A 115,343-nucleotide genomic window follows, 5' to 3' on the forward strand; every position below is an offset into this window, starting at 1 on the left:
AAGTGGTTGAGTGGACTGAAGATTGCGATCGCGAGTGTATTAGTTTTTTGGTCAAACAGCACATTGGCTCAAATGACTCCCGATGCGACTCTACCAAATAATTCCATTGTCACAGCAGACGGTAACACCATAAATATTACTGGCGGAACGATAGCAGGAACGAACTTATTTCACAGTTTCCAAGAGTTTTCTGTAAAGACAGGTAGCACAGCTTGGTTTAACAATACGGTTGACATACAAAACATTATTACCAGGGTAACAGGTGGGTCAATATCTGATATTGATGGATTGATTCGCGCCAACGGAACAGCGAATCTGTTTTTAATTAATCCTAATGGCATTGTGTTTGGTAGTAATGCTCGCTTAGATATAGGTGGTTCGTTGATTGGAAGTACTGCTAATAGTCTCAGATTTGCAGATGGGACGGAATTTAGAGCAAAGCCTGAAGGAGCAAACTCTTTGTTAACTGTAAGTGTTCCTGTAGGATTGCAATTCGGTTCCAACCCAGGGGCGATCGCAGTAAATGGAATTGGGCATGAGTTTAATTATCAAGAAGATATTATCAGTCTTATTAATTCCAATCAACCTGCTAAACGTCTGGAAACGAACCGTCCGGGATTGGAAGTGCGTGAGGGAAAAACTCTCGCCCTGATAGGTGGAAATGTGTCTGTTGAAGGCGCGATTTTAAAGTCACCCGCAGGACGTATTGAAATCGGTAGTGTTGGTAGCAATGGTAGTGTCAGTTTGAACCAAGCGACAGAAGGTTGGAAGGTGGGTTACGATCTCACGAGCACTTCTTTTGCAGATATTAATATTTCAAACAAAAGCTTTATCCAGACAACGGGAGTTGGGGGAGGGGAAATTGCGATCGCAGGTAAAAATATCAGTTTCACCTCTGAGAATATCGTCAGAGCGGATACAACTAGCAACAAAAGCGGGGTCGGCATTAGTATTGTTGGTGATTCAATAGGTATTAACAGGTCAAATATTGGTTCTTATACCTTTGGTTCGGGAAATAGCGGACAAATTCAACTTGATGCTAAAAGTATTCGGTTCGAGAACAACGGTGGAGTATTTACTGAGACTAAATCATTTGAAATAGGCGCAGGAAAAGCAGGCGATATTACTGTCCGATCTGATGCGTTTGTGATTGAAAATTTTGGTGGATTGGAAAGTCATAGCTCTGGTTCGGGTAATGGCGGACAGATAAATGTTAAAGCTAATTCTCTGCGACTTGAAAACAATGTTGATTTTGGTGCTGATGCTTTTGGTACGGGTAATACTGGAGACATAAAAATTGAAGTTGATAAACTGATAATCCGTTTCTCTGGAATTGGAACAACAGTTAAAAATGTAGGTAGTATTGGAAAAGTCAACATTACTGCCAATTCTGTCGAGCTTACAAAGTCAGGTATCAGTAGCAATACCGAATCAAATAGTCAGGGGAATGCTGGTGAAATTACTTTAAATGTTAACGAATCTATGACAGTTAAACAATCAGGTATAAGTGCTAATTCAGAGGGTCAGGGAAATGGAGGAAAGATTAACATTCATGCAAAGACAATACAAATAGAAGAATCGGGAATTGAGAGCAACACGACGAGCACGGATAAAGCAGGGGAAATTAATATTAATGTTACGGACTCTTTTACCTTCAATGGTGGAGGTATAACTACGAACACAAAAGGACCAAGTGACGGCGGTAGAATTAATATAAAAGCCAATTCTTTAAATATTCAAGGAGGAATTGATAGCAAGACGGAACAAGGTAGCACGGGAAACGCGGGAGAAATCGATATTCAGGTCACAGATAATATGGTACTCCGAGGCGGCAGTATAAATGCTGACTCGAATAGTTCGGGAAATGCAGGAAAAATTAGTATAACTGCAAAAGAATTACGAATAGAATCAGCACGAGTGAGTAGCAATACAACAAATACAGGTAAAGCTGGAGAAATTAGTTTTGATGTCAAAGGCTCTTTTGTACTTAATAAGGTAGGTGTAAGTGCAAACACTTCGAGTAGCGCGGATGCAGGAAAAATTAGTATAAGAGCAAATTCTTTGAAGATTGAAAATACAGGGATCGAGAGCATTGCGGAGAAAGATAGCACCGGGAAAGGTGGAGAAATCAATATTGAAACCGCTTCTATAGAATTTCAAAAAGCTGGTGTAAGTACCACCACACAGGGTCAGGGGAATGCAGGTACTATTAGCATTAGTAGTCAGAGCGATTTGACAATTGCAGGTGGAACTATCAGTAGCAGTACTTCGAGCGCAGGTAAGGCGGGCGAAATCAGTATAAGAGCAAAGGAATTACGAATAGAATCCGCAGAAGTTAGTAGCAATACAACGAGTACAGGTAAAGCCGGAGAAATTAGTTTTGATGTCGCAGGTTCTTTTGTACTTAATAAGGTGGATGTAAAAGCAAACACTTCGAGTGGCGGTGAGGCGGGGAAAATTAGTATAAGAGCAAATTCTTTGAAGATGGAAGAGGCAGGAATTTATAGCGTTGCGGAGAAAGATAGCACCGGGAAAGGTGGAGAAATCAATATTGAAACCGCTTCTATAGAATTTCAAAAAGCTGGTGTAAGTACCACCACACAGGGTCAGGGGAATGCAGGTACTATTAGCATTAGTAGTCCTCGCAATCTGATAATTACAGGTGGAACTATCAGTAGCGATACTGAAAGCACAGGTAACGCAGGCGAAATCAATTTAGATGTCAAGGGTTCTCTAGTGTTGCAAGATGCTTTAATATTTGCAAAGACGAGCAGCAATGGTCTTGGCGGTAACATTGTTGTTAATGCCAAAAATCTCGAGATGGCTCCTGGTGGACGAATTGAGACCACTACCTCTGGAACTGGCTCTGCGGGCGATATTACTGTGAAGGCGGCTGGCAATGTTGTCATCACTGGCAGCAGTAACTCCAAGAGTGGCTTATTTGCTCGGGTAGAAGGGTCACAGGCTGCTAGGGCTGGCGATATCCAAGTGGATGCTCGCTCGATTCGTCTTGACAAACAGGGAGTAGTTTCAACTGCAACTACCTCTGGTGAAGGTGGAAATATTACCCTAAATGTCAAAAATTATTTGCTATTGCGTAATAACAGCAGTATAACGGCTACGGCGGGGACTTTACAGCAACGTGGAAATGGCGGTAACATTAACATCAATGTGCCGAATGGCGTCATTGTTGCGATTCCTAATGAAGACAGCGATATTACTGCCAATGCTTCTGAAGGTAATGGAGGCAGAATAAATATTAAAGCCCTAAATATCTATGGTATTCAACGCCGCCAAGAGACTACGCCTTTGAGTGACATCACGACTAAATCTGAATTTGGCATCAGTGGTATAACGCAACTCGATACCCAAAACCTCAACTTAAACCAAGAATTAGTACCGTTGGAAGCTCAATTGGTGGATACTGCAAGTTTGATTGCCAATAGTTGCATTGCACGCGGTTCTCGCCCGCAAGAGGGGAGTTTTGTTATTACGGGTTCTGGTGGTTTACCTTCTCGTCCGGGAGATGCTTTGATGTCGCAGTATACTTTTGGCACTGTGCGTACTGTATCTAATACTGCTCCATCTGTTAACTTGACTCGTCGTCCTTGGCAGAAAGGCGATCCGATTGTGGAAGCACAGGGTGTCTACCGTTTACATTCGGGTGAAGTTGTTTTGAGCCGGGAGTGTGTTGATTGAATATATACTAAATGGAGTTCTTGCCCCTGAATAGCGAGGAGAGTGCGATGTCGGTGGTATCTGCACGTCTAAAGTGGTTGAGTGGACTGAAGATTGCGATCGCGAGTGTATTAGTTTTTTGGTCAAACAGCACATTGGCTCAAATTACGCCAGATGCGACTCTACCAAATAATTCCATTGTCATCCCAGACGGTAACACCATAAATATTACTGGCGGAACGATTGCAGGAACGAACCTATTTCACAGTTTTCAAGAGTTTTCTGTGAAGACAGGTAACACAGCTTGGTTTAACAATACAGTTGACATACAAAACATTATTACCAGGGTAACAGGTGGGTCAATATCTGATATTGATGGATTGATTCGAGCCAACGGAGCAGCAAATCTGTTTTTGATAAATCCTAACGGAATTGTGTTTGGTAGTAATGCTCGCCTAGATATAGGTGGTTCGTTTATTGGAAGTACTGCAAATAGTCTTAAATTTGCAGATGGGACGGAATTTAGGGCAAAGCCTGAAGGAGCGAACTCTTTGTTAACTGTAAGTGTTCCTGCTGGCTTGCAATTCGGTTCCAACCCAGGGGCGATCGCAGTGAAAGGAATTGGGCATGAGTTTAATTATCAGTCAGATTTTATCGACCGGGTTGTTAATGCTCAACCCGGTTTTTCTTTGGACAGTCAACGTCCGGGGTTGGAAGTTCGCGAAGGAAAAACTCTAGCGCTATTGTCGGGAAATATTTCTCTTGAAGGTGCTATTCTCAAAGCACCTGTAGGACGTGTTGAAATCGGTAGTGTTGGTAGCAATGGAAATGTAAGTCTTAACCAAGTAACAGAAGGTTGGAAGGTGGGTTACGATCGCGCTAACACTTCTTTTGCAGATATTAATATTTCTAACAAAAGCTTTATTGGGACAACTGGAGTTGGGGGAGGGGAAATTGCGATCGTAGGTAAAAACATTGATTTTACCTCTGAGACTCTTGTACAAGCAAATACGACTGGCAGTAGAAATGGGAGAGAAATTAGTCTTGTTGGGGATTCCATCGCGATTAACAAGTCAAGTATTTCCTCTTATACCTTTGGTTCGGGAGATAGTGGAACAATTCAGTTGGATGCTAAAAGCATAAAATTGAAGAATACTGGAGGTGCGGGAACTCAAACTCAATCGGTTGAAAGAGGAGCTGGAAAAGCTGGCGATATTATTGTTAAAGCTGATTCTATTTTTGTAGAGGAAAACAGTGGGCTTGGGAGTGATAGCTTCGGTGCGGGTAAGGGCGGACAGATAGATGTGAAAACGAATTCTCTGCTGTTCGAGGAGGGTTCTGGCTTTAGTGCCAATTCTTTTAGTACGGGTAATACCGGAGACATAAAAATTGAAGTTGATAAATTGATAGCCCATAATTCCGGAATTGGAACAACAGTTAGAGGCGTTGGTAATACTGGAAAAGTCAACATTACTGCCAATTCTATTGAAGTCACAGAAGCAGGTATCAACAGCAACACACAATCCAATAGTCAAGGAAACGCGGGTGAAATTACCTTGGATGTTAAAGAGTCTCTAACAATCAAGAACGCAGGTATAAGTGCTAATTCAGAGGGTCAGGGAAATGCAGGAAAGATTAACATTCATGCAAAGACATTACAAATAGAAGGAGCGGGCGTTAGCAGCAACACGACGAGCACGGGTAAAGCTGGAGAAATTGATATTAATGTTACAGACTCTTTTACTTTCAATGGTGGAGGTATCGCTACAAATACAAAAGGACCGAGTAACAGTGGGAGAATTAGTATAATAGCTAATTCTTTAGATATTCAAGGAGGAATTGATAGCAAAACTGAACAAGGTAGCACGGGTAACGCGGGAGAAATTAACATTAGAGCCAACAATAATATGATACTTCAAGGCGGTGGTATAAATGCTGACTCTCAAGGCACGGGAAACGCCGGAAAAATTAGTATAAGAGCAAAGGAATTACGAATAGAATCAGCAGGAATCAATAGCAATACAACAAATACAGGTAAAGCCGGAGAAATTAGTTTTGATATCGCAGGCTCTTTTGTACTTAATAAGGTGGATGTAAAAGCAAACACTTCGAGTGGCGGTGAGGCGGGGAAAATTAGTATAAGAGCAAATTCTTTGAAGATGGAAGAGGCAGGAATTTATAGCGTTGCGGAGAAAGATAGCACCGGGAAAGGTGGAGAAATCAATATTGAAACCGCTTCTATAGAATTTCAAAAAGCTGGTGTAAGTACCACCACACAGGGTCAGGGGAATGCAGGTACTATTAGCATTAGTAGTCAGAGCGATTTGACAATTGCAGGTGGAACTATCAGTAGCAGTACTTCGAGCGCAGGTAAGGCGGGCGAAATCAGTATAAGAGCAAAGGAATTACGAATAGAATCCGCAGAAGTTAGTAGCAATACAACGAGTACAGGTAAAGCCGGAGAAATTAGTTTTGATGTCGCAGGTTCTTTTGTACTTAATAAGGTGGATGTAAAAGCAAACACTTCGAGTGGCGGTGAGGCGGGGAAAATTAGTATAAGAGCAAATTCTTTGAAGATGGAAGAGGCAGGAATTTATAGCGTTGCGGAGAAAGATAGCACCGGGAAAGGTGGAGAAATCAATATTGAAACCGCTTCTATAGAATTTCAAAAAGCTGGTGTAAGTACCACCACACAGGGTCAGGGGAATGCAGGTACTATTAGCATTAGTAGTCCTCGCAATCTGATAATTACAGGTGGAACTATCAGTAGCGATACTGAAAGCACAGGTAACGCAGGCGAAATCAATTTAGATGTCAAGGGTTCTCTAGTGTTGCAAGATGCTTTAATATTTGCAAAGACGAGCAGCAATGGTCTTGGCGGTAACATTGTTGTTAATGCCAAAGATCTCGACCTGATTGGTGCAAGACTTGAGACAACTGCTTTTGGTATTGGATCTGCGGGTGACATTACTGTGAATGCAACTGGCAATGTTGTCATCTCTAATGGTGGTTCCGATAGCGGTTTATTTGCTCGGGTAGAAGGGTCACAGGCTGCTAGGGCTGGCGATATCCAAGTGGATGCTCGCTCGATTCGTCTTGACAAACAAGGAAGAATTTCAACTGAGACTACCTCTGGTGAGGGTGGAAATATTACCCTAAATATCAAAAATTATTTGCTATTGCGTAATAAAAGCAGTATAACGGCTACGGCGGGGACTTTACAGCGAGGTGGCAATGGCGGTAACATTAACATCAATGTGCTGAATGGCGTCATTGTTGCGATTCCTAATGAAGACAGCGATATTACCGCCAATGCTTCTGAAGGTAATGGAGGCAGAATAAATATTAAAGCCTTGAATATCTATGGTATTCAACGCCGCCAAGAGACTACGCCTTTAAGTGATATCACGACTAAATCTGAATTTGGCATCAGTGGTACAACGCAACTCGATACCCAAAACCTCAACTTAAACCAAGAATTAGTACCGTTGGAAGCTCAATTGGTGGATACTGCAAGTTTGATTGCCAATAGTTGCATTGCACGCGGTTCTCGCCCGCAAGAGGGGAGTTTTGTTATTACGGGTTCTGGTGGTTTACCTTCTCGTCCGGGAGATGCTTTGATGTCGCAGTATACTTTTGGCACTGTGCGTACTGTATCTAATACTGCTCCATCCGTTAACTTGACTCGTCGTCCTTGGCAGAAAGGCGACCCGATTGTGGAAGCACAGGGTGTCTATCGTTTACCTTCTGGTCAGTTTGTTTTGAGCCGGGAATGTTCTGATTAAAGACTTTTAAAAGAGGTTTGAGCCAATTCTCGATCTGACCTTTACGACCTCTTAAAGACCAGGTTAATTCACACAAAGTTTCACGAGGAGTAACAGATTCTCGTTTAAAATGACCTCTCAAATTTCTCGCTAAGTTTATAGCTTGCTTTGTTCCTTTATTTTCTGTATTTGAACCAATCCCGCACCCATTATCTTTAATGCTGAGAGTATACCAGCCTTCGTTTTCTTTGCCAGTGGCTTGGATGCGTTTGGCTCCTACTGCGTGTTTGCCAACATTGCATAGGGCTTCTTCTAAAAATTGGCAGAGTTCTCGTTTCTGTTCGATATTTAAATATTTTTCTTCAATAGGGTCAAAGGCGCGGGTTTTCAATTTAAGATTTTGAAAATGGGTGAGATCTCGTTTTAGCGTACTGGTGTAAACTTCATAGAAGAGTTCGTGAATGGGAAGTTTTAAATCGAGTTTTAAGCCACTTCCTAAAAGAAGGCTTTCTTCTTGATTGAGGGCTTCTGATTTCAAGTGTTCGCCTATGGCTCGAATTTCTTGGTCGAGATTTTCTAATTGACCGTGTAATTTATCCTGGGGAAAATCTTGCTCTTGAACGCATCTTAAAGCATTAGCAAGTGTTTGCAGAGGTCCGTTGTGAATGAGAGTAAATGCATGGTCGATAGTGCGTTGGCGTTCGTTGAGTTGGGACTGCATGGCGCGATCGCGTTGATAAAACGCAAAAGCACTCAAACCCACACCGTTGATACTTAAAATTAACAAATTGGGGGTGACAGGAACCCACCAACCGGATAGAAGAAGCAAATAACTCCCTCCAATTAGGGAAAGACTCGTCACGCCAACAGCAAATAAGTTCATAAGTACCGATTGAGTTAACCGTCCAATGACAATGGGAATAAAACCCCAAACCGCAATCCACAGATATTCCCACTTATCCGACCAAACTGTTAACAACGGTCGTCCATTGAGAACTGCACTGATAATTTGGGAACAAGCATGAGCGTGAAATTTGACACCATAAATATGACCATCCGGTTTTAAACCAGCAACGGCTTCAGTATTGATGTAGTCTGGAACGCTGGGAGCCATTATACCTATTAAAACAATGCGATCGCGCAACCATTCTGGCTGAAATTTATTAGTTTTAATATCATTAAGATATAAAACTCGAAATGGTTCTTTTCCACTCCGCCACTTGAGTAATGTTTGAACTCCACCTGCATCTATTCCTACATATCCGCCAGCATTTGGCAAAATGCGAGGAATTTCAACTGAAGCAAATCGCATAGTGTCGGGGTCGCGAACCCCATTTCTTAAAGGAATCCCTTCCCTCAATAAATAAGTTTCCGCTAAACGCAAAGGGAGGGAAAACTTGTAGTTTTGACTATTTGGTGATGGTGTACCGATAAGAATCCGTCGGGAATTGCCATCTTTATCTGATAGAGCATCTGCGAAACCAACTTGGTTGTCAGGTACATCTGGAGGAGGTGCATATTGAGGTGGTAAAACTTTTTCAATAGCAATTACATTTTTACTCTGTTTAAATACATCAACCAGTTCTTTATGACCGGGTTCAACAGGTACGTTTCTAACAATATCTAAACCAATAACTCTAGGTTTATAACTTTGTACTTTCTTAATGAGTACTGCAATTTCTTTATCTGGAATAGGATAAGTTTTTACACTTTGAATATCATCTTCAGTTATGCCAATAATGGTGATTCTATCATCCATAGGTTCAGCAGAACGCAGACGTAGAAGGCTATCGAGAGCCATCCACTCTAAAGGCTGAAGTAACCCATATAACCGAGCAATAACGATAATTGTTAAGACTGCAAACCCTGGTAACGCTCCTATACGCCAAATAACAAGTTCTTTTTTAATTTTTCTCCAAATCTTCGTTCCAGAATCCCCAGTCATGAATTATTATCTCCTTATTAATCAATTAGTCCTTCCTCTCTAGCACGGATTGTCGTTTGAATTCGCATATTTTTGCCTTCTTGTTTGCAATCTTCAGGATAAACACCTAAAACGTCTTGGATTTTAGTCCAATAGGAACGGACGGTTCGTTCGTGTATGTGCATGCGATCGGCAATAGCTTTATCTTGCAATCCTTCTTCAAATGCTAGCTTTAAAACTTCCAGCCACTCTGGCTTAAATTCCAATGCTGTTTTGATATCTTTTGTATGGGTGATACCTTGTAGCGCCAAGTTAACCCTATTTAAAATTTCCTTTTCCGAAAGCCCTTTATTGGCGATGACAAAGCCCCCTTCATGGTCGTCAATTTCACGTTTAATACGCACTAATGCCTTAATATAACTGCTTTGCACGACAAGATTGAGCGTAGGACACTTCTTCATTAAGGTCTTGAGCAGTTGAATACCCGTGTCAATTTGAGCGATCGCTCCAGACTTCTCGGGAATGGACAGGTCTATGACAACGAGGTCAAGCTGACAGCCTGCTAGTACATCAAGGGCGTCTTGTGCTGTTTCCGCTTTGAGAATTTCCGCGTCTGGATACTCCTGTTTGAGTATATTTAGGCTTCCACCCAGGATTAATTGGTGGTCGTCTACGACGAGAATCCTTTGTTTTCCTTGGTTTGGTAAATTTTGACTCATTATGAATTCCTTAAAACTTACTTTTACCACAGTCCTGTCCTACAAAAATAGTGTTATTGAACATGGTGTAAGGTGCTAAGAGCGATTCGGCTTTAGTCGTTATTGAGTTATTTTTGATACATAAGGCAGCGTTATAAACGTATCTGTTAGTGTACTCATTTATTGTATTAGAGGTAAATTTAGAAACGCATACAGAAAAGTGTATTCTTTACGCCTAGATTTGGTATTTAACACAGCACAAATGATAAGTGCATAATTCAAACGATGTTTTTATCTTATTACTTAAGCTTAATAGTTTAGTAAATAATACTAACTCTATGTGAAGTTGCACATTATTGCCCTCACTCTGGAAGAGTGGGCTATACAAACAAAGCCTGCCTCCGCAGGCTAATTGTATGCATCTTCATAGAAAATTGGTATAAGGACATAAAAATGCTGAAACTCATTACTGAACTAACAGTATCCAATTTTACTTTATTAAGAAACTTGCATTCCGTGGCTTAAGAAGAGTTTTGTAAACTATTGTAAATAGTCTAATTTTTTTAGATAAAGCTCTAATTTCCCAGCGATAAGTTTTTAGAGAAGCACACTACTACATGAAGAGAACAACTTAAATCAATACCAGTCGCCACCGAATAAGTATCGGGTGAGTACTCGAATGCTTATTAAACCCAATTGCAAAGTATTTTTCCAACTAAATAAAGTATCAGTACTTGAAATTTAAGGAGAATATCTATTTTGAAAAGAAGATATCAAGTCATTTATGTAATTACTTCATACTCCTTGGCTCAAAATAACTTTGCTCAAAACAATTTAAAAGCTTCGGAGTTATTTTTGAAAATTGTTTTTTTCACAGTTGTAATGTGGCTTTGTTTGTTTATCAGTACATTATGTCTTTTATCCCAATAAGTGGTTTTTGTCAAATATAAGCTGATTGTAGATACAAAAAACCTACTAAATTTGAAATAGGAGAAAGCAATGAAAATTTCTTCATCTAACAATTCTCAAAATGTTAACAATCAACCTTCATCTCAATCTCAAAATAACCAGAATGGGATTAGTCTTCCAAAAAGTCTACCTGGAGCAGATGTACTTAAAGTTTTTTTTGATTGGTTAGAAAAGAGAGATTTAGGTGTTGTTGGTAAAGTATTTACTCCTATTTTAGCGTTAACCTGGTTACTAACTGTGGAAATTCCGGCTCATCACCAACAAGCTCGCTCTGATGCTTGGAAGCTTGTTAGCTCGTCTTCAGAACAGTCTGGTGATGGTGGGAGAACTGCTGCTCTAGAAAACTTAAATGGATGGAGCCAGAGGCGACAAAAATGGGATATTCTTGGGGCTGACTTAATTTTTGGCCAAAAAATTAAGCTAGAAGCTGTGAAAGTTAATAATGCTAATCTCAGCCAAATTCAACTGGACGAAGCAGTTTTAAACAATGCTATTTTCCAAGATTCTCAATTTTGGAATGCTAGCCTTGAAAAAGCCGATTTGAATAATGTGAATTTTCAGAGAGCTATACTTTCTTATGCTAATTTAAATAAGGCTAATCTGCGAAGTGCTAACCTAAGTGGGGCTAATTTAAGTTGTTTGAAAGAGGCTAGTCAACTACAAAAGAAACAAAACAACAAACAATCATGTACCGATTTAAGCAATGCAGATTTGACAGGAGCTAAGTTGGTTGGTACTAATTTGGTAGGTGTCAACTTGAGCGGGGCTAAGCTAGAAGGCGCTAACTTAACTCGCAGTGTCTACACGGAAACAACTCAGTTTCCAAATGGTTATCTTCCAAAAGGTGCTTATCTCATCAAACCTGGTGCTGACCTTCGCGGTCAAGATTTAACAGATGTTAATTTAAGGGGTATCGATCTGACAGAAGTTCAACTGGATGGTGCTAATTTAAGTGGTGCTGACTTGAGGAATACAACATACAAGGAAGAGCAATTAGTTCGTAGCATTTATACGGAAACAACTAAGTTTGCAGATGGTAATGCTCCAAAAGGCGCGTATCTCATTAAATCTGGTGTTAACTTGAGTGGTAAAGATCTACGCGGGGTCAACTTAAATAATGCCAACCTAGTTGGTGTTAATCTAACGGGTGCTAATTTAGTAGGGGCTACGCTGACTAATGCTAACCTAACAAATGCTCAATTAAAAGATGCAAATCTAGATAATGCTAACTTGGAGAATGCCAATTTAGGAAATGTTAAAAATCTATGCAGTGTAAAAATGCTAGATAAAAAAATAGCACAATTGTATTGTGAAAATGAAAGCTAACTTAAGCAAGAGTGATTGTAAATCTAAAATTGGTGTATTTTGGTATGCAAGTTAGACTTTTTTTAGATAGGAATTAAACCCGCAACCTGACGAAAGCTATCCTCAATGGTCAAGGAATTTAACCTTGTATGAAAAGCAAGCGATCGCAACCAATAATATCAAATCCGGTAGTATCTGAATGATTAAAAAACCACAGAGGACGCAGAGGACGCAGAGGGAGAGAACAGAGGAATAATTCCGATACAGACGGATTTGATATAACTTATGACAGTATTGAGCGTTACATGGCAAGAATATTAAAGTCTAGTTCAAATAGTGCTTTTGTGTCTCATGAATGGTTATTGTAAAAAACTTTAATTGTAGTGAAAATATGATGAATACACAAGATAACCACAATACAAAAAATTCAGTAGTAAAAATGACAATTTTATGCGGGAGCGCTATTAGCTTTCTGCTCGTTGGGCTTGGTCATCTGGGAATTTTAGCACAAATGTGTGATTTTATAGGTTTTTCGTGTCCTGGTAAAAATATCGCTTTACCACCAAATTACAATCCTCCAGAATGGGTAGGGACGAAAATAGAACACATAGAGAGCAGAGCATTACCTCCTAATAAGACTCCAACAACTATAGTTGAGATTGATAAAACTGGAGGTGACAATCTTAGCTTCAAAAACGTCGATCAGGATCTCTCAAAAATAGGTAGAGGTCAGAAAAATAACTCTCAGGATTTCAAAGTTCATCTCAGGAGAGCTAAAGAAACTCAAACTCCTGTTTGTTTAGAAGTTTATGGAGAGCGAAACCGCATAAAAAGTGAATTCAAAAACATTATTCAAATCAATAAATTTCCGAATGCGGAACAATATAAAAGTCTCAGTCCAGACCAGCGTGATGAGGAATGTAAAAAACACAAAGATTCGCCTCTCTCTACTATTATGGATTCAAAACCGTAGCATATTCAATAGATCGATAAACGCTTTTTCGGCTTGCGCCTTGCGATACGGTTTGAAACAACAGTAAATCAATGGTTTTAACTCTTCAGCGTTACACTCGTTTACAACGTGTCTCAATTTATGCGTATCCCGGCTGAATCCTACTTTTTCGCGTTGCTCCCTATGTCACAAGGTGAGCGACATATGGTACGAATAGTGCTGCGCTGGATGCTACTCATACTTCTTAGAGTACATTGCCAAAAAATACTTAAGGATAATATTTACTTCCCTTTGCTTGGAATCTGATACATTTATAAAATTTCACCGTATACTGACTTATCGCCTGAGAATTACTGACTTGTGACTGACTTTTATTGTGTTACTGGTACAATCCATACAGTCGTCATAAGATGCCCCATGCCCAGATCACTTAGAGTGCAACAGAATTATCTTGACAAAGCCAAACTTGCACTAATACGTAACGGCTTTCCTAGCCAACGCTCTTTAGCTGAAGATGCAGGATTCGCTCTAGCTACAGTCAGCAACTTTCTGACTGGTAAGCCTGTTGATTATGTGATTTTTGAAGAACTCTGTCGGAAATTGGCACTTGACTGGAGAGAAATTGCAAATCTGGATTTTGAGGTTTCATCCCAGAGTATAGATAAAAATCCTAAAATTTCTGAGTTGAGTGATGCAAACCAGGATACCTCGCCCCTCTATCCCAATGGCTCAGTTCCTCTGGCTTCCCCTTTTTACCTAGAACGCGCTCCTCTTGAAGAGCAAGTTTATCAAGAAATAAGAAAACCAGGAGCCTTAGTACGGATTAAAGCACCCAGAGAGATGGGCAAAACTTCTCTGTTAATGAGAATTCTTGACTCTGCTAAACGCCAGGGCTACCGCACTGTCAGCTTGAACCTGGAGCAAGTCGATCGGGTTATTTTGAGTAATTTGAATCAATTTTTGCGTTGGCTGTGTGCCAACATTGCACGTCAGCTTCAGCTAGAAGCGAAGCTAGATGAATATTGGGATGAGGATCTAGGGAGCAAAATTAGCTGTACTTCCTACTTTGAAGAGTATCTACTAACATCAATTGAGACTCCCCTCGTTTTAGCGTTAGATGAGGTGAATCAAATTTTTGAGCATCCTCAAGTGGCAAAAGATTTTTTACCTCTGTTGCGATCGTGGTACGAAGAAGCCAAAACATTACTGGTTTGGCAAAAGCTCCGCTTGATTGTGGTTCACTCAACGGAGATTTACGTTCCCCTTCAACTTAACCAGTCCCCTTTTAATGTAGGGCTGCCGATTCAGTTAAATGCTTTTAGTCAGGAGGAGGTGCAGCAGTTAGCTCAACGCTACGAACTTGACTGGTCAGATGGTGATGAAGCTAGGCAACTGATGGATCTGATCGGAGGGCATCCCTCACTAGTACACACTGCTATCTATCATCTTAGTCAAAGGGAAATAACTCTGGAGCATCTGCTGGAAACTGCCCCAACTGCCACCGGAATTTATTCTCATCACCTGCAACGCCATTTGGTAATACTGCAAGAACGGCCGGAATTAGCCAAATCCCTTAATTGTGTCATGTGTACCACTGAGCCAGTAGCATTAGAGGCTATCGTGGCTTACAAGTTAAGCAGTATGGGGCTGATTAAGCAGTTAGGAAATAAAGTAGTACCAAGCTGTGAGTTGTATCGGCAGTTTTACGTGACAACCTTAATGGATACTATTAGCGAATGTAATACATTTTTGTCTAATTAAGTATTATGTACACTCAAACCTTCAATTTGTGCTTGCGTCTTTGAATTGTCATACTTTTGTATGCGGACAGAAAGTATTGTTCAAGGGCTTCAACCAACGCTTTTTCCCTTAAAAATATTACAAAAAATTAAGATTTACTGAGTTTTTAAAAAATTAAATAGGAGTCTTATAAAGAATAATAACTATGCTAGATAAACCACATTTCAACCCCTGTTATTCTGTTATAACTATAGAACCCGAACAAATATTTTTATTATCAGAGAGGGAGACAATTTGGCTAAGCGATCGCCTTTCTTGTAGTTTAGCTGCTTTAATCGATAGCGATCTCAGTATTGATGAAATTATTGACACCATTCAACAGTCGCTACTGCAAGATCCAAAATCTTTTGAGGAAGCTGCTACCTTTTTCCAAGAAGTTCTCAATGTAAGCATTAAAGCCCAATATGCTTTGTACCAAATGGAACAAAAGGGTTATCTTGTCAAACCAGATCGCTCTTTGCCATCGCATTTAAAGATTTTTTGTCATCATCTCAATATCACTCCCACCATAGCCCATCAACGATTGCGCTCAACTAGAGTAGCAGTAAAAGCATTAGGTTTGGTTGCTGCTGGGGACTTCATTGCTATGCTTGAATCTCTACAAATTCAAGTAACAGATGTTGGTGACTTGACAGTAGTTTTAACTGATGACTATCTCTCTCCTGAGTTAGATGAGTTCAATCAACAAGCCTTAAAGTCCCAATCTCCTTGGATGTTAGTTAAACCATTGGGAACAATAGTCTGGCTCGGCCCTTTATTAGATCCTAAAAAAACTGGGTGTTGGGAATGTTTAGCCAAGCGTTTGCGAGATAATAGACCAATTGAAGGCCTAATTCAGAAACAGAAGCACATTTCTCCTTCTTTAACACCTCCTTTAGGATTTTTGACATCTACTGTACAAATTGCATTAGGAATGGCAGCCACAGAGGTGTTTAAATGGATTGTGCAAGGTGGAAATAAAGAATTAGAAAGCAATTTAATCACTTACGATACGATCGCACTGCAAACTCAAAATCATAGCTTGGTTAAGCGTCCTCAATGTTCTAGCTGTGGAGAGATGCTAAATGGGTTAACCAACAACCCCCTACCTCTTATTTTAGAAAACCGCCAAAAAACCTTTACTATCGATGGAGGACACCGTATTTGTTCGCCACAAGAAACTCTTAGGAAATATCAACATCATATTAGCCCTATTACGGGCGTTGTGCGAGAACTAAATAAAATTCCTGGGAATGAATTAACTCATAATTACATTGCTAAACATCATTTTCACACTATCTTTGACGATTTCAACGGCTTGCGCCAAAATTTAGGGGGAAGAAGTGCAGGGAAAGGCAGGAGTGATTCTCAAGCTAGAGCTAGCGGTTTCTGCGAAGCGATCGAGCGTTATTCTGGAGTGTTTCAAGGGTATGAAATTAGAGAAAAAGGCAGTTACCAACAAATGGGGAATAAAGCGATTCACCCCAATGCTTGCATGAACTTTAGTCAAAAGCAATACCAAAATAGAGAGCAGTGGAATAGTTCATATCAAGGCTGGTTTCAAAAGGTTCCAGAACCGTTTGATGAGGAAAGAGAAATTGACTGGACTCCTGTTTGGTCTTTAACCAACGAGGAATTTAAGTATCTGCCAACGGCTTACTGCTATTATGGCTATCAACCGGACTATAAACCCGACTGTTGGGCTGATTCCAATGGGTGTGCGGCAGGTAATACTATCGAAGAAGCTATTCTGCAAGGATTTATGGAGTTAGTAGAGCGTGATGCTGTCGCTTTATGGTGGTATAACTCCCTGCAAAAGCCGCAAGTGGATTTAGATAGTTTCAATGAGCCTTATTTTCAAAGCCTGAAGCAATATTATCAAACTATTAATCGGGAACTTTGGGTTTTAGATATTACCAGCGATCTTAATATTCCTGTGTTTGCTGCTATTAGCCGTAGAAGTGATGACCCCAAGGGGGTCGCGCGGAGCGAACGCTCTGTAGAAGATATTGTTTTGGGTTATGGCGCTCATTTCGATGCCAAAATTGCTATTAGTCGAGCCTTAACTGAAGTTAACCAAATTTTACCCAATGTTTTATTAACCCAAGCCGATGGCAATACCCAATATCCTCCATCAGCCGATCCCTTAGCTATTGACTGGTGGACAACTGCGACTTTGAAAAATCAATCTTATCTAATTCTTGATGATAGAGTTGCTGCTAAAGTCGCTGTAGATTATCCTCAAATCGCCAGTGACAATCTTTTAGAAGATATTAAGCTGTGTCAACAAATCGTTGAGAAAAACGGTATGGAAATGCTGGTTTTAGATCAGACTCGTCCTGATATTGAACTGAGGGTAGCTAAGGTAATTGTGCCGGGGATGAGGCACTGGTGGAGCCGGTTAGGTGCAGGGAGATTGTATGAGGTTCCGGTCAAAATGGGTTGGTTGAAAGAACCCTTAACAGAGGAGGAACTTAATCCTTTCCCGATGTGGATGTAAAAATTAAACTAAACTTATCTTACATCAGAAATTCATACGTCTGGCAGAAACGAGATAGTGATTAAAAACACTTGAGGTTGTACTCGATACAGAGGAAGACCAACGACCGTAGTTTGCTTCTGCCTCTCCTAGAACTACAATCTTTGGTTGCCTTGGCTGCCATCCATATTGCAAAATGAATTGCTCAGGATTGGAGACACCAAAAAGCCAAGGACATCCCAGCTTTCTGAGCTTAGAGAGAAATGGTTGTGCATAGGGAGAGTTTAAAAGCTCTGCTTCAACGAAGTCCATTCCAAGCCAGCTACCTGGACAGGCAAGACTTTGTAGTGTCTCAAGCACAGTCGCCACAGTAGCGGGTTTTAGGTAAAACATCAGTCCCTCAAACAGAAATGCTGCGGGTTTATGTCGGTCAAAGCCATTGTTGGTAAGAGCAGTTGCCCAATCCTGTTCCAAGTCTGTTACTACGACCTTTCGTACACACTTTGCTCTAGCATTTAAATTTAGAAGGATAGGCTCCTTGTATTGAAATATTTCTTGACGATCTACTTCAAATAGTTGAACGTCATCCATCCAGGGCAAGCGGAAAGCACGAGCATCCATTCCGGCTGCTACCAGAACAACCTGCTTGAGAGATAATTCATGGACAGCCATCAACAAAGCATCATCAAAAAAACGAGTCCGAATAGAAATACCAGGATGTGGAGCATTAGCTGACAAACCAGGGGAAAATGCCCTCAAATCTGAGAACAGTGCAAACCCTTTGTCACCGGCGAAAGACCGAGCGTATGTATCTACAAATAGCCCTTGTCGATACTCAGTTTCATAGGCTCGTGCTGCTGCGACATATAGCGATGTAACGCCGACAGGACTCAACATAAATAATTGACAAAATTAGTTCATCATGGTAATTTTGTAGCAATAAAAGGCAATTTACTGTTTATTGCTCATTATTTTAACTATATGATTAGACAAAATAAATATTTATTTTCTCTAACTAACAGTTAAAAGCCTGATTTTTTCACAATTGCCTAGTCATTTATTAACCCTCTCCTAAGAAATCGCAAGGTTGCCTAGCAACTATAAGAGAATATCGCCTTAAACAGCTTTAAAGAAACATTTCTGTTTCTTTATATAGATTTTGAATGCGATCGCTTTTCTTGAACGCTCTTTTCGTGCTGGGGTGTCAAATTTGAAAATGCACCCAATTAAAGAGCGTCACTAGTTATGTTTTCCCGTGAGATGAGTAATTTTAGGATTTTTCATCGCATCAACAATTTAGTGAATTTATGAAAATAGGAGATTGAAATGGAATCCCAAGATTGGAGAGAATCTGAAGATTTTTTCAAGCGTTTTTTATTACAGGGTAAGATAATTTCTAAACTGATTACATTTTGGTGGAGATATAGTGATGCTAATGATACTACAGACGATCCTAAAAAGGAAGCAGCAGATATTCTAGAGAAATGTTTCTTTCCAGGTTTTACTGATGTAGATGCTTTGGATGTAGATGCTTTGATCGCTCCTCCGCCTCCGACATTACTTGGTCTATTTTCAGCCGAGCCCAGACAATATCTTGAAGCTGTTAAGAATGGTCATCCTCGTGATTCATATGATTTATATGATGAAGACATTCTGGGACAACATGTGAAGACGCTTATTACAGTATTTAAAGATGTTATTGAAAGCAAAGAAAACTATCTTTCTCCTATATTCTCTCCTACTGAACTGAACAAAGAAAACAAAAGTCATTTTTCATATTACGAATTTAAAATTGATACTAGCGGTACAAAATTTGGCCGACTTACTGACCCTGAAATAGTTGTAGGGGATGGCAATTCACTTTTGAAATATATATACACTATTCCAATTCCTCCACGCCATCTAAGTCCAGAGAATCCAAAACATAGGGATACATATGATAAGTGGATCGAAGATAAATCGAAGCCATATCCTCCTAGTCCACATATACCCTTTACCACTTAATAAAGGCATTAGAAGCCAATAATTCTAAGTTAGAAGAATTATGGTTTTTCGTTACTTGTTATGCTAAAAACGTCTATAAATTAGCTCATATCCCTTACTAAGCAATAAATATAGCTTTTAACCTTGAAGTATGAGCTTTTGTGATAAAATTTAGGATATAGTTTCCTGAAAGCGTTAGTTTTAAAGGAAAATTGCTAATTTTAGTTTGAAGTTTAGCATAACATTTACGGAAGAGCCAAAATTATTATTCAGCGTTATTAAGTTAAATATTGATAGACCCACAGCTAAGAACTGCTTGTGGGTTTTTATATAGACATTGCCACTGAAAAACATAGAGATAGATGATATCAATAGGTAAAAATTATGATTATTAAAGATTCCCAAAAAATGTTACCAAGTCAAATTAAATTTGAAGGGGAAATGGGAAATATGATACTGGAAATTCCTCCCCATAATATCCCTTTACATCCCAAAAGTATAGAAAAACTTTTTGCTACCATCAAATCTGGGGAGCAAGCGGTAGCTTTCAGACCTTTCATCCCAATTGCATCTGACTTAGGTTTATGTCCACACTATCCTACGTTAGCCTATTTGTATCCTCAAAAGTTAAATCATAACGACGAAGATATTGAGAAGCAGTTATTACAAAAATCTGGCAAGATAACGCAGAATACCCTTGATGCTTTCAATCAATTTACCCTAATTTCCCAAATCGATATTGAGGAGCAGCTACATTACTTTGGTGATTTCTATGGAATAGCGGCAAAGCCATCCTATATTAGAGTTGCCGTGAGCAATACCTGCAATCTCAAATGCGTTATGTGTCCTTATCACAGCACTTCGCTGAAATTAACTCATACAACAGACTTCTTTAAGAGCAACAAAGAAATGTCTTGGGAAATGATGGAGCGTCTCGCCAGAGATTGTGGAGAAGCAAAAATCATGATTATTCTTGGGAACATCGAAGAACCAATGCTACACCCCAACCTTATCAAATTTGTCGAACTTTGTCGGCAAAAAGGGGTTCCTGGGGTTCATCTAACGACTAATGGTCAACTCCTCAATGAAAATCGAGCTAGGTCGTTATTGAAAGCTGGCTTAACCAGTATTGATATTAGCATTGATGCCGCAGATCCAGATACCTATCTCAAGATTCGGGGTGCTGACCTTAAGCGAGTTGAAACAAATGTTTTTAATTTTTTGAAGCTGCGGGATGAACTAGATGTTCCCTGTTATGTAAGAACATCTTTTGTGAGAAATCAGAATGTTACATTAGATGAAGAAGAAAGATTCCGAGAACGTTGGCTTGCAAAAGCTGATGGTGTATTTATCAATAACGTAGCACAATATAAAGAAAATAATACACGCCTTGATAAAACTAACGAAACTGTGCAAGCTTCACTAAAACACTATCTTAAAGAAGCTCAGGGACGTTGGCCATGCCTGTTTCCCTTTACTGAAATGGCTGTTTTGCCTGATGGCAGAATTTATTACTGTGTTGAAACCTTATTTAGATTGGGCTTCGATCGGACTCTTGAAAGTTTAGGAGATTATAATCAACAAACATTACAAGAGATTTGGCATGGGGAGTTATTCAAGCAGCTTAGACGAGATTTGCTCCTCAATCAGTTAGAATATAGATCGGCCTGTAAAAGTTGCAAACTATGGATGGCACAGGTTTTGTCTAGAGAGTCTAAAAATGGGCTTGAGGTTATGACAAGCACCGTAACCGAGATTTATCACTCTGGTTTTAGGCAACAGAGAACCGAAAACGGGGAACAGAAATCTTCAAATTAAGTGCAATATCTAAGATCGATCGATCTATACTTCATAACTTTGAGAAACGCTATACCATACAATCAAAAAGAGAGAGATTGGGGAATTAGGAGTTTTAGTATGAGAGCGATAGCAGAATATCACATTAGTCAGAAGATATATGAAAGTGATAATTCCTTAGTCTATCGGGCTAATCTCAAGCGAGATAATCAACCAATTATTCTTAAAATTCTTAAAGAGAATTACCCAACTCCCTCAGAATTGACTCGATATAAACAGGAATATGAAATCATAAGACATCTGAACGTAGATAGCATTATCAAAGCCTACGACTTACAGCGATATGACAATAGCCTAGTTATGTTATTGGAAGATTTTGGGGGGAAATCCCTAAAACTGTTAATGTCTGAACGCAGGTTTAGTATAGAAGAAATTTTTATCATTGCCATTAAGACCTCTGAAAGTTTAGCTGCTATTCATGCGGCGAATATCATCCATAAAGATATTAATCCCTCCAATATTGTCTATAATCCAGAAACTAAACAACTGAAGATTATTGATTTCGGCATTTCCACCCGTTTATTCCAAGAAAACCAAACCCTTTGTAACTTAAATCAACTAGAAGGTACTTTAGCCTACATTGCACCAGAGCAAACTGGCAGAATGAATCGAGGAATAGATTACCGCAGTGACTTTTATTCCCTTGGTGCAACCTTCTATGAACTCCTAACACATCAACTCCCCTTTGCAACCACTGACCCAATAGAACTAATTCATTGCCATCTTGCACAACAAGTAGACCCGCCTCATACACTTATTCCTACTATTCCGTTGATGGTATCAAAGATCGTCATGAAGTTGTTAGCTAAAACTCCAGAGGAACGATACCAAAGTGCTTGGGGGCTAAAAGCTGATTTGGAAACTTGTTTTAAACAGTGGCAGACTCAGGGACAAATTCTACCTTTTCCACTAGGAGAACAAGATATTTCTGATAAGTTTCACATTCCCAAAAAACTCTACGGACGAGAACAAGAAGTTTCTCAAGTACTCGACACCTTTGAGCGAGTTAACCAAGGTACTACTGAGATGATATTGGTTGCTGGCTATTCAGGGATTGGGAAATCTGCCTTAGTTCAAGAAATTTACAAACCAATCTTAAGGCAACGAGGTTATTTTATAACTGGAAAATTCGATCAATTCAAACGGGATATTCCCTACGCTGCTATTAGGACAGCTTTCCAGGACTTAATCCGTCAACTTCTGAGTGAATCTGACGCAGACATCGAAAATTGGAAAGCAAAAATTTTAGAAGTCTTGGAACCTAATGGGCAGGTCATAATCGACGTAATTCCTGAACTAGAAAAAATTATTGGTAAACAGCCGTCTGTTGAAAAACTTGGAGCTAATGAAGCTCAGAATCGATTTAACTTATCTTTTCAAAAATTTATTAGCGTTTTCAGTCAGCAAAAACATCCTTTAGTCATTTTTCTTGATGATTTACAGTGGGGAGATTTGCCTTCACTGAAGTTAATTGAACAGTTAATTACCGATTTTGATAGCAAATATTTATTAATTATAGGGGCTTATAGAAATAATGAAGTCAATCCGACTCATGCTTTAATTCTGACGTTAGAATCAGTTAAAAAAGCAGGTATTAGGGTTAATGAAGTAATTCTAAATCCCTTGATGCTAGAACAAATCAATCAATTACTTGCTGATACACTACTTTGTTCTACAGAAATGTCAACACCGCTAGCAGAATTACTAGCGAATAGAACTCAGGGCAATCCCTTTTTCTTAACTCAACTACTAAAATCTCTGTACGATGAAAACCTTATATTGTTTAATTATGCTGGACGCTCATGGTGTTGGAATATTGAGCAGATTTTAAGGACGGGCATTACTGATAATGTCATAGAGTTGATGGTTAGTAAAATTAATAAACTTAGTGAGAACACTCAGAATGTTTTAAAGTTGGCAGCATGTATTGGTAATAGATTTAACTTAGAACTCCTCTCCAGTATTAGAGACAAATCTAAAAACTCCATAGCTCAAGATATTCAATCAGCTCTTCAGGAAGGGTTAATTGTCCCACTGAGTTATGATTACAAAATTCCCTTGCTTTGGGAACAAGAAGAAATTTCAAGTGATTCTTCAGCCGTCTTTTCTAATTTTATTCCTAGTTTTCCTTCCGTTATTCCCTACAAGTTTTTACATGACCGAATTCAGCAAGCGGCTTATAGCTTAATTGCAGAAGAAGAAAAGAAGCTCATTCATCTGCAAGTTGGAAGACTTCTGCTGAATAATATGAAAAAAGATAACAATGAGGAAAATATTTTTGATATTGTCAATCAACTTAATGAAGCAGTATCTCTAATCACTGACCAATTAGAAAAACATGATTTAGCCCAATTAAATCTTTACGTAGGTAAGAAAGCCAAGGCATCAGCTGCTTACGAACCAGCATTGAAATATTTAAAGACTGGATTAAAACTTTTAACAAAAAATAGTTGGGAAAGTCACTATGAATTGACCATAGAGCTTTATTTAGAAACTCTTGAATTGCTTTACTTAAATACAAAATTTGAGGAAGTAGAAGAGCTTTCCGTATTTATTCTGCAACACGCCCGGGAAATTCTGGATAAAGTAAAAGTGTATCAAGTAAATATATTAGTATACAATTCTAAATCCCAGGAGCAACAAGCAATAGATACTGCTCTTAAAGCTTTAGCAGAACTAGGTATAGAAATATCTCAAGATCCTAGCGAAATAAAAGAGAGAATTAAGCAAGAACAAATATTTCTAGATAGATTTTTGAAAGAAGTACCAGTTCAAAGTTTAGCAAATCTCTCTCCCATGACCGATCCATATAAATTAAGGGCTGTACCATTATTGCAACAAATTATAGCCTCTACAATAATCACTAATTTTCTCTTGCATATTGAAGTTGTTTTAATTCAACTTAACCTTTGTCTAAAATATGGTAATCCTCCTCAAGCAGCCTGTCCTTATATATTTTATGGAACGTTTCTCTGCAAGGGAATAGAAAATATTGGTTTAATGAGAGATATTCATTTAGGTAATGAATTTGGAGAATTGTCTATTAGGTTACTATCCAAATTTCAACTTCCTGAACTAGAGACTCTAGTTATTCATATTTACTATGCGTTTATATATCAATGGAAGAACTCTCTCAGAAATAATATTGCATTAGAACGGTTAATCAAGGCTTTTCAAAGGGGATTAGAGACTGGGGATTACCAATATGCTTGTTTTGCATCTGCAAGCTTTTGTCTTATTAAATTCTTTGGGGGGTATCATCTAGAGGAAGTTTCTCAGGATCTTGCAAAATATACTCGACTAATGAAGAAATTAAAACAAGAATATAGTTACTCTTCCGTAACTATATATGAAAAAACCACGATTAATTTAATTGAAGGATATGAAAACAACTTTTGCTTGGTAATTGGTTGCAATCAAGCAGAAGAAGAAGAATGTATAAAAACTGCTAATATTTGGCTTTTATGTTGGTTGTGTATTGCCAAAATAATTACACATTACATCTTTAAAGAAAATGGCTTAGCTGTTGGTAATGTATTAAAAATTGAAACTTATGTTGAATATCTTAGTTCACACTTAAATGTATTACAATACAATTTTTTCTCTTCTCTGTCATTGCTTGCTAATTATGATATTCTAGATGTATGCTCACAAGATAAGTTTTTAAAGCTAGTAGAGAAAAACCAGGAAGATATGAAAACCTGGTCTAGCTACTGCCCAGAAAATTTTCAGCACAAATATGATTTAGTAGAAGCAGAAAAAGCGCGAAATTTCGGACAAAATTGGCAAGCTCAAGAACTTTATGAAAAAGCGATTCAAGGTGCTAAAAAATCTGAATTTATTCATGAAGAAGCTATAGCTTACGAACGCGCAGCAGAATTTTATCTCTCTTTAGGTAGAGAAGAAATAGGACGACTATACCTGAAAAATGCCCATCATTGTTATTCTCGTTGGGGTGCAAAAGCCAAAGTTAAAGCCCTAGAATTGGAGTACCCACAGTTTCTAATGGATATTAACAACCGAAAAGAAAACCAAAGCATTAATACGACTGAATCTACTGGTGGTACAAATCCTCAAGTACTCGATCTGATAACAGTTACCAAAGCCTCTCAAGTATTAGCTAGTGAAATTAAACTGGATCAACTACTGGCTAAGTTAATGAAAACTGTAATTGAAAATGGAGGCGCTCAAAAAGGCTTTCTGCTCCTAGAAAAAGATAATAAATGGGCGATTGAAGCTGAAGGGACAGTAGATTCTGATGATGTTAATACACTACAATCCATTTCAATAGACATCTTAGATGAGTCCACTCACTTTCCTCTCTTGTCATCTGCCATTATCAACTATGTTGCTCGCACGCAGGAAAGCGTAATTTTAAATGATGCTACCCATGAGGGACAATTTGTTCGCGATCCATATATTGTCGCCACTCAACCTAAATCCCTTCTTTGCACACCCTTACTCAATCAAGGCAACCTTAAGGGCATCTTATATCTGGAAAATAATTTAACTACTGGTGCTTTTACACCCGATCGCCTAGAAGTTCTAAAACTACTGTCTTCTCAAGCCGCAATTTCTCTTCAAAATGCTCAACTTTATGTTGCACTATATGAGAATGAGAAAAGATTAGCTCAATTTTTAGAAGCTATGCCCATAGGTGTCTTTGCACTTAATGCTAAGGGCGAACCCTATTATGCAAATCAGGCTGCCCAGCTAATCCTTGGCAAGGGAATTGTAACTGGAGCCAAAACCGATCGATTGACCGAAACCTATCAGGCTTATTTAGCAGGGACAGACCAATTATACCCAACTCAACAACAACCCATTGTACGAGCTTTAAATGGCGAAAGTACGACTAAGGATGATATAGAAATTCACCAAGTTGATAAAACAATTCCTTTAGAAGTATCTGCTACTCCTGTTTACGATGAGAAGGGACAAATTGTTTATGCGATCGCTGCCTTTCAAGATATCACCCAACGCAAACAAGCCGAAGCGGATCGGGTTCAGTATACCCAAGAACTAGCTCTCAAAAATCTTGCTCTAGAACGAGCTAAAGATGAAATAGAAGGGTATAGCCGAACTCTAGAACAAAAAGTCTCAGAACGCACACAAGAACTGTCACAAACTCTAGAAATTCTTAAAGCCACCCAAGCAGAACTACTATTTGAAAACGAGTTACTCAGAAGTACCGAACAAGCTACCACCTTTGACTATCAAGTGGGAGGAAGCTTGCCGATGGATGCTTCCACTTATGTAGTGCGTTCCGCAGATCGTTACCTCTACAAAGCTTTGAAGCGCGGAGAGTTTTGCTACGTTCTCAATCCTCGGCAGATGGGAAAGTCCAGTCTTATGGTACGCATGATTCACTACCTCCAGTATGAGGGAGTTTGTTGTGCGCCAATTGATATGACCCGCATTGGTAGCGAAAATATTACCCCAGATCAATGGTATAAGGGATTAGCCTCTGAGTTAGGGCGACGTTTAGGTTTACGAAGCAAAGTTAACATAAAAGCTTGGTGGAAAGCGCGAGATGATATTTCTTCAGTTCAGAGGTTGAGTGAATTTATTGAAGAAGTCCTGCTAGTAGAAGTCGGGATAGAAAATGACATTCCCTCCAAACAACTGGTTATTTTTATCGATGAAATTGATAGTGTCCTAAGTTTGAATTTCGCAGTTAATGACTTTTTTGCATTGATTCGCTACTGCTACAACCAACGCAGTCTCAATCCACAGTACCAGCGTTTAACTTTTGCTTTTTTTGGTGTCGCTACCCCCTCAGATTTAATTAGTAATATTCAAACAACCCCCTTTAACATTGGTCAGTTTATTCAACTGGAGGGCTTTAAAGAGCATGAAGCCCAACCATTGCTGCAAGGATTGGCAGGAAAAGTGAGCAATCCGCAAACTGTTCTTAAAGAAATCTTAGCTTGGACGAACGGGCAGCCTTTTCTTACCCAAAAACTCTGTAAGCTCATCCGCAATACTTCATCTCCCATTCCCAATGGCGGTGAAGTCTCCTGGATTGAAAATTTAGTGCGGACGAATATAATAGACAATTGGGAATCCCAGGATGAGCCAGAACATTTGAGAACCATCCGCGATCGTCTTCTCAAGAGTAACAAGTCTGTTCAACTACTAGAAATTTTTCGACAAGTTTTGCATCAGGAAGAGGTCATCACTGGTGGCAGCCCAGAAGAAAAGGAATTGCTCTTGTCAGGTTTAGTAGTCAAACAGCAGGGAATTTTGAGAGTCCAGAACCGTATTTATAAATTGATTTTTAACCGCAGTTGGGTTGATTTGCACATTTAGAAAGGAGTTTGTTGACATTTTCGTCAGCCTACCTTTTCAGGTAAAAAGCGTTGGCTAGGAAAGCCGTTACGTCTGAGAGCAAGTTTGGCTTTGTCAAGGCAATCCTGTTGAACTCTAAGCGAGCTGAGTATGCAAAATCTTATCCAATTATCAAGAAAGGCAGAGGGCAGGAGGCAGAAGGAAATACTGGCTCCTGCCTTTAGAGAGTGACCGTACAGCCCTTCGGGCATAGCCTGCGGCATCGCGAAGCGTCTCCGTATAGCCCTTGCGGGCATAGCCTGCGGCAACGCGAAGCGTGTCCGAAGGACACAGGAGTTAGGGAACAAGGGTTTAAAACCCCACCGTCACTTCTGGAGTTTAGACTAAGACATGAAAAATGACCTAGTGATACTAGGTAAAATGAACTTACATAGAAAAATTAACCTGATATAAATACTAGGCTGATTCAGGGGTTTGTTTTCGGTGTTTAGAAGTTCGTTTTTTGACAATTGGATATCGGTTTCTACGTTTTCGTTGCTGCCCTGTTTTCCAGCCAGGAGATTTTCCACGGGATTTTGGAGAACTCGCAGGCGAACCGATCGCGGCCAAAACTCCTCCCATAGACTGGGCAACCCTTCCTGGGGCCAGTTGTTCAATTGATTTTTGCCATGGAAGAGGATTATCCAGTACGATATCACGAGCTAACCATAGCTCCCAAGTGATTATAGGCATTAAACCGCTCCACCTTTCACATTGTTTAGGTGTAGCAAATTTAGGAACAGTCCAATGTAGACGCTGTTTAATAAAGCGGTACCCTTCGGGTTCGCCAGTTCCCTACGGCGGGAAACCCGCCTGCAGGACTGGACTCACCAATGATCAACAGCAAAACGTCTCAAGTATAGTCGCCAAACTTCCGATAAAGAGGGCATTGCTTCACCAACCCAAGCTAACCACAGTGGTTTGGTGACTCTTGTTGAACCATCTTCTTTTAGCCTTTCAACAAGCAAGATTGACATCGGGTGTTTTGCGGCACCTCGAAAGTGTAAGTCATGCCAAACACGAATTCGTATCCGTCCAAGTTTTGTGTCCTCAAGTTCTAAAACTTGAGTAGGTTGTGTCCAAGTTTCGGCATCTGAGAGCTTGAACTTACTACCATGAACACGAGGTCTACCCCTACCTGAGTAAGGAGGTGGAGGACTCCATAGACATAAGTTAGAACGCAAGCGCATTAATTTATCTGCATTAATGTCAGCAGTTTTTAACACAAAAGGAGCGCAATCGTACTCACTGTCCCATAAACTGATAGGGCGCATTGGTAAATATTTGCATACTTGTTTAAACTGCCATACCGCCTTTGAAATTGGACTTTCCCAACTAGTTATTCTTTCATGTCGCAGAGGCAAAGCCCAACTCCCCGACTCTTCACCGAACCCAAACTATAGTACTATAGCCCTCACCAGGCGCAACTGGCTTGTTATTGGGGATTCCAGTAACATAATGCTCGGTTGTGCGGTCTTGTAATGTAACTGCGTAAGGTCTTGCCCAAGCCGTATGGTCTCCTGCTAGTATTATCCGCGACTTAGCTTCTGGCACGGGTATTTGGTCAATGTATAATCGCATTAACTTTTTACGTTGCGGTCTTGAGTCTTCTACTGCCTCATAAATACTCGGCCACTTACGCCGAAAAACAGGTGACAAAGATAACTCTGCTAGACTATAAATTTTCCGTGTGAGTAGAACTGCATCTTTTAGTTCAAACATTGAGTCGTGCGCTCGACACAAATTGTCATATGCCGCTTGGCGGAATGCTTTTAGTTTGGAAATAGAATTCATAGTGGTAGACGAAAGTTGGTAGTGCTTCTTTCATCTTCCACTCCTTGGGTGCCTGTTTTAACCACAGGTATCCCTTCATTTTTTTTACAGCTTTTTTGGCACCGCTACCACCGAAGCGAGCGCGTGCTCTAGTCTAAACTCCAGTATAAATGCGCGAACCCACAAGCGGTTTGCAAGAAAAACTACGCAGATTGTGACTGTGTAATGTTTGATTTTTAGCTTTGAGAATATTAAAAAAATCTTTTTTTTCTTTGATTACCAACCTAGAAATGTTGCATCTATCTAAGATAATGGTTATACTTTTAACTTAAATATTAGATGCGTTTACATAAACAATACACATCGAGAATTTAAGGAGTATTCATGACTGTTTTAAAAATTAATGAGTTACAAATTGAAGAGATAATCGAAGAACTTGGCGATGAGGAATCCTCAGCAATCTCAGGGGGATGGGTTGTAACCGCTTATGGATATATTGCAAGAGCGGTGTATTGGGGGGCTAAAAATGGTGGTACATTTTATGGTGACAGTACTGGCAATGGTTCTTTGGATGCTGTAGCTGGCGGTAATATGGGGGCATAGATTTGTTCTAAACACTTTTTAAAGTGCGGTTCGGGTAGAAGTGAAAACTAATTTCTACCCGAAAAAATTTGGACGTTCAAATTAAATTGATAGATGGACTATTTGGACATCACATTTTATTTTGTACTTTCCTAATTCCTTATAAGGCTTTAATTCCGCTCACCCTTCCAAAGTGACCGAACGTACAAACAATACACAATACACATCGAGAATCTAAGGAGTATTCATGACTGTTCTAAAAATTAATGAGTTACAAATTGAACAGACAATCGAAGAACTTAGTGACGAACAACTGGAAAGTATTTTTGGAGGAGTAAAAGCGGAGCAGCCGGGATTACTTCTAGCATACTATTGGGAATATTCAGAAGGTGGATTGTTCGCTTCTCCTGTTGCGGATTACGGGCAAAGTTAATCTTTGTCTTCTTTTAGTGTACATAGTTATCCTTGTCCGCATTGAGTGGTAGAGGACAAAGATTAACTTTGTACGCTATTGGCTCATTGCTGTTGTGAGTGGACAAAGATACTGCCGACTTCTTATAAGAGACGACGAACTATGGACGAACTACGTAAGACTTATAGTTAGTCCCCCATCTATGGTTCCTGCGACACCCCGTTATATGGAGTTCTCTGCAACTCTGGACACAACTTTATCCACCCCATTTCACAAATAGCGCCAATGTGTGTGAAAAAGTTTTGTACTTAATAAAATACGTATAAATTGATGATTCATTTCAGAAGAATGGTATATTTTATCACGAATATGTAATGTTTATTTACGTACAGAGTAAATTATGACTAATATCAAAATCACTGAATTGCAGTCTGATAACCAAATCAATAATTTAGAGGAACTTTCCGATGATGAATCTGTGAAGATAAGAGGTGGGCTTAATCAAGATATCTTGAGAGTTTTGAACCAGCAAGCCGAAGAAGACGAAAGAAGGAGGCAGCAGAGGCTTTTGGACGAGTTTTCCGGTTCAGGTGCTCCGGATAAATATTAAGAAAATTAAGTTTCATTACACCCAAGAAGTACGCAGTACGTATCAAATACACACTATTCTGTTAGCTTGGATGAACTTCTACCACTCGTGAGCATTCCGACACCTGACACCGTTGCCGTAGCGTGAACTAATCAAACCAGTCAGTAGCTTATTTCTTCAATAAGGTTTACTGACTGGTTTTAGTTTTTAGAGACGAGGTTATTTACCGGAAACTAGACTAAAACATGACAAATGACCCAGGGATAGTGGGTTGAAGAAAATTAGATTAGAAAAATTACAACACAAGAATTCAAGCCGACTTTGACGTTTCCCTGCGAGGAATTGAAGTACTTTTTTTGACAATGGGATACTGAATTCTACATTGGCGTTGTTGTCCTGTTCTCCAACCAGGAGATTTTTCACGAGGTTTAGGAGGATTTGCTGGTGTACTAATTTTTAGTCTAAACTCCAGTCACTTGCGGTGCGCCCCATTGGTTGGGGTCTGAATCCCCAACGAACATATACATAGCTGCCCTCTGCCTCCTGCCTTCTTCAAAAGAATTATACAAGAGATAAGTCATAACAAAATTAGTCACAAGTCAGAAAGAAGTCAGTAAATCTCAGGTTTGAACTTAGTTAGCAGTGGAGTTTGATGAATATATGGGATTCAAACAGGCTGAACCTCGGCACAACCTGCTCAATCCCAAATATCAACATCTTGGTATGGGGTATGCCAATTATTTCTGGACTCAGAACGGGGTTCAGCCGGGATACGCGTAAATTGGGACACGTTGTAAACGAGTGTAACGCCGAAGAGTTAAAACCATTGATTTATTGTTGTTTCAAACCGTGGCTTTGATATCTGCTGAATATGAACATATCACCAAAAATGATTGTTATGGACAAGTTTAAGGTTTTGAAAAGGGTGAAGAGTTGATTTGACCGTGTAAAAATTTGATTGTTCCTTTATCATTTATGGGCAAGTTATCAAACAAAGAGAACAATTATTGTAATAATTCTTTACAGCGTATCCGATTTTGCAGGTACCCTGGCTAGACCCCTTTATTATTTCCAAGCGTACCATTCTTCATTTTTGGTACAGTTCTGGCTTGCATAAAAAGTAGATTGAGCAGTGCATACAGAAAAGTGTATTTTTGATAGCCCGGTTTGATATTCAACACAGCACAGATGGTTAGTGCGTTCTTTGGCGTTTCTTTTTATCTTGTTAATTGAGGTGAATCTATCGTTTTACTTATGAACGACCAACAGCTTAAAGAACTAGCTCTAAAAATTCAACAACAACCAATAAATACAACAGCAAGACGTGTGGCTTTATCAAAGCTAATCTGTGGTATTTATCGCTCGGGCAAACTTTACTGTTCGTATAAGTGCAAATTTCAAAAAGTTTATCAAGACATTTATGATGAGGCATTACAAAATCTGTTTTTATATGTTTGTAAAAACATTGATAAATACGATCCAGAGCGGAGTGAATTTATGACGTGGATCAATATGCTATTAAATCAACGGTTTTTTAAAGAGGCTATCCCAAAAATTTTGGGAAAAGGTCGTGAGATTCAAGTAGAAAGCTCTTTTTTAGAAAACTTAGAAGCTCTGCCATTTGAGGAGAGTAACGGTGAAGATGATTGTGTTACTGCTTTTCAAAAAATTAGACAATACATAGAAAAAGATCCAAAAAGTATTTTTCAGCAAGCATACATGAAAAAATACCCTAAAGTGAATTTCCGAGAAATAGCTATAAAAAAATGGTCTGGTATATCTTGGAAAGAGATGTCAGATGAGTTTGATATTCCCATTCCGACATTAAGTAACTTTTATCAAAGATGTTTGGAAAAATTTCGGGATGATTTAAGAGAAGTATGTGGATTGGAAACAATTCAATAATGCTAAACAGCATCCAATTGACAACATCATTTCAACCACGTAAAACAGCTACATAATAAATTGAAGCTAAACCAGCAGACATTTTCAAAAATTGAATACGCAATGCAACAATCCTTGTAGAGACTAAGTAGTGCTTGTCTCTACATTCTTTTTTGGAGATGCCTAATTAATTTTCGGATACGTCATCTAGATTAGGAATGCAGACTCTCTCTCCTGGTTCCAAATATTGAGCCTCATCTTTTGTAAACCGTGTACCATCAAGCTTTCTAATATCCCTCCAACGGTTACTATTTCCTAATATTTGTCGAGCCATCTCAGAAAGTGAATCTCCGCGACGAACTATATATAAAGAAGTATTATATGTACAAGAAAGGTTAGCTAAACAATTGTTGGGGACATGAACAATTATCCGAATATCTGGATCTTCTGGATCTGGTGTCACGACTTCAAGGAACCCATCACCATCTCTAAATCTTCCACCTTTTACACGAGGGTAGTAACCTTCGTCAAGAGGCATAACAAATTCTCCAATATCATCGTAAGCCGTACATTGACGTAAATACACTGAAGCTTTATTAGCATAAGCAGGTGCATTCAAAAGAGAAAGAGCAGTAGCAGAAAGGGTAACAAAAGCGGTAGTGACAGTCATTAACTTTTTGTACATGAGCAGTTCTCCTGATAACGTAATATTTTGCTTAAAGTTGTAGAAGTCAAAGGTCGTACTTTATGAAAAGGTATTCCCAGGCTCGCCTGGGAATGAGGGGTTTAAATTATCGGTGTGAGGAATAATTCTGCTTCAGCTTGTCTTCGTGCTAAAAGTCCTTTCTCAACGTTTGTTCCAGGATTGCGATACTTGATGAAAGTTTCGCGGATTTTGGTCCAATCACGATTCTTTAAGACTCTGGTTATGGAGTCGAAGCCAGGAGCGCCGTAGAATTTACTCCCCAAGTTGTAGCCAAAGCTGAGTAATGCTCCTTGTTGGTTGGGGTTCAGTTCGCTCCAACAAGGGATTTTTGCTAAATCGGGTAAGTAACTTTTTTCTAACTGAAGAATCAAAAGCTCATCTGCTTGTTGTTGGGAAATGCTTTCTCCAAGACGCCATGGACTCCCGTCACGTTTCTTTGTCGATCCCCAGCCAATTGTGATGGGTTCGCGTTTGGTTAAAGGATCGGGGTATGCATTGAGAAAGCAACCTTCAAAGCGTTTGATTAACTCAACTCCACAAATGGGTAAGCTTGTAAGAATGGAAGTAGAGGAATTGGGAATATGTGTAGCTTCAATGAGATTTTCTGCAAATGCTGCATTTAAAAGTTCGGCTAAATCAAAGGCTTGGGCAAATTTCACAGTTGCTTGTCTGGTGATTGGTCCATAAGCGCCGTCAGCAACTCCCGAAAGTAGTTTTAGCTCGACAAGGCGGATTTGAACTTGCTGTGCTAACTCGCGGTCTTGAGCTAAATAATCAAACTCAAAAGATTTGTTAAGCTCGATAATGTCTTGAAGTTTCATTTTTTTCTCCTTTTAATAAGTGTAACCAACAAGGAGGTTGACTTCTTTTTGGTTTTTGCATTTTGCAGAGAAGACTTTTTCAAAGTCTGCAAACTCACCATCTGGAAGCACAATACAGCCCATACTTCCTGGCACATTTGCATCTCTATGAATTAGCAGATCGCTGCGAGTCCCTCCATCCTTTGTTTTGACCTCGAAGGGTGTAATTGGATAACCATTGCCTTCGACTCCTTTAACGTGTTTAAGGTTTACAGGATTGACTGCTACAGAGTAAAAAGGTAACGGCTGAGCCAGTTCATAAGTTGCAGGTAACACTCCACCACGAACATTCCAATCTTTGACACCTTGCTTGTCTGCGGTGCTGGTTGTTGCTACCCATCTGCCGACAATTCCTTGAGTTTCATCAATAAGGAATAGTCTTCCTTTATTCAATTGTGGTGTTTCGTCTAGTGCCATCGTGAAAAATAAAAGCATACTCATACTTCTCCTTTTTGATTTGAATTTGAATTAACTGTGTTGTTGTGTTAACCGATGTTGGTTAAGTTCGTGTTCTTCAACGCCTACCCATAAATGACAAAGCCTGTAGCAGGAACTGTAATTTTCACAGACTTACCATTTTTAGCTTCAACGAGTACTTTTTGACTGATTTGTTCTTTATCAGTAGAGTAAATACAAGTCAATATATCGCCCTCATTGTGCAGTTCGTTGTCGATAGTGACCCAGGCTGTGCTTGGTTGTTCAAAGTCAGTATTAATTGCTAATAGCATTTCTTTTCTACTGAGAATACGCGACCAAGGAACGACAGAGCGTATTTGATTCCCAATCATTTTTGGGAAACCAAAATTTTGCCCATCGCCAGAAATCGGGCGTAAGTATTGGCGACCGCGACACAAAACCAAATTATTTTTTCTAATTTCTAAAATTTTGGCTAGCTCTTGATACACTGGGTTATCTTCATTAAAGAAGTGTACTCCTCGGCTTCTAAATGCTCCAAATTCACCACCAAACATGGCTTCTCGTAAGTAGCGATCGCTACCCCCATTTCCATCAAAGCATTGTTCAGTTCCGTAATAAATACAAGGAATTCCCAAAGTCATTGCATTGAGTGCTAAAGCAGTCAACACGGCTTTTTCAGCATTTTGGTCAGCACAAAAGCGAGCCTTGTTTTGTCCCTTACGAACTTGGTCGTGGTCGTCAAACATCGTCACGACTTTATCTCTAAACCAAATGTTTGATTCTTTCTGAATCAGCTCGGAATTACGGAACAGACCGAAGTAGTCTTCAGGATTGCGGTATCCTTTCACTAGATACTCAAGCTTGTCAGGGATATCATCTATACCCAAAGCAGCGTTTAAGCCTGTTTCTTCCAAAGTCTCAAATGCTCTTTTCCGACCTCCAGTGATTTCACCAACTAAAAAGAAATGCTCTTTACCAATAGTTTGGGCAAACTCGTGGATAGCAGCAACAAAAAAGCGGGTAGCGCCTTTATCCATGTGTTTAACGGTATCGATGCGAAATCCATCTACATCTGCATAAGCTATCCAGAATTTATACACTTCACAAAGATATTTGAGTGCTGGGGAAGGGGTATAATTATCAAGAGTTCCTTCACCGTGATTGACATCTTTTAAATCAAAAAAATCACCCTCTAAATACTCTGGGTCGTTATCCCAGTTGTCTATACGTCCTTTTTGAGTGTAAAAAGAAGGGTCTTGGAATTCAATTGGCCAAATTGCTTCATCTTCATCGACCCATGTTGCTGGAGAATTGGGGTCGGCTTTCTGGAATGGTATAATAGGAAGCCCATTTTTATCGTTAAATCCTTTGACCTCATAAGGATTTCCATCCCAACGGGGATCGAGAATTCTGTTTCCTGCTTCGTCCTGTATCCAATAGCGATTTGGTGCATAGCTAAATACATTACCAACGTGATTCAGGATAATATCCAAAATCACATATATGCCATTTGCATGAGCAGTGTTGACTAAATCTTGCAAGTCCTCACGGGTTCCAAAATTCGGTTCAACATCCAGAAAATTTTGAATACCATAGCCGTGATAAGTTTCTTGAAAGCGTACTTGCTTAAAAATTGGGCTAATCCATATAGCTGTCACTCCCAACCGCTTCAAATAGCCAATTTTGCTTTTTAGTCCTTTGAGATTACCGCCGACATACTTAACCCCAGCTTCACGCCAACGGTTTGCATCAGCAGAAATTTTAGTGGCGTTTCCACTATCTTCCTGGGTAAACATTGGAGTTGTGCGAGTTGGACTTTTAGAAACTATGCTTCCCTCAATGTCTTTGTATCCTATTTCTTTGCCATCAGAAAATCTGTCAAGCATCATAAAGTAAAAAACTTGGTCTTCCCACGCAATAGGAGAAGGAAAAAAGCCTGCTTGGGGTTTGAATGTATCAAGATTCAGTTTAGCTAATTGCTTTTCAACCATTTTGAAATTCTTTCTGTTCGACAATATATTACTAGGCCATGTAAGTTTTAAAAACTAACGTAAATATAAAAAATAACTTTTTTCCTATTTCTTGAAAAAATGCTAAATCTTTTACGTTAGTTTTACTTGTAAGCTCTATTTATTATTCTGGTGTTGGCAACCTTTTTATCCAAAAAAATAGAAAGTTTTTGAAGAAAGAGCTAGAAGACAAAAGCCATACCATTTCACGAACTTATTGCTACATACGATCCCCAACCCTCTTACTAAGGGGGCTAAGAGGATGTTTTAAAAGCTGAATCTAACATTAACCTTATTGTTAAGTTTCGTTCCGAATGGCACTAAGTTAAGACATAACCCTTACCGTAACTGGTTAAGAGCCTCTAGGCTGGGAACCTATGCTGGGAAGCTGCGCCTCTACTAAAGTTGACTAGAAGCAGAGCCTCTTGGAATCCATTCCCCGCTTGGAGGCTGGGAACAAGACAACATCGCAAAGCGTATTTTTTCCACATTGGGATGCTCCTGTTGGGTTTCGTTCCTCAAACGCCACGTCACTCAACGGGGGGCTTAAGGGTCCCCACGAAGTGGGGTTGGGGGGAAACCCCCAAGCCGCAACTTCTCTCCGCACGTAAGTGGCTCCCCAACCTACTTCTGGTACCTTTATTCTTTATATGTTAAAAGTAGCATTGTGAAAAATATTATCATTTGGCTCTTAGTTCCTAGCTACTTTCTTGTTCAATTGAATTCCAATCTATTTCAAAACTCTTTTCTAACCATACTTTTAAATCTACAAAGCCTTGAATGGTGAAATCTACTTTTGTTAATTGCGTGCATTCCTCTAAACAATAAAATAAATGTTCTAGAGGTTGTAATTGATTGATAGACAAAGATTCTTCTGTGAATTTTTTGACAAAACCTAATAACGTTGCTTCTCGTAAATTCTGACTAATTTGTACAGCAACATAACCAACTCTATTTGATTGAACTTCTGGTGGTACGTAAATTGATTGTGCATTCTCTAAAATAGGAAGGCATTCTAATTTACCTAAACCTTTGATTTGTAAATCTGCTACATTCATCAAAGTTTGCTGTACTGGATTCCAACTGTCACTAGCTTCTATATCTGTCTCAAACCCCATGCAGTTTAGATAAAAATTTACGAAGGATACAGATAAGCTATTGAGCAAAACTTGCTGTTTTTTTTCAGGCGTAGCTTGCTGTTTTGACCATTGTCTTGCCAATTTACGAGAAACGGGAGATATAAAACTAGTAAATGTAGAGAGGGTTTCCATTAGATTTATAACTTCTTTAACTAGTATTAAGCTTCTAACTCACACAAATTTCGGAATGAATTTCCTGATATTCTTCAACTATCTTGGGAATAGCTTCTTTAAAAAAACGCTGACTTAATAACATATTCACCCACGTCATAAATTCACTACGTTGGGAATCGTATTGGTCAATATTTTTACAAAGGTACAAAAATAGGTCTTGTACAGCCTCCTCATAGATATGTTTGTAAAGTTTAGGGAATTGACCTTTATATGGGTAGCAAAGTTTGCTAGAACGGTAAATACTGTCAATAAGCTTTGATAGAGCTATTCGTCTGGCTGTTGTACCTGGCGGATGTTGTTGGGCTATTAAAGCTAACTCTTTCAGCTGTTGTTCGTTCATATAGATTGTTCTCTTACAAAAGGTTATCGGATAGTTAACAAAGCTTTTATCTGAATGATTTAATGGAATTTATAAAACTTTACAAATAGATGTGTTAAAGGTCTTGGTTTAATGTTTGCGATCGCAGATTTTTCTACAAGTCTCACAAGCATCGGCACGTAAGTGAGGGCTGCGGGCAGAAGGGTGGTGTGTACTCTATACTAAAATTGTTATGCTGTCTGCCTTTTCAATTCAAAACTGCTTTCCTTGTTAAGGTTTGTAAATAAATTGTAATTTTAGAGATAAATAAGGTTGTAGCAACCCGAGTAATCAGTGAAGCATCTCAATTATCGATCCTGATTCGGGTGTTGCATTAAGCTGTAGCACTAGATAAGACGGAAAGACTTGGTAATACAGAGGATAGCAAATCCTCTATATCTGCATACCTATCTTAAACTCACATTATTTAGAGCTTTCTGTGATTCTGATTTAGCAAATTCTTAGCAATAACCACTTAGATTGAAGTATGTCAGAAAAATCTACTAAAGGCTACGTTTATTGTTTTAAGAACAAACAAGACAATAATAAGTTTTGTATATTGAGATACACGGATATTTCTTCCCCTGAAAAAGCACTTGAAGAAATAGAAAAGGAGTATCCTAAACTAAAAAATACCTTGCGCTTATCTAAGAAGCTTCAGGTTCCAGACATTAACAAAGCAGAAACATGGTTTGAGAACGAACTAAGCTATCTTCACCAAGAGAACGTAATAGAGCGGGATTTTTATGACGACCAAAACCATAGGCTTCGACGTATAAAAGGTCTGAAAGTTTTGGCAGAAGAAAAAATTAGTAATTTAATCAAATGTTATCCATCTGCACAAAATAGCAAATCCACAAAGAATAGCGACTCCACTAACAGTGCAGTCCTTTTTATTGGAATGCTTTTATTACTTTTCTTTTGTTCTAAAAATTCAGACCCTCAATATCAAGGCTGTGTAGACGGTGGTGGTGGTAGAGCTTGTGAAAAATTTAACGAAACATCTAGAGACAATGAATACTATCCTAGTAATTGATGAGAATCCAGAAAATAAAAATCTCTTAATGGAATCCTTGAAGACAGCAGGGTTTGAGGTGACTGACACAGAGGATGGTCTTGTTTGTGTTTGTCTATCACAGGAGAAATTATCTAGTATTAAGGAGAGCCAGAAATTAAAGGCTCCTCAGTCCATATTTCCTTCTATTCCCCGCCTTAATAAAGTCTTTCAGTTTATTGAATTGAATTACCATCAACCTATTAAGCTAGATGATATTGCTAAAGAAGTTGGTTATTCCTCAGCGTATTTATCCAACTTAATGCGTCTTCTTACAGGGAAAACCATAATTGATTGGATTATCGATCGCCGTATGGCAGAAGCACGCATCTTGCTTTTGAAAACTAACAAATCTATTAAGCAGATTGCTTTAGAAGTGGGGTATCAAAATACCAATCTTTTCTACTATCAGTTTCGCGATCGCCACAATTCTACTCCTCTCGTTTGGAGAAAGACACAGCGTTTTCAACTAGAGCAGAGTCAGAACAATGAGTTTTAACGGGTGTGGAGATGTGTATTCTGTTAGAAAAATGTAGTTTTGCAGCTAAATAAAGTATGAATGAAAGTATAAGACTCGAACCAAAACAGACATCTAAAAATATTTCACTAATATTTCTTGATGATGCTAAAGATATTTCACTCAATCAAAAATATTCTGTTGCATAATAATTCTTAGGAAGTCAAAAAAAGAAATTCAGTCACAAATAATAAACTCGCTAACTTTTTTAAAGAATTAACGATTTAGCTAGAGCAGACATCGCTACTCCTTTCCCGTCCGAAAATTACCGTTCGGGATCTGGGGAAAAGAAATTACATCGGTAATCTTACACCGAAAAGAGACTAATACTAATCTTTTTCCTTGCGATCGCCTAGCTTTTAGACCCGGTGACTGACTAAATGACTCATACCATTTCTCAACATAAAGAGGTTTTTGACCATGAATCGCAACTTTATTCATCGTATTGTAGAACTGACCAATACTCAACGCCGTCAAGCAGGTTTGCCAGAACTGAGATTTAACCCCGTGTTAGCAGCAGCAGCACAAAAACACAGTGTAGACATGGCATTAGAAGACTTTTTCAGTCATAACAGCCCAGATGGAAGCAAGGTTTCAGATCGCGCCAAAGCTGAAGGCTATCCATCAGCCTTTGTCGGTGAAAACATTTATGCAGGTGGTTCTGAACCAGAAGACGCTTTCAAAGGATGGATGAACAGCCAAGGACATCGGAACAACATCCTGAATCCACAGTACAAGGAAATCGGAGTTGGTTATTACTTCTTAGCAAACGATACAGGCAATGTTAATTACAAACATTACTGGACACAATGCTTTGGCAGCCCCTAATCAAGTTCACTGTCAATCCTTCACTATTTACTATTTTAAGAGGTTATTTACCATGAGCCGAGAATTTATCAATCGCGTTGTAGAACTCACTAACGTCGAACGCCAAAGAGCAGGTTTACCACCACTGAGACTTGATGGTCGGTTAGCAGCTGCTGCTGAAAAGCACAGCGTAGACATGGCCATGCGGGACTATTTCGATCACAAAGGAGAAGATGGTTCATCGCCATTTGACCGCATAAAAGCTACAGGCTATCGATACTCCCGTGCTGCGGAAAACATTTATGCAGGAGGCTCTACCCCAGAAGACGCTGTTAAGGGTTGGATGAACAGCTCGGGACATCGGAAAAACATCTTGAATCCCGAATACAGGGAAATTGGAGTTGGTTATTACTTCTTAGCAAACGATAGCGGTCAAGTTAATTACAAGCATTACTGGACACAAGTGTTTGGTACACCTGTGTAAGTTATGTCCAACGCTTGGGGCGAGGAACGAGAGAGGGAGGCGGAGGCTCCCGTAAGGCATTCCCAGGCGGAGCCACCGGATCGAGGTGATACGAAAGCATTTGCGCCTTCTGCCTTTTTGTGCTAGTAACCACTTTTTAACGACTACCGCGTCCCTTTACTTAAAATATCTTGCTGGAACAGGAAGAATTTATTATGTCTCAATTTCTTGGTGTTGCTTTTCAACCTTATGTCGGTCGTTGGACTCGAACCCCTCCAAATGCTACGACTCCATGGTGGAATTCCTACAGCTTGCAAGATATTGTCCGGATGCTTGAGGTCGTTGCATCTAAGTTTAACAAAATCTGCACATACGGGATGGGTTATGCTGGCTATCACCAACCCACAACACCTTGGGATCGAGTAGATTCTAACTGTCTCGTTGCTCTTGCTGCGGCTGAGTTAAACAAGCAAAGAGGTCAGCTTGTTATTGAGGTAGCCCAAGGAATTTACCAGCAACTGCCAAACGCTGCACTGCAACAGGCAGAAATCGAAGCTGCTTTTTCTGCAGCTAAGGCAGCAAACGCTGTTTATCCTAACACGGTTACTTCTTTGGTTTTCACAAATGAGTATGTGGTTAACGCAGAAACAACTAATGCTGTTAATGCCATGATTGTCAGTCACAAGCAAAAAGCACGCGATCTGAATATTAAAGTGGGCGTGCGATCGCATACATTTGGAGAAATCGCTAATTCTCAGAGCCATTTTCACAACGAGTTGAAAACCCTCATCCAGAACTGCGATTTTATCCTTTGCAACCTTTATCCAGCGGCAAATACAGCCACTCCCCAACAAGGTGTAAATGGAGTAGCGCAAGCGTTCAATACCATTAAAACATCTGTGACTGCAATCAATCCACAATGCGAAGTCGCGATCGGCGAGACTGGATGGTCTTCACAAGGGATTAGTTTTAACAACACGGTTAATAACGCAAACAATTTGCTTGCTTATTACGAAGCGATCGACAAGTGGGCATTTGAGCAGCAAGTCACTACTTACCTTTTTGAAGCATTTGACGAACCTTGGAAAAGCAATCAAAACGCTCAAGTTCCTCCGGAAAACCCCTGGTCTGGACCTAACGGTGCTGAAGGACACTACGGTTTGTGGTATCTCAACGACCGAGGGGAGTATGCGGAGAAGAGGGCGTAACTTATACGGAGTTGCATTTAAAGATATCACTGGTTAATGGGACAAGGGAGATAAGGGAGAAATTACAAACGCAATTTTGTATTAATGCGACTTCTGTTTTTTGACAACTGGATTCTTGAAACGGAAAAAAATTATGACAGCAGCTCAAAGATCTAGTCAAAGTTATACCGTCCAATCTGGAGACACCCTATTTTTGATAGCCCAAAAATTCTACGGTGATGGCAATCGTTGGGGTGAAATTTATGAAGCGAATCGCGGTGTAATAGGAGGTAGCCCCGAACAACTTCAAGTGGGGATGGTACTTGTTATTCCAGGGCTTGGTCAACCCAATCCCAATCCCTCTCACACGTTAAATGTAGAAGCGACATTCTATAGTAGGGAAGAAACACAAGGACATCCTCCTGCAACAGGGATACATGGAGCCACATTGCAAGAAGCCCTAAGCGGTAGAGGGCGCATTCAATGTGCTGTAGATCCAAACGTTATTCCCCTATTAAAAGAGTTCACCATAATATTGTGGGACGGTCGTCAAGTTCCTGCAACTGCGTTAGATAAGGGTACAGCAATCATCGGTCATAAAATTGATATTTTTGTCGATACCAACCAAGAAGCCATTAATTTAGGTAGAAAACAAGTTCAGGTCATTTTTTAAGCAAATATTTGAAAGGAGAAAATCATGATAGCAGCTCAAGCATCCAGTCAATCTTATACCGTCCAATCTGGAGACACTCTATTTTTAATAGCTCAAAAATTCTACGGGGATGGCAATCGTTGGCGTGAAATTTATGAAGCGAATCGCGGTGTAATAGGAAGTAGCCCCGAACAACTTCAAGTGGGGATGGTACTTGTTATTCCTGGCTCCGGTGGAAATTCTGGTTCGGGTGGAAATTCTGGTTCGAGTGGAAATTCTGGTTCGGGTAGGGGAAATTTCCAAGCTATGCTAGAAGCCCTCGGAGCATTTGAATCAGGGTTTCCATCAGGAGATCCAAGACAGTACACCTCTGAAAACTCCCTCGGTTTCATGGGTAAGTATCAATTTGGAGAGCCGTTACTGATTGACCTTGGCTACTACAAAGCTGATGTTTTTTATGGAAACGGTGCTGACAAGAACTATTGGCGGGGTGCTTGGACGGGAAAAAGAGGTATTAATAGTAAAGAACAATTCCAAAATTCCCGTGAAGTTCAAGAAGCAGCTATTCGTGAAGCTTTTAATCTCAACTTACAACGTATTAACAATACGCTTGGAGCGCAAGGACAGTCTCTCAACAATTACCTCGGTCAGCAAAAGACATATAACGATAGGGGAACGTCAAAAACAATCACTCTTACCCTTTCCGGTATTTTAGCAGGAGCACACCTGCGCGGTCCTTTTGGAGTCGCTAACCTTTTGTTGAAAAATGAAGTTTCTCAAGATGAATTTGGGACATCGATTCTCAAATATATTGAAGAATACGGTGGTTACAATGTTTCGCCTGCTGATTTCTCTTAAAAGTTTTGATTCCCACTAACCTCCCTTTTTAAGGCTACGGTGTACACAAATCTCTGGAACAAAGCCAAAATCATCGTAGATCCCCCTAAATCCCCCTTGAAAAGGGGGACTTTAAGAGTATTTTCCCCCCTTTTTAAGCTACGGTGTACACAGCTCTCTGGAACAAAGCCAAAATCATCGTAGATCCCCCTAAATCCCCCTTGAAAAGGGGGACTTTAAGAGTATTTTCCCCCCTTTTTAAGCTACGGTGTACACAGCTCTCTGGAACAAAGCCAAAATCATCGTAGATCCCCCTAAATCCCCCTTGAAAAGGGGGACTTTAATAGGACTTTCCCCCCTTTTTAAGGGGGGTAGGGGGGATCGAAACCGCAAGAATGCACTTTAAAAGATTTGTGCGTACATCATAGCCTTATTTAAGTTATGAAAAGTAGAAAATTTTTACCTTTCTTGTCTGGAACTTGTAGCGCGTTCTTGATGGTCTTGCTCCTGTTTATCAATCCTCAAGGAGCAATGGCGCAAGATTCGTCAGCTACAAACCATACCACTCGATTATCAATTACCAATCAATGTGACTTTCCCGTGTGGATGGCGACAATACCTAACGCCAATATAGCTCCTCTACCGGATGGTACTGTTAAACTCTCCAAAGGTCAATCGCACGATTATTCTATACCCAGTAACGGTTGGGCGGGAAGATTTTGGCCAAAAGTTGGTTGTGACTCTAATGGTGTGAATTGTGCTGCGGGAGAAGCAATACCACCGTGTCCTCCTTCTGGTTGTCAGCCTCCAGCCGATACTAAAGTTGAAATTAATTTTCCCAATCTGTCTTCCACGGAACAAGCTTGGTATAACATTAGCTTAGTCGATGGTTACAGCATTCCTCTTGAGATTAAACCTAGAGGAGGGGAATCTGGTTCCTGTATAACGACGAATTGCAATCTTTCTCTGAATAGCTGTCCTCAGAATGAAACACAGGGTTTAGGGGATCTTCGAGTTTTCAATCAAGGGAAAGCCGTACAATGCCTGTCACCGTGTAAAAAATGGAACTATCCCGCTCCTTTTGGTTTTGGAAAGTCTGAAAAGGAAGCACCGGGTATCGATCTGTGTTGTCCGTATGATGATGTCGAACGGTGTCGCAGGGGACCAGTTGTAGGAACAAATTTTGTCCGGACTGTACGCCAAGTTTGTCCCACTGCTTATAGCTATGCTTATAATGACGTAGACGGTTTGCACAGTTGTCCAACACAAAAAAGCTTTGATGTCACGCTGTGTGCGGTAGGACGTTAATAATTTGTCATTGCGATCGCCGCTTGTCGTTCTCATGAAACAGTCAAGGAGTACACAGAAGACGGTCAACGGCGAAACGCTTTTTCCTATTTCCTCTTATTGGGTTTGTTCGATATACCAATACAACCAATCAAACTTTTATTTGTTTATTAGATGTGGATTCGCGCATGAAGCCACAAAAAAATAACATTTTGTGACTGAGAAAGATTTATGTAAACTATTGTAAATTACTTTATTTTTTTGGATAAATGCTCTAATTTTCCTCCGATAAATTTGTAAAGAAGCACAATCTTACATCAAGAGAACAGCGAAAAAGAATATTTATGACTAAGAATATTTACGCACTACTAGTTGGCATTGACAACTATCATCCCGACTCAAGTCCAAAGGTGCGATCGCTCACGGGTTGTCTCAATGACATTAAAGCAATAGAATCATACTTGCGCGATAGAATTTCCTCTGAAAGTGAATGGACCCTGGTAGAACCTACAGATCTCCCCTGGATTCTTACCAACGAACAAGCGACTCGTCAAGCAATTATTAATGGTTTTGAAAAACACTTGTGCAAGGCAGATAGCGATGATGTCGTACTATTTTACTATGCAGGTCACGGTTCCCAACAAAAAGTACCGGAAGCTTTTTCTCATTTAGAAGCAGACAATTATAATGAAACGTTAATTTGCTATGATAGCCGCACAAAAGATAACTGGGACATAGCAGATAAGGAATTGGCATATTTGATTTCTCAAGTGTCAAAGAACAACCCACATACCCTTGTGATTTTGGATTGCTGTCACTCCGGGACTGGGACAAGAGACTCAGAAATCGTTCGTCAGGCTCCTGGTGATGAACGCCAACGCCCTTGGGATAGCTTTATTTTTGCCAAGGACTCAGTTGCGTTAGAAAAATTGGCTGCTGCAAATAACCAAGACAAGAAGATGAAATGGCGGGGATTTCAGGCGAAACATATTGCGATCGCTGCTTGTCGTTCTTATGAAACAGCCAAGGAGTATACATCAGTTGACGGTCAACGGCGGGGCGCTTTTTCCTATTTCCTCACGGAAACCTTGAAAAAAACCAATGGTGGTATATCCTATCGAGATTTGGTAAGGAATGTGAGTGCTTTGGCTATTGGTCAAGTCAAAGAGCAGTCACCGCAAATTGAAGCCCCCGACGCAGAAGAACTCAACCAGCTTTTCCTGGGTGGTGCTATTGGCGAACGCTCGCAATACTTTACTTTAAGCTATAACACCAAACAGAAAAGTTGGGTTATTGACAGTGGTGCTTTGCACGGTATTCCAAATTCATCCAAAGATGGAGATACTTTGCTTGCTATTTTTCCTGTAGGAAGCAACGCTGAGGAACTGCATCAACTGCAAAATGCGATCGCTGAAGCCAAAGTGACGAATGTGCTACCACAGATGAGCCAAGTGGAGATTACCCGCGACAGTGGCTTGTCTCAAAACCAAGCTTATTGGGCGGTTGTTACAAGTTTACCACTGGCTCCCTTAAAAGTTTATATCCAAGATGATACGGGAGAAAAAACAGGGATAGAACTGGCTCGCCAAGCCTTTCAAAAAGCAGGTCCCAATCAAAACCCTTCGCTCTACATCGAGCTGGTAGACTCTCCTAAAGATGCATACTGTACGATATCAGCCGATAAAGGTCAATACTGGATTGCAAAAGATGACCGTCTTCTAGTTGCTCCCATTCCAGAACAATCAGATAGGGTAGGTTATACAAGCGATCGCGCATTAAAAGCGATTCAACGGTTAGAACATATTGCTCGGTGGAATAATGTTCTGACACTGGAAAGCCCAGCCAAAAGTTTTATTAAGTCAGATTTCGTGGAGATGTCCGTTCAAATCCTTTCCGGACAAGATGTCTCTGCTTCTCCTAACGGTGTAGAAAAACGGGTGCAATACACCAATGAAGACGGTGAATGGAAAGCACCAAATATACAACTCAAACTAACTAACAACAGTTCGAGAACCCTCTACTGCAACGTACTTGAACTCACAGAAAGTTACGGTATTTACTTACCATTTTTTGAGGAAAGAAGTAGTATAAGTATCCCAGCTTATGCAAGCATCGAAAGTGAATGTGAATTTTACATACCAGATAATTTCTTAGAACGAGGAGTCACTGAGTATAAAGAGATATTCAAGCTGATTGTCAGCACCGCAGAATTCGACGCCGGAGTGTTAGAACAAGATGGGCTAAATCCACCACCGCAAACTCGTTCGCTGGGACTACCTGACAGTACTTTCAATCTTTTATTGGATCGGGTTAACACCCGCGAACCGGGTAACTCAAGCAGAAAGCTGGATGATTGGATGACAAAGAGCATTGCAGTCACAATTGTGCATCCGCAAGATGCTGTTCAAATTCAGCCCAATGAAAGTACCACTTTACTGGATGGAGTCGTTCAACTGCAACCGCATCCGACCTTACAAGCAAAAGTAAACCTGACAACTTTACCTCAGGCGAGTAGGGATGTAGGGGAAAAAACACTGCTTCCACCAATTTTTCTACAAGACCCCAATTTCACGCAACCCTTCCAATTTACCACTACACGAGGAAGCGATCCGGGTTTGGGTATTTTGGAACTGGTTGATGTGGAAGATTATACTGCTGTCACTCCAGAAAACCCTTTAAAGTTGCTAGTTAACACCAATTTAGAGGACAGTGAATATATCCTCCCAATTGGCAGTGATGGTGAATTTTTCCTACCATTAGGTAAAGGGGAAAGAACTGCTGATGGTAAAACAGAAATTCGGTTAGAACGGTTACCCAGTCCCACAGCCAACAGCCGCAGTTTGCAAGGGTCTATCCGCATTTTATTTCAAAAAATTCTCAAACAGAAACTGGGAATGCCTTATGAATATCCCATATTAGCGATCGCTAATGTTAGGGAAGATGGGACAGTCCACTATGAAAAAGATCGGGAAAAGGTCAAACAGCAAGTCGCCCAGTCCAATCGAATTCTACTGTATATTCATGGTATCATTGGAGACACGAGAAGTTTGCTTTCCAGCGTCTCAAAGGCAATAGTAGAAGAACACGGTCAACAGCATTCTCTTAAAGAAATGTACGACCTTGTTCTAGCCTTCGACTACGAAAACCTCAACACCACCATTGAAGAAAATGCTCTGTTGCTCAAACAAAAGCTAGAAGAAGTCGGTTTAGCAGCAGATCGTGGAAAAGAACTGCATATTGTGGCTCACTCAATGGGTGGTTTAATTTCTCGTTGGTTTATCGAACGGGAGGGAGGAAATCAAATCGTGCAACATTTGGTCATGTTAGGGACACCAAATGCTGGCTCTCCCTGGAGTAGTGTACAGGATTGGGCTTTTGCAATGCTTGGTATAGCCTTGAACCAACTTTCTGATATTATTTGGCCAGCAAAAGTCATTGCTAACTTATTGGAATTGCTTGAAGCTAACGATAATTCTTTGGAACAAATGCAGATTGGTTCCGACTTTCTCAAAGAACTTGCAAAAAATCCAGATCCTCACGTTCCCTACACGATCGTTGCTGGTAACAGATCTATTGTTCCAGATGCTTTACCAGTCAAAAACCAATCCAGTCAGTTACAAAGATTGATGCAAAAGCTGTTTGGGAAAGTTGTAGATAAGGCGGTCGATTTCGTATTTCTTAAACAACCGAATGATATTGCTGTCAGTCTAAGCAGCATCAAAAGTGTTGATTCTCAGCGATCGCCTCAACCCAGAATACTAGAACCGGATGCTGCTTGCGATCATATCACCTACTTCACAACTCCAGCCGGATTAGAAGCGTTAGTGAAAGCGCTGACTTCGTAGGCTTTGTATAAGTGTTTGCTTTAAAGCCCGCCTCTTAAATGGGGTGGGTTATAAAAAACATAAAAATATCCTTATGAACCAGATTAAACGTAGCTACGCGATTATTATTGGTATTAATAACTACATGAATGATGTTCCGCCCTTAGAAACAGCGGTCAATGATGCCAAAAGACTTGCAGAAATTTTAAGACAGTCACACCAATATCAAGTTTTAGAGTTACTAGACACTGATGCGACTCTTAATAAACTAAAGAACCTCATTGAGAATCTCAAACAGGGAAAACTTCCGCTATCTACAGAAGCGATCGCTATCGAAGAACATGACCGCGTGCTTTTTTACTTCGCCGGACACGGTATAGCTTTAGATGGACTGGAAAGCGAGGACGGACAAGCAGCTGGTTATCTTCTCCCCCAGGATGCTCACAAGGATGAAAACAGCTTTCTATCAATGCAATTATTACACGATGCACTGGTCGCACTGAATTGCCGTCACCTGTTAGTTATTCTAGATTGCTGCTTTGCTGGTGCTTTTCGCTGGTCAAGCTTAACGCGAGAAGCAAGGCGTCATCCAAAAATGTATCGCGAACGCTACGACCGCTACATTCAAGGTTATGCTCAACAGGTTATCACTTCAGCCGCCCATGATGAAAAAGCAATCGATGTCCTTTCTCGTCTTGGCGATCGCGGTGTAGGTAGCACGGGAAAACACTCTCCTTTTGCAGAGATTTTGTTTAAAGCTCTGGAAAATGGTAAGGGAGATGTGATTCAAGATGGAGTGATGACAGCCTCCGAACTTTATATATACTTGCGTGATGAACTGGGAAAGACAGTACACAGACAAACACCAGGGTTGTGCCAATTAAAAAAACACGATAAAGGCGAATTTATCTTTTTGGTTCCTGATTTCGAGCCCAAGAATCTGAAGTATGCACCTCCACTTGGTAAGACTAAAAATCCTTATCGAGGACTAAAGCCTTACGAATTTAATGAAGAAGATGTCAGTTTATTCTTTGGCAGAGAACAAGCTATTAACGACCTAAAAGCTCATATTTTGGATACAAAAAAGCCAGCGTTGACGGTCGTTTTGGGAGCTTCAGGTATAGGAAAATCGAGTTTAGTCAAAGCTGGGTTACTCCCTTCCCTGTCAAAAGAGCAATGGCATATTCTCAGCCCAATGCGTCCTGATTCAAGCCCTTTTACTGCTTTAGCAAGTACTTTTTTACCAATTGTCAAGCGCTCTCCATCAGACTATTCCCATGCCATCTATACCTTAAGTCAGCAGTTGCGAAAACCGCAAAAATTGGTAAATATTGTTAATTTGTGGAGCCGTCATAATTCCTCAAAGCTACTTCTGGTTATCGATCAATTTGAAGAACTGGTGACTATGTGTCAACCAGAGGAGAAAGAGCAATTTTTAGATTTACTAAAAGCATTACTGACTCATTGTTCGGAACACTTAAAGATTCTGATCGCATTGCGCTCTGACTTTGAACCTCATTTTTCTAACAAACATTTGTTATCAAATCATTGGATGGCAGCAAGGTTCATTGTACAGCCAATGAAGCGAGAGGAATTACAAGAGATAATTGAAAAGCCAGCTGCAGAAAAAGTGTTGTATTTCGAACCACCGCAACTCGTCAATAAATTACTAAATGATGTTGCTCAAATGCCAGGATCGCTACCTCTATTATCTTTTACTCTTAGCGAACTTTACCTTAAGTATTTGCATCGCCGGGGTTTTGATAGAGCCTTGAGACAAGAAGATTATGAGGATTTGGATGGGGCGATCGGTTCTTTAACAAAAAGAGCTACACAAGAATATGAACAGCTAATCAACAAAGATTTAGCTTATCAAAAAACAGTGCGTCAAGTTATGCTGCGAATGGTTGCACTTGAGGGAGTAGAATCAGCAAGGCGAAGAGTACCATATAAGGAATTAAAATATCCAGATGATAATGAAAACAAGCGTGTGGATGAATTTCTCAAGTGTTTTTCTCAAGCTCGTCTCATTGTAGGAAATACAGATTTTGAAGACAAACCTTATTTTGAACCTGCTCATGATGCTTTAGTGCGTGGGTGGGAAGAGTTACAGATATGGATTGTACAAGAACGGGAAACTTTAATTTTACAAGAACGCTTGACACCTGCTGTAAATGATTGGTTAAATAGTAAAGATGAAGAACAAAAAAAGGGTTTTCTTTGGGCTGATGACCCTCGCTTACCAATATTAGAAAAGCTACTTCAGTCTGAGAATAACTGGCTCAATCAAGTAGAAACAGAGTTTGTTGAACAGAGCATCCAACACAGAGATCGCGAACTAGAGAGAGCCAAGCAACAGCTTGACGAAGCAAGGCAAGGTGAGATAAACGCATTACTTGCATTGTCTGAAGCTCGTTTTCAAAACGCTCAACTTGAAGCATTAATATATGGTTTGAAGGCAGGTAATTTACTTCAACAAATGAAGCGATCGCCCTTGGCGCAAGCTGTACCCAGCTTATCGCTCTTAGCGCAAGCCGTACCCGGCTTATCGCCCTCCTTTTACCTTCTGCCTTTTCTTCGCGCCATTCAACTCCAAACCACAGATAGCAAGCTACAAACAACTCTCCAAGAGTACAGTTTGAGGTATGTGTTTCAGTCCCAACGGCGCAATGATGGCTTCAGGAGGTGATGATAGAACAGTCAAAATTTGGAAACAAAATAGAACATTGTACAAACATTACACGGGCTTAGCGGTTCTCCTCAAGGCAATAGTTGCGCTTCACGCGTCTATGCAATGGCTTTTAGCCCTAACGCTAAAACTATTACCTCAACCAGTACCGACAAGACGACAATTCTCTGGAATTGAAATATCGCTTTAGATTTGTAGGACTTACGCATAGCCCCTTTTTTAAGGGGGTTGGGGGGATCTGCAACACGTGAATTCCCCAAAATACCGTTGAGGCTGTGTAAATCCTGATTCAGATAAATAACTGACCTATCAAACAATCAAGAGGTAAATAAATGAACGCACTTATCAACGAAAACACTTTTGAAGACATCAAAATCTGTGTAGAAATCCCACCAGATATGTCTGAAGAAGCGCAAAAACTAGCGTTTGAAGAGAACCCACTCAACGCAGAAGCGATCGATAATTCATCAGACAGAATGGCGCTCATCACCGGGAAAAAATGGCAACCCGGTCGCACTCTGCGCGTTCGTTTTTTAGATGGAGACCCTGTCGTTCAAACAAAAATTGCAGCCATAGCGCAACAATGGACTCAATACGCCAACATCAAGTTAGCTTTTGGAAATGACCCCGATGCTGAGATTCGCATTTCATTGCAACCGGGAGGCTCCTGGTCATATCTTGGTACTGATGCATTAACAATTGCAAAAAACCAGCCCACAATGAACTATGGATGGTTAAAACCAGATTCATCCGACCAAGAATATATGCGAGTTGTGCTTCATGAATTTGGTCATGCTCTCGGTTGCATCCACGAACACCAACACCCACAGGCTGGAATTCCTTGGAATCGGGATGCTGTTTACCGTTACTATAAAGAGACCAACAATTGGGATAAAGAACAAGTAGACAACAATATTTTCCGACGTCTCGGTACTGACATCACGCAATTTTCCCAGTATGACAGAGAGTCCATTATGCACTATCCAATTCCTAAGGAGTTGACAATTGGAGGTTTTGAAGTCTCTTGGAATACCCAACTCTCAGCCACAGATAAAAACTTCATGCGTCAAATGTACCCAGGGGGAACGGTAGGGTCAAATAGAGTCGTGATTTACTCAGATCGTGACTTTCAGGGAAGCAGTCAAGAACTAGAACCAGGTCGATATGATGTCAATCAACTCGCCATTGGAAACGACCACTTAAGCTCGTTAAAAGTACCATCAGGGCTTCAAGTCATCCTCTACGAACACGCTGGATTTCAAGGCAGAGCTAAGGTGTTTGCATCTGACACACCCTACGTAGGCGATGACTTTAACGATTTTGCCTCTTCCCTTGAGATACAAGCTGCATGAGTTGGGTGAGAGTAAGTAAGCCCGCGCAAATATTCATTACTAGTACAAGTCGGCCGAAATAAGACAATCATTAGTAACAGGCAAAAAGCTTACAATAATAACTTTTGCGCCTTCTGCCATCTGCCTCCGTACTTCTGCTTTTATGTATTAGTTTGTAGTTGCGCTTTAGCAAAAACAGCGCAACTACGAACTAAATATAGAGATTTTTCTTTACATAGTTTGGTTTTTTACCGGCGGCTTGCTTATGTTCGTTGTATTCTCTATTTTTAATTTTCATAAATTGTTATGAAAAAATGATTGTTGTCACTTTATAAAACTTAGTTTTATGAACTTAAACTTTCAAAAGATACTTAACTCAAAGTTAACCCACATAATACTAACTCACGCGTTCACACTTTTTATAGGTTTTTTATCGGGTGCTATATTTGGGGGACATTTAAAATCTGTTTCAGCGATATTTGGAAACGATAAGAAGTATTTTGATTTTCGTGTAAATCAGCCTTTTTTGAATGAATTAGATATTACGGGAGATTGGGTTTATGTAGCTGAAGCAAATGAGAAAGATATCCTTTTTTCTGAAGACAATTGTAAAAAAAGATTTGGAACAGTATATATAAATCAAGTGTTTTCTACAGAAATCAATTTAACTGGTCAGAGAAGATTTAAAGATAGTTGTACGAGTAAAGATGATCGAGTTGAACAACATAGTGTCAGATGGAGAAGTCTTAGTGGGTCAGTAGTTTTACAAAGAAAAAATGTGTCAATTTGGTTTTCTACCGAAGATGATAGTCCTAGATACGGTTACATTTTGCTTACCGTAGTTAATAATCCCAATACTATTAAACCAACCGAAATGAATGGGACTATGTATTATTTAAATGACCAAAAGAAAACTTGGTTTAGAGCAAAAGTTGACTTTTATAGATCTGGTTCTGAAAAAGCAAAACCCATAGAAAAGAAATGGTAATTATTCTTCAATATTTTCGCTACAATCTTTCAAGAGCATAAACAATGATTGCAAAAATAATAAATATTTCTGCAATTTTTTTAATATTTAATATTATCCTATTGGTTTACTGATTCTCTAAGGTCACTTTTTTCAAGTTTCTGTACATTACCAGCTTTCATCCAACCTTTTTGTCCAGTACCTTCTACACAAATTTCTTGCCATCTTTGATTGTCTTGCAAAATATTGTCTTGCAAAACCACAATTGTTTGCATAAAAACAACACTAGCTATACGTTTAGATCCCCGACGTGGTTCGGGGCGCAAAAATAAACCCTCATATGTATTGACATAAGCTTTATAGGCTCCAGAGTTTAAAGGACATACTGAAGAAATTTTTGAAGGAATGGGAAGTTTTTGGGTATTATTGTCTATATCATAAGTTACGTCAACTAAAACTTTATAAGGAGTATAAATTAGTGTATTATTTATAAAATATTTAATTTTTCCATTTTGGTATCTATTTATCCATCTAATAGGTATAGTACGCTTGGTTCCTGGAGGTACCTTAACCTGAATTGTGTGTGTGACGCTTTCTTTCTTTTGTTTCAAAATCTCATATTTATTTCTAATTTCTTGTTCGGCTTGAAATTTGATATTAAGAACAGGAAAGTTGATGATACCTTCTACACCGTTGATGAGCGATTTTTCAGAATTAATAAGATATGTTTTTGACCATTCTTTAGTTATAGTTATTGTTCGAGTAATTTCTCCATCTCCCTTTTTTGAGTTGTCAATAGTTCTTGTCTCAGTATCAAGCAACTCTTCTGATGATTCAGTCTCTATAATATCAACAAATTTAATAACATCCTGAGGATTAGATGGTTTCCCATTGTAGCAACTAAATAATATACTTCCCAATCCTAATAATATAATATTTAATATTAAAAAGTAGTATTTTGTAAAAATCATAATTTTTTTTATTAGTTATTATCTGAAATTAACAGTTTTGGCAGAGGAAACAAGGAAGAGAAGCCATTATTTTAGCTTCTTAATAAGATCAATAATTATGAAGCTCTCTTCCTAAAGTAAAAAATAAATTGCTACAGACTTTATCTCATTAACTTCTCAAGCTACTTTGTCGCCCTTTCAGCTATTAGAGCTAAATATCAGAAAAACTTTCTCTTTTAGCCATAAATTTCTGGATTGTCAGTGGTTGAAATGTGTATTCTAACTGGTTTTCTTTAAATGGATTAAGATTGACGACACCCGATCTATTCAGCACCTTATAAACTTCTACCTCTAGACAGTGCTGATTGTGCTGCACTTTAAGTGTGTCAAGTTTGTTTACCATAGCGGTAACTGTTCCGTCATTAGAGCGTTTTTTAGAATTGAGTGTCCGAGATGCTTGTATCAAAGCTTTGTGATATAACTGAGCAGCTTCAGTTGTTAACTCTGTTGATGGTCGATTATGAGTTTTTGTGTTCCTGTTTAAGAGTTCTTTGAATACCAAACTGCTAATTTCATCGACATCATATCTCTTGTTGCGTGCAGAACGAAGCAAGACATTCACAGGCTCTGTAGTTTGTAAAAAATGGCGTAACTCAGGTTTTTGCTGAACTACATCGTTTATTTCATTGAAAAGTGTTTCTACCTCTTGAACATTAGGAACAAAGTCTGGGTTTTTCTCCCACTCAGGAAACGCTAAAAATTCTGCAATATACCACTTGAGTAATTGTGAGTTGTTTAAATAAAGTGGCTTTACCTCAATATCTTTATAATTTTTACTATCAGTGTATTGTTCTACGTAATCACGAAACGCTTCCCCACGACCAACAAAAATAATATTCTTTTTGGAATGTTTAGCAATATACTCACGCGCCACGCGGAGGAGGTATATAGATGAATTAGGATGTAGCTCATCTAGTCCATCAATAATTATGGATGTATTATCTCCAACATCTTTTTTTGCAATGTCATTAAGTAACTGTATGAATTCTTTTTCTTTTTCCTCTTTTCGGAAATCTGCCATCTGGCTCACTAGAACACTACCAATTATAAGGTCGGGTTCAAGCTGGGTCATTGGATGTATTATCTTTTCTTTCCGATTATAGCGGAGTTCACTAAGTTCAATAAGAGCTACAGAGTCTCCAACTTTTAGAGCTTTTGCAACTTGTGATTTTCCAGAACCTGCTGAACCGTAGACAAAAATTAGTTGATTTGGAGAGAAGATTCGATTGTTAATTATAACATCTCGAAGAGAACTTAATTCTTTTGATTGTGATATAAGAATTTCTCCTAACGGTCGTGGCGAACCGTTATTTTGCCAAAGATTAAGGGAAGCAGGCTGCTTTCTTGAATCAAAATTTTGAAAAAAAGTGTTCTCAACTTGTTTGTATTTTTCCTGGTCATATGCAATTGCTAAACCACATGGAGGTTTATTAATCTCTTTTAAAAAAGGGACTAATCCCTCCTGACCAATGACCAATGCCATGAAAGCAATTATTAAGCTAACAACAGAGACAATGACTGTTACTGCTCCTTTCCATTTAAATTTTTTCCCATTTCTTCTATTGCGATTACCGCGCCTCAATATAACTCTTTTCCCGGATTTTTTGTCACTATTACCGCTAGATGTCATGGCTAGTTTCTCCTTACTCCTTAAAGTTTTTAATACCGCTATCCACCATTCAGGCTTAACTATTTGACTTTTAGAAGATATATCTTCAGGACAGCTAAATTGTTGAGCTAAAACAGTGGTTATTGCTCGGACTTTATTGAAAGCTCCTTTACTGTGTTGTGTTCTTCATTCATGCGTGCTTTCTCAAAAAATGAATTATGCGATCGCTTTGCTGGTGCCTTTAGGCAGAGCGCCCTAATTCTTGTTACTAAGTACGCGTGACCTTTCAAGAAACTCGAGCTAATCTGATGAATCCTTACTTTACTAGTACACTTCGGCGTAAATAAAGCAACTATTAGTGATAGAGAAAAAGCTTACAGTTAAAGCTTTTGCGCCTTCTGCCCTCTGCCATCGTACTTCTGCCTTCATGTACTAGCTTTTCGGCTCGTGTTTTTTGGAAGATGGCTCAAAGGACTAAGTACTTTGCTTTAAAAATTGTTCTGCTCTACTTACGACTCTGGTGCTTGCAACCCTATTTATCCAAATAACCACATACTAGTTACAAAACTTTACAATCGTGATAAATCTGCAAGCAGTAACTGAAGGCGAAGCTTCCACCGCAAGTGATTTGCATCACAGTCGCTGTAGCATAAACTATGCCATAAGAAAGTAACTAGCATTCCTAGCACTTACCATCATGAATCTCTATACATCGATTTTGCTCCCGATCGCGTCGTGTTTGTGTAGGAAACTGTAAAACCGAATTTCAACAAGGGCTATCGGTTCGACATCTGTTACTACCAACAATAAAGACAATTATTAAACCCTACACTAACCATTTGTGCTGGCTCAGACACCAATTTTGATATCTGAGAATACACTTTTGTGCATAGACCACTAGACTTGCTCCCAATAAGATCGATAACAGCAGTGTGATGACAACTCTGCATAAGAGCGGTGTTGCAACACCTATATACCTACAGCCATTTTCAGGTAAATAGACCACAGTCGCAGGGGCGCAAGGCCTTGCGCCCTTACAAATGGTGTGGTTCATTTAGGTGAAAACTGATGCGAGAAGCACGTCTGGTAAAGATGTGGCTTCTTAAAACCCTCTCTTCCAGTTCCTTGTCTAGAATCCCTCCTTAACACCCTCAAACACATAAATGTAAAGTTTTATAACTTTTACCAGCCGATTTGGATAAAAGCCGTGTTTGTCCTGCGAAAAATTTTTATAGGAGTGCTTTCTACATGAAGGAGTCCGAATTTAAACAACTAGCTCTTGAAGCCCAAAAACACCCCCTAAATTCAACAGCTAGACGAGTCGCGCTATCAAAGCTCATTGAGGGTCTTTATCGATCGCGTAAACTTTGCTCCCCATACAAAGGGAGATTTTCTCAAATATATCAACATATTTATGAGGAGGCAGTACAAGACCTATTTTTATACATTTGTAAAAATATAGACAAATACGATCCCGAACGTGCCGAATTTATAACCTGGGCAAATATGCTACTCAGCAAGCGTTTCTTTAAAGAAGCCGTTTCCAAAGTTGTTGGTAAAACCAACGAAATCAAGGTAGAAGCTTCTTTTCTAGAAAACCTAGAAGATTTGGCACCACAATATAACGAAGAGGATTGTACATCTGATTTTTTAAAAATCAGAGGATATATCGAAAAAGATCCAAAAGGAGTGTTTCGACAAACCTGTATTAAAAGCTACCCCAATGTTAACTTTCAAGAAATAGCCATCAAAAAATGGTTGGGTCTATCTTGGAAAGACATTTCAGAAGAGTTTAGCGTTCCCATTCCAACGTTAAGCAACTTTTATCAAAGGAGTTTAGATAAGTTTCGCCATGAATTCAAAGAATTATGCGATCGCTATGTATTGTAAAATCAAAAAAATCGAGTAGTATGACAACTCTTTCAACATTTACTGGTTTGATATCTCCTGTCTCCCGAAGATTGGCAGAAAAATGGTCAAAGCAGCAAGCTACACCCGAAAAAGGTAAGCAGGTATTGCTGAATACCTTGTCTGTATCCTTTGTGAATTTCTACCTAGAATGTATGGGATTTGAGACAGAACTGGAAACTAGTGACAGTTGGAATCCGGTACAACAAACTCTTATAGATGTAGCTGATTTATGCATTAAGAATTTGGGAAAATTAGAATGCCGTCCCGTGTTAGAAAATTCACAGACTGTCTGCATACCCCCAGAAGTTACATCAAACCGGATTGGCTATGTAGCCGTACAAATTAGCGAAACATTACAAGAAGCCAAGTTATTAGGCTTTGTTAAAGAGACATCAATGAGTCATTTACCTATCAATCAATTAGAACCTGTAGAAAGCTTGCTAGAGTATCTAGAAGAATGCACGCAATTACAAAAAGCCAAACCATCCAATCAAAACTTTGCGAATTTAAAAAAATGGTTGGAGAACACATTTGAAGCAGCTTGGCAACCCATTGAATCTTTTTTCCCGAATGAACCTGCTTTACAATTTAGAAACACTAAAGAAGGATTTAGCACCATTGTAGAAAGGGCAAAACTGATTGATTTTGGAATACAAGCCAATAGTACATCAGTAGGAATAGTTGTTAAAGTCAGCCACGAGCAAGGTAACAAGAACGAAATAAAAATTACTGTAGAATTACATCCAAATAACGGTCAAGAATACTTACCACCCTTACTTCATGTCATGATTTTAGATGAAGACGGAACCGTTATTATGGAAGCTAAAGCTAAAAATGATAACAAAAAAATTGAATTGCAACTGAGTGCTTCCAATGGAGATAGCTTCAGCGTGAAAATCACTATGGGAGATGTCAGCGTCATAGAAAATTTTGTTATTTAAGAGAATGTTTGTAAAATCTCAATCCATACTTACCTTTGCAACGCTTATGTCGCCGCTATACAAGCAAAACCAACCTACTAGGATTGCACAACTTGGATTCTTTCTAAGTCCGCGCAGGCGGTGAGTCCAGTCCTGTAGGCGGGTTTCCCGCCGTAGGGAACTGGCGAACCCGGAGGGACTTCGTTTGTGTAGTAGCGAATTCCATTCGCCAAAACAAATTGGGATGCTCCCTTTGCCAAATCCGCCCCGTTAGATCGCCAACCGTGAATTCATCAACAATCAACAGGCTTAAAGTAGCTCGCAGCCTATGAAAAAGTTACTCGTTTTAAAGCTAGATGGAGACTTAGAAAATGGCATACAAGTAACGTTAGAAATTAGTCAAGAAGAGGAACGACCCTTTCGAGAAGTCACAGGTTATTTACCAAAAGCACCAAAATTAGCTCTGGCGGTTCATAAATGGCAGTCAAACTATCGCAGTTTAGGTAACTCTAAGCGTGCAGTCAAAGCAGTCAAAGTTACCTACGTGAGTTCTATAACAAATGAAGTAGAAAAGTGCAATGACACTGCTCAAAAACTCAAAAAATCTTTAAATAATTGGTTGCTAGCCGATCCCTTTCGACCCGTGCGAGAAACTTGGATAAAATATTTATCCCCAAATGATGAAGCACGGATATTAATTCGTACATCTTGCTCCCAATTGCATCAAATACCTTGGCATTTATGGGATTTAATTGAAGATTACCCTAAAGCTGAGATGGCGTTGACTACATCAGAATATCAACAAACGACAAAAGTCAAAGCACCAACCTATAGAGACAAGGTTAAAATTTTAGCAATATTGGGAAACAGTACTGGTATTGATATTCAAAAAGACAAACTCTTTTTAAAAGAATTACCAGATACCGATACGACTTTTTTGATAGAACCTCAACGCCAAGACATTAACGAACAGTTGTGGAATCAAAACTGGGATATCCTATTTTTCGCCGGTCACAGTCAAACCGAGAACGATAGCGGTCGAATCTATATCAATAAAACAGATAGTTTAACAATAGAAGAACTCAAGTATGCATTAAGAAATGCTGTTAGTCAGGGTTTGCAACTGGCAATTTTCAATTCTTGCGATGGCTTGGGATTAGCCTATGAGTTAGAAGCACTCCACATTCCCCAAACCATTGTCATGCGGGAACCAGTACCAGATAAAGTCGCACAGACCTTTTTAAAATATTTTCTCACAGCTTTTGCTTGTGATGGCAAACCTTTATACCAAGCAGAGAAAGAAGCCAGATTAAAACTACACGGTCTTGAAGATAAATATCCCTGTGCGTCTTGGTTACCAGTCATTTTCCAAAATCCTGCGACAGCACAACCAACTTGGGACAACTTAGGGCGTCGCTTCACAAAAATCTGTCCCTATCGCGGTTTGTTTGCTTTCCGGGAAAAAGATGCCCAATTCTTCTTTGGGCGGGAAAGTTTTACTGACATCTTAGCAGATGCCGTACAATATCAGCCCTTAGTTGCTGTCATCGGTCCTAGCGGTAGCGGGAAATCTAGCGTTGTTTTTGCTGGTTTGGTAAAACGCCTGCGCGATGCTGGTAACTGGCATATTATTGACTTTCGACCAAGTTCAAGACCCTTGTTTTCTTTAGCCTCTGCAATTGTTTCTCAGACAGAACCCAACAGAGATCGCATTCATCGTCTGAACTCCATTCAAAACCTTGTCACTCACTTACAGTCATTTGAAGATGCTTTGCGGAATGTAGTGGATGATATCATTCGAGAAAATCCTCACAAGCGCTTGTTGCTCGTTGCAGACCAGTTTGAAGAACTTTACACTCTTTGCAGAGACCCACAAGAACGCAAAACTTTTTTAGATAGATTGTTGGAAGCGATCGCCTACTGCCACAATTTTACTCTTGTTATCACCTTAAGAGCTGACTTTCTCGCACAAGCACTGTCTTACCGTCCCTTAAGCGATGCATTGCAGTACGCCGACTTAAAACTAGGTCCAATGACAGACACCGAACTGCAAGACGCGGTAGAAAAACCTGCGGCGTTACTGGGAGTAACAATTGAGGAAGGACTTGTAGAACGTATTCTTTCCACAGTCAATGCAGAACCGGGGAATTTACCTTTATTAGAGTTTGCCCTCACCCAGCTTTGGGCAAAACAATTTGATGCACAATTGACACACACTGCGTACAACGAAATTGGGGGAGTAGAAGCAGCATTGGCGTGTTATGCAGAAGAAGCATACAACCAGCTAAACTTTGAAGAAAAGGAAAGGGCGCAACGGATTTTCGTGCAACTCGTGCATCCAGGGGAAGGAACAGCAGACACCCGCCGGATTGCCACACGGGTTGAAGTGGGCGAAGAAAATTGGGATTTAGTCACCCGTTTGGCATCATTTCGTTTAGTCGTTACGGGACGCGATGAGAAAGCTAGCTCAGAAACTGTAGAAATTGTCCATGAAGTCCTCATTCAGAATTGGAACCGGCTGAATTTATGGATGCAACAAGACAGGGACTTTCGTTGCTGGCAAGAACAGTTGCGAGTTACAATGCGAACTTGGGTGAGTAGCAATTTTGACGAAGAGGCGCTGTTGAGGGGAAAGCCTCTTTCTCGTGCTGAAGATTGGTACATCCAACGCTTTACGGAACTGGGCGATCGAGAGAGAAGTTTTATTAGGTACAGTCTGGAACTGCGGAAGCGAGAGAAGAACAAGCACAAGTGGAGACGGCGACTTGTTATTTTAGGACTCTCCATAGGTTTGGTGTTAGCCTTAGGTTTAGTTGGAGAATCCTGGCGCTACGAGCAGAATGCAAGCAAGAACGAAATCAAAGCTATCAATGCAACTTCGGAAGCACTGTTGACATCAAAGCAAGAATTTGATGCACTGATAGCAAGTTTGAGGGCATCAAAAAAACTCAATAACATTCCAGATTCCATAGCATTTTATTCTACGGAAAAAGCCGATATCCAAAAAGAAACCAGCACTTTATTACAAGAAGCTATATATAAAGTCAAAGAGCGCAATCGATTGTTAGGGCATGAAGATGAAGTCACAGATGTAAGTTTCAGCCCTGATGGTAAAATTATTGCCACCGCCAGTAAGGATAAAACTGTCAAATTGTGGAATTTAGATGGGACTCAAAGACAAACCCTTAGAGGACATGAAGCGCTAGTTCACGATATCAGTTTTAGCCCTGATGGTCAAACAATTGCCACTGCAAGTTGGGATGGGACTGTCAAATTGTGGAAGCCTTCGGGTCAATTTATAACGACTCTTGTGGAAAATCAAGACGCAATTTACAGTGTCAATTTTAGCCCGGATGGTAAAATTATTGCAACTGCAGATTTTATCGGAAATATTCAACTTTGGACTCTTAAAGGGAAACAGATTGCAACCTTTAAGGCGCATAAGGGAGCAGTCTACTGTGTGAAGTTTAGCCCGGATGGCAAAACAATTGCAACTGCAAGCAGCGATCGCACTGCCAAACTTTGGAATCTGGATGGAAAAGAACTTCAAACCCTAAAGGGACATAAAGATTGGGTTTGGAGTGTTAACTTTAGCCCCGATGGTCGGACAATTGCAACTGCGAGTAGCGATCGCACTGCCAAACTTTGGAATCTTGAGGGTAAAGAAATAAAAAGTTTAAACGACCATAAAGATTCAGTTACGAGTGTCAGTTTTAGCCCGGATGGCAAAACAATTGCTACAGCTAGTGCTGACAAAACCGTCATTCTCTGGAACCAAAACGGTGAAAAACTCCAAACCTTAACCGGACACAACAATTGGATCTGGCGCGTCAGTTTCAGCCCAAATGGTCATGCGATCGCGACTGCTAGTAAGGACAAAACCGTCAAATTTTGGCAGATTTTTGGTAAAGAACTCATGGTTCTTCCAGCCCACAACAAAGCAATTTACAGCATGAGTTTTAGCCCTGAAGGTCAAAAAGTTGCTACCGCCAGTGGGGACGGAACCGTTAAGATTTGGGCTCGTTCCGGTCAATTACTCACCGTCCTTAAGGGAAATGGTAGTCCGGTTACTGCGTGTGCTCTTAATCCAAACAGACAGACAATTGTAACTGCAACTGCTGGTGGTACTGTCACTCTTTGGAGCCCTCAAGGAAAGAAAATCAACACTTTCAAAGGACATGAAGATTGGATTTGGAGTGTTAATTTTAGCCCCGATGGTCAGACTTTTGCCACTGCGAGCAAAGATAAAACCATCAAGCTTTGGAGCAAAGATGGCAAATTACTGCGTATTGTAAAGGCACATGACGATACAGTCAACAGCGTCAGTTTCAGCCCTGACGGCAAAACAATCGCAACCGCCAGTTGGGACGCAACTGCCAAACTGTGGACAACAAAAGGTCAATTTATCAGAACCTTCACAGGACATCTTGATGGAGTCCACAGTATCAGTTTCAGTCACGACGGCAAAACAATCGCAACCGCCAGCGAAGATAAAACTGTCAAACTGTGGACAACAGAAGGCAAACTCCTCAAAACCCTTACCGGGCATAATGCTGGAGTGTTCCGAGTTCAGTTTAGCCCCGATGGCAAGACTATTGCTACTGCCAGTTTAGACCACACCGTTAAACTCTGGAATCTTAACGGTAAAGAATTAAAAACTTACAAAGGGCATGATGATTCCGTGTGGAGTCTGAATTTCAGCCCCGACGGTCATACCCTAGCCTCTGGTGACAACACTGGAAGACTAATTTTGTGGAATTTAGATTTAAACTCAGATGGTCTACTCGCCCGCGCCTGCGATTGGGCGCGTAATTATTTAGAGAATAACCCTAATGTCAGCGAGAGCGATCGACATCTTTGTAGTGGAATTAGTCAGAAAATAAGCGCTAATGTGCAAGGAGAGGCGGCATAATATCTGTAAGTGACAAATTAACAGACTTACAGACTAGCGAATTTACGAACTTACAGAGTAAAATTCCGACCATAGCAAACGGAAAAGGTGGTGCTGGCGAGACCACAACCGCTTGTTTGAGGATTTGAAATTTTTTATATACGGGCAAAAACGTTGCAGCCACATCCTATAAAAAGTGCATCTTTCGCTGCATAATATCTGTAAGTGACAGATTAACAAACTTACTAACTTACAGACTAACAAACTAACAAAGTAAAAATCCCGACCATAGCAAACGGAGAAGGTGGTGCTGGTGAGATCACAACCGCTTGTCTGAGGATTTGAAATTTTTTATATACGGGCAAAAACGTTGCAGCCACATCCTATAAAAAGTGCATCTTTCGCTGCATAATATCTGTAAGTGACAGATTAACAAACTTACTAACTTACAGACTGACAAACTAACAAAGTAAAAATCCCGACCATAGCAAACGGAAAAGGTGGTGGTGGCGAGACCACAACCGCTTGTTTGAGGATTTGAAATTTTTCATATACGGGCAAAAACGTTGCAGCCACATCCTATAAAAAGTGCATCTTTCGCTGCATAATATCTGTAAGTGACAGATTAACAAACTTACTAACTTACAGACTGACAAACTAACAAAGTGAAAATTCTGACCATAGCAAACGGAAAAGGTGGTGCAGGTAAGACTACAACAGCAGTCAACCTCGCCGCCATCCTCTCAAAAAAATTCAACACTCTGCTAGTAGATGCTGACCCGCAAAAATCTGCATCATGGTGGGGCGATCGCGGCGAAATGCCTTTTGAACTTTCCACCGAAACTGACCCCAAACTCCTAACCAAGCTGCGTCAAGTTCAAGGATACGACCTGATAGTCGTAGACACGCCACCAGCATTGAGGTCTGATGCTTTAAAAGCAGTGGTGCAAGCATCCGATTATTTGGTTCTTCCCACTCAACCCGCACCAATGGATTTCACAGCGCTCATTGAGACAGTGAGGTTAGCGATCGCACCCATTGGCGTCACCCACCGCGTACTGCTTACCAAAGTTGACCCCAGAAGCCTTAACGATGCGCTTGATGCTCAAAAATCCTTAATGGAATCAGGCATTCCAGTGTTCAACGCCTTTGTCCGCGCTTACAAAGCCCACGAACGCGCCCCCCTAGAAGGCGTACCCATCACCCAAGCCAAAGGCAAAAACGTCAAAGAAGCCGCATCCGATTATCACCGTGTTGCAGATGAACTCTTGCGTGAGTGGAGAGCAAATAATGACTAAGAAACGAAATCTTTCCGATTTGGTCAGAGAAGAAACTCAACGACAACCAGAAGAACCAACCCTACCACAAGCCGCCCCCCCATCACCAGTCGCATCAGTTCCAACCCAACCAGAACCAGAAACTGAAGAAAGCAATATTCCCAAGTATTTGCAACTGGTGCGTAAAGAAGCGCGACTTCGAGAAGACCAAATTGAGCAATTGACAACCCTAGCTCGGAAAATCAACCGACGCCGTAAAGGAGGGGAGAGGATAACAGAGAACACCCTCATCCGAATTGCTGTTGACCTATTGTTGAGCAAACAGCAGGAGTTAGCTGGCACTACCGAAGCCGAACTTTACCAAACGCTAGGTCTGGAAGTACCAGAGTAACAAACTTACAGAGTTCCAAGCTAACAGAGCATGAGTTAACTCATTTAACTAACATATAGGGACAAGCTTTTTTCAACCAATGAGTTAAGGCTTTGCCCCTCTTTCTTTGCTTTAGCCACAATTTTTTTGTGTAACATCGGGTCAATCCTTACCATGAATTTACCTGAGAATGGGCGATCGGGCTCCTCCCCACGTTCTCTACAAAAATCTAAATAATCTTCCACTGAATCAGCAAAAGCTTGCTTTAGTTCGTCTACGCTACGACCTTGAAAAGTAATCACGTCCCGAATATTAATGACTTCACCGTGAAAAATTTCTGCCGTTTCATCAAATTCTACAATTGCCTCATATTCTTTATACTTCATCATTTTTAATCCCCGCTTCTGTTAAAAACCGCCGCATCGACTTAACAGCACCTTTGTCAGTTTCTTTTTCAGGGTGTGGTCTGTGAAACGTAGCTCTTACATCATTAAGAGCAAATCTGACTCTTGACCCTCTTCCCTCTGATACCTCTGCACCAAGAGCAATTAGGAGAGACTCGATATCACTCCATAAAATATCGGATCTGATAGGGTTTTGAAAAAGAGCATCAAGAGTTTTTTGATGTTTACTGTTAAGTTCCATTTTTATAGTATCATTTAGTGATACTATAATGAACTAAATTGGTTACACTATGCACGTATCTTAAAGATTCAAGGTAAGGGGGGGAGAGGATAACAGAGAACACCTATCACCGAATTGCTGTTGACTGAGGTGTTGGGCAAACAGCAGGAGTTAACTGGTACTACCGAAGCCGAACTTTACCAAACGCTAGGTCTGGAAGTACCGGAATAACAAACTTACAGAGTTACAAGCTAACAGAATTACAAGCTAACAGAATTACAGATATTTTCCAGATGACGTGAAAAGTCAGAGAATTTTATAGGGTCTCTTGTGAACTACCCACACTTCCGCTTGCGCGGTAAGTGTTGTTGCTGTCCCCACTCCCGCGTCTATCTACGATAGACATAGGTCGGGGGACGCAACCTGATTACCCCAAAATTCATCTCACCGCTCACCTGAGTACAGGTAGAGCGGGAGGCTTCTTTTGGTTTTAGCTAAAGGTTTCCGCGCTGTATGGCGAACGGCTAAGACATATACCGTTTCTTCTTCATCCTGAACCAGGAAAATGATGCGGTACTTTTTTTGGTAAATTAGGTGGCGAATCTCTTGGGGAAAGTTGTCTTGCTCTAGTACTCTGGCACAACGCCGGGGAGAATCCTTTAGTGAGTGAATCCTAGTCATCAAGCCATTAAACCATCTGTTAGCCGCAACGGAGTTTCTCTCCGCTAACCAATAACACACTTCTTATATCTGCTGGCTGGCTCGTTCGGTGATGTCAACCTTGAATGCCATGTTTTTGCCGCATTCTCGCTTCAAACTCTTCTAGAGCAACGGTCTTACCCTCTTCTACATCCTGTAAGCCCTGCTCGATCGCTTTAACCGTTTCCAGGTACTCAATACGATCGAGAAGGGACTGATATGCTTGGGCGTCCTGCACTACCAGCTCTGCCTTCCCGTTAATAGTCAACACTACAGGTTCCCTTGTCTCTTTCATCTGCTCAAGAAACTTCGACGTATTCCGTTTGAAGTTGGAAAGCGAATCGATGTCTCGGCTAATATCCATACCCTACTCTTGCACTAAATATGGCGTTGGGTGTTATTTACCAGAGTGATACAATACTTTTCTTAATTTTCCCACAGACTCAGGACTGGGATTTGCTAAAGCGATACGATCGCCCATTCATCTTGACTGACTTGAGCTTGCTTCACTATTTTAGACACTTTTTGTAAGTACTTTCCAAAAGCTTTTGAAGTTCCCCACTTTCAGCAGGAGGTTGTAAAGCTTTGACCTTCTCTCGGATTTCAGTTAGTGAGAGAGAATAATCTATCGCCGTTTCCAAAATTTCTTGACGCTCAGAATCAGACTCTACTTTAGCTATTGCCAGCGCTTTAGTATATTCAATACGTCCAGTACGCAAAGCTTCTAAAATATCTTCAGGCAATTTCAACAGCGGAAGCCGGGTACGGACAAACGATTGCCAATTCATGCGCCCCAACTCAGTAAAGACTTGTTCTACTATTGACACCGACTCCTTACCTGAAACGTTTCGGGTAATTTTCCCCTTTGCTTCATTTTCCATTCTATAAAGGAAAAGCGGAACTCCTGTTAGGTCACATTCCAATCGCAGCGCCAGGAGTTGCAATATGCTTTCCGTTTCCTCCAACGGATTCAAGTCCTCACGAGTGCAAGTTTTCAACCAAAGCATACTGTACCGCCTGAGATTCAGACATCTTCCGAATAGTTGCAGGTACTTCAGTTAAACCGACATCTTTTGCCGCTCTATATCGCCGCTCACCAGCCACCAACTCATACTTATTACCCACAGGTCTTACCAACAGTGGCATTAAGATGCCATCGCGCTTGACAGACTCAAACAGCGCACGCATACCTTGTGGGTCAAAATAACGCCTCGGTTGACTGCTAGCCATGACAATCTTATTTAAAGGCACCATCTTTGCAGCAGCCAAAGAAGAATCTTGCTTCTTATCCAATGCAGGTGAGAGTGAAGCAGCTCTCTCCTGAGTATCATCTTCTTTCTTGTCCAATGGTTTAGAGAGCGTAGCCGCCAAATCTAAGGAACCTTCTTCCTTCTTTTGAGGAGCATTTTTCCGAGCAACATTTCTAGGCTTTCTTGTTGTTGCAGCCGATCGCTGGCTAGTTTGTTTGGGACTCACGTTATATCTCCTGGCGCTACTACGAGGAATGGGCATTATTCCCACTATCTAATATATAGCGTCTCTGAATGCATTTATACCACTGCACCAAGTACTTTAAGCCGCTTTCATCCGGTTGGACAGCTGCGATCGCTTGAACTTCAATAGTTTGTCAATTCCTATTTCCTTACAGGAATGCGGTTCCACAGATCGGTAAGCTCAATGGTATCGAAGAATGCAACTACCTTGACAATACGCCCGTTTTTCATGGTCATATACCAGGAATAGGTGTTGGTATAGGGTTTGCCGTCTTTGGCTGTAGCTGTTCCATCCCATAAGGCAATTACCATGTCGCCCTCGGCGTAAATGCCTCGTACATTGGGTACTATTCTGGCGCTCAATCGCTCGTTAATTGGCGCGATCGCTTCCGACAAAAATTGCTGGCGGCTGGTGTAAGTTTTGGAAATCGGACTTCTGCCTGTAATCGTCCATTCCACATCATCAGCTAGCAAATCGAAGAAACTACCAGTGTTATTTGCCCATTTGGCAAAGCCAACGCGTACTATTTCTTTATTTTGGCTCTCATTAGATTGCACAATCTTGGGAATCTCTGCAAGCTTTGGCTCGGCTTGAGCACTAGTCACAGGTGCTGCGGCGGCTACCATCAAACCAAAGCCAATTAATCCAAAGCTCATTAGTAATTTACGGTGGGGGGCGGTGGTGTATTTTTTCATAAATCCTCTTTGTTATCGAATTGACGTCAAGTCGCTGCGCTCCAATTCGTAATTCGTAATTCGTAGTTATGTTTCAACGATTACGGCGAGCGCGTTTCTAACCAGTATTCATTCTTTTTGAATTCATAGTTGGTAATTAATATAAATCCCAATTACGAATTACGAATTACGAATTATGCTGAGTCTTCCACTCCTTATCTGTAATCAGTGGATTCAGCCAGAGTCCGCCATTGTGCCGTTTCTTGCTCGACATAAGCGTTTTTCTCAGCAATTGCCCGAAGCGTGTCTGTCCCTAGAGGCAACCGCAGAGGTGGGGTATCTGCGTTGACGAGCTCGAGGAGCGCCTGGGCGAGTTTGGTGGGATCTCCCGGTTGTTGATAGTTCAATTCGGAAGCGTGGTGACGGATTTTCCCGACAGTATCCGCGTAATCAGAAATTTCTATGGCAGTGCGCTGGAGCGAACTACCATCGAGGAAATTGGTTCGGAAGTATCCCGGTTCGACAACGGTAGCATGGATTCCCAAAGGAGCTAGCTCATCGTGCAGAGCTTCGGTAATGCCTTCAACTGCAAACTTGGTTGAGCAATAGATGCCCCACCCAACAGAGGAGCGATAGCCCCCGATTGAGGATAGGTTAATAATGTGTCCTCTGCGGCGCTGACGCATATCGGGCAACACGGCACGAGTCACATTCAACAGCCCGAAGACGTTCGTGCGGTATACTCGCTCAACCTCAGTAGCACTGGTTTCTTCAATGCCTCCGAGCAAACCGAATCCTGCATTGTTGACTAACACATCGATCTGCCCAAAGCGTTCGAGTCCTGCAGCAACTGCGGCTTTCACTTGAGCCTCGTCGGTAATATCCAGACTGAGCGTCAACACATTTGGGTTTGACTCGAACTGATGCAAATCGGTTTTGTTGCGGGCGGTTGCAATTAATTGGTCACCATTTGCCAAAACGGCTAGTGCGATTTCGGCTCCAATTCCACGAGAAGCACCTGTAATGAACCATGTTCTCTGAGTCATCTGTAGATCTCCTTGCATTGAGTTAGTCACACAGCTAGATTCTTCAACCGACATCAATTCCTTTGAGCGGCACTTGCTTGAGCGTTCTTTAGGCTCCGTCTTCACCTCGATTTTGTCATCAAAGCGATTTGGATTGGCTTTTTGTGCCCCGCTCTATTGCCTTATCTTTTCATTGTCTTTTAGTATAGGTTCATCATAGGTTGAAGCAAAAGGGTTTTAAATACATAAAAGACGCAGATTATTGCCCGATCCTCTCAAGCAGTCAGATGGGGCTCAAAAGAACCCCCTCGCTCGCCGTAATCGTTTAAACTCCTTTTGCTTACTCTTTCTCAATTTCAGTAGAGCGCAAACTTTTTCCCAAAGGGCGAGTACCAATGGCAAGTCCACACCGCGTCCACTCCCAGTCCACCGCGTCCACAAAAACTTGCATATTTGGTCTCCCTATGATGCGGTAGAAGTGGCCAATTCAAACAGTTTCCTTAACTTGAAACAATATCAGCAACAAAAGTACCTGCACCAACGTGTCCCGCAAGCAATCCATCACTCACGAGCAAATCATCAGCCAGCATCACCGTATTTCTCGAAACACCCAATTGAGACGCCAGTTCGCGAGTTGGGAGTAGTTGCTCCCCTGCACGCAAACGCCCATCCAAAATTGCCGCCCGAAGCTGTCAATAAATTTGCCCGGTTAAATCGTGACGTTCAGCCAGTTTTAGATAGAACATACCGTTTTCCACTGAAATTGGACTACTCAAGTTTCTTAAAATTGGCTCTTCAATCAAACCAAAATCCGTTCTAACTTTAAATTATCAACTCTAAACCAAAGCTTGTTTTACAGGAGTCAAGTATATGAAAATTTTTATTGCAGGCGCAACTGGTGCAATTGGTCGTCCACTGGTGACGGGTTTAGTTTCTGCAGGTCATGAAGTGATTGGAATGACTCGAACAGCTCAAAAAGCTGATGTTCTTAGCGAACTGGGGGCAAAACCCGTAGTGGTTGATGCTTTTGACGCAGTCGCAGTCCGTACTGCCATGATTCAAGCTCAGCCCGAAGTGGTGATTGAGCAATTGACTTCTCTACCTCAAACCTATACCCGAGCATCAATGACTGCGGCGGCGGAACTTGATGCTCGATTGCGAAAAGAAGGCGGTGCGAATGTACAAGCGGCGGCCCAAGCGGCGGGTGTACGTCGTTATATTATCCAGTCAAGCGCCTTTTGGTATGCTCCTGGTGAGGGATTGGCGACAGAAGAAACACCATTTGCCTTTGATGCAACACCTGCGATCGCGTCCGGCACTCGTGTATATGCTGATACCGAACATCGAGTCCTGACAGCAACCAATCTTGAAGGGATCGCTCTCAGATACGGCTTCTTCTACGGACCGGGAACTTGGTTCTCAAAAGATGGAGATGTAGCCAACCAAGTCCGCCAACAGCAATACCCAATTGTGGGAGAAGGAAAAGGTGTTTGGTCTTGGGTTCATATTGAAGACGTTGCTCAAGCTACCATCGCTGCAGTTCATCAAGGTACACCCGGTATCTATAACATCAATGACGACCAACCAGTCGAACTCCGAGTGTGGCTATCTGCTTTGGCTCGTTGGCTCGGTGCTCAACCACCATCTCGAGTGACTGAAGAACAAGCAGAACTTGCTCAAGGTTCAGACGCAGTTTACTACGCCAACCATCTGCGCGGAGCATCAAACGCTAAAGCCAAACGAGAACTCAATTGGCAACCCAGACCGCTCGAATGGCTTGCAGAAGTTTCCGCTCTTTAATGTAGAGCCAATATCGGTGTAACTTCTCATATGCTGAATTTCACATTGATATTTTGTGTCACATCTGTCGGTTATCAATAATTTCTTAACCGACAGGGATAAAAAAGTTTGACCAGTACATTTGAACAACATTGGAGAACAACAATTATGAGTCAAGCAAAGAGCCCCGCAGATCCAACACCCCCAACCTTGGAAGGGAAATTAGCTCTGTTACGGAAATTCAGAGATGAATTGGGCAGTGGTGATACCATTCGTCGTCTCTTTTTTGGGGATCTCGAACCTATTGCGGTTCAACCCGGAGGAGCAAATACCGTGGTTCATCTTTATAACCACGCTAATGATGTCACCATTGCTTATTGTGCATCCTACGATGTATTCTTGGCTGCCCGTCCGGGACGAGTTACTGAATTCGATCCTGCCGAGATTAAATAAGCAACTGGGCTAATCGGATGCAAGATTTTGTGGAGTTGAGCCACTGCACGAGTTTATAGCTCGTGGATTTTGCTGACTTTTCAGTTGAGAATTGAGCGATATTCCGAATCTTTGTCGTCCATATTACCTAAATATTGGCGACAGTGTTTAGGAACAGCATCATAGGCTTGCTGCAAATATTCCTTATTTGCCTCGTTTGGCTCATGTTTATATTGTGTTAATGCCTGTCGGCAAAGCTCCCCTGTCGTTAGCTGCCCATTGAGTCGTCGGATCTCGTCTTCAATTTCTTTAACAAACTCCTGCTCTTCAACTGTTGACTTCACTTGATGGGCAGTGAAGTACAGACCAGGCAGCATCATTGAAACTCTTGCTCCTTCAGGCAGATGAGTTCTAACCCAACCGAGGCTCACCTTCTCTTTGAAACCATCAAAGTCAACCATCCCCCAGCAATCAATTTTGCCGTCTTTGTAGACTTTGATTTCGGTGACAAAATAGTGGTCTCCATTCTTGATAAAGGCTTGTAGAAATACACCAGGAATGGTTACGCCATCAACTATGCGATAGGTCGTGTTAAAAAAGGACATAATAACATTTTCCACTGAAATTGGACTACTCAAGTTTCTTAAAATTGGCTCTTCAATCAAACCAAAATCCGTTCTAACTTTAAATTATCAACTCTAAACCAAAGCTTGTTTTACAGGAGTCAAGTATATGAAAATTTTTATTGCAGGCGCAACTGGTGCAATTGGTCGTCCACTGGTGACGGGTTTAGTTTCTGCAGGTCATGAAGTGATTGGAATGACTCGAACAGCTCAAAAAGCTGATGTTCTTAGCGAACTGGGGGCAAAACCCGTAGTGGTTGATGCTTTTGACGCAGTCGCAGTCCGTACTGCCATGATTCAAGCTCAGCCCGAAGTGGTGATTGAGCAATTGACTTCTCTACCTCAAACCTATACCCGAGCATCAATGACTGCGGCGGCGGAACTTGATGCTCGATTGCGAAAAGAAGGCGGTGCGAATGTACAAGCGGCGGCCCAAGCGGCGGGTGTACGTCGTTATATTATCCAGTCAAGCGCCTTTTGGTATGCTCCTGGTGAGGGATTGGCGACAGAAGAAACACCATTTGCCTTTGATGCAACACCTGCGATCGCGTCCGGCACTCGTGTATATGCTGATACCGAACATCGAGTCCTGACAGCAACCAATCTTGAAGGGATCGCTCTCAGATACGGCTTCTTCTACGGACCGGGAACTTGGTTCTCAAAAGATGGAGATGTAGCCAACCAAGTCCGCCAACAGCAATACCCAATTGTGGGAGAAGGAAAAGGTGTTTGGTCTTGGGTTCATATTGAAGACGTTGCTCAAGCTACCATTGCCGCAGTGCATCAAGGTACATCCGGTATTTACAACATCAATGACGACCAACCAGTTGAACTCCGTGTGTGGTTATCTGCTTTGGCTCGAACGCTTGGTGCTCAACCACCTGTTCGCGTCACTGAAGAAGAAGCAGAACTCGCTCAAGGTTCAGACGCAGTTTACTACGCCAACCATCTGCGCGGAGCATCAAACGCTAAAGCCAAACGAGAACTCAATTGGCAACCCAGACCGCTCGAATGGCTTGCAGAAGTTTCCGCTCTTTAATGTAGAGCCAATATCGGTGTAACTTCTCATATGCTGAATTTCACATTGATATTTTGTGTCACATCTGTCGGTTATCAATAATTTCTTAACCGACAGGGATAAAAAAGTTTGACCAGTACATTTGAACAACATTGGAGAACAACAATTATGAGTCAAGCAAAGAGCCCCGCAGATCCAACACCCCCAACCTTGGAAGGGAAATTAGCTCTGTTACGGAAATTCAGAGATGAATTGGGCAGTGGTGATACCATTCGTCGTCTCTTTTTTGGGGATCTCGAACCTATTGCCGTTCAACCCGGAGGAGCGAATACCGTGGTTCATCTTTATAACCACGCTAATGATGTCACCATTGCCTATTGTGCATCCTACGATGTATTCTTGGCTGCCCGCCTGGGACGAGTTACTGAGTTTGACCCAGCCGAAATCAAGTAGGGAAAGATTGCAAACATCAGTCTGGAAAATTGATTGCATCACTAGTGCATGAAGGCGCAAGCCGTACTCGGCTTATCGCCCAGCCGCGCAAGCTGAAAGAGCGCTTATCGCCTCACTCATGCACTAAGGAGAGTGTCCTGTATAAAAGAAAACGAACATGAATGACTTACTAGCATTAACTATCAACGCGCACGGTGGCATAGAGCGGTGGAAGCAGTTTAAAGCAGTTTCTGCACACTTGGTGAATGGTGGGGCACTGTGGAGCATCAAAGGCAAAGCCGGAATGTTGGATGATATCCATGTAACCGTTGACCTGCACCGCCAATGGGCATCCCATACCCCCTTTGGCGCTCCCAATCAACATACTTCAATGGAAGCAGAGCGGGTGGCAATTGAAACCACAGATGGCACGGTGATTGAAGAACTCCTGAATCCGCGAGCGTCCTTTAAGGAGCATACCCAGGAAACTCCGTGGACAAACCTTCAGTTAGCTTATTTTGTTGGTTATGCGATGTGGACTTATTTAACCAGTCCGTTCACCTTCACTTTGCCCGGTTATGAAGTAGAAGAAATGGAACCCTGGCAGGAAAACGGCGAGAACTGGCGAAGACTGCAAGTTACTTTTCCCCCCTACATCGCCACCCACAGTAAAGTGCAGACCTTTTACATCGATAAGGATGGGTTAATCCGACGCCACGATTACGATGTGGAAATCAGCAAAGGCATACCTGCTGTGCATTATCTTTCCGAGCATACAGAGGTATCGGGAATTATCGTGCCCACCAAGCGTCTGGTTTACATTCGGCAGCCTGACAACTCACCGCTTAAGGAACCTCTTATCGTGTCGATCCAACTCAGCGACATCAAGTTTAATTAGTTAGACCAGTAGCCCTGCCGATCTAACACCCAACGAAAGGAAGGGAAACTGGCTCTGTTAGATTTAGACCAACGTACAGTTTTGAGTCCAATCTAACTGCTTGAGAGGATCGGGCAATAATCTGCGTCTTTTATGTATTTAAAACCCTTTTGCTTAAGCCTATGATGAACCTATAACAAAAATCCAATGAAAGGATAAGGCAATAGAACAGGGTACAACGAGCAAATCCAAATCGCTTTGATGACAAAATCGAGGTGAGGACGGAGCCAAAATCAAACTATCAAGTTATTTGAACTCAAAGTCAATTGAAAACAGGTTGGAACCATGAAAAACTTAATCGTTGGTAGTATTTCTGCATTACTCCTCTCTACAATCTCACCCCATGTCGTTCGTGCCGAACAAACAGCTTACAATCCCACTGTTTGGGGTGAAACGTCTTCCAATTTAGCACGCATTTCACCCGTTGGTTTGGTTCACTCAGCTTATCGCGGTCAATTACAAAGTCAAGGTATTCCCAGTTACAACGATTTTCAAACTGCTTATCAATCAAAACTTTTTAGCGCTGTTGATATTGTGCGTAGTGCTGTTAAATCAAATTTGCTACCTCAACAAGCTCTTGCTGATTCTGGATATATCAATGCTGTTGCACAGCAATTAGATTTTTTCGGAAATAAGTAGTCACTTGAATTAGGTAATAAGTAAAACAATAGGCACATCAAAGTTTTGTACCAAGACCGCTTAAATACTCACTTCTCTTGTATGAGGCAACACACCAGTTGCGATCGCCTTAGCTTGATTAAAGATATAGTTGCGCTCGTACACCTAATTAAGAAAGAGTAGGAGCACGGTCTACTCTTTTAAGTTAGTTTTTATAAATCTAGCCAATGATTGATGCTTAAGGGGTAAGACATCAATCTCTTAAAGTCTACCTTAAGCAAGGGCAAGAAACGTGCTTTTTCAAGTCTTGTTTTATCTATTATTTCCATAGAAATGTAGACTTAAGTGTAAGCTTAATGTGAGGTTAGTGTAGACTTAAAATCCTTATTTATCAAGGCTTATGTAGGCTGTGTCAACCTAAGCCTACATGCGTTTTTTTCCTTTTTTAAAAGTTAAACAACAGAAATACTTTTAAATTGCCAAATGCCGCCCGAGCTTAACACTCTGTTTATGAAACTCCAGAGATTATTTATGCATTCTTCACTCTGTAATTTGAATTCACCGTTAAAATATGCGTATATACAGACAATAACTAAATGAATCTTTATAACTCAAATAAAACGCCTCCAGAAATCACGCGCTAGAGGTGTTTTAGTTTTATAAGCGATCGCCCTTGGCGCAAGCCGTACCCGGCTTATCGCACTCCCACGCTCATGTAACAAATTATTAAACATTGTAACCTTCTAGCTGGAATATACATCATATTACTTATTTTGTCAAGGGAGCGATAGCTTCGCTGCTGCCGAAGGCAGATCGCTTAAAACAATATCAGCAACGAAAGTCCCTGCACCAACGTGTCCCTCAAGCAATCCATCACTCATGAGCAAATCATAAGCCTGCATCACCGTATTTCTCGAAACACACAATTGAGACGCCAGTTCGCGAGTTGGTAGTAGTTGCTCGCCCTTCTGCAAACGCCCATCCAAAATCGCCGCCCGAAGCTGTCGGTAAATTTGCCCGGTTAAATCGTGACGTTCAGCCAGTGTTAGATGGAACTCCATACCGTTTCCCACTGAAATTGGACTACTCAAATTTATGATAATTGGATCTTCAGTCCAACCAAAATCCGCTCTAACTTTAAATTATCAACTCTAAACCAATGCTTGTTTTACAGGAGTCAAGATATGAAAATTGTTATAGTTGGCGGCAGTGGGCGGCTCGGTAAAAAACTGGTAAAAAGTCTTCGCTCGCGCGGATATGAGGCAGTAGCAGCATCCCCTTCATCGGGTGTCAATGCCGTTACAGGTGAGGGACTGTCTGAAGTGCTGGTGGATGCCAAGGTTGTCGTCGATGCAACAAGCTCACCATCTTTTGAAGATAAGGCGGTGTTGGAGTTCTTTCTTCAGTCATCCCGGAATCTGCTGGCGGCTGAGGCAGAAGCTGGTGTAAGCCATCACGTTGTTGTGTCGATCGCGGGTGTCGATCGCATTCCCGATAGCGGCTATATGCGGGCGAAAGTCGCTCAGGAAAAGCTCATCCAGTCCGCAGAGATCCCCTACACGATTCTCCGTGCTACCCAGTTCTTTGAGTTCGTAGAAACAATCGCCGCCCAATTTCCCACTGATGGGCAAACAGTGAGCGTGCCCTCTGCCTTTATCCAGCCCATCCTAACAGATGACGTTGCAGATGCGCTGATCGATATTACACTGGGAGTGCCCATAAACGGCATCATCGAACTGGGTGGTCCGGAGCGGTTCCATTTTAACGAACTCATTCAACAATTCTTGAATGCAAACCAGGATGCACGTCAGGTCATCGTGGACAGCAATGCTCGTTACTTCGGAGCCAAGTTGAGCGATCGCTCTCTGATTCCAGAAGACAATTCCCGCATCGGTTCAACCCGTTTCCAGGACTGGCTCAACCGCTAATTTGCTTAAAGGTCCCGAATGAAAATTTTCTCATCAACGTTTCATTTTCAATTCACACAAATGTTAAATACTTAAAAAATAAACGCTTAAGCTCCTGCTTGAGAGGATCGGGCAATAATCTGCGTCTTTTATGTATTTAAAACCCTTCTGCTGAAGCCTATGATGAACCTATAACAAACATCCAATGAACGGATAAGGCAATAGAACAGGGCACAACAAGCAAATCCAAATCGCTTTGATTGACAAAATCGAGGTGAGGACGGAGCCAAAATCAAACTATCAAGTTATTTGAACTCAAAGTCAATTGAAAACAGGTTGGAACCATGAAAAACTTAATCGTTGGTAGTATTTCTGCATTACTCCTCTCGACAATCTCACCCCATATTGTTCGCGCCGAACAAACAGCTTACAATCCCACTGTTGTTGATAAAACGTCCTCCATTTTAGCACGTATTTCACCCGTTGGTTTGGTGAACTCAGCTTATCGGGGTCAATTACAAAGCCAAGGTATTCCCAGTTACAACGATCTGAAAACTGCTTATCAATCAAAGCAAATTACCGCTGTTGATATTGTGCGTAGTGCTGTCAAATCAAATTTGCTACCTCAACAAGCTCTTGCTGATTCTGAATATATCAACGCTGTTGCACAGCAGTTAGATTTTTTCGGAAATAAGTAGTCTCTTGAATTTTGTAATAATAGGCACATCAAAGTTTGGTACCAAGGCAGCTTAAATACTCACTTCTCTTGTATGAGGCAACATACCAGTTGCGATCGTACTTCTGCCTTCGTTTTAAGTTTCAAACGCGATCGCCAGTAAGATTTATTGATAAAATTTACAGTAATTAAAGGTGGAAGCCTTTAATTACTGTGACAAAACAGAGTTATCCAACAAAGCCGCACAAACAATAAATTCCTCCAGTGCAGATATGGCATAAAACTTGGTAAGAACAAAGAGGACAAGTTTGCGAGACATTCATCGTCAAACTTCAGCAAAAAACTTGGGCTTGAGTAGAGTTATTGATGCCTTCACAGCAGAGTCCAAGAATGTCGCAACCTGCTGTTGTTGGGTTTGGGCATTGACATTCTCAGTGTATTGAGAAGCTCGCAGAGAAGCAAAGATCGTTTCATCAAGAGTAAGGTGTGATAGTTGGCACTGTGCCTGTCAATGCCCAGTTGCCGACCTACAAACCTACAAACTTTGGACAACAGGAGGAGATTATACCGATCCTGGTATGGATTATTATGAGCAAAAGCCAGTCTCTCAACTGGATTTGTCTCCTTTTCCTGCATCCTCTTGACAAATGTGCCATTTTCTTAACCTGTCACGAATGGGAATTTCTTATTAAGGCTCAAGTATTTGTCGTCACTTAGTTAACTGTCCAGCTATCCCAGCACCCCTGCACAAGTTTTGACAGATGTGGCGAGAAATCCGGAATAAGTGTCGCGATCGCTCAACCGCACTGAGTAAAAGGGAACTCCAAACAGATCCTTCCGTCCTGTTTAGAGTTGCCTTCTTGTTGAAATTGTTAACGAGTTTCCTTTCTGCTCCCCGCAACAAGGTCATGCCTTTCCCTGGTAAAAACCTCCTCCATGTAACGGTCAGCGGCGGTGGCTGCCTCTTCTGGACTGCTGCCATTCTGACGCGCACTCAAATAAGGCGCGTACCAGTCCCACCAGTGGTGTTCGGCGTGAGTCTTCTCGTAGCGATCGTGGTGCTCTGCCGTCTCGCGGAGAAGGTTTGCAAGGGTTGCAATGTCCTTGTCTGGTACTTGCGTAGAGTCCCACAGGCGACCGGGAAGCCGCGTTGTGATTTCCTGGAGCAGCCAGACGTTCCCGTCCGGATCTTCAAACGAGGCAAATGAGAAGTAGGAACGACCTTGCGGATCGCGTCCGCTGACGCGCGGGTTCTCCACAGCATTATTAAAGGGACCGGCGGCGTAGTGGAAAATCTCGCTCACGTTGACACCGCGAGCGATCGAGTTGGCGCGGACGGTATCAAGGTCGTCCACGGCAAGAACCAGGTTGTGCGCCCGGTCAGAATTGTCTGGAGTAACTCCCTTGCCGAATATTATCGAGGCTTCCGAGTTGGGAGGCGTCATCTGCACGCCACGGAAGTTGCCCTCCACCACATCAATATCGAACCGCCAGCCAAGATTCTGGTAGAATGCTTTCGCACGGTCAACATCGGAAACGTTAAATAACACAACTTCGAGTTTCATGTTTGGACTGTTTGCTTGATTGCTACTCATCTTGTTCTCCTTTTGGTTGGTAAGTTTGATGTTTTGATTGGTTAGTTTTCATTCTTCTGCGATCGCTCAATTTAAACCACTCAAGTTCTTTAAGTTAAAATGCAATTTATTAGACCTCATAAAACAAGCATTGGTTTAGAGTTGATAATTTAAAGTTAGAGCGGATTTTGGTTTGACTGAAGATCCAATTTTTATAAACTTGAGCAGTCCAATTCCAGTGGGAATTCGTCTTATTGATAAAAATATGTGTACGAGCCAAGGTGTTGAATCTGGATGTCGATTGCTTTAATGGTCAATTGCCCCTAACGCTTTCAGGGTCGATTTTTGAGCTACGGTCAACCCGGTTGTGCCATGAATATTCATGCCTTCATACAGGCGATCGACTGTTAGTGTTTCAATACAACGTCCTGTCTGCACGTCCCAGAGCTTGATGGTGCGATCGCGAAGCGCAAGCCGTACTCGGCTTATCGCATGACAGCGCAAGCCGTACTCGGCTTATCGCGAAGCGCAAGCCGTACTCGGCTTATCGCATGAAGGCGCAAGCCGTACTCGGCTTATCGCATGACAGCGCAAGCTGAAAGAGCGCTTATCGCATGACAGCGCAAGCCGTACTCGGCTTATCGCGAAGCGCAAGCTGAAAGAGCGCTTATCGCGAAGCGCAAGCCGTACTCGGCTTATCGCATGAAGGCGCAAGCCGTACTCGGCTTATCGCGAAGCGCAAGCTGAAAGAGCGCTTATCGTCACTCCCGCTGAATAAAATTTGACCGTCAGAGTTAAAGATGACTGACCGAACCCAACCGTTATGTTCATCCAGAATGTGGAGGCAATGCCCCGTTTGTAGATCCCACAAACGAACCGTTTGGTCATCACCTCCACTTGCCAAGATTCCACCATTGGGACTGTTGGCGGAATCTGTGCTTGGAGCACAGGCAACCGTCCAGATGGCTCCTATATGCCCCTGCAAAACCTTCAGACATTCTCCAGTTTGCACATCCCATACTCGAATAGTTTGGTCATGACTGCCGCTTGCCAATCCTCAATAATCGCCGCCCGAAGCTGTCGGTAAATTTGCCCGGTTAAATCGTGACGCTCAGCCAGTGTTAGATGGAACTCCATACCTTTTCCCACTGAAATTGGACTACTCAAATTTATGATAATTGGATCTTCAGTCCAACCAAAATCCGCTCTAACTTTAAATTATCAACTCTAAACCAATGCTTGTTTTACAGGAGTCAAGATATGAAAATTGTTATAGTTGGCGGCAGTGGGCGGCTCGGTAAAAAACTGGTAAAAAGTCTTCGCTCGCGCGGATATGAGGCAGTAGCAGCATCCCCTTCATCGGGTGTCAATGCCGTTACAGGTGAGGGACTGTCTGAAGTGCTGGTGGATGCCAAGGTTGTCGTCGATGCAACAAGCTCACCATCTTTTGAAGATAAGGCGGTGTTGGAGTTCTTTCTTCAGTCATCCCGGAATCTGCTGGCGGCTGAGGCAGAAGCTGGTGTAAGCCATCACGTTGTTGTGTCGATCGCGGGTGTCGATCGCATTCCCGATAGCGGCTATATGCGGGCGAAAGTCGCTCAGGAAAAGCTCATCCAGTCCGCAGAGATCCCCTACACGATTCTCCGTGCTACCCAGTTCTTCGAGTTCGTAGAAACAATCGCCGCCCAATTTCCCACTGATGGGCAAACGGTGAGCGTGCCCTCTGCCTTTATCCAGCCCATCGAGGCAGATGACGTTGCAGATGCGCTGGTCGATATTACACTGGGAGCGCCAGTAAACGGCATCATCGAACTGGGTGGTCCGGAGCGGTTCCGTTTCGACGAACTCATTCAACAATTCTTGAATGCAAACCAGGATGCACGTCGGGTTATCGCGGACAGCGATGCTCGTTACTTCGGAGCCAAGTTGAGCGATCGCTCTCTGATTCCAGAAGACAACTCCCGCATCGGTTCAACCCGTTTCCAGGACTGGCTCAACCGCTAATTCGCTTAAAGAGCGCGAATGATTATTCAATATCAGACCCATTTGTATCCACGAATTTGTATTCATGAAAGGAGAACAAAAATGTTCACTCTTATTTTCTCGCGAATTGCATTCATGACTCTCTCCATATTCACAGCGATCTCCATATTTGCAACTCTCCCCGTATTTGCAGCTTCAGCTAACGACCTGTTTAATGATACATCTAAAGTAACGCAGGTCTTCAATCGCGCCCTTCCCAATGTGCCTGGAAAGAGTGTAAAAGGTCTAGTGGTTGAATATCCGCCTGGAGGCTCGACACCCGCACATACCCATGCAGCCTCGGCTTTCATCTATGCAACAGTCCTGGAGGGTGCAATTCGTAGCAAAGTCAACTCAGAGCCGGAGCAGGTGTATCACGCGGGCGAAAACTTTGTTGAACTCCCTGGCGATCGTCATGTAAAGAGCGCAAATGCCAGTGATACTCAAAAAGCACGCCTGCTAGCCGTCTTTATCGTCGATACCGATGAAGAGAACCTAACCGTTACTAGCCCCAAGTAAAGAACAATTAAATCGCGTTTTAACTCAACGAACTTGAGTGGTCTAAATTGAGCGCGAGCGGAAGAATGAAGTTAATCTCGGTGGGCTGCAAGTTCACCGATCTCAAACAGAGGTACAACTCATGAAAGGTTTCATCATTAGTAGTTTATCAGCATTGGTCTTAACCGCAGTTTCCACAAGTGCAGTCCACGCTCAACAAACCGCATATAATCCAGCGGTTTCTGAAAATGCATCATCAAATGTAGCACGGATTACACCTGTTGATTTAGTCAACGCCGCTTATCGCGGTCAATTAGAAAATCAAGGAATTCCCAGTTATAATGATTTTCATCTCGCTTATCGAGCAAGACAAATTAATGCATACGCTCTTGTCAAGAGTGCTATTCAGTCAAATTTATTACCATCTCTAGTTCTAAATGACCAAAGTTATATCAATGCGGTTGCCACTCAATTAGATGTTTTCAGATATGAATAAATACAAATCGTCCTCTAGTTCTAGGTAATCACTAAGTTCTTCCCCAAATAAGCAGTAAAATAAGGTTTCGTTGTCAACATCATCTTTTAAGTTATCAATAGCAAATTCAATCGAAAGTGCTTTTTCACCATGTGCTAGGTCATCTAAAAAAGATTTAATCCGTGCCAAGTTTGCCGCTAAGTTCCCCAAACGGGTGGGAATATTATCTCTTTAAAACCTTTGTTGTTTTTGAGTCCAGTCTTTCATACGTCTCAAGCGCAACTGTTGGATAACTTCGGCAACTCGTTCTCTAATCGTAGCGTCCTGAATTTCGTTTCAAAATCGATATCGCTATTGCTATCAAGATTCGCTATCAACTCCTGCAACCCTTAGAGTAGGGCAGATGTCTGTCCCGAAGGGTGCAGTTGAGCAAACTCCTTCACCACCGGAATCAGCACGGTAGGGACGCGGAGCATTTGACTGGGTGGGGACTGTTTCAATGGAGATTTCAACGCTGACTAACCTTGATAGCGTATTTGCTGGCAATTATGCTATCAGAATAAGGCTACCAAAATTCAAACCATTGTTGAGTCACCCGCTTCTATTGGTACCAACCTCATGGGCATCCACCTTAATAAAGCGGTAGTCTATATCCGCCTAGGGTCAGTAGACCCCGTAGAAGGCTTAATTTCTTACTATTCGTCCTCAGGATAAACACAGGTAGCTCCAGAAGCCCGAAGCAACCAATCTAATTCGCCCCAAGGGAAAGGCCATCCTTGAACTTCAATGGCTACACGAAGAAGGTTTTGATTTTCAACAATCGCATCCTACCAAAACCATTGACGCTTATTAGGATGTAGCCAGGGAATCCAATCAATTAACGCCCATTCCGATTCTCTTGGACGTTGTGTTTCTCGATTACATAAGCGCGGACAACAGCTGCACCTTCACGGCTTGAAATTTCCTGTCTCTGTATCCTGGTACTACTTTAAACGTCATGATGGTGAAGCAGTCCTTACGGCAGGTTTCCCGCCGTAGGGAACTGCTAAACCCGTAAGGGCAAGTATGAAAAACCAAGTTGGTCTATCAAGCTTTTTTTGATTAAAATTTATTTTGTACTTTTAGAGGCAAAAGTAATGAAAACTCAGCAAGAAATTTTAACTGATTTTATACAAATAGTTAGTCAGTACAACCGATGTGACAATGAATGTTTTTTTAAGTTGAAAAATGGGCAGGAATGTGATGGAGATATTGAAGCAGTTAACGAAAAATATTTACAGTTTTATCCCTGGTATTATTCACAAGAATGGCAAGATTGTGAATATGAAAAACAATTTTTACGGTATGAAGATGATGAGGATGAAGACATTGACTTTATTCTGATTCCTCTCAATGATATTGATTTAACCAATCTTTACTACTGGAATGAACAATCCTGGTGTTTTATAAGGTTGGAGTGGAATGTGGCTCAGAACTGCTTCATACATAATGAAACCGTACCTGGATCAGTTACCTTACCAGCTGATTTGCAAGAAGATATACCAGAAAATGATAAACGCCTCAAAGCGGTTGGTCGTTGGCAGTCAGACTCAAATCGGCCATATTATCCTCATCCTAAATATTTACTGAAACACAGATGGCGAGAGAGTGAACGCAATCAAATTATTGCTTACTTAAAAGCAGGACATCTCTATGGATGTTGGCACAGAAGATATACATCTTGTAACTTCGGTTGTTTTAGTAGTGAACGCTTTGAAAAACTTAATCAAATAGAACAGCTTAAATTAGGACATGAGATGTTCAAGATGGGAAGCAATTATATACTAACTGACGGAGAATGGTTTTGGCCTGAAGGGCTCTACCACTACGTTGAAAAACATGATATTTGCCTACCTGATGAATTCATCTTGACTATGCAAAAAAATTCATGGTCAGTTCCTCAAAATATAGATTTCCAGAAGTACCAACAAATTGGTAGTAATGATTCCTTTTGGATTAATTGGGCGATCGAGCACACCATCACATTCCCTAGCTGACTACGCAGGCGAATACGTACACCCAGCCTACGGAATTCTTAAGATTGAAATGAAGGATAGCAAGCTTCTGTTCAAATTGGGAAGGATTCAGCTACCTTTGACTCATTTTCACTACGACCGTTTTGATACACCTCACGGTAGGTCACCACAATCCCTTAGTTACTGATCTAGTCTGAGTTTCACATGATTTCTCCTCAAGATGAATATTACTTGAAAATATGATAATCATGATAGGAGGGAGAGAGGCAGCCTTAGGCTGCCTCTCTCCCTCCCCCCTTCTTTTATGATTATCATTATTTTAAAAATAATTTCTACATTTGGACGTATTGACAAAATACACTTGTTTTTAACTTGTCTCCAATACTTGACACTACAATTTTTCCGGCTCCGCTCCACCTTGCTGCTGGACTTGATGTCTATCGACCGATTCAAGCTATTCGCGAGCCATAGTCTTGAAATATCTTAATTATTCAAGGAAGAGACTCGGAGACCGTAGGACGCTCTGACGCTCTGATATCACATATGGGGATTGAACCCCAACCTAGTTTAACAACTTATAGAAGATGGGGTTTTAGACCCTTGGGGCTGCCGCCCCAGACGCGGGGCCTAGCGACTCTCCGCGTCTCCGTGTCTCTACGCCCCGCATCTCTTTGATCAAATGAAAGTTTACTATATCTAGTTGTCGCTACAAATACTCTATCGAGGTGAATCATGACTGATAATTTCGACAAGTCAAACTCAGAACTTTCTCAAGCTGCTGAAGATTTGTTAAAACGAGCGTCTTCGCAGCTAACTTTCAATATGCGATCGCACTCCAAAACAAAATCCCAGGCTCATCACCTTTGGTACGGATTTGGTACGAAGTTTGGTACAGAGGGAGCACTTATTGCAACTTATTCCGACAATTGTTGCGAATAAGGGCGCTTATTGACAATCAGATAGCTGATTTTTCCTGTTCCGCCTTCCATAAAGCGATGCCAACGAAAGCGGCGAGCGCCCTTTTAGGAAAAGTTTGCGATCTACTGAATGTTACTATTGAAATACCCCGTAGTAATCAGTTGACCCCAGATGCACTCCAAGCCATCATTCAACGCATTAGTTTTGGAGGGTTGCCATGAAAGTTACCATTAAAGATAGTCAAATACTCAAAACTGTTAACCCTGATGTGCTCCAGGCACATTTACTAGCTACTGGTTGGCATGAAACCGGACGGATTTATAATGATGCCGGGGCAATTTGGCGACTTAAAAAGGATGCCGCTCCTGAATATGAAATCTTGCTACCTCTCCAACATAACTTAGGAGATTATGCCGAAAGAATCAGCGATATATTAAAAACATTAGAAGTGGTAGAAAATCGCGACCAAGTTGAGATCTTAAGCGAATTTCTTACCAATTATCCCAACTTCACTTGTTTTGGTATAGTCGTGCAAATCGCTACTCCACCAATTGATAAACTGAGTGGAGAAATTACTTTACTCTGTTCAATTTTTGAGAAATTACAAGAAGTTAAAACCGAACTAGCCAACCATGATTATATTTTAGCTATTAAAGCTTATCAGGAACGTTTACCAATTCGCTGCACAGGTGATTTAGTAAAAGTGAACAATCATTTTCTCCTCAAAAATCCTCAAAACTTTCACACTTGACGCTCTCTAATTTAGCGTCCAGAGCAGTCCTAACTTTGCCGTTCCCTTAAGCGTTCCGCACAGAGAGCGGCTGTCTTCAATACAAATGGCGCACAACCATATTCACTGTCCCAAATGGTAAATGTGAAAACTTCGGAAAAAGACGGAGGGTTTTGCTTTAAACTAATGGAATAAAGTTCTTAACTGGCACGGAGCCATTTTGTACTACTAAAGCGCTATTAGTGGAATCAAACAATACCATCTGCATTCCCCAGAATACAAAACCTGTATAGGAACAGTATTTACCCCACTACCAAGAGCTACAGTGGTGGCAGAAGTTGCCGAGTATGGCAAACCTTTGGCTTTATGCCCTAACAAAAATCCTGCTATTCTTCAGATTTTTGACGAGATAGCGATCGCTATGGAGGAAATATGAGTACCCGGAGCCCCCGACGAACTAGCCAAAAACCACCAGCTGATAGAAGCAAGCTCAAAAACGTCGCCCTGTTTAAAGAAGACGAGCAAGCAGGTTCTTCCACTGTGCCAATAGATAAGATTGTCTTGCCCCCCACTCAACCCCGGAGTTATTTTGACCCCGGAGCCATGCAATCTCTGGTAGAGTCAGTCAACCGCGATGGCATCCTCCAGCCCCTGTTGGTGCGAAGAGTGAAGGACCAATATGAGTTGGTAGCAGGAGAGCGGCGCTATAAAGCGGCACAAGAAGTCGGCTTGACTGAAGTGCCTGTGACCATCCGCGAGTTGTCCGACTCGCAGGCGGTACAGTATGCCTTGGTAGAAAACCTGCAAAGGGAGGACTTAAACCCAATAGAAGAAACTTCAGGCATCTTACAACTTTTGGCGATGAACTTAGAATGCATTGTAGACGAAGTTCCCGCCTTGCTATACAGACTAAACAATGAAGCGAAAGGCATAATTAACCGAAACGTTTCGGTTAACTCGAATCTGGAAACAGTAGAAAAAGTGTTTGCTTCTTTAGGACGAATGAACTGGCAATCATTTGTCCGCACCCGACTGCCACTGTTAAAACTGCCAGATGATATTCAATCAGCTCTGCGAACGGGACGCCTTGAGTACACCAAAGCGAAGGAAATAGCCAAGCTGGAGTCAGTAGAAGACAGGGCAGAACTCTTAGAAGCCGCCATTGAAATACCTCTGTCTCTCTCACAAATCAAAGAAATTGTCAAAAAGAAACAACCAAAAACAGAAACCTCCACCTTGCAAAGCCGTCTGGAAACCACCTACCTAAAGGCGAAGAAGTCAAAGGTTTGGGAGAATAAAGAAAAGCAGGAGAAACTAGAATCTTTGTTGGCAGAACTAGAAGCGCTTATGACTGATTCCAAATAAGTGATGGCAGCTGGCGAGTGCCAGGAGATGGGTGCCTGAGAGTCATATTTTCTCCTCGCCCCGTCTCTCTATGGCTAGGATTTCAAGCTCAGCCGATAGATTATTTTCAGCTAGTTCTTTGAATGCGGCTTAACGGCTATACTGCCTTATCGCTCACCACCCAGCCAGCTGTCAATTCAACAACTGCCACAACAAGTTGACTTTACCAACAACATACTCCCCTTCAATCAACTCAAAGAGCAGCACCAAACCTACAAGTTTTTATAAACCTCGTCATCCGCAGCGTTTGCCTATGCGAAAAATATCAACCATCTTGGTTGTATCGTCAATCGTATAAAGAATTGATACTACAAACGTACAAAATAGGATGAAAGATAAATGCATTTAGGCGATCGCGTTCAAGAACCGCATTCATACCACTGAGCCAAGTACTAAGCACCCAGGAGAGTTGGACTCTCGCTCGCTACACCTCCATTGCTACCAAAAACCCAGTCGTCAGAAAAAGTCAGTTTCCGTAAGTATCCGTTATAAATAGTATTTAATTTATACAACTAACTTCAAAAATTACGTAATCGTCCGTGGCAAGTTGAATCCTAAATCATGAGACAAGCAACTAACCAAAAGGGATAAAACAATGGACGCTAACACGATTAAAGAACAACTCCAACTCATCAACAGCCAATCCGAGAAAAAGCACATTACAATTTTAGGCGCAGGAATTGCAGGTTTGGTAGCCGCTTACGAACTCGAAAGCTTGGGACACACCGTTGAAATATTAGAAGGTAGCCCACGCATCGGCGGACGGGTGTGGACACACCGCTTCGGTAACGAACCCGATGCACCTTACGCCGAACTCGGAGCAATGCGTATTCCCTCCGACCACCAACTGACACTGCATTATGTCCAAGAAATGGGATTAGCTGACAAACTGTGTAAGTTTATGACCGTGTTTGAGGAAAGCAACGCCAAAATGAACATCAACGGTCAAGTGCTGAAGATGAAAGACGCACCCCGCACGCTACAACTTTCAGAAGGCGGTCTGTTAACTGATACTCGTTACAGCGAACAAACTCGCAATTTTGCGGCTTGGCTTAAAACCATCATCAATACCATCGCACCAGGTAATCTTCGTTCTGATTTTGAACGCGACTTGCAATCTCACCTGATGGATGAGTTGGAGCGCTTGGATTTAAATCCTTACTTCAGTGAAGACGGCGAAACCATAGATTTGCACTCTTTCTTAACTCAAAATAAGAGTTTCCGCGCCAAGTGTTCTCAAGGATTGGATATCTTCCTTGGCGACATCATGACCGAAACCAGTCACGACTTGTTGCAACTCAAAGGTGGAATGGATCAACTCATTCAGCGCTTGGCAACTTCAATCAACGCAGACATCCAGTGTAATGCTGAAGTAGTTGCCTTGCGTGTAGAAAAAGACCACACCCAAATTACTTGGAAACAAAACGGTCAATTGCACACCACCAACTGCGACTACGTCTTATGCACCATTCCCTTCTCCATACTCCGCAAAATGGAATTGAGCGGTTTTGACGGGCAAAAGTTGGACTCCATCCACAACACCGTTTACTGTCCCGGTACTAAGGTAGCATTTCATACCAAGGAAGCTTTCTGGCAACAAGAAGGTATCAAAGGTGGAGCTTCCTTCAGTGGAGAAGGTGTACGCCAAACCTACTACCCCTCAGTCAAGTTCAATCCAGAGCGTGGAAGCGTGATGTTGGCAAGCTACACCATCGGTGATGATGCAGATCGCATGGGCAAAATGTCAGAACAAGAGCGTTTTGACTACGTGCAAAACACAGTGAGCAAACTTCACCCCGAACTGAATGAAAGGGGTGCGATCGTAGACAAAGCATCCATTGCCTGGGGTGAGTATAAGTGGAGTGCAGGCGGATGCACCATTCATTGGGATGACAGCGAATCTAATTACTTGGCAGCACAAAGACCCCAAAACACCCTATTCTTTGCAGGCGAACATTGCTCTAGATTCCCCGCATGGTTGCAAGGTTCTATCGAGTCTTCTCTCGAAGCTGTTCGCGACATTGTGAAGCACAAGCCAGCTACAAAGTCCACTGCTGTCAACACAATTTCTCGCACCAACCGTCAGTTAGTAACTGTTTAAACAGTCACTACCCGAGCGATTAAGAAAATTTAACAGTTTGTTTGTGTTTTATACCCTTTGGTTTGTACCCGCCACGTGCGGGTTTTTTGATGAGTGGGGTCGCATTCTTGACCTGTAATTTGTCGCTGCGGTCAAATAATTTGTCGCTCTACACTCGGCGACCACCGCGATACGGCACTAGCCGTTAAGCTTCGCTTATCGCTTACGCACAGCGCTTCGTACCCCTTACAACAGAGATGATGAGAGGTCAATTATACCCCAAGCAGTTCTGGGGGAATTTTGCGTGCTAAGTATTTGGACAAAGGTGAAATTGTATCTTTCGATCGCCATTTTCTCAAATCATTGCTTCTTTTTCAATACAGGAGTCAAATGTTCTGGAAACCCAGCCAACTCCACAGCATTACAACCAAATTCATAAGCAAACTCAATAGATTCTCCAGCCCCCAATGCAGCGTAAAAACCAACGGCAAATTCAATACTCGCTTTATCCCCAATCTCTTCGTTCATCCCAATAACATAAGGGATGTGTTGGGCGATCGCACTCTGCAACATCCATGCCATAAATTATAAGACCGCACCACTTTTTAAGCAGTGCGGTCTGGATTAGTATAAAAAGTTCATTTAAATATAAATCAATTGAAGTTTCACTGTCTTTGCTGGTATTTACCTGCCTTCAGTTGACCGAGGTTTTGTTTATCTATTAGGAACTACAACATCAAATTCCACCATTCCAGATTTGGCCAAAAAATTTTTGAACCTACGCGGCATAGTTCACCGTATTTCTTCCGCGAGCGTACAAAAGGCGAATTCTTTTAAATCAAATTTTATACGGCTAAAGCAGCAAATCGAGAAATACACGAACCAAAATTATTAGCTTCTGTCCACCACTGCCAAATCCGAGCCAAGTTCAAAGTCCAAAAGGGAGAGACGGTGATTAAATACCGGGATACCAGTGGTGTGACTCCAGGGTAATTCAAGCAGATACTTTTGACTTGCGATCGCACGACAGCTAAGGGGCAAAGCGTGCGGGAGGTGCAGAAGCTGAGTTGGCACAGCAAGTTGGAGACGGTGATGATCTATGACGATAACCGTCAGCAACACCAGTTGAAGGTGAGTAGTGTGCTGGCTGATTTAGTTTGATGCTCTAATGCCTGAGTTATCTGTCTGTGCTTTTAGACAACCTACAAGTTTTTATAAACCTCGTCATCATTACGTTTGCCTATGCGAAAAATATCAACCATCTTGGTTGTATCGTCAATCGTATAAAGAATTCTGTATTCGCCCTGATCGACACGGTAACCTTCATAACCTTTTAAAGCTATGTGGTCGTGAGGTCTAGGATCGCTACAAAGAGAAAATATTTTTACACTTACCTGCTTAAATTGTTTAGCAGGTAAGTCTTTCAAGTCTTTTTCCGCAGTCTTAGCAATTCTTAAACTATAGCGTTCATTCATCGCCTCGACTAGCAATAATAGATTCTAAAGTAGTAAAACCATCATTCTCCTCAACGGCACGACGAAGCTCATCAGAATCAATAGCGTCCTCAAGTGCTTGAAGCCGCTTTAAATCTTCTAACCCGATGACAGCTACAGCAGTCTTACCATGACGCTGAATGAGAATGCGCTCACCGCCATACTCAACACGATTGATAATCTCTTGAAAGTTTGCACGAGCATCAGATGCACTTATGACAGTCATAGGGCAACATATTAATTAATAAAGTAGGTGATAAAAATGTACAAAATGTACAATTACGCTAAAAAATACAAAAATTGCTTTTTGTACAATTATTCTACTAAATATGTAATACATTTTCCAGATCAAAAAGTAGCTCTTTTGAAAACTCAGTTTTTAAAACTCCTCCCACTCCCCCATACCCCAATGGGTAGCCACCCTTGAACTCCAAGGAAGTTAGCACAACTGGCATTCATAATCCCATGAAGTTTGAGCGCAAGCCTTAGTGCATGAGTGGAGAGATCGCAACCCTAGGGCGTGTTTTTAAACTACAACCATAATAAATAAACCGCTTTGGGTCATGCTCCAAAGCGGGAGGCTTAGTTAATTGTTCCTCATTTCTTCCGCGAGCGTACAAAAAGGGGATGAAGGCACAGTAAAGCGAGATCCCAATCGCCACTGTCCCACTGGCACACGAGTGGTGGCGTTCCTCAAGTAAATAACAATTAAATCGCATTTTAACTCAAAGAACTTGAGTGGTCTAAATTGAGTGCTCGCGGAAGAATGAAGTTAATCGAGGTGAGCAACACTTTTCACCAATTTCAAGGAGAACAAGATGAACAGCAATCAAGTAAACACTCAAAACATGAAACTCGAAGTTATAGTATTGCCCGTTGCTGATGTGGATCGCTCCAAGCACTTCTATGAAACGTTAGGATGGCGACTCGATGCTGACTTTGTCACCAGTGAGGACTTCCGGGTGGTGCAGTTGACCCCGAGCGGTTCGGAAGCCTCAATCATCTTCGGTAAAGGAATTACCTTCGCCGCGCCCGGTTCAGTTCAAGGTTTGTACCTCATAGTTTACGACATCTCCGCAGCCCGTGCCGAATTGGTGGATCGGGGTGTCGAGGTGAGTGAGGTGTTCCACGACATCGGAGGGATATTCCACCATGCCGGAACTGAAGGACGCTTAAGTGGTCCCGATCCGAAACGTCGCGACTATGCCTCCTATGCCTCATTCAGCGATCCAGACGGCAACGGTTGGGTGCTTCAAGAGGTGAAGGTGCGGCTTCCCGGACGGTAACGGGACATGACATCATGTCCGGTTGCATACCCGTAGTTGGGACAGACCCGGAGACACGGGGACAAGGGAGAAAGTTTTATTATGGGCATTTAGCCGGACTTGATATCAATCGCTTAAGGATCAAAAGTAGCCAAAAGTAACAGATTTTTCGCTCATCAAGCTACTCGCCATCAGTGCAGCAGTCATGCACTCACCGAAAGAGCTAAAGCCAACAATTTACACAACACCTAAAACAAGGACACAAGATGAAAACGCAGAAAGTATGGTTTATTACCGGAGCCTCCAGAGGTTTTGGCTTGGAAATTACTAGAGCCGCCCTAGCAGAGGGAGATCGAGTCGTGGCAACGGTTCGCAACGAGCCCGCACAACTCGCTCATGCCCTGCACAACCACCTGGATCTGTGCGTTGTGCAGATGGATGTCACACAAGAAAACCAGGTACAAGAAGCTGTCAAGCAAGGCATTGCCCGTTTCGGTCGAATTGATGTCTTAGTCAATAATGCCGGGTTTGGCATGGTGAGTGCAATTGAAGAAGCTACAGATGCCGAAGTCCGCAAACAGTACGATACCAACGTGTTTGGGTTACTCAACGTGACTCGTGCCGTGTTGCCTTACCTGCGCCAGCAAAAGTCCGGGCACATCATCAATATCTCGTCGCTGTTCGGCTACGATGCAATTGGGGGTTGGGGATTGTACGGCTCCACTAAATTTGCGGTCGAAGGTCTCTCGAAAGGGTTAGCGATCGAACTGGCACCCCTCGGCATCTATGTTACGGCAGTCGCTCCCGGTCTTTTTAGTACCGACTTCCTGAGCGCTGAATCTTATATTGCCGCTCAAACGATTATCGACGATTACCAGGAAACGGTAGCTTTAATGCGTAGCGGAGCCTCGGCGCTACACGGGCATCAACCAGGCGATCCGAAAAAGTTTGCCTCTGTGATGATTCAACTCGCCAATACAGAACGTCCGCCAGTACATTTGCCCGTCGGTCAGGACACGATCGCCATGTATCGGAACAATGCGGCAAAAATGGCACGGGAAATTGAAGCATGGTTGCCAGTCGCTACCAGCACCGACCACGACCACTCTGTAACAGCTTCGACCGTAGCCTAAAGAGCAATATTACTATATGATTTTCAAAGGAGTTTTACTATGAGTACCGAACAAAAAGTTGTTGTTATTACCGGCGCGTCCCAAGGCATCGGCGCAGCCCTCGTCAAGGCGTACCGCGATCGCAACTAAATTGCCTGTAGAACTCATTAAAGAGGAAGGCGGTGGCAATAGAATTGACTAGACATCTCCTCATCACTTGCAGCGAGTTTTGAGGTCACTATGCTCCCAGCAGAACCCGCACCAATAACAATGTAGTCATAATGAGTGATTTTTGTCATTTTGCTCCCCCTGCTGTACCTAGAGCACTATTTATCTTTTAGCTTGTCAGCCCCAATATCCTAATCTTCATCATTGTTAGTTACAGATATATTCATGACTACCTGATTTTCTGAAGGATGTTTATAATGAGGCTGGTTAATTGGGGGACATAAATAATCAAAGGAGCTATCAGTATGCTCCAATTGCATATTACGTGGTGCATTTAAGGCTATAACAGCATCTCCAATTTTTTCACATCTTTTACAGTCACAAGCTGTTGCACCCGTTGCTAATATTTCTTTCAGATTATTAGCAATATTAAGAAATCCTCTTGTGTTTGTATTTCGTGGTAGTTTTTTGGCTATTTCAACTAATTTATCTACTTCTGAACGATGCTGCTTTAAAAGAAACTGGTCTATTTGACATTTACTTCGGCAGGTTTTAACATCTCCAAATTCCGAAACAAATTTTCTCAAACCAGGTACAGGGTTTTTTAAATCAACATTAAGTGGTACAAGAGCGCGAGCGCAGGCTGTAGAATCCTTTGTTTCCTTAAATTTTGTTCTCAACAACAACTCAAAACGCTTGATATAGCTAGCTAAAAGGTAGAGAGCTTTTTCTTTATTTTGAGGATTGTCAAGATTCAATTGATAATTACTAAAAAATTGAGGGATAAACTGCAAAACGGCCTTAAGTTCGCTGCCTTTAAATCTATTGCTCCATAGACTAATGGCATCTCCTATAGTATTAATAGCATCCAAACGTAAAATAAAATAAAAAGAAATTAAATTAATTAGATAACTCCGTTTTATTTCCATCTGAATATAGCTGGAAATATAAAGCTGTTGGTTGCCAATGAGAGCATTTAAATAATTTTGGTAGATTTGTGTAGCCAGTAATAATGAACGAACAACTGAGGTATCTAAAAAACGCTCCTTATCTTGTCTTTCTTCAATTAATTTATCTGACATAATCTTTAGAACTCTAACTCTTCTTGAGAGTTGTCGTCAAAATTGATGCTAAAAGGTAGGGTATTAAAACCTAGCTTTTCTAAAGCTATAATTGAGTTTTCAACTTCTGTATTATCAATTTTTCCCCGCTCGACTAAAGATAAGAATAAATTATAAGCACCTTGATACTGTTGTGCAGTGTAATCAAGCCAGCGATTTTGATGTGCTAATGCATCATGTAGCGCTACCACTACTTCTGTATATGGGTCACCCATACATTTATCAACCATCTCACGCATTTTCCGTATTATGCTGTCCGCAAAAACTGCAGAATAAGGCTCTCCTGCACATCTTGATAGTTCTTCTAAATCTGATAACAAAGATTTGGTAATTTGTGCTGCACTAACTTCTAATACCTTTTGTTCTGTATTCATAGTATATGACTCCTTAAATATATATAATCATAAAATTCCTTTTTTGCCGACGCCATACTCACTCTCCAAAAGGCTCAATAACTTTTCTTCTACTGAAGTTAAATAGGGGCGCTTGATTTCTCCTAAATGCTTGAGAACTGCATATGTCGCGTCCTCCACATTATTGAGGTTGCGGAGTTTAGTAATGCGTAAGCACACCTCTTTCATTTGCTCGCAGTCAGCGTCGGAGTAATCGAGCGATTTGAGGCAATCCATCTTTACAATATAATCTCCGTCCCAAGCTGTGACAGTGCAACTCAAATCATTCACTTGACTCACAATACACCAGCACTTGCCTTTCCCCCTCAAATCGGGATAGTCTTTTGGGAGAATTTGACACACTTCCCCTACTCTGTAAGGATTTGGCACTTTTGTCCGCTCCATAATACGTTGCACGACATCTTTCACTATTCTTGCAGCAGGTGCAACTCCACCCGCTTCCTCTACGGAAATCTGCCACGCTTGAAGCTGCTGTTCTGGTTCTAACTTCGTCAGGGGTCGAATTTGGTACTCACTACTGGGTAGGATTTGTAAATCATCCTCACTCGATGAATTTTGACAACGAATCGTTGTCAAATTTTCAAAAACATCTGCTGCAGCTATCAAATAATTGGATTTTTGCCGACTGTGACTAAAGCGATCGCGACAGTATTCTTCAAAGGTTTTGTGTGTACTTCGATACAACCGCTTGTCCCGCAGTTCCATCAACGCCTTACCCGCTTCATAAAACGACCTTTCTACCTTCCGTTCTAAATGAAGGCGCAAACGCAACTCTTCTTCTTTGAGTTCTCCAAGCTCAACAACTTCGACGGCGAAAGTGTTACCCCCAGAATGCTTCTCAGAAAAGGCAATTTCCTGGAAGTGGGAATTATTGGTTTCCAAACTGAACTGAGCATTCTGCCTTGGGTCAAGCTTTCCTTGATTCTGAGTTTGTGTCATTATGGAATTACCGGGCGCAACGGCTGCCGCTCCAATCCTTTAGGAGTTATTGGGACGGTGGAAGACAAGTCAAATATTGGATGAAAGAAATAGCACTTCTTTCTTTCATATGACTACAATAGCACCGTACAGTACTAATAGGACAAACCAACCTATGGTTTTACTGTATGAAAAGTTAGTTAATGAGTTGGTTAGATATTTGTTCATGGCGCGAAGAGGTGGTAACCCTGATTTTGGTACAAAATATCGCTTTGACAACGGTAGATCTGAACCGCTATCAGAGCAAGTCAAGGCGCAGGTCCATCCTGATATAAAGCGCCAACTGAAGGATTTAGCTGACCAAGAAAATTGCACGGTACCGGATTTGATTAGAGAAGCGCTCGAGCAGTATTTGGCTAGCAAGCAAACAACTCAAGCGAGTTGAAGGTATTTCGGGTAACACATTTCATGTCTCCCCCTCCAATTGACCAACAAATTACTTTTTTATACACTAATGACCTAGCCACTTCTACTGAGTTCTATGAAGATAAGCTAGGTCTGAAGTTGTGGCTCGACCAAGGCAGTTGCCGGATCTATACTGTAACTGGTTCTGGATATTTGGGATTGTGCCAAAGGAACGAGACTGCAACAAAAGAGGACGCTGCACGAACGGGCGTTATCTTTACCATTGTGACCCAGCAAGTAGACCAGTGGTACGAATACCTCAAGCAACGCGGTGTAGAATTTGAAAAACCGCCTACATTTAACGAAAAGTATAAAATCTACCACTGTTTTTTGCGCGATCCCGATGGTTATTTAATTGAAATTCAACGGTTTGAGACTGATTGAGCATTTGAAATGTGCGATGAGACATGGCAAGAATTGAACGCGAGTCCATTAACTTTAAACTTCTCAAAACGCTAGCCAAAGTACTTGCGCTCAAAAGCTCGCTCGACACCACAGCAACGGATTTGGTTATTCAGGGATTGGAACACGTTTTGGAGTACGGATAGTGGTATAGATAAGCGTCTTCATCAAATTGAAGCAGAACTCAAGCGATTGGCGAATAGTATAGAAAATCTTGCTCTCTAGCAGTACAGAAACTCTCATCTTCTCAAATAACAATGATTTATTCCAAACGTCCTCATAGTGAGCTTTAATTGAATTAGATTCAACATAAGAAAATGCAATGTTGAATTTCGATGGCAGAAGTACGAAGGCAGAGGGCAGAAGGAAGGAAGGAAGGAAAAAGGCAGCAATAGTGCTTCCTGGTAGAAGTACAACGTCGGAAGGAAGTGGTACTTCTGCCTTTCAAGTTAAAGAACGCCCTCTACTATCACGAACAATTGCCATCAATCGGACTACTTCCGCGTCCGGTGTACTAGTACACGAAGGCAGAAGTCCGGAGGCAGAGGGCAGAAGGCTTAAAAGCTTTGAATATAAGCTTCTTCCTTCCTATTAATGGTTGCCTTATTTACGCCGTGCTGTACTAGTTTATTGTCTTCGTTTTTAGTTTATTTAAGGTCGAAACCATGATGCCTTGCATTTCTTCTACTTCATTTATGACTGGGACAAATAAACTTTTATCTGTCAAACCAACTTCTCTAGCAATGATTAATTGCGTGTCTAATTCTCTTAGGGAGCCTAATGAAATATGTAGAAATTTGATGTATTCATCTTTTGATTGTCTACCGTAACCTTCAGCAATATTTGAAGCGACAGAAACCGCCGAACGGCGAATTTGAGAGGTTAATCCGTAAATTTCAGATGGGGGAAAATTCTTGGTAAAATTGTAACAATTAATAGCCATCTGTACAGAGCGCTGCCAAATAAACTGATTTTTGTAACTCATAAGTTTGAAGTTGAAAGTTTGAAGTTAAAAGAAAATTATAAGGTAAAAGTAAAGTACTTTTATGTTGCAAAACTTGGAATGAATGCCTTCTTCTTACTCCTTCTGCCCTCTGCCCTCTGCCCTCTGCCTTCTTTTGAGCAATGTTGAATAATTCCACTACCCTCACAAACTCAGAATTAATTGACCTCTGGCTGTACGGTAAAAGTCCCAACACCGTTGACGGCTACCGTCGCTATGCAGAGCGATTTTTTCTCCACGTTAACAACAAACGAATTTCAGATTGTACTTTAATGGACATCCATTTGTGGGCGATGACACTCAGTAAGAGCGACAATTCAAAGCGGGTGGCGGTGGGGGCGATTAAAAGCTTATTTTCTTTTGCTAAAGAGCTAGGAGTTATACCGTCTAATTTGGGAATACTAGTTAAGTCCCCTAAAGGAAAAAATCGGTTGGCAGAGCGAATTCTGACTGAGGAGCAGGTACAATTATTGATAAACGCGACGACCAACAAGCGCGATCGCACCATTGTCCGCTTGCTCTATTTTGCTGGGTTGCGGGTGAGCGAACTGTGCGAGTTGAAATGGCGTGACCTTAAGCCCCGTGGTGAGGGTGGACAAATCACCGTATTTGGTAAGGGTGATAAAACTCGTACCGTGTTAGTGGGCGCGGGTGTGTGGAAAGAAATTTGCGACCTCAAGGACAGTGCAAAAAAAGATGACCCGGTGTTCGTTTCAGGTAAGGGCGGTCATCTTTGCCGAAGTATGGTGTTTCATATTGTGAAGAATGCAGCAACACGTGCGGGAATCGAAGGTAATGTTAGCCCGCACTGGCTCAGGCACAGCCATGCTTCTCATTCGTTAGACCGGGGCGCACCCATTCACCTATTGCAAAGGACGTTGGGACATAGTTCTGTGGCAATAACGGAAATGTATCTTCACGCCAGACCAACTGATAGCAGCGGCTTGTATTTGCCGGATTCTTGAACAGTTAACCGATTGGCGTGGCGACTTACCGTCCACCGTTCTCCGTGGTTTGTAACTCTGCCTGTAGCTGCTGTACTTTTTCTAGAGGTAGACCTGTAATTCTTACAACTGCCTCGACTGATAAACCCTCACGCAGCGAATTAAGCGCTACTTCTTCTAATGCTTCAAGGCGACCTTTTCGTTGCCAGCTAGTAACAATTTCCATATATTCCTCCCTTTCTTCTAATCCCATTGTACTTATCGCTGCTTGAAATGCTTGTTCTTCCGTTTCGTTTAAATTTAAATAAGTATCAATAAAACCAGAGATGAATTCCATTCGTGCAGGGTCTAACCTCAAAGTAGTCAGCAACCGCAAACATTCAGCTTTAACTTGTGGACGTTCTGCTAGTGGTATATTCATCTTAGCCATCAATGCTGCCGCAACAGGGTTTTGTTGGGTTAAGTACTGCCTCCAACTCATGCGATTTAATTGAATTGCTGTAAATTCAAACCTCAGTACATCCAAACCGGGGAATGTGACGGTATGTACCTTGGGTTCTTCTCGCAGTGGCTCATCAAAGGAGAAAATAACAACAGGATAAATTGGCAAATCGTATAGTTTATAGAGACTCGAAAAGTATATAAACATCCGTTTAGCAAATTCCGCTTGGGTATAGGATTGAGCCTCAACATGGACTAGAAAGAAAGTGGATTGATTTTTATATTTAACTTTGGCAAGTAAATCTATTATCTTCTTCTCTCCTGCTGTTATATCTATCAAGACTTGTTCTGGTAAAAATTCAATGGAATTTTTGTCTATATCGGCAGCAATGTTGGGAAGAAATAGCTCAATAAATTCTATAAGAAATGTTGATATTAATACTTTAAATAAGCCGTCGTGGTCAATAGACATATTTTTTTATTAAAGCAATAGGCTATGAATTCTATCATGAAATCATCCAATAATTTCAGCAATAATAATTAGCATGGCTCGGAAATAAATCCAATTGGGGTATCTCTTATCCTGCACTACATTGTAGAAGAGTTGTTGCGCTCTTTGCCTTCCGTAGGAATATGGGTTGTTCCCTTGTCAAGATTTGGGAAAATAGTATGGTTAAGCTGTATTAAAGTCTAGGCGTTGTTGTATTCCTCACAAGCGGTAACAATCGTGAAAAAAATCTTGATATTATCAGCCAATCCTTTAGACACAAACAAGTTACGCTTGGATGAAGAGGTAAGGGAAATCCAAGCAGCGCTGCGACAAGCTAGACATCGGGAGCAGTTTGAAATTGTGACTGAGTGGGCGGTGCGAACTGATGACTTGCGTCGTGCTATATTATACCATGAACCGACTCTTGTTCACTTTTGCGGGCATGGTTTGGGAAGCACTGGTTTAGCTTTGGAGAATAACTTTGGGCAAGTGCAACTGGTGCGTGGTGAATCTCTGGCAAGGTTATTTAAGTCGTTCAGGAGCAAGATAGAGTGTGTTTTGCTCAACGCCTGTTACAGTCAAGAACAAGCTGATGCAATATACGAGTATATTGACTGTGTTATAGGTATGAACCGGGCGATTGGGGATGTGGCTGCCATCAAGTTTGCTGTTGCATTCTATGACGCGTTAGGTGCTGGTTATTCTTATGAAGATTGTTTTGAAGTTGGTTGTGCATCAATTGATTTAGAGGGGATTCCAGAATCAGAGACTCCCGTGCTAAAACTAAGAGAGCGATCGCTCAAAGTAGAAGCCCTCCCACCGCTTTGCTCAGGAGTTCCGCAAGCAGTGCAAGAACCAGAAAATGCTATCAAATCGCAACCGCAAGCGTTAGCCGAGCCAAACGTGACTCAAGGAGCCCAGGAGGGGGACAATTTACCGTCTCAACCCTCAAGTCACCAAAGTTTTACGAACAATATTGAAAAAGTCGTGAACTTAAATCAGGGAACAGGGGATATTAACATTCAAAATCAAACCTTAAACTTGTGACTGGAGTCGTCCGAACGGGAACGGACAAAGTTTCATCCCCCAAAATATATTCCTTATAAAGGCGCTGACAAGTTTGTTGGACGAAAGCGGGAATTGAACGATCTGCATCGAGAAATGCAGAAATCAAAGACTGTAGCGATCGCTGCTGTTGCTCTTATGGGAGGAATTGGCAAAACCGAATTGGCGACGCAGTATGCACGAACACATGAAGCAGATTATTCTGGTGGTATTTGCTGGTTAAATGCGAGAGAATCCAATTTAGCAGCAAAAATCGTGCTATTTTACCAGCAATATATAGGTAAGGAAGTCCCAAAAGAGTTGGGTGGACAACTGCTGAATCCTCAAGAACAAGCGCTGTGGTGTTGGCAGCGAACAGTAAGCAGTTATCAATTAATGTTAAAGCGGTAAATCTTTTTCAAAGAATCGCTTGCCAAAAGCAGATATAATCACAAATGTTTTTGGAGTGTCTGTACGAGGACTTGTATTGATGGCTGTCAAAAATCGCGATCGCATAAAGGTGGGTACTCAGCGTGCTCGCCCAAGGGGTGGTTCCCAGAGGGAGTGTCGCCTGCAACGGTGTTCCTTGGGCGAACGCTATCCCCAAAATTGGAATGAAATCGCCCAAGCAATTAAAGAGAAGTCTGGTTGGCGATGTACTAAATGTGGGTTGCAATGCTTGCGTCCAAGCGATGATGCTTCACAACTTTCTCGTTCGGAAAAAGCAGCACGAATGCTAACAGTTCACCACCAAAATTATATACCAGAGGACAATAGATTAGAGAATTTGCGTGCTTTGTGCAGCGCTTGTCATCTTGCCTACCATACTAGAAGAAGAAGTAATGTTTCCCCAGGGCAGCTATCTTTATTTTGAGGATATTTAAAGAAATGTCTAATCATTCTAATAGCGATAGTCTGGATGAAAAAATCATTCAATTATTTCTCGATTTGAAAGATGATGTCAGACAAAATTTATCTAATAAAATTTTACATTTTCTTCAATCTACCGATACGAATTCTGCGGAAGACCCGTCAGAAAAAATAAATTCTACTGACAATTTCTTTGAAGATATCTTTAATAAAGTATTACAAAGCAATATTTCTTTAATAAGTTTGGAATCCGATAAATTTTCCGAAGGTCTCCAACCAAATATCTATGATATAATAAATAACAATATTCAAAACTTTAAAACTCACTCCTGCTCTCTATTTCAATCACAATCATTTGAAGCTATACCTACGGCAGAACTTATGCTTTCTAGCATTAACTCTCAAATTAAAAAAGAAGAGGTGTGGCAACCAAATGAAGATGGAAGAGCCTACTCACAACATAAAGCTAAAGAAAATTCTAAAAATTATATTGAGCATTATATTACAACCCCTGGAGATCTAACCTTGCTTCCTTGGAATGAAGCATTACAGATTATCGATAAGTTTGGGTTTACCAGTGCAAAACTGCACTTAATCTTTGCTGCTTATACAATGAAGCAGGAAAGACCTTGGGAAAGTTTATTTGTTCTCAACGCTAGCGATTTGATAAAAGAAATGGGTTGGGATAAGCGAACTGATATACCCAAACACCAAAAACTTTTAGAAATAGCAAAAACTGCGTTTGCGTTGGATTGTTTGTTAGTTAAAGCAGTATGGATAGAAGGTAGAAACAAAAAAGGTGGTATAAATGCCAGTACACCTATTGGGCGAATGTGGAATATCACAATTGCACCATACGGTCAGGTAGATTTACACGGAAAAATAGAGGAGCCTGAGGAAGTTAAGCTTATTATCCAACCGGGGGCTTGGACTAAACTTTTTTTGAACCAAGCAGGAGCCGAATCAAGGGAAGCTCTATATCAGTTTGGCTACTTAGCTCAGCAAGTTTTGAAAATTGACCCCTATCATGAAGAACTTGCATTAAGGCTGGCTATATATTTGACATTAAATAGTCGCGTTCGGCTTAATGGAGAATACTTTGTCTTGGAGCTATTGGAAATTGCATTACCCACAACGGTTATTGCTCAAGCCAAAGTTGACAGAGCCAAAGCTTTTAGCCTCAAGCAGCGTTGGGATAATGCTTTAAAGCTACTACTCGAACTGGGTTGGCAAATTGTATTTGACGCGGAAACCTACCCCGAACGGTTAAGACCAAACTGTAAGGAAAAAAAACCTAAGGGCTACTTTAATAAGTTACTGGATGCCAAGCTTACCATCAAACCCCCAGCCCCTATCCCCGAAGTGACAGCATCCCCAGTAAAACCCAAAGCAAAACGAGTACAGCCCAAAACCAAGGATACACTACCAAAAGACATCAGTTTGACTGGTGACCAAGTCAGAGAAGCACGCATTGCTAAGGGTTGGACACAAGCTAAACTTGCTGGTCTTCTGGGCGTGTCCCAAAATCTCATCTCACTTATTGAACGAGGCGATCGCACTATAAACCCACAACAAGCCGCCCTCATCCAAGCACTGCTCTTTATTAACCAGACATCCTAAATCTCTGACCAGCATCCCAACCCATACCCCCATGTTTTTGTCAAGCTCATTTTTGACAAGTTTTAATGCGTTTGCCCTACCATCGTAGGTGACCATATTTGCCTGGACTTCTGTGTGTATAGAGTGTTCGTTCGCACTTTTCGTACTGATATGTAATTTCTGTCTTTACGCTTTTGCTCACTTTTATCTAACTCCTGAAAAAATGAGCGAACCGGGAGTAACTATCATTAATATGTAATTTAATATCTATACTTCGACGTATTGACAAAATTCACTCGTTTTTAACTGTTTATCAATACCCAGGGAGCGACTGTGAACGCCTGGTTTTTTTTCTAGTTTTGTTTTAACCCAAAAAAATCAAAAAATAGGCTTCAAAACCTTGCCCAGCATATGTTTGAGCTTTAAAACAAAGACTCTAGAATCCCCTAACAAAAACTCTAGAATCGCCTAACAAAAAATTTTTTAAAATCCTTTTTTCATAAGGGTTTCAGCATTTTATACCCGGAAAAAGTACTAAAAACGGCAATTTTAGCTTGTTTCCAGAATGTGGCATGATATTTAGAACGACTCTCGCGTCCGCCTGTGTCAAAACAAGTGGGGCTAACAAGCAGGCTGTAGCGGGGGGAAACTTGTTGAAAATGCCTTAATTAAGGGGGTTTATCTGTGAATTGGAAGCTTTACTGCCCGTCATCTTACTCGGTGACATTATTTATCCAAAAAGAAAAAAAAGTTGGATAACCCCTAGGTGCTTGGACTCAGAAACTAAAGCCTAGAATGGATAGCTTCGGATAGCTTCGGATAGCTTCAATCCTCAGACGACTGTTAATCGTCAGACGACTGTTAATCGTCCCGCACTAGTTGGAGATAACCAACAGCAAAAAACTTCTCAATTTAAATTTCTTTATCAATTCTAGGCTATAGTTTTCAAATCTCCAAAGCGATTAGTGGTTATCCGAAATTTGGCACAAATATTCGGATAGCAAAAGATGAAACGTACAAGACGTGTAAAGACTCAGCCAGCAATTAAGGGGCAATTACCAGCAGACCCAGTGGGACAGCGATATGTCAAGCGCTTCTACCACGCATTCCATGCGATAATCGCGCCCGTACCACTATTTGGAGCCTCGCCTGCTTGGCACACAATTGACTATCGCCTACAGCCATCCCAACTGTGGGAACTTCACCAAGAGAATACCAAACTTGTTGGTATTCGGTTCGATTCAACAACGCTGTACGCCACTATTGACCTCGATACTGGCGGCGACTACCACAACCTAGAATCTGTAAAGAAAATTAAAGCAGCGCTAGAAAATATTGGCATAGTCGATATAGTGCCATGCCAATCCAGCGAGAGCGGGGGTTACCATTTAGTTCTGCCGTTAGAAGAACCCGTACACAGCTTTGGGCTGGCTTGTGCGTTGCAACAAACATTAACAGATGCGGGATTTCAGGTGCGCCAAGGGCATTTGGAAATTTTTCCCAATGTTAAAGCTTACTGTCGCGATCGCCCGACGGATTTCAACGCCATCCGAGTTCCCCTGCAAGCGGGCTGCAAATCTTTCTTGCTGGATGACGAACTCTTAGCGATTAGTAATGATGTTTCTACATTCCTAGATTATTGCGATCGCGCTGCCTATAAGCAAGACTTGAAGCATCTTAAAAAAAAGATAGAAATTGCTTATAAGCGCCACCTAAAAGAGAAATACCGCAAAAAGAAATCACAAGATGCAGAAGAATGGCGCAAAGATTGGGAGAAAATCATCGCCACTGGATGGACTGGTTTCGGGCAGACTAACCAAATCCTGCCAGTTATTGTTGGGTATGGCATAGTATTTTTGGGTTTGTTAGGGGATGATTTAGTTGACTATGCTGTATCCACTGCAACCAACGCCCCAGGTTATCGTCAGTATTGCCGCCACCAGCACGAAATCAAAACCAGAGCCCTCGATTGGGTGCGATGCAGCGAGCTTAATGATTATTATTCTGCTCACCCATCATATCCGCAACGACTGGAGGGTACATTTTCTGCCACATTCGCAGAAGCGATCGCTTTTTGCGGTCACACCAACACCAAAAACAATATAGTCACCTTTGAACGCTGCGATCGCCGCCTGGAAATGAACTTAGAGCGCAGTTTAAAAGCCCAACGGCGCATCCAAAGGGTAGTACAAACCCTGGAATGGAATGGTGAGTTACCAGCAGGAGCCACAAACCGGGCGAAACTCATCCGCGAAGCCTACAAACAACGCTTCAACAAGTCTCTCAGTCAAGAGACTTTACACAAATATTTACACTTATGGCATCCAACACGGTATGTAGCAGATCCTTGGATAGAAAATAGCTGGAAAGACTGCCAGATGGGCGATTACGGGCATTGTGCGGGTACATTTGTTATAACTGATGAATTGAAAAATGCTCAAAACCCTTGCCAAATCGATGATTACGGGCATTTTCCCTATATGAAGGTTTTATGTTTACCTCCCGCCGCCCCCGCCCCTCAAAGGCGGGAGGCGGCTGAGGTAACTGAACTAAGGGGAGAGTCCGAGAGGGGAATGCAGCTACCACAATCGGAAAACTCTGTTGAAGAACCAAACACTGTCAACGGTACCAACAATGCAAAACCAGTAGGAGCCAATTCTCCCGCTCCTCCCTTATTTGACAACACTCCGCCACCTCCAAGCGCACCGCCTGCAACTGCTTTACTATCTGAAAAGGAAATTGAGGAGATTAAGCGAGCTACTCGGTTGCGACTTCAAGCGGGAGCATACGCCAACAAGGTTTTGCGAGATTACAGGTTCATGACAGGAAGATTTATTTGCGGCTCCGAGCGATCGCGTCTGTTACAGATTGCCAAAATGCAATTCTACCTTGATTCAGGGTGCAATAGCTTGATTGCAGAAGCCTCGGAATGGGCAGCTGCTAATCCTGGTTGCTTGCCATTTACGTTGTCAACCGCTTTTCTTTGAACGAGGCGGTTCGGGGCGTAAAGAGCGCTCGCTCGCTTGCTCGCCCTACCTATTCCTCAAATATTCCTCCTTCCCGCTTAAAAATCTTGGTTCTAACCAAGATGTAACAAAAGACACTTGTATGAAAGTCTCTTTACCGTTGGACTTTGGGATTGATTATCCATTAAGAGGAAATTGGGACTTTTTTAGTTGAAATCTTTATTTGACAAACCGAGTTCTTACCGTACCGTCTACTATACAGTCCACCGGACAGTATTGAAGATAACAGTAGACAGAGTGCGAGTTGTACGGTGGACAAGTTACAATACAAGTTGAAAAATTTGACTGGACAACCCGAAGAAAAAAATATTTTTTAAAAATTTTCTATAGAAGATTTTCAAAAAAAATATGGAATTAACAAGCGATCGGTTTATTCCCGTATGAAATACCAGAGCATCTACTTGTTAGTTTGAGTATTGTAAGGTGTATCTTGACGAAACACAAGTACAGTATATGGATGAACTGCACCAATACTCCGTGTATTCTGAAAGAATGGATGATTTCCCCCATGGACGAACTATCCGGGCTGAGTGAGAATGAGTCTGCTATGACAGTTACCAAACCGTAATTTTTTCCAAAAATTAGTAATAAAAATTACATAAAATACTTAAAAGAAGAAGTGCGCTCGGCTCCGAACCCGCACGTGGTTCCAACACTCGCATTCCCAGTTCGAGTTTGGCAAGTTTAAAAAGGTTGATATTGCAGTGAAAAATAAAAACCATTATCTTGCAGGGAGTCTCCGCCATCGCTCACTCCAATCAATGGAACACCGTAATCTAGGCGTACATCCAAACCACGGGTAATTTGCCATTCCACACCCAAACCCAAGCCTGCTATCAAACTGGGGTCTGGGTTGGAATCGCGATTGTTCCACCCACCGCCAATTTCAAAAAATGGGGTGATTTGTAGGGTTCTGGGGTTAACGGTGACGGGAATGCGGAGTTCAAAAGAAGCGACAACGCCATTGTCGGATACGAGTTGGTTTTGGCGATAGCCCCTAACTGTGTCTATACCACCAATACTAAATCTTTCTAATGATAAAAGAGAGTCTGGAGTTAACTGGGCGTTGATGCGACTTAGCAGTATGGCTCTTGGAGATAACTGCTGCACCCACTGAAACTGTCCGAGCCAGGAAAAGAAGCGCCCATCGGTTCCCGTGTTGTTGACAGTTGCATCAAAAGCATCAATGCCAAAGTTGAATTGCGATCGCGCTGCTAGGACTTGCATTGTACTCCGGTTGACCCAGTCTTGGTAAAACCGAATGACGGTGACTCTGGATCTTCCGTCTTCCGGTCCTTCTGAGAAGGAGAAGGGGATGTCATCGAGAAGGAAGGTTTGAGAACGACGCACATCTAATGATATGCCAACTGCAAACTCAGTTTGAGGAGATTGTACTAAGGGTTGGCGCAAACCTACAGAAAAAGTTTCGGATTCGCTGCGAATATCTAAGTCTTGGAAAGGGTCTTCGATAATGTTGCTGTCGTTGTTGCTGTAGCTGAAGTTGAGAGTACCATTATGTGGAAGAAGGGGTAAGCCATAGCTGAAGCTGTAGAGGTTAAGCCCATCGGTGCGCCCGTATTCGGCGGTGAGGCGATCGCCAAAACCCAGCAAGTTATCGTGACTGGCAAAAACTCGACCTTGAATTGAACCGATGCTGGGAGATTGGTGGTTATCGATGATAACACCTGCGTGAAATGCAGGGGCTTCTTTCAAGTCTACTCGTAAGATATTGCGACCGGAAGTAGTACCTGCAGTTAATTCTGCATTGACCCGTTCTATAAGTGGGTCAAGCTGCAACAGTTGCAACCCGGATTCTAAGCGCTTGCGGTTTAAGGGAGATTTTGTAGCATTACCCAAGCGACGAAGTACGTATCCTTTTCGCAGGCGGTTTAAGCCATTTATTTCGATTCGCTCCAAATCGCCTTCTACGACTTGAATTTCTACGAGACCGTTTTTTAGATCTTGGTTGTTAGGGAGAAATGCACCGGAAGTGATGTAACCGTTTTTGAAGTAAAGTTCGGTGATGGCAGAACGCAAGGTAATTAACTCTTCAAAGGTAAGTTTCCGGTTTTCATATTCTTTGACTAGCCGATTAATTTCGTCTTTAAGAACGGTATTGCCCAAGACTTCGATTTTTTTGACGTAAAAGCTTGTTTTTGTGGGAGAAGGGGGTAGGGTGGGTTGAGGAGCGATCGGTGTTTGGAGGGGTGGTGCTGGTGGTTCTTTTGGAGTAGAGGGGATGGGTTGAGGTGGTTCAGTGGGTTTGGGAATAGTCTCTTCAACACGTTCTCGTATAGTTGGGGGAATGGTGACTCCAGAAGGGGGGGACGATTGGGCTATTAAAAAGTGAGGAGATGGGGAAACAATTATAGAAATGTCAGAGCCTAAAGAGGGATGAGGTAGGAAATTGCTGCTTTGGGCAAAGGTATGGATTTCTGAAGAAGTGGCGGTTTTCTCTGGGAGCATCGCCTTTAACGGGTGCGCGATGGCGAGATCTCCCATGCACCCTAGTAACCCTGCTACACTCAACTTACATATGCGTACTGTAAAGTAAAATTGTAGGTACTTGCTCCAGCGCACAATTTTAACCCCATATTTTACAGTACATTTGAATGCATTCCTGAAACCAAACATTAGCAAGAAATATAGTATTTTTACTTGTCACTAGAAACGCAACTTATCACGGAATATTTCTACTGACAAGTCAACTTTGTTAGAAGGTCAGTATTCAGTATTAATTATTAAGATACGAGAAAGCACTAAATAATGCACTTACAATTTATAACAGTCCTAAATGAAATATAAAAATAAGAGTGAAGACGGCTAATGGCTAATGGTCAAAAAGCAATTAGCCATTAGTCATCAGCAATCCAAATTTTTTACAAATGACTTAGGATTGCTATATGCTGGTTTGAATATCAAATCCAGTTTTTTTAAATGCACTCTTCTGTTTTTTCCAACATCCAAATCATGCGTGGCAAGCTCTCACTGAGAGTTGCTAACAGATTACTACGATTTGTCGTGTCTTGTTACTAGCCGAAAATTTAGTTATTGCCTGACTATTAGATGGGGATATTACCTAAACTTTAGTTCAGGTATTGGCTAGGAAAAAAAAGTTTTTTATAAGAGGTACTATGAATTATGAATTGGAGTGAAATGAGTTAATAAGTTTTTATCTTTACATAGGAGTTGATTTGTGCTTAACCAATACCGCAGGTATATTCAACGCCGATCGCTTGGATTTCTCTTTCTTTGCAGTCTGACTTTTTGCTTGTGGCTGAATCATGCAGTACTTATAGGGGAAGTGGTACGCGCACAAACTCCTGATGCTGGTCAACTATTGGTGCAGCAGGGTGTTGAAAATTACCAAGTGGGACGATTGCAGAGTGCAATTAAAGACTGGGAACAAGCTTTAACGATTTATAAGGATACTCACGATCGCGCAAGTGAGGCGGTGGTTTTAGAAAATTTGGCAAGAGCATATCAACAAGTGGGTCAAATGGATAAGTCTATTGCCTATTGGGATAAAGCGATCGCTCACTACCGCCAAGTAGGAGATGTACAGCAGGTAGGACGCATGCTGATAGAGCAGTCTCAAGTATACAATAGCTTGGGGCAACCCAGGAAGGCGATCGCTCTGTTGTGTGGTGTCCTTCAGGGCGAACCGCAAGAGGAGCCATCAAAGGAGGTGGAAAAAAATTCAGATTGTCGTCAAGAAAGCGCATTGCTCCTGACTCGATTCTCGAAAGATCGCACGGGTGAAGCAGGTGCGTTGGGAAGTCTTGGAGAAGCTTACCGTCTGGTGGGTTATTATGACCGATCTATTCAGTATCTTGAAAGTGCTGAAAAGATTGCTCCTAAGGGCTTTGATTTTTTAGTGCTGAATAGTTTGGGTAATGCTTATGTGAGTCGGGCGGAACTTTGGAATCTGCGTGCTGAGTCTGCAAAACAAAGCAGCGTGCAAAAGGTTGATGAATTTCAACAGAAATCTAAAAGTGATTACCAGAAAGCGTTGAACAAGTTTCAGTCTAGCTTTGAAAAAGCTGGCTCTCAAGATAACCAAGTTGCTCAAATACGAGTATTGATGAATTTAATTCAGTTTTACTACCGCACTCAAGCCGAACCAACTCAGTTTAATAAAGCAGTGGAAAAAGCTTTAGCCTTGCGGGAGAAATTACCGGATTCTACAAGTAAAGTTTATATAACAGTCGATTTAGCCAATCTTCCAGTTGTGACTAAACCCGTGAGTTCGCCTTTAACTCAGTGTCCTCTTCAACGACAACTATCAGATGAGCAAGCAAGCGCACTCCTTCAAGATGCAGTAAAGGTTGCTGATAATATTCAAGACTCGCGATCGCTATCTTTTGCAAATGGAGCTAGGGGTCATTTTTATGAATGTCGTCAGCAATATGAGCCAGCTTTAGAATTGACTCGGAAAGCACTTTGGCAAGCTGACCAAAAATTAAAGGCAAAAGACAGTCTTTATTTATGGCAATGGCAAGTAGGACGAATTTTTAACAAACAAAACAAGAAATCAGAAGCTGTTACAGCTTATCAAGAAGCCTACTCTACTTTAGAAGAAATTCGCAGCGATCTTTTAGAAGCCGATCGCGATTTACAATTTGATTTTCGAGATGTCGTTGAGCCTCTTTACCGTGAATTGGCTCAGTTAAGATTGGAGATAGCCGAGATATCATCTATTGAACCAGAAAATCGAAACGAGCAGCTAAAAACTGCTTTGGAAACTATAGATTCTTTAAAACTAGCAGAATTACAAAATTACTTTGGTAATGATTGTGTTATATCAGCTATTAATAACTCTAAAAATCCTAAAGAACTCTTACAAAAAAATACTGCTGTTTTGAGTTCTATTATTTTTGACAATCGGACTGCTATTGTGCTGAATCTACCTAATGGAACTCAGCAAGTTGAATGGATAAATGAAAAACGCGAGGATTTGGAGAAAGAAATTCAAAACTTCAGCCAATTCCTGAGAGATGGAGATAAAACAATAAGTGATGATAATATTAAGCAAGCATCTCAAAAATTATATAGTAAAATTTTTCAAAAAATTGAAAATAAAGCTAACTTAGCTGCTGAAAATATCAAAACTCTTGTTTTTATTCAAGATGGGTTCTTTCGCAGTATTCCAATGGCTGCGCTTTATGATGGAAAGCAATACTTAATTGAGAAGTATGCTATTGCTACAACTCCCAGTTTGCGTTTGACAGCATCCCAACAACTAAACCGTCAACACAGTCGAGCTTTAATCTTAGGCGTAACTACAAAAGTTAAAGTTGATGAAATAGATTACCCTATTTTACCAAAAGTGAGTTCGGAAATTAAAAATGTTCAACAACTCTTTCCAAATAGTAAAGTTTTAGTAAATAGCAGTTTTAACCGTAATAATTTAGGAAAAGAACTCAAGAAAACTGCTTATCCGATTATTCACATTGCAACTCACGCTCAGTTTGGCATCATTGCAGAGGATACTTTTCTCGTTGCAGGAGATAACGACAAACTCACAATTAAGGAGTTAGAAAATACTCTCCGCCAAGTTAATGGGGGTCTGAACTCAGTGGAATTACTGACATTAACTGCTTGTCAAACGGCTGTAGGAGATGACCGTGCAACTCTTGGTTTGGCTGGTGTCGCCTTGCAGGTTGGGGTCAAAAGTGCGCTGGCAACTCTATGGTCTGTTAACGACGACTCTACGTTTCACTTAATATCTGCGTTTTACGATAACTTCCGCAAATCGGGAGTGAGTAAGGCAGAGGCTTTGCGCCAAGCTCAGCTGAAACTGATTAACGCTAAGAAAATAGATAGCTTGAATGACCAATATGATAACCCTGCTTACTGGGCACCGTTTATTCTAAGCGGTAACTGGCTTTAACACTGTACGTTCGCTTTTTATGAGGAATACATACCCCTAGCCGACAGGCTTTATGACGAGTATATAGAGGAATTGAAGAAAGAGGGCAAGTTATGACAGGACATAAACCATTTTCAGAACTTACAAAAGATTTTTCGCCGGAACGAAAGGCAAAAATCGCTTCTTTAATTAACCAGTTGCACGAAGAAATGACCCTTCAGGAACTGCGCGAAGCTCTTGACCTGCACCAGACGGATTTAAGCGAGCAACTTGGGATTAAGCAGGCTGCGGTATCCCGTATGGAAAACAGAAAGGATATCCACGTCAGCCACTTAAAGAAAGTGATAGAAGCGATGGGCGGGGAACTCGTGATTATAGCGCGTTTTCCGAATATGGAGGTATGTATAAACCAAGTCGCGTTACAGAATAACGATTCATAAGCGCGTCATGCTCGCGACGGCGAAGAGTTTTGAGAGATGGTTAGCTAGCCCATGGTGAAATTTCATCGGGGGTGTAAATCCTTGGCGAACCCTGTTTTTTCCCACTTGCAATTACACAGTAAATATACTTATGCCCTACCTGAGTCACTTCCAAATACCTGCCTTTGTCTGGATAGCTCTACCGCTTCTAAAAACCGGGTTAAGGCTTACTCGCGCAACCAGTCTAAAATTTTATTCTTTTTCTACACCTAACCGAGCAGTATTGACTGAAGATTGTGTTTCATTTTGCCCGGATTGCGATCGCTTTTAAACTCTCAATTCTTTGTTGAAGTTCTTGGCTGTCCTCAGACTGTCCTCTTTGCCCTTCAGATTGCGCTAGAGATTCTACCAGGGCTGCACCAACTGCTCCGAGTTCCCCTGGTGGTACTACACTGAGCGCTTCTCCTAGTGCGTCATACCATAAACCTCGCTCTGCGTAAAAATTGGCTCGTTGAGAAATGTTACCTGTTTTTGGTTGGTTACTTTTGATATCCGATGACATTTCAACAACCGTAAATTCTGCCTTTTGCATTAAATTCCCATTTGGACAAGAGATGGCGACTTGCCAAAGATACCGTTTCCCGACGCTTAATCCAGGATGATTTTCTGGAAGAGAATACTTGTTAATTCCCTTTAAAGCTTGCAATTTAATCGGCTCGCCTACTTGTTTGGGTTTACCATTCGCCTCAAACTCAAAAAGCCAAAATTCTGTATTGCGAGGGCTGTAGGAGAACCAAGCAAAGGTAGGATGTTTGGAAGCTGTATGTCCAACATGAGCTTTAGGAGCAAGGACTGTCAGGGGTATTTGTTCTCCGGGACATCCTCTAGGTCCTCCTGAGGTGGTGTAATCGCTGGGAGGTTTTTGGCTTCGGGGAGGTACATAACCAGCTATAGCTGGAGAAACAAACAGGAATAAGCTTATGAGCAAACCTAAATTGAGTTTGCTATTGATACGTTTGATGAGCAACCACAAGATTTGAGCCTTCATATCTCCCTCCGACGTATATTGTTCATTATTTAATTTACTGTGAATGAATTACAAACTAAGAAATAAAGATTTAGGGAAAAACTTACTAAAAAAGTCAGGGGATTTTGATAAAGATTATCGATAGAATACGTGAGTTGTCCGATTGGCGATCGGCTTAAATGACGCTTACTAACTCAATACTACGATCGCTTGTACTTTGTCACTAGTTCAAAATTTAGTTATTAACTGACTATTTGATTGGGGATTACCTGCACTAAAGTTCAGTTCCAGAATCTGTCAGACAATGCATAAGTTGCGATCGCTTGCACCATATATACTAAATGGAGTTCTTGCCCTTGAATAGCGAGGAGAG

Annotated in this window: 99 protein-coding genes and 2 pseudogenes; 61 read left to right on the forward strand and 40 right to left on the reverse strand. The window is 41.4% G+C overall.

Annotation, left to right across the window (positions count from 1 at the left end; all coding sequences use genetic code 11):
• Window positions 1-72: 72 nt before the first annotated feature.
• Together AB0756_RS37710 and AB0756_RS37715 are read left to right on the forward strand one after the other, a co-directional pair.
• Entirely contained in the window at window positions 73-3,699 is a 3,627-nt protein-coding gene (locus AB0756_RS37710) for a two-partner secretion domain-containing protein (protein WP_408104046.1), read from the forward strand.
• A gap of 47 nt (window positions 3,700-3,746) precedes the next feature.
• Complete coding sequence (locus AB0756_RS37715; protein ID WP_408019942.1) at window positions 3,747-7,463, forward strand: two-partner secretion domain-containing protein; 3,717 nt, start codon at window positions 3,747-3,749, stop codon at window positions 7,461-7,463.
• Here AB0756_RS37715 and AB0756_RS37720 read toward each other — a convergent pair.
• Both AB0756_RS37720 and AB0756_RS37725 read right to left on the reverse strand, forming a co-directional pair.
• Entirely contained in the window at window positions 7,354-9,387 is a 2,034-nt protein-coding gene (locus AB0756_RS37720; protein ID WP_050045382.1) for a sensor histidine kinase, read from the reverse strand. The genes AB0756_RS37715 and AB0756_RS37720 overlap by 110 nt on opposite strands.
• 17 nt (window positions 9,388-9,404) lie before the next feature.
• Window positions 9,405-10,085: a response regulator transcription factor gene (locus AB0756_RS37725; RefSeq protein ID WP_038091277.1), complete on the reverse strand. Its 681-nt coding sequence runs from the start codon at window positions 10,083-10,085 to the stop codon at window positions 9,405-9,407.
• A gap of 978 nt (window positions 10,086-11,063) precedes the next feature.
• Between AB0756_RS37725 and AB0756_RS37730 the strand changes: the two genes are divergently transcribed.
• From AB0756_RS37730 to AB0756_RS37745, 4 genes are all read left to right on the forward strand, one after another.
• Window positions 11,064-12,359: a pentapeptide repeat-containing protein gene (locus AB0756_RS37730; protein WP_050045383.1), complete on the forward strand. Its 1,296-nt coding sequence runs from the start codon at window positions 11,064-11,066 to the stop codon at window positions 12,357-12,359.
• 334 nt (window positions 12,360-12,693) lie between these two features.
• On the forward strand, window positions 12,694-13,311 hold the full coding sequence (locus AB0756_RS37735) for a hypothetical protein (protein ID WP_038091069.1): 618 nt from the start codon (window positions 12,694-12,696) through the stop codon (window positions 13,309-13,311).
• 396 nt (window positions 13,312-13,707) lie between these two features.
• Entirely contained in the window at window positions 13,708-15,051 is a 1,344-nt protein-coding gene (locus tag AB0756_RS37740) for an AAA-like domain-containing protein (RefSeq protein ID WP_038091073.1), read from the forward strand.
• A gap of 184 nt (window positions 15,052-15,235) precedes the next feature.
• Complete coding sequence (locus AB0756_RS37745) at window positions 15,236-17,569, forward strand: TOMM precursor leader peptide-binding protein (RefSeq protein ID WP_038091075.1); 2,334 nt, start codon at window positions 15,236-15,238, stop codon at window positions 17,567-17,569.
• 24 nt (window positions 17,570-17,593) lie between these two features.
• Here AB0756_RS37745 and AB0756_RS37750 read toward each other — a convergent pair whose 3' ends face one another.
• Window positions 17,594-18,445 carry an SAM-dependent methyltransferase gene (locus AB0756_RS37750; RefSeq protein ID WP_050045385.1) on the reverse strand — a complete coding sequence of 284 codons (852 nt, stop codon included), beginning with the start codon at window positions 18,443-18,445 and terminating at the stop codon, window positions 17,594-17,596.
• 429 nt (window positions 18,446-18,874) lie between these two features.
• Here AB0756_RS37750 and AB0756_RS37755 point away from each other — a divergent pair, with 429 nt between their 5' ends.
• From AB0756_RS37755 to AB0756_RS37765, 3 genes are all read left to right on the forward strand, one after another.
• Window positions 18,875-19,552, forward strand: a complete 678-nt coding sequence (locus AB0756_RS37755; RefSeq protein ID WP_038091079.1) for a hypothetical protein — start codon at window positions 18,875-18,877, stop codon at window positions 19,550-19,552.
• A gap of 363 nt (window positions 19,553-19,915) precedes the next feature.
• Window positions 19,916-21,349, forward strand: a complete 1,434-nt coding sequence (locus tag AB0756_RS37760) for a radical SAM/SPASM domain-containing protein (RefSeq protein ID WP_038091081.1) — start codon at window positions 19,916-19,918, stop codon at window positions 21,347-21,349.
• A 99-nt stretch (window positions 21,350-21,448) separates the two neighbouring features.
• Window positions 21,449-27,700, forward strand: coding sequence for an AAA family ATPase (locus AB0756_RS37765; RefSeq protein WP_038091083.1), 6,252 nt, complete (start codon window positions 21,449-21,451; stop codon window positions 27,698-27,700).
• 435 nt (window positions 27,701-28,135) lie between these two features.
• Here AB0756_RS37765 and AB0756_RS37770 read toward each other — a convergent pair whose 3' ends face one another.
• The 3 genes from AB0756_RS37770 to AB0756_RS37780 all read right to left on the reverse strand — a co-directional run bounded on the left by AB0756_RS37770 (window position 28,136) and on the right by AB0756_RS37780 (window position 29,512).
• Window positions 28,136-28,411 (reverse strand): hypothetical protein, encoded by a 276-nt coding sequence (locus tag AB0756_RS37770; protein WP_408019941.1) that lies wholly within the window; start codon window positions 28,409-28,411, stop codon window positions 28,136-28,138.
• Between the two features lie 134 nt (window positions 28,412-28,545).
• Entirely contained in the window at window positions 28,546-28,992 is a 447-nt protein-coding gene (locus tag AB0756_RS37775) for a transposase (protein ID WP_408019968.1), read from the reverse strand.
• Between the two features lie 109 nt (window positions 28,993-29,101).
• Window positions 29,102-29,512: a hypothetical protein gene (locus AB0756_RS37780; RefSeq protein ID WP_408019967.1), complete on the reverse strand. Its 411-nt coding sequence runs from the start codon at window positions 29,510-29,512 to the stop codon at window positions 29,102-29,104.
• A 363-nt stretch (window positions 29,513-29,875) separates the two neighbouring features.
• Here AB0756_RS37780 and AB0756_RS37785 point away from each other — a divergent pair, with 363 nt between their 5' ends.
• The 4 genes from AB0756_RS37785 to AB0756_RS37800 all read left to right on the forward strand — a co-directional run bounded on the left by AB0756_RS37785 (window position 29,876) and on the right by AB0756_RS37800 (window position 32,979).
• A complete protein-coding gene (locus tag AB0756_RS37785; protein ID WP_038091085.1) occupies window positions 29,876-30,094 on the forward strand; it encodes a hypothetical protein in 219 nt (72 codons plus the stop codon).
• A gap of 226 nt (window positions 30,095-30,320) precedes the next feature.
• A complete protein-coding gene (locus AB0756_RS37790; RefSeq protein ID WP_038091091.1) occupies window positions 30,321-30,506 on the forward strand; it encodes a hypothetical protein in 186 nt (61 codons plus the stop codon).
• Window positions 30,507-30,885: 379 nt separating this feature from the next.
• Window positions 30,886-31,095 carry a hypothetical protein gene (locus tag AB0756_RS37795; RefSeq protein WP_038091095.1) on the forward strand — a complete coding sequence of 70 codons (210 nt, stop codon included), beginning with the start codon at window positions 30,886-30,888 and terminating at the stop codon, window positions 31,093-31,095.
• Between the two features lie 1,233 nt (window positions 31,096-32,328).
• Window positions 32,329-32,979 (forward strand): sigma-70 RNA polymerase sigma factor region 4 domain-containing protein, encoded by a 651-nt coding sequence (locus AB0756_RS37800; RefSeq protein ID WP_038091096.1) that lies wholly within the window; start codon window positions 32,329-32,331, stop codon window positions 32,977-32,979.
• Between the two features lie 166 nt (window positions 32,980-33,145).
• On the opposite strand, the gene AB0756_RS37805 is transcribed toward AB0756_RS37800, so the two are convergent.
• From AB0756_RS37805 to AB0756_RS37830, 6 genes are all read right to left on the reverse strand, one after another.
• Window positions 33,146-33,643: a hypothetical protein gene (locus AB0756_RS37805; protein ID WP_038091099.1), complete on the reverse strand. Its 498-nt coding sequence runs from the start codon at window positions 33,641-33,643 to the stop codon at window positions 33,146-33,148.
• A 101-nt stretch (window positions 33,644-33,744) separates the two neighbouring features.
• Window positions 33,745-34,485 (reverse strand): glycoside hydrolase family protein, encoded by a 741-nt coding sequence (locus tag AB0756_RS37810; protein ID WP_038091102.1) that lies wholly within the window; start codon window positions 34,483-34,485, stop codon window positions 33,745-33,747.
• A 12-nt stretch (window positions 34,486-34,497) separates the two neighbouring features.
• Window positions 34,498-34,965 carry a hypothetical protein gene (locus tag AB0756_RS37815; RefSeq protein ID WP_038091106.1) on the reverse strand — a complete coding sequence of 156 codons (468 nt, stop codon included), beginning with the start codon at window positions 34,963-34,965 and terminating at the stop codon, window positions 34,498-34,500.
• 80 nt (window positions 34,966-35,045) lie between these two features.
• On the reverse strand, window positions 35,046-36,932 hold the full coding sequence (locus AB0756_RS37820; protein ID WP_038091108.1) for an alpha-amylase family glycosyl hydrolase: 1,887 nt from the start codon (window positions 36,930-36,932) through the stop codon (window positions 35,046-35,048).
• 716 nt (window positions 36,933-37,648) lie between these two features.
• Entirely contained in the window at window positions 37,649-38,221 is a 573-nt protein-coding gene (locus AB0756_RS37825) for a DUF1822 family protein (RefSeq protein ID WP_050045388.1), read from the reverse strand.
• A gap of 34 nt (window positions 38,222-38,255) precedes the next feature.
• A complete protein-coding gene (locus tag AB0756_RS37830) occupies window positions 38,256-38,603 on the reverse strand; it encodes a hypothetical protein (protein WP_408019966.1) in 348 nt (115 codons plus the stop codon).
• A 505-nt stretch (window positions 38,604-39,108) separates the two neighbouring features.
• Here AB0756_RS37830 and AB0756_RS37835 point away from each other — a divergent pair.
• The 13 genes and pseudogenes from AB0756_RS37835 to AB0756_RS37895 all read left to right on the forward strand — a co-directional run bounded on the left by AB0756_RS37835 (window position 39,109) and on the right by AB0756_RS37895 (window position 54,257).
• Window positions 39,109-39,657 (forward strand): hypothetical protein, encoded by a 549-nt coding sequence (locus AB0756_RS37835; protein ID WP_038091122.1) that lies wholly within the window; start codon window positions 39,109-39,111, stop codon window positions 39,655-39,657.
• Window positions 39,635-40,174 (forward strand): helix-turn-helix domain-containing protein, encoded by a 540-nt coding sequence (locus AB0756_RS37840; protein WP_038091125.1) that lies wholly within the window; start codon window positions 39,635-39,637, stop codon window positions 40,172-40,174. Before AB0756_RS37835 ends, AB0756_RS37840 begins: the two co-directional genes overlap by 23 nt.
• A 438-nt stretch (window positions 40,175-40,612) precedes the next feature.
• Entirely contained in the window at window positions 40,613-41,020 is a 408-nt protein-coding gene (locus AB0756_RS37845) for a CAP domain-containing protein (RefSeq protein ID WP_050045389.1), read from the forward strand.
• A gap of 52 nt (window positions 41,021-41,072) precedes the next feature.
• The gene (locus AB0756_RS37850) at window positions 41,073-41,483 is read left to right on the forward strand and encodes a CAP domain-containing protein (RefSeq protein ID WP_038091127.1); all 411 of its coding nucleotides are present in this window, start codon (window positions 41,073-41,075) and stop codon (window positions 41,481-41,483) included.
• A gap of 194 nt (window positions 41,484-41,677) precedes the next feature.
• Complete coding sequence (locus AB0756_RS37855) at window positions 41,678-42,670, forward strand: glycosyl hydrolase family 17 protein (RefSeq protein WP_050045390.1); 993 nt, start codon at window positions 41,678-41,680, stop codon at window positions 42,668-42,670.
• Between the two features lie 133 nt (window positions 42,671-42,803).
• The gene (locus AB0756_RS37860) at window positions 42,804-43,322 is read left to right on the forward strand and encodes a 3D domain-containing protein (protein WP_050045391.1); all 519 of its coding nucleotides are present in this window, start codon (window positions 42,804-42,806) and stop codon (window positions 43,320-43,322) included.
• Window positions 43,323-43,346: 24 nt separating this feature from the next.
• Window positions 43,347-44,159: a LysM peptidoglycan-binding domain-containing protein gene (locus AB0756_RS37865; RefSeq protein ID WP_038091142.1), complete on the forward strand. Its 813-nt coding sequence runs from the start codon at window positions 43,347-43,349 to the stop codon at window positions 44,157-44,159.
• A 420-nt stretch (window positions 44,160-44,579) separates the two neighbouring features.
• A complete protein-coding gene (locus tag AB0756_RS37870) occupies window positions 44,580-45,446 on the forward strand; it encodes a thaumatin family protein (RefSeq protein WP_038091146.1) in 867 nt (288 codons plus the stop codon).
• Window positions 45,447-45,769: 323 nt separating this feature from the next.
• On the forward strand, window positions 45,770-49,270 hold the full coding sequence (locus AB0756_RS37875) for a caspase family protein (protein ID WP_038091150.1): 3,501 nt from the start codon (window positions 45,770-45,772) through the stop codon (window positions 49,268-49,270).
• A gap of 73 nt (window positions 49,271-49,343) precedes the next feature.
• Window positions 49,344-51,437 (forward strand): annotated as a pseudogene (locus AB0756_RS37880) (nSTAND1 domain-containing NTPase); the annotation flags it as partial.
• 537 nt (window positions 51,438-51,974) lie between these two features.
• Window positions 51,975-52,115, forward strand: a complete 141-nt coding sequence (locus AB0756_RS37885) for a hypothetical protein (RefSeq protein ID WP_408038122.1) — start codon at window positions 51,975-51,977, stop codon at window positions 52,113-52,115.
• A 155-nt stretch (window positions 52,116-52,270) separates the two neighbouring features.
• Window positions 52,271-53,290 (forward strand): beta/gamma crystallin-related protein, encoded by a 1,020-nt coding sequence (locus tag AB0756_RS37890; RefSeq protein ID WP_063779463.1) that lies wholly within the window; start codon window positions 52,271-52,273, stop codon window positions 53,288-53,290.
• 325 nt (window positions 53,291-53,615) lie between these two features.
• On the forward strand, window positions 53,616-54,257 hold the full coding sequence (locus tag AB0756_RS37895; RefSeq protein WP_038091153.1) for a hypothetical protein: 642 nt from the start codon (window positions 53,616-53,618) through the stop codon (window positions 54,255-54,257).
• A 98-nt stretch (window positions 54,258-54,355) separates the two neighbouring features.
• Here AB0756_RS37895 and AB0756_RS37900 read toward each other — a convergent pair whose 3' ends face one another.
• Both AB0756_RS37900 and AB0756_RS37905 read right to left on the reverse strand, forming a co-directional pair.
• Window positions 54,356-55,207 carry a hypothetical protein gene (locus AB0756_RS37900; RefSeq protein WP_408019965.1) on the reverse strand — a complete coding sequence of 284 codons (852 nt, stop codon included), beginning with the start codon at window positions 55,205-55,207 and terminating at the stop codon, window positions 54,356-54,358.
• A gap of 190 nt (window positions 55,208-55,397) precedes the next feature.
• Window positions 55,398-56,876 carry an ATP-binding protein gene (locus tag AB0756_RS37905; protein WP_038091156.1) on the reverse strand — a complete coding sequence of 493 codons (1,479 nt, stop codon included), beginning with the start codon at window positions 56,874-56,876 and terminating at the stop codon, window positions 55,398-55,400.
• A 1,227-nt stretch (window positions 56,877-58,103) separates the two neighbouring features.
• Here AB0756_RS37905 and AB0756_RS37910 point away from each other — a divergent pair.
• The 5 genes from AB0756_RS37910 to AB0756_RS37930 all read left to right on the forward strand — a co-directional run bounded on the left by AB0756_RS37910 (window position 58,104) and on the right by AB0756_RS37930 (window position 66,245).
• The gene (locus AB0756_RS37910) at window positions 58,104-58,745 is read left to right on the forward strand and encodes a sigma-70 RNA polymerase sigma factor region 4 domain-containing protein (protein WP_038091163.1); all 642 of its coding nucleotides are present in this window, start codon (window positions 58,104-58,106) and stop codon (window positions 58,743-58,745) included.
• 20 nt (window positions 58,746-58,765) lie between these two features.
• Window positions 58,766-59,707 (forward strand): DUF1822 family protein, encoded by a 942-nt coding sequence (locus AB0756_RS37915; protein WP_038091165.1) that lies wholly within the window; start codon window positions 58,766-58,768, stop codon window positions 59,705-59,707.
• Window positions 59,708-60,014: 307 nt separating this feature from the next.
• Window positions 60,015-64,598, forward strand: coding sequence for an nSTAND1 domain-containing NTPase (locus AB0756_RS37920; protein ID WP_038091175.1), 4,584 nt, complete (start codon window positions 60,015-60,017; stop codon window positions 64,596-64,598).
• A gap of 644 nt (window positions 64,599-65,242) precedes the next feature.
• Window positions 65,243-65,875 (forward strand): ParA family protein, encoded by a 633-nt coding sequence (locus AB0756_RS37925; protein WP_038091182.1) that lies wholly within the window; start codon window positions 65,243-65,245, stop codon window positions 65,873-65,875.
• The gene (locus tag AB0756_RS37930; protein WP_408019964.1) at window positions 65,868-66,245 is read left to right on the forward strand and encodes a hypothetical protein; all 378 of its coding nucleotides are present in this window, start codon (window positions 65,868-65,870) and stop codon (window positions 66,243-66,245) included. Before AB0756_RS37925 ends, AB0756_RS37930 begins: the two co-directional genes overlap by 8 nt.
• 44 nt (window positions 66,246-66,289) lie before the next feature.
• On the opposite strand, the gene AB0756_RS37935 is transcribed toward AB0756_RS37930, so the two are convergent.
• The 9 genes and pseudogenes from AB0756_RS37935 to AB0756_RS37975 form a co-directional block, all read right to left on the reverse strand.
• Window positions 66,290-66,613, reverse strand: a complete 324-nt coding sequence (locus tag AB0756_RS37935; RefSeq protein ID WP_408019963.1) for a type II toxin-antitoxin system HicB family antitoxin — start codon at window positions 66,611-66,613, stop codon at window positions 66,290-66,292.
• Window positions 66,600-66,869 (reverse strand): type II toxin-antitoxin system HicA family toxin, encoded by a 270-nt coding sequence (locus AB0756_RS37940; RefSeq protein WP_038091186.1) that lies wholly within the window; start codon window positions 66,867-66,869, stop codon window positions 66,600-66,602. Before AB0756_RS37940 ends, AB0756_RS37935 begins: the two co-directional genes overlap by 14 nt.
• Window positions 66,870-67,292: 423 nt before the next feature.
• On the reverse strand, window positions 67,293-67,589 hold the full coding sequence (locus AB0756_RS37945) for a type II toxin-antitoxin system RelE/ParE family toxin (protein ID WP_050045400.1): 297 nt from the start codon (window positions 67,587-67,589) through the stop codon (window positions 67,293-67,295).
• A 34-nt stretch (window positions 67,590-67,623) separates the two neighbouring features.
• Window positions 67,624-67,911, reverse strand: a complete 288-nt coding sequence (locus tag AB0756_RS37950; protein WP_038091188.1) for a type II toxin-antitoxin system Phd/YefM family antitoxin — start codon at window positions 67,909-67,911, stop codon at window positions 67,624-67,626.
• 145 nt (window positions 67,912-68,056) lie between these two features.
• A complete protein-coding gene (locus AB0756_RS37955) occupies window positions 68,057-68,554 on the reverse strand; it encodes a ParB/RepB/Spo0J family partition protein (protein ID WP_408019962.1) in 498 nt (165 codons plus the stop codon).
• On the reverse strand, window positions 68,526-69,023 hold the full coding sequence (locus tag AB0756_RS37960; RefSeq protein ID WP_408019961.1) for a ParB N-terminal domain-containing protein: 498 nt from the start codon (window positions 69,021-69,023) through the stop codon (window positions 68,526-68,528). Before AB0756_RS37960 ends, AB0756_RS37955 begins: the two co-directional genes overlap by 29 nt.
• A 158-nt stretch (window positions 69,024-69,181) precedes the next feature.
• Window positions 69,182-69,736 carry a nuclear transport factor 2 family protein gene (locus tag AB0756_RS37965; protein ID WP_082051632.1) on the reverse strand — a complete coding sequence of 185 codons (555 nt, stop codon included), beginning with the start codon at window positions 69,734-69,736 and terminating at the stop codon, window positions 69,182-69,184.
• A gap of 194 nt (window positions 69,737-69,930) precedes the next feature.
• Complete coding sequence (locus AB0756_RS37970; RefSeq protein ID WP_408019960.1) at window positions 69,931-70,761, reverse strand: oxidoreductase; 831 nt, start codon at window positions 70,759-70,761, stop codon at window positions 69,931-69,933.
• Window positions 70,762-71,240: 479 nt separating this feature from the next.
• Window positions 71,241-71,420: pseudogene (locus AB0756_RS37975) on the reverse strand (GntR family transcriptional regulator); the annotation flags it as partial.
• Window positions 71,421-71,610: 190 nt separating this feature from the next.
• Here AB0756_RS37975 and AB0756_RS37980 point away from each other — a divergent pair.
• Together AB0756_RS37980 and AB0756_RS37985 are read left to right on the forward strand one after the other, a co-directional pair.
• Window positions 71,611-72,540, forward strand: coding sequence for an NAD-dependent epimerase/dehydratase family protein (locus tag AB0756_RS37980; protein ID WP_038091192.1), 930 nt, complete (start codon window positions 71,611-71,613; stop codon window positions 72,538-72,540).
• 147 nt (window positions 72,541-72,687) lie between these two features.
• Window positions 72,688-72,972 carry a hypothetical protein gene (locus AB0756_RS37985; RefSeq protein ID WP_038077306.1) on the forward strand — a complete coding sequence of 95 codons (285 nt, stop codon included), beginning with the start codon at window positions 72,688-72,690 and terminating at the stop codon, window positions 72,970-72,972.
• Between the two features lie 80 nt (window positions 72,973-73,052).
• Here the strand turns inward: AB0756_RS37985 and AB0756_RS37990 are convergent, their stop codons facing one another.
• Complete coding sequence (locus AB0756_RS37990; RefSeq protein ID WP_408019959.1) at window positions 73,053-73,616, reverse strand: DUF7638 domain-containing protein; 564 nt, start codon at window positions 73,614-73,616, stop codon at window positions 73,053-73,055.
• A gap of 67 nt (window positions 73,617-73,683) precedes the next feature.
• Between AB0756_RS37990 and AB0756_RS37995 the strand changes: the two genes are divergently transcribed.
• The 4 genes from AB0756_RS37995 (at window position 73,684) to AB0756_RS38010 (ending at window position 76,600) form a co-directional block, all read left to right on the forward strand.
• Window positions 73,684-74,613 (forward strand): NAD-dependent epimerase/dehydratase family protein, encoded by a 930-nt coding sequence (locus AB0756_RS37995; RefSeq protein ID WP_408019958.1) that lies wholly within the window; start codon window positions 73,684-73,686, stop codon window positions 74,611-74,613.
• A gap of 147 nt (window positions 74,614-74,760) precedes the next feature.
• Window positions 74,761-75,045 (forward strand): hypothetical protein, encoded by a 285-nt coding sequence (locus AB0756_RS38000; RefSeq protein WP_038091199.1) that lies wholly within the window; start codon window positions 74,761-74,763, stop codon window positions 75,043-75,045.
• Between the two features lie 157 nt (window positions 75,046-75,202).
• Entirely contained in the window at window positions 75,203-75,922 is a 720-nt protein-coding gene (locus AB0756_RS38005) for a hypothetical protein (protein WP_038091201.1), read from the forward strand.
• Between the two features lie 324 nt (window positions 75,923-76,246).
• The gene (locus AB0756_RS38010) at window positions 76,247-76,600 is read left to right on the forward strand and encodes a hypothetical protein (protein ID WP_408019957.1); all 354 of its coding nucleotides are present in this window, start codon (window positions 76,247-76,249) and stop codon (window positions 76,598-76,600) included.
• A 755-nt stretch (window positions 76,601-77,355) separates the two neighbouring features.
• Here AB0756_RS38010 and AB0756_RS38015 read toward each other — a convergent pair.
• A complete protein-coding gene (locus AB0756_RS38015) occupies window positions 77,356-77,640 on the reverse strand; it encodes a GntR family transcriptional regulator (protein WP_038091202.1) in 285 nt (94 codons plus the stop codon).
• Window positions 77,641-77,763: 123 nt separating this feature from the next.
• On the opposite strand from AB0756_RS38015, the gene AB0756_RS38020 reads away from it, so the two are divergent.
• Both AB0756_RS38020 and AB0756_RS38025 read left to right on the forward strand, forming a co-directional pair.
• Window positions 77,764-78,507 carry an SDR family oxidoreductase gene (locus AB0756_RS38020; RefSeq protein ID WP_038124365.1) on the forward strand — a complete coding sequence of 248 codons (744 nt, stop codon included), beginning with the start codon at window positions 77,764-77,766 and terminating at the stop codon, window positions 78,505-78,507.
• A 323-nt stretch (window positions 78,508-78,830) separates the two neighbouring features.
• Window positions 78,831-79,184 (forward strand): hypothetical protein, encoded by a 354-nt coding sequence (locus AB0756_RS38025; RefSeq protein WP_408019955.1) that lies wholly within the window; start codon window positions 78,831-78,833, stop codon window positions 79,182-79,184.
• A gap of 850 nt (window positions 79,185-80,034) precedes the next feature.
• Here AB0756_RS38025 and AB0756_RS38030 read toward each other — a convergent pair.
• The 4 genes from AB0756_RS38030 to AB0756_RS38045 form a co-directional block, all read right to left on the reverse strand.
• Window positions 80,035-80,757, reverse strand: coding sequence for a glyoxalase/bleomycin resistance/extradiol dioxygenase family protein (locus tag AB0756_RS38030; protein WP_050045381.1), 723 nt, complete (start codon window positions 80,755-80,757; stop codon window positions 80,035-80,037).
• A gap of 285 nt (window positions 80,758-81,042) precedes the next feature.
• Window positions 81,043-81,240 carry a WD40 repeat domain-containing protein gene (locus AB0756_RS38035; protein ID WP_137986167.1) on the reverse strand — a complete coding sequence of 66 codons (198 nt, stop codon included), beginning with the start codon at window positions 81,238-81,240 and terminating at the stop codon, window positions 81,043-81,045.
• A gap of 163 nt (window positions 81,241-81,403) precedes the next feature.
• On the reverse strand, window positions 81,404-81,790 hold the full coding sequence (locus AB0756_RS38040) for a WD40 repeat domain-containing protein (RefSeq protein WP_408019954.1): 387 nt from the start codon (window positions 81,788-81,790) through the stop codon (window positions 81,404-81,406).
• Window positions 81,727-81,873 (reverse strand): hypothetical protein, encoded by a 147-nt coding sequence (locus AB0756_RS38045; RefSeq protein ID WP_408104048.1) that lies wholly within the window; start codon window positions 81,871-81,873, stop codon window positions 81,727-81,729. The genes AB0756_RS38040 and AB0756_RS38045 overlap by 64 nt, the downstream gene beginning before the upstream one ends.
• A 123-nt stretch (window positions 81,874-81,996) precedes the next feature.
• On the opposite strand from AB0756_RS38045, the gene AB0756_RS38050 reads away from it, so the two are divergent.
• The 9 genes from AB0756_RS38050 (at window position 81,997) to AB0756_RS38090 (ending at window position 90,899) form a co-directional block, all read left to right on the forward strand.
• Window positions 81,997-82,740 carry an SDR family oxidoreductase gene (locus AB0756_RS38050; RefSeq protein ID WP_038091234.1) on the forward strand — a complete coding sequence of 248 codons (744 nt, stop codon included), beginning with the start codon at window positions 81,997-81,999 and terminating at the stop codon, window positions 82,738-82,740.
• Between the two features lie 81 nt (window positions 82,741-82,821).
• The gene (locus AB0756_RS38055) at window positions 82,822-83,277 is read left to right on the forward strand and encodes a cupin domain-containing protein (RefSeq protein ID WP_038091237.1); all 456 of its coding nucleotides are present in this window, start codon (window positions 82,822-82,824) and stop codon (window positions 83,275-83,277) included.
• Window positions 83,278-83,398: 121 nt separating this feature from the next.
• Window positions 83,399-83,752 (forward strand): hypothetical protein, encoded by a 354-nt coding sequence (locus AB0756_RS38060; RefSeq protein WP_408019952.1) that lies wholly within the window; start codon window positions 83,399-83,401, stop codon window positions 83,750-83,752.
• Between the two features lie 1,115 nt (window positions 83,753-84,867).
• The gene (locus AB0756_RS38065; protein ID WP_408019950.1) at window positions 84,868-85,767 is read left to right on the forward strand and encodes a hypothetical protein; all 900 of its coding nucleotides are present in this window, start codon (window positions 84,868-84,870) and stop codon (window positions 85,765-85,767) included.
• The gene (locus tag AB0756_RS38070; RefSeq protein WP_072040699.1) at window positions 85,712-85,933 is read left to right on the forward strand and encodes a DUF3471 domain-containing protein; all 222 of its coding nucleotides are present in this window, start codon (window positions 85,712-85,714) and stop codon (window positions 85,931-85,933) included. The genes AB0756_RS38065 and AB0756_RS38070 overlap by 56 nt, the downstream gene beginning before the upstream one ends.
• 545 nt (window positions 85,934-86,478) lie before the next feature.
• Entirely contained in the window at window positions 86,479-86,685 is a 207-nt protein-coding gene (locus AB0756_RS38075) for a hypothetical protein (protein ID WP_038091246.1), read from the forward strand.
• Between the two features lie 196 nt (window positions 86,686-86,881).
• Window positions 86,882-87,415 (forward strand): hypothetical protein, encoded by a 534-nt coding sequence (locus AB0756_RS38080; protein WP_038091249.1) that lies wholly within the window; start codon window positions 86,882-86,884, stop codon window positions 87,413-87,415.
• A 411-nt stretch (window positions 87,416-87,826) separates the two neighbouring features.
• On the forward strand, window positions 87,827-88,759 hold the full coding sequence (locus AB0756_RS38085; protein WP_038091255.1) for a ParB/RepB/Spo0J family partition protein: 933 nt from the start codon (window positions 87,827-87,829) through the stop codon (window positions 88,757-88,759).
• Window positions 88,760-89,393: 634 nt separating this feature from the next.
• A complete protein-coding gene (locus tag AB0756_RS38090; protein ID WP_038091257.1) occupies window positions 89,394-90,899 on the forward strand; it encodes an NAD(P)/FAD-dependent oxidoreductase in 1,506 nt (501 codons plus the stop codon).
• A gap of 339 nt (window positions 90,900-91,238) precedes the next feature.
• Here the strand turns inward: AB0756_RS38090 and AB0756_RS38095 are convergent, their stop codons facing one another.
• The 4 genes from AB0756_RS38095 to AB0756_RS38110 all read right to left on the reverse strand — a co-directional run bounded on the left by AB0756_RS38095 (window position 91,239) and on the right by AB0756_RS38110 (window position 92,597).
• Window positions 91,239-91,460, reverse strand: coding sequence for a hypothetical protein (locus tag AB0756_RS38095; RefSeq protein WP_038090986.1), 222 nt, complete (start codon window positions 91,458-91,460; stop codon window positions 91,239-91,241).
• A 263-nt stretch (window positions 91,461-91,723) separates the two neighbouring features.
• Window positions 91,724-91,957, reverse strand: a complete 234-nt coding sequence (locus AB0756_RS38100) for a hypothetical protein (RefSeq protein ID WP_408019948.1) — start codon at window positions 91,955-91,957, stop codon at window positions 91,724-91,726.
• A 123-nt stretch (window positions 91,958-92,080) separates the two neighbouring features.
• A complete protein-coding gene (locus AB0756_RS38105) occupies window positions 92,081-92,353 on the reverse strand; it encodes a type II toxin-antitoxin system RelE family toxin (RefSeq protein ID WP_038090987.1) in 273 nt (90 codons plus the stop codon).
• Window positions 92,346-92,597 (reverse strand): type II toxin-antitoxin system Phd/YefM family antitoxin, encoded by a 252-nt coding sequence (locus AB0756_RS38110; protein WP_038090991.1) that lies wholly within the window; start codon window positions 92,595-92,597, stop codon window positions 92,346-92,348. The genes AB0756_RS38105 and AB0756_RS38110 overlap by 8 nt, the downstream gene beginning before the upstream one ends.
• A gap of 592 nt (window positions 92,598-93,189) precedes the next feature.
• Here AB0756_RS38110 and AB0756_RS38115 point away from each other — a divergent pair.
• Complete coding sequence (locus tag AB0756_RS38115; protein WP_038090993.1) at window positions 93,190-93,657, forward strand: VOC family protein; 468 nt, start codon at window positions 93,190-93,192, stop codon at window positions 93,655-93,657.
• 245 nt (window positions 93,658-93,902) lie between these two features.
• Window positions 93,903-94,769 carry an oxidoreductase gene (locus tag AB0756_RS38120; RefSeq protein WP_038090995.1) on the forward strand — a complete coding sequence of 289 codons (867 nt, stop codon included), beginning with the start codon at window positions 93,903-93,905 and terminating at the stop codon, window positions 94,767-94,769.
• Window positions 94,770-95,107: 338 nt separating this feature from the next.
• Here AB0756_RS38120 and AB0756_RS38125 read toward each other — a convergent pair whose 3' ends face one another.
• The 3 genes from AB0756_RS38125 to AB0756_RS38135 are packed head-to-tail and all read right to left on the reverse strand — an operon-like array spanning window position 95,108 to window position 97,389.
• Window positions 95,108-95,998 carry a hypothetical protein gene (locus tag AB0756_RS38125; protein ID WP_038090998.1) on the reverse strand — a complete coding sequence of 297 codons (891 nt, stop codon included), beginning with the start codon at window positions 95,996-95,998 and terminating at the stop codon, window positions 95,108-95,110.
• 5 nt (window positions 95,999-96,003) lie between these two features.
• A complete protein-coding gene (locus AB0756_RS38130) occupies window positions 96,004-96,411 on the reverse strand; it encodes a hypothetical protein (RefSeq protein WP_038091003.1) in 408 nt (135 codons plus the stop codon).
• 27 nt (window positions 96,412-96,438) lie between these two features.
• Entirely contained in the window at window positions 96,439-97,389 is a 951-nt protein-coding gene (locus AB0756_RS38135) for a hypothetical protein (RefSeq protein ID WP_408019947.1), read from the reverse strand.
• Between the two features lie 154 nt (window positions 97,390-97,543).
• Here AB0756_RS38135 and AB0756_RS38140 point away from each other — a divergent pair, with 154 nt between their 5' ends.
• Genes AB0756_RS38140 through AB0756_RS38150 form a run of 3 tightly spaced genes read left to right on the forward strand, consistent with a single transcriptional unit; the run spans window position 97,544 to window position 98,381 of the window.
• Window positions 97,544-97,813, forward strand: coding sequence for a CopG family transcriptional regulator (locus AB0756_RS38140; RefSeq protein WP_408019946.1), 270 nt, complete (start codon window positions 97,544-97,546; stop codon window positions 97,811-97,813).
• Window positions 97,814-97,836: 23 nt separating this feature from the next.
• Complete coding sequence (locus tag AB0756_RS38145; RefSeq protein ID WP_038091264.1) at window positions 97,837-98,217, forward strand: VOC family protein; 381 nt, start codon at window positions 97,837-97,839, stop codon at window positions 98,215-98,217.
• A gap of 23 nt (window positions 98,218-98,240) precedes the next feature.
• Window positions 98,241-98,381 (forward strand): hypothetical protein, encoded by a 141-nt coding sequence (locus AB0756_RS38150; RefSeq protein WP_153021506.1) that lies wholly within the window; start codon window positions 98,241-98,243, stop codon window positions 98,379-98,381.
• 476 nt (window positions 98,382-98,857) lie between these two features.
• Here the strand turns inward: AB0756_RS38150 and AB0756_RS38155 are convergent, their stop codons facing one another.
• Window positions 98,858-99,220 carry a four helix bundle protein gene (locus AB0756_RS38155; protein WP_038091020.1) on the reverse strand — a complete coding sequence of 121 codons (363 nt, stop codon included), beginning with the start codon at window positions 99,218-99,220 and terminating at the stop codon, window positions 98,858-98,860.
• Between the two features lie 140 nt (window positions 99,221-99,360).
• Here AB0756_RS38155 and AB0756_RS38160 point away from each other — a divergent pair, with 140 nt between their 5' ends.
• Complete coding sequence (locus AB0756_RS38160; RefSeq protein ID WP_038091024.1) at window positions 99,361-100,203, forward strand: tyrosine-type recombinase/integrase; 843 nt, start codon at window positions 99,361-99,363, stop codon at window positions 100,201-100,203.
• A gap of 25 nt (window positions 100,204-100,228) precedes the next feature.
• On the opposite strand, the gene AB0756_RS38165 is transcribed toward AB0756_RS38160, so the two are convergent.
• The gene (locus AB0756_RS38165) at window positions 100,229-101,095 is read right to left on the reverse strand and encodes an Rpn family recombination-promoting nuclease/putative transposase (protein WP_038091027.1); all 867 of its coding nucleotides are present in this window, start codon (window positions 101,093-101,095) and stop codon (window positions 100,229-100,231) included.
• 255 nt (window positions 101,096-101,350) lie between these two features.
• On the opposite strand from AB0756_RS38165, the gene AB0756_RS38170 reads away from it, so the two are divergent.
• From AB0756_RS38170 to AB0756_RS38190, 5 genes are all read left to right on the forward strand, one after another.
• Window positions 101,351-102,160 carry a CHAT domain-containing protein gene (locus AB0756_RS38170; protein ID WP_408019945.1) on the forward strand — a complete coding sequence of 270 codons (810 nt, stop codon included), beginning with the start codon at window positions 101,351-101,353 and terminating at the stop codon, window positions 102,158-102,160.
• Window positions 102,161-102,274: 114 nt separating this feature from the next.
• On the forward strand, window positions 102,275-102,568 hold the full coding sequence (locus tag AB0756_RS38175) for a hypothetical protein (protein WP_038091034.1): 294 nt from the start codon (window positions 102,275-102,277) through the stop codon (window positions 102,566-102,568).
• Window positions 102,569-102,647: 79 nt separating this feature from the next.
• Window positions 102,648-103,031 (forward strand): HNH endonuclease, encoded by a 384-nt coding sequence (locus tag AB0756_RS38180; protein WP_408019944.1) that lies wholly within the window; start codon window positions 102,648-102,650, stop codon window positions 103,029-103,031.
• Between the two features lie 14 nt (window positions 103,032-103,045).
• Window positions 103,046-104,647: a helix-turn-helix domain-containing protein gene (locus AB0756_RS38185; RefSeq protein ID WP_038091041.1), complete on the forward strand. Its 1,602-nt coding sequence runs from the start codon at window positions 103,046-103,048 to the stop codon at window positions 104,645-104,647.
• A gap of 986 nt (window positions 104,648-105,633) precedes the next feature.
• Entirely contained in the window at window positions 105,634-107,613 is a 1,980-nt protein-coding gene (locus AB0756_RS38190) for a hypothetical protein (RefSeq protein WP_050045168.1), read from the forward strand.
• A gap of 723 nt (window positions 107,614-108,336) precedes the next feature.
• On the opposite strand, the gene AB0756_RS38195 is transcribed toward AB0756_RS38190, so the two are convergent.
• Window positions 108,337-110,154: a ShlB/FhaC/HecB family hemolysin secretion/activation protein gene (locus AB0756_RS38195; RefSeq protein WP_038091269.1), complete on the reverse strand. Its 1,818-nt coding sequence runs from the start codon at window positions 110,152-110,154 to the stop codon at window positions 108,337-108,339.
• Window positions 110,155-110,848: 694 nt separating this feature from the next.
• On the opposite strand from AB0756_RS38195, the gene AB0756_RS38200 reads away from it, so the two are divergent.
• Together AB0756_RS38200 and AB0756_RS38205 are read left to right on the forward strand one after the other, a co-directional pair.
• On the forward strand, window positions 110,849-113,545 hold the full coding sequence (locus AB0756_RS38200) for a CHAT domain-containing tetratricopeptide repeat protein (protein ID WP_038091042.1): 2,697 nt from the start codon (window positions 110,849-110,851) through the stop codon (window positions 113,543-113,545).
• A 92-nt stretch (window positions 113,546-113,637) separates the two neighbouring features.
• A complete protein-coding gene (locus AB0756_RS38205; RefSeq protein ID WP_038091043.1) occupies window positions 113,638-113,964 on the forward strand; it encodes a helix-turn-helix domain-containing protein in 327 nt (108 codons plus the stop codon).
• A 280-nt stretch (window positions 113,965-114,244) separates the two neighbouring features.
• Here AB0756_RS38205 and AB0756_RS38210 read toward each other — a convergent pair whose 3' ends face one another.
• Window positions 114,245-114,991, reverse strand: a complete 747-nt coding sequence (locus AB0756_RS38210) for a DUF928 domain-containing protein (protein ID WP_038091046.1) — start codon at window positions 114,989-114,991, stop codon at window positions 114,245-114,247.
• Between the last annotated feature and the right edge of the window lie 352 nt (window positions 114,992-115,343).

Source organism: Tolypothrix campylonemoides VB511288_2, from assembly GCF_045999855.1.
GTDB classification, from domain to species: domain Bacteria; phylum Cyanobacteriota; class Cyanobacteriia; order Cyanobacteriales; family Nostocaceae; genus Scytonema; species Scytonema bouteillei_A.

Coding starts and splice junctions, on each gene's coding strand:
- AB0756_RS37710 (WP_408104046.1), top strand. CDS start 73: ATGACTCCCGATGCGACTCTACCAAATAATTCCATTGTCACAGCAGAC.
- AB0756_RS37715 (WP_408019942.1), top strand. CDS start 3,747: ATGTCGGTGGTATCTGCACGTCTAAAGTGGTTGAGTGGACTGAAGATT.
- AB0756_RS37720 (WP_050045382.1), bottom strand. CDS start 9,387: ATGACTGGGGATTCTGGAACGAAGATTTGGAGAAAAATTAAAAAAGAA.
- AB0756_RS37725 (WP_038091277.1), bottom strand. CDS start 10,085: ATGAGTCAAAATTTACCAAACCAAGGAAAACAAAGGATTCTCGTCGTA.
- AB0756_RS37730 (WP_050045383.1), top strand. CDS start 11,064: ATGAAAATTTCTTCATCTAACAATTCTCAAAATGTTAACAATCAACCT.
- AB0756_RS37735 (WP_038091069.1), top strand. CDS start 12,694: ATGGTTATTGTAAAAAACTTTAATTGTAGTGAAAATATGATGAATACA.
- AB0756_RS37740 (WP_038091073.1), top strand. CDS start 13,708: ATGCCCAGATCACTTAGAGTGCAACAGAATTATCTTGACAAAGCCAAA.
- AB0756_RS37745 (WP_038091075.1), top strand. CDS start 15,236: ATGCTAGATAAACCACATTTCAACCCCTGTTATTCTGTTATAACTATA.
- AB0756_RS37750 (WP_050045385.1), bottom strand. CDS start 18,445: ATGTTGAGTCCTGTCGGCGTTACATCGCTATATGTCGCAGCAGCACGA.
- AB0756_RS37755 (WP_038091079.1), top strand. CDS start 18,875: ATGGAATCCCAAGATTGGAGAGAATCTGAAGATTTTTTCAAGCGTTTT.
- AB0756_RS37760 (WP_038091081.1), top strand. CDS start 19,916: ATGATTATTAAAGATTCCCAAAAAATGTTACCAAGTCAAATTAAATTT.
- AB0756_RS37765 (WP_038091083.1), top strand. CDS start 21,449: ATGAGAGCGATAGCAGAATATCACATTAGTCAGAAGATATATGAAAGT.
- AB0756_RS37770 (WP_408019941.1), bottom strand. CDS start 28,411: ATGCCTATAATCACTTGGGAGCTATGGTTAGCTCGTGATATCGTACTG.
- AB0756_RS37775 (WP_408019968.1), bottom strand. CDS start 28,992: ATGCGCCCTATCAGTTTATGGGACAGTGAGTACGATTGCGCTCCTTTT.
- AB0756_RS37780 (WP_408019967.1), bottom strand. CDS start 29,512: ATGAATTCTATTTCCAAACTAAAAGCATTCCGCCAAGCGGCATATGAC.
- AB0756_RS37785 (WP_038091085.1), top strand. CDS start 29,876: ATGACTGTTTTAAAAATTAATGAGTTACAAATTGAAGAGATAATCGAA.
- AB0756_RS37790 (WP_038091091.1), top strand. CDS start 30,321: ATGACTGTTCTAAAAATTAATGAGTTACAAATTGAACAGACAATCGAA.
- AB0756_RS37795 (WP_038091095.1), top strand. CDS start 30,886: ATGACTAATATCAAAATCACTGAATTGCAGTCTGATAACCAAATCAAT.
- AB0756_RS37800 (WP_038091096.1), top strand. CDS start 32,329: ATGAACGACCAACAGCTTAAAGAACTAGCTCTAAAAATTCAACAACAA.
- AB0756_RS37805 (WP_038091099.1), bottom strand. CDS start 33,643: ATGTACAAAAAGTTAATGACTGTCACTACCGCTTTTGTTACCCTTTCT.
- AB0756_RS37810 (WP_038091102.1), bottom strand. CDS start 34,485: ATGAAACTTCAAGACATTATCGAGCTTAACAAATCTTTTGAGTTTGAT.
- AB0756_RS37815 (WP_038091106.1), bottom strand. CDS start 34,965: ATGAGTATGCTTTTATTTTTCACGATGGCACTAGACGAAACACCACAA.
- AB0756_RS37820 (WP_038091108.1), bottom strand. CDS start 36,932: ATGGTTGAAAAGCAATTAGCTAAACTGAATCTTGATACATTCAAACCC.
- AB0756_RS37825 (WP_050045388.1), bottom strand. CDS start 38,221: ATGGAAACCCTCTCTACATTTACTAGTTTTATATCTCCCGTTTCTCGT.
- AB0756_RS37830 (WP_408019966.1), bottom strand. CDS start 38,603: ATGAACGAACAACAGCTGAAAGAGTTAGCTTTAATAGCCCAACAACAT.
- AB0756_RS37835 (WP_038091122.1), top strand. CDS start 39,109: ATGTCAGAAAAATCTACTAAAGGCTACGTTTATTGTTTTAAGAACAAA.
- AB0756_RS37840 (WP_038091125.1), top strand. CDS start 39,635: ATGAATACTATCCTAGTAATTGATGAGAATCCAGAAAATAAAAATCTC.
- AB0756_RS37845 (WP_050045389.1), top strand. CDS start 40,613: ATGAATCGCAACTTTATTCATCGTATTGTAGAACTGACCAATACTCAA.
- AB0756_RS37850 (WP_038091127.1), top strand. CDS start 41,073: ATGAGCCGAGAATTTATCAATCGCGTTGTAGAACTCACTAACGTCGAA.
- AB0756_RS37855 (WP_050045390.1), top strand. CDS start 41,678: ATGTCTCAATTTCTTGGTGTTGCTTTTCAACCTTATGTCGGTCGTTGG.
- AB0756_RS37860 (WP_050045391.1), top strand. CDS start 42,804: ATGACAGCAGCTCAAAGATCTAGTCAAAGTTATACCGTCCAATCTGGA.
- AB0756_RS37865 (WP_038091142.1), top strand. CDS start 43,347: ATGATAGCAGCTCAAGCATCCAGTCAATCTTATACCGTCCAATCTGGA.
- AB0756_RS37870 (WP_038091146.1), top strand. CDS start 44,580: ATGAAAAGTAGAAAATTTTTACCTTTCTTGTCTGGAACTTGTAGCGCG.
- AB0756_RS37875 (WP_038091150.1), top strand. CDS start 45,770: ATGACTAAGAATATTTACGCACTACTAGTTGGCATTGACAACTATCAT.
- AB0756_RS37890 (WP_063779463.1), top strand. CDS start 52,271: ATGAACGCACTTATCAACGAAAACACTTTTGAAGACATCAAAATCTGT.
- AB0756_RS37895 (WP_038091153.1), top strand. CDS start 53,616: ATGAACTTAAACTTTCAAAAGATACTTAACTCAAAGTTAACCCACATA.
- AB0756_RS37900 (WP_408019965.1), bottom strand. CDS start 55,207: ATGATTTTTACAAAATACTACTTTTTAATATTAAATATTATATTATTA.
- AB0756_RS37905 (WP_038091156.1), bottom strand. CDS start 56,876: ATGACATCTAGCGGTAATAGTGACAAAAAATCCGGGAAAAGAGTTATA.
- AB0756_RS37910 (WP_038091163.1), top strand. CDS start 58,104: ATGAAGGAGTCCGAATTTAAACAACTAGCTCTTGAAGCCCAAAAACAC.
- AB0756_RS37915 (WP_038091165.1), top strand. CDS start 58,766: ATGACAACTCTTTCAACATTTACTGGTTTGATATCTCCTGTCTCCCGA.
- AB0756_RS37920 (WP_038091175.1), top strand. CDS start 60,015: ATGAAAAAGTTACTCGTTTTAAAGCTAGATGGAGACTTAGAAAATGGC.
- AB0756_RS37930 (WP_408019964.1), top strand. CDS start 65,868: ATGACTAAGAAACGAAATCTTTCCGATTTGGTCAGAGAAGAAACTCAA.
- AB0756_RS37935 (WP_408019963.1), bottom strand. CDS start 66,613: ATGATGAAGTATAAAGAATATGAGGCAATTGTAGAATTTGATGAAACG.
- AB0756_RS37940 (WP_038091186.1), bottom strand. CDS start 66,869: ATGGAACTTAACAGTAAACATCAAAAAACTCTTGATGCTCTTTTTCAA.
- AB0756_RS37950 (WP_038091188.1), bottom strand. CDS start 67,911: ATGGATATTAGCCGAGACATCGATTCGCTTTCCAACTTCAAACGGAAT.
- AB0756_RS37955 (WP_408019962.1), bottom strand. CDS start 68,554: ATGCTTTGGTTGAAAACTTGCACTCGTGAGGACTTGAATCCGTTGGAG.
- AB0756_RS37965 (WP_082051632.1), bottom strand. CDS start 69,736: ATGAAAAAATACACCACCGCCCCCCACCGTAAATTACTAATGAGCTTT.
- AB0756_RS37970 (WP_408019960.1), bottom strand. CDS start 70,761: ATGACTCAGAGAACATGGTTCATTACAGGTGCTTCTCGTGGAATTGGA.
- AB0756_RS37980 (WP_038091192.1), top strand. CDS start 71,611: ATGAAAATTTTTATTGCAGGCGCAACTGGTGCAATTGGTCGTCCACTG.
- AB0756_RS37985 (WP_038077306.1), top strand. CDS start 72,688: ATGAGTCAAGCAAAGAGCCCCGCAGATCCAACACCCCCAACCTTGGAA.
- AB0756_RS37995 (WP_408019958.1), top strand. CDS start 73,684: ATGAAAATTTTTATTGCAGGCGCAACTGGTGCAATTGGTCGTCCACTG.
- AB0756_RS38000 (WP_038091199.1), top strand. CDS start 74,761: ATGAGTCAAGCAAAGAGCCCCGCAGATCCAACACCCCCAACCTTGGAA.
- AB0756_RS38005 (WP_038091201.1), top strand. CDS start 75,203: ATGAATGACTTACTAGCATTAACTATCAACGCGCACGGTGGCATAGAG.
- AB0756_RS38010 (WP_408019957.1), top strand. CDS start 76,247: ATGAAAAACTTAATCGTTGGTAGTATTTCTGCATTACTCCTCTCTACA.
- AB0756_RS38015 (WP_038091202.1), bottom strand. CDS start 77,640: ATGGAGTTCCATCTAACACTGGCTGAACGTCACGATTTAACCGGGCAA.
- AB0756_RS38020 (WP_038124365.1), top strand. CDS start 77,764: ATGAAAATTGTTATAGTTGGCGGCAGTGGGCGGCTCGGTAAAAAACTG.
- AB0756_RS38025 (WP_408019955.1), top strand. CDS start 78,831: ATGAAAAACTTAATCGTTGGTAGTATTTCTGCATTACTCCTCTCGACA.
- AB0756_RS38030 (WP_050045381.1), bottom strand. CDS start 80,757: ATGAGTAGCAATCAAGCAAACAGTCCAAACATGAAACTCGAAGTTGTG.
- AB0756_RS38045 (WP_408104048.1), bottom strand. CDS start 81,873: ATGGAGTTCCATCTAACACTGGCTGAGCGTCACGATTTAACCGGGCAA.
- AB0756_RS38050 (WP_038091234.1), top strand. CDS start 81,997: ATGAAAATTGTTATAGTTGGCGGCAGTGGGCGGCTCGGTAAAAAACTG.
- AB0756_RS38055 (WP_038091237.1), top strand. CDS start 82,822: ATGTTCACTCTTATTTTCTCGCGAATTGCATTCATGACTCTCTCCATA.
- AB0756_RS38060 (WP_408019952.1), top strand. CDS start 83,399: ATGAAAGGTTTCATCATTAGTAGTTTATCAGCATTGGTCTTAACCGCA.
- AB0756_RS38065 (WP_408019950.1), top strand. CDS start 84,868: ATGAAAACTCAGCAAGAAATTTTAACTGATTTTATACAAATAGTTAGT.
- AB0756_RS38070 (WP_072040699.1), top strand. CDS start 85,712: ATGATTCCTTTTGGATTAATTGGGCGATCGAGCACACCATCACATTCC.
- AB0756_RS38075 (WP_038091246.1), top strand. CDS start 86,479: ATGACTGATAATTTCGACAAGTCAAACTCAGAACTTTCTCAAGCTGCT.
- AB0756_RS38080 (WP_038091249.1), top strand. CDS start 86,882: ATGAAAGTTACCATTAAAGATAGTCAAATACTCAAAACTGTTAACCCT.
- AB0756_RS38085 (WP_038091255.1), top strand. CDS start 87,827: ATGAGTACCCGGAGCCCCCGACGAACTAGCCAAAAACCACCAGCTGAT.
- AB0756_RS38090 (WP_038091257.1), top strand. CDS start 89,394: ATGGACGCTAACACGATTAAAGAACAACTCCAACTCATCAACAGCCAA.
- AB0756_RS38095 (WP_038090986.1), bottom strand. CDS start 91,460: ATGGCATGGATGTTGCAGAGTGCGATCGCCCAACACATCCCTTATGTT.
- AB0756_RS38105 (WP_038090987.1), bottom strand. CDS start 92,353: ATGAATGAACGCTATAGTTTAAGAATTGCTAAGACTGCGGAAAAAGAC.
- AB0756_RS38110 (WP_038090991.1), bottom strand. CDS start 92,597: ATGACTGTCATAAGTGCATCTGATGCTCGTGCAAACTTTCAAGAGATT.
- AB0756_RS38115 (WP_038090993.1), top strand. CDS start 93,190: ATGAACAGCAATCAAGTAAACACTCAAAACATGAAACTCGAAGTTATA.
- AB0756_RS38120 (WP_038090995.1), top strand. CDS start 93,903: ATGAAAACGCAGAAAGTATGGTTTATTACCGGAGCCTCCAGAGGTTTT.
- AB0756_RS38125 (WP_038090998.1), bottom strand. CDS start 95,998: ATGTCAGATAAATTAATTGAAGAAAGACAAGATAAGGAGCGTTTTTTA.
- AB0756_RS38130 (WP_038091003.1), bottom strand. CDS start 96,411: ATGAATACAGAACAAAAGGTATTAGAAGTTAGTGCAGCACAAATTACC.
- AB0756_RS38135 (WP_408019947.1), bottom strand. CDS start 97,389: ATGACACAAACTCAGAATCAAGGAAAGCTTGACCCAAGGCAGAATGCT.
- AB0756_RS38140 (WP_408019946.1), top strand. CDS start 97,544: ATGGTTTTACTGTATGAAAAGTTAGTTAATGAGTTGGTTAGATATTTG.
- AB0756_RS38145 (WP_038091264.1), top strand. CDS start 97,837: ATGTCTCCCCCTCCAATTGACCAACAAATTACTTTTTTATACACTAAT.
- AB0756_RS38150 (WP_153021506.1), top strand. CDS start 98,241: ATGGCAAGAATTGAACGCGAGTCCATTAACTTTAAACTTCTCAAAACG.
- AB0756_RS38155 (WP_038091020.1), bottom strand. CDS start 99,220: ATGAGTTACAAAAATCAGTTTATTTGGCAGCGCTCTGTACAGATGGCT.
- AB0756_RS38160 (WP_038091024.1), top strand. CDS start 99,361: ATGTTGAATAATTCCACTACCCTCACAAACTCAGAATTAATTGACCTC.
- AB0756_RS38165 (WP_038091027.1), bottom strand. CDS start 101,095: ATGTCTATTGACCACGACGGCTTATTTAAAGTATTAATATCAACATTT.
- AB0756_RS38175 (WP_038091034.1), top strand. CDS start 102,275: ATGCAGAAATCAAAGACTGTAGCGATCGCTGCTGTTGCTCTTATGGGA.
- AB0756_RS38180 (WP_408019944.1), top strand. CDS start 102,648: ATGGCTGTCAAAAATCGCGATCGCATAAAGGTGGGTACTCAGCGTGCT.
- AB0756_RS38185 (WP_038091041.1), top strand. CDS start 103,046: ATGTCTAATCATTCTAATAGCGATAGTCTGGATGAAAAAATCATTCAA.
- AB0756_RS38190 (WP_050045168.1), top strand. CDS start 105,634: ATGAAACGTACAAGACGTGTAAAGACTCAGCCAGCAATTAAGGGGCAA.
- AB0756_RS38195 (WP_038091269.1), bottom strand. CDS start 110,154: ATGGGAGATCTCGCCATCGCGCACCCGTTAAAGGCGATGCTCCCAGAG.
- AB0756_RS38205 (WP_038091043.1), top strand. CDS start 113,638: ATGACAGGACATAAACCATTTTCAGAACTTACAAAAGATTTTTCGCCG.
- AB0756_RS38210 (WP_038091046.1), bottom strand. CDS start 114,991: ATGAAGGCTCAAATCTTGTGGTTGCTCATCAAACGTATCAATAGCAAA.